At 37.7% G+C, this 85843-nt stretch carries 77 protein-coding genes and 1 tRNA gene (1 of these 78 running past the window's edge); 34 read left to right on the top strand and 44 right to left on the bottom strand.

From position 1 onward, the window contains the following. Nucleotides 1-206: 206 nt before the first annotated feature. Nucleotides 207-554, bottom strand: coding sequence for a hypothetical protein (locus DKM50_04160; GenBank protein PZM82330.1), 348 nt, complete (start codon nt 552-554; stop codon nt 207-209). Between the two features lie 306 nt (nt 555-860). On the opposite strand from DKM50_04160, the gene miaB reads away from it, so the two are divergent. Continuing rightward, nucleotides 861-1991 (top strand): tRNA (N6-isopentenyl adenosine(37)-C2)-methylthiotransferase MiaB, encoded by a 1131-nt coding sequence (gene miaB / locus DKM50_04155; protein PZM82329.1) that lies wholly within the window; start codon nt 861-863, stop codon nt 1989-1991. Nucleotides 1992-2047: 56 nt separating this feature from the next. Beyond that, complete coding sequence (locus DKM50_04150; protein PZM82328.1) at nt 2048-3004, top strand: ribose-phosphate pyrophosphokinase; 957 nt, start codon at nt 2048-2050, stop codon at nt 3002-3004. A gap of 80 nt (nt 3005-3084) precedes the next feature. On the opposite strand, the gene DKM50_04145 is transcribed toward DKM50_04150, so the two are convergent. After that, a complete protein-coding gene (locus DKM50_04145) occupies nt 3085-5268 on the bottom strand; it encodes a penicillin-binding protein (protein ID PZM82327.1) in 2184 nt (727 codons plus the stop codon). A gap of 91 nt (nt 5269-5359) precedes the next feature. Between DKM50_04145 and DKM50_04140 the strand changes: the two genes are divergently transcribed. The 6 genes from DKM50_04140 (at nt 5360) to DKM50_04115 (ending at nt 11306) form a co-directional block, all read left to right on the top strand. Continuing rightward, entirely contained in the window at nt 5360-6541 is a 1182-nt protein-coding gene (locus DKM50_04140) for a tyrosine--tRNA ligase (protein PZM82326.1), read from the top strand. Nucleotides 6542-6622: 81 nt separating this feature from the next. Beyond that, the gene (gene trpE / locus DKM50_04135) at nt 6623-8074 is read left to right on the top strand and encodes an anthranilate synthase component I (GenBank protein PZM82325.1); all 1452 of its coding nucleotides are present in this window, start codon (nt 6623-6625) and stop codon (nt 8072-8074) included. A gap of 76 nt (nt 8075-8150) precedes the next feature. Further along, nucleotides 8151-8726 carry an anthranilate/aminodeoxychorismate synthase component II gene (locus DKM50_04130; GenBank protein ID PZM82324.1) on the top strand — a complete coding sequence of 192 codons (576 nt, stop codon included), beginning with the start codon at nt 8151-8153 and terminating at the stop codon, nt 8724-8726. Next, a complete protein-coding gene (gene trpD / locus DKM50_04125; protein PZM82323.1) occupies nt 8723-9742 on the top strand; it encodes an anthranilate phosphoribosyltransferase in 1020 nt (339 codons plus the stop codon). Before DKM50_04130 ends, trpD begins: the two co-directional genes overlap by 4 nt. A 1-nt stretch (nt 9743) precedes the next feature. Next, nucleotides 9744-10523 carry an indole-3-glycerol phosphate synthase TrpC gene (locus DKM50_04120; protein ID PZM82332.1) on the top strand — a complete coding sequence of 260 codons (780 nt, stop codon included), beginning with the start codon at nt 9744-9746 and terminating at the stop codon, nt 10521-10523. A 165-nt stretch (nt 10524-10688) separates the two neighbouring features. Continuing rightward, nucleotides 10689-11306, top strand: a complete 618-nt coding sequence (locus tag DKM50_04115; protein PZM82322.1) for a phosphoribosylanthranilate isomerase — start codon at nt 10689-10691, stop codon at nt 11304-11306. 144 nt (nt 11307-11450) lie between these two features. On the opposite strand, the gene DKM50_04110 is transcribed toward DKM50_04115, so the two are convergent. The 21 genes from DKM50_04110 to DKM50_04010 all read right to left on the bottom strand — a co-directional run bounded on the left by DKM50_04110 (nt 11451) and on the right by DKM50_04010 (nt 28840). Beyond that, on the bottom strand, nt 11451-11975 hold the full coding sequence (locus tag DKM50_04110; GenBank protein ID PZM82321.1) for a bifunctional nuclease family protein: 525 nt from the start codon (nt 11973-11975) through the stop codon (nt 11451-11453). Between the two features lie 206 nt (nt 11976-12181). Further along, complete coding sequence (locus DKM50_04105) at nt 12182-12529, bottom strand: 50S ribosomal protein L20 (protein PZM82320.1); 348 nt, start codon at nt 12527-12529, stop codon at nt 12182-12184. Between the two features lie 78 nt (nt 12530-12607). After that, nucleotides 12608-12805: a 50S ribosomal protein L35 gene (locus DKM50_04100; protein PZM82319.1), complete on the bottom strand. Its 198-nt coding sequence runs from the start codon at nt 12803-12805 to the stop codon at nt 12608-12610. Between the two features lie 20 nt (nt 12806-12825). Next, complete coding sequence (locus tag DKM50_04095) at nt 12826-13335, bottom strand: translation initiation factor IF-3 (GenBank protein ID PZM82318.1); 510 nt, start codon at nt 13333-13335, stop codon at nt 12826-12828. Between the two features lie 70 nt (nt 13336-13405). Beyond that, nucleotides 13406-15145, bottom strand: a complete 1740-nt coding sequence (locus tag DKM50_04090; GenBank protein ID PZM82317.1) for a threonine--tRNA ligase — start codon at nt 15143-15145, stop codon at nt 13406-13408. 6 nt (nt 15146-15151) lie between these two features. Further along, nucleotides 15152-15625, bottom strand: coding sequence for a hypothetical protein (locus DKM50_04085; protein PZM82316.1), 474 nt, complete (start codon nt 15623-15625; stop codon nt 15152-15154). A gap of 242 nt (nt 15626-15867) precedes the next feature. Then, nucleotides 15868-16248 carry a hypothetical protein gene (locus tag DKM50_04080; GenBank protein ID PZM82315.1) on the bottom strand — a complete coding sequence of 127 codons (381 nt, stop codon included), beginning with the start codon at nt 16246-16248 and terminating at the stop codon, nt 15868-15870. Further along, complete coding sequence (locus DKM50_04075; protein ID PZM82314.1) at nt 16249-16728, bottom strand: hypothetical protein; 480 nt, start codon at nt 16726-16728, stop codon at nt 16249-16251. Nucleotides 16729-16829: 101 nt separating this feature from the next. Beyond that, on the bottom strand, nt 16830-17303 hold the full coding sequence (locus tag DKM50_04070; GenBank protein ID PZM82313.1) for a chemotaxis protein CheX: 474 nt from the start codon (nt 17301-17303) through the stop codon (nt 16830-16832). Nucleotides 17304-17332: 29 nt separating this feature from the next. Continuing rightward, entirely contained in the window at nt 17333-17689 is a 357-nt protein-coding gene (locus DKM50_04065) for a two-component system response regulator (GenBank protein PZM82312.1), read from the bottom strand. Between the two features lie 18 nt (nt 17690-17707). Beyond that, entirely contained in the window at nt 17708-19780 is a 2073-nt protein-coding gene (locus DKM50_04060) for a chemotaxis protein CheA (GenBank protein PZM82311.1), read from the bottom strand. Nucleotide 19781: 1 nt separating this feature from the next. Further along, complete coding sequence (locus DKM50_04055) at nt 19782-20966, bottom strand: hypothetical protein (protein PZM82310.1); 1185 nt, start codon at nt 20964-20966, stop codon at nt 19782-19784. Between the two features lie 5 nt (nt 20967-20971). Continuing rightward, on the bottom strand, nt 20972-21466 hold the full coding sequence (locus DKM50_04050; GenBank protein PZM82309.1) for a chemotaxis protein CheW: 495 nt from the start codon (nt 21464-21466) through the stop codon (nt 20972-20974). Nucleotides 21467-21664: 198 nt separating this feature from the next. Then, the gene (locus DKM50_04045) at nt 21665-22834 is read right to left on the bottom strand and encodes a hypothetical protein (GenBank protein PZM82308.1); all 1170 of its coding nucleotides are present in this window, start codon (nt 22832-22834) and stop codon (nt 21665-21667) included. A 30-nt stretch (nt 22835-22864) separates the two neighbouring features. Further along, nucleotides 22865-24019, bottom strand: coding sequence for a hypothetical protein (locus DKM50_04040; GenBank protein ID PZM82307.1), 1155 nt, complete (start codon nt 24017-24019; stop codon nt 22865-22867). Between the two features lie 12 nt (nt 24020-24031). After that, nucleotides 24032-24799, bottom strand: a complete 768-nt coding sequence (locus DKM50_04035) for a 23S rRNA (guanosine(2251)-2'-O)-methyltransferase RlmB (GenBank protein PZM82306.1) — start codon at nt 24797-24799, stop codon at nt 24032-24034. Continuing rightward, on the bottom strand, nt 24784-26019 hold the full coding sequence (locus DKM50_04030) for an aspartate aminotransferase family protein (GenBank protein PZM82305.1): 1236 nt from the start codon (nt 26017-26019) through the stop codon (nt 24784-24786). Before DKM50_04030 ends, DKM50_04035 begins: the two co-directional genes overlap by 16 nt. Before the next feature lie 175 nt (nt 26020-26194). Further along, complete coding sequence (locus DKM50_04025; protein ID PZM82304.1) at nt 26195-27097, bottom strand: tyrosine recombinase XerC; 903 nt, start codon at nt 27095-27097, stop codon at nt 26195-26197. A gap of 2 nt (nt 27098-27099) precedes the next feature. Further along, a complete protein-coding gene (locus DKM50_04020; protein PZM82303.1) occupies nt 27100-27522 on the bottom strand; it encodes a hypothetical protein in 423 nt (140 codons plus the stop codon). Nucleotides 27523-27641: 119 nt separating this feature from the next. Continuing rightward, nucleotides 27642-28298, bottom strand: coding sequence for a hypothetical protein (locus tag DKM50_04015; protein ID PZM82302.1), 657 nt, complete (start codon nt 28296-28298; stop codon nt 27642-27644). Between the two features lie 113 nt (nt 28299-28411). After that, nucleotides 28412-28840 (bottom strand): hypothetical protein, encoded by a 429-nt coding sequence (locus tag DKM50_04010; GenBank protein ID PZM82301.1) that lies wholly within the window; start codon nt 28838-28840, stop codon nt 28412-28414. A 335-nt stretch (nt 28841-29175) separates the two neighbouring features. Here DKM50_04010 and DKM50_04005 point away from each other — a divergent pair, with 335 nt between their 5' ends. From DKM50_04005 to DKM50_03920, 18 genes are all read left to right on the top strand, one after another. After that, complete coding sequence (locus DKM50_04005; protein ID PZM82300.1) at nt 29176-30243, top strand: tRNA guanosine(34) transglycosylase Tgt; 1068 nt, start codon at nt 29176-29178, stop codon at nt 30241-30243. 14 nt (nt 30244-30257) lie between these two features. Beyond that, nucleotides 30258-31586 (top strand): protein translocase subunit SecD, encoded by a 1329-nt coding sequence (gene secD, locus DKM50_04000; protein PZM82299.1) that lies wholly within the window; start codon nt 30258-30260, stop codon nt 31584-31586. Between the two features lie 14 nt (nt 31587-31600). Further along, entirely contained in the window at nt 31601-32554 is a 954-nt protein-coding gene (gene secF, locus DKM50_03995; protein ID PZM82298.1) for a protein translocase subunit SecF, read from the top strand. A gap of 65 nt (nt 32555-32619) precedes the next feature. After that, nucleotides 32620-34956: a cell division protein FtsK gene (locus tag DKM50_03990; protein ID PZM82297.1), complete on the top strand. Its 2337-nt coding sequence runs from the start codon at nt 32620-32622 to the stop codon at nt 34954-34956. A 29-nt stretch (nt 34957-34985) separates the two neighbouring features. Beyond that, entirely contained in the window at nt 34986-36272 is a 1287-nt protein-coding gene (locus tag DKM50_03985) for a homoserine dehydrogenase (GenBank protein PZM82296.1), read from the top strand. Then, nucleotides 36269-37030: a prepilin peptidase gene (locus DKM50_03980; protein ID PZM82295.1), complete on the top strand. Its 762-nt coding sequence runs from the start codon at nt 36269-36271 to the stop codon at nt 37028-37030. The genes DKM50_03985 and DKM50_03980 overlap by 4 nt, the downstream gene beginning before the upstream one ends. After that, the gene (locus DKM50_03975; GenBank protein PZM82294.1) at nt 37014-37433 is read left to right on the top strand and encodes a hypothetical protein; all 420 of its coding nucleotides are present in this window, start codon (nt 37014-37016) and stop codon (nt 37431-37433) included. Before DKM50_03980 ends, DKM50_03975 begins: the two co-directional genes overlap by 17 nt. After that, nucleotides 37426-37704, top strand: coding sequence for a hypothetical protein (locus DKM50_03970; GenBank protein ID PZM82293.1), 279 nt, complete (start codon nt 37426-37428; stop codon nt 37702-37704). Before DKM50_03975 ends, DKM50_03970 begins: the two co-directional genes overlap by 8 nt. Further along, a complete protein-coding gene (locus tag DKM50_03965) occupies nt 37694-38131 on the top strand; it encodes a hypothetical protein (protein ID PZM82292.1) in 438 nt (145 codons plus the stop codon). The genes DKM50_03970 and DKM50_03965 overlap by 11 nt, the downstream gene beginning before the upstream one ends. Then, the gene (locus DKM50_03960; protein ID PZM82291.1) at nt 38112-38564 is read left to right on the top strand and encodes a hypothetical protein; all 453 of its coding nucleotides are present in this window, start codon (nt 38112-38114) and stop codon (nt 38562-38564) included. The genes DKM50_03965 and DKM50_03960 overlap by 20 nt, the downstream gene beginning before the upstream one ends. 110 nt (nt 38565-38674) lie before the next feature. Beyond that, complete coding sequence (locus DKM50_03955; GenBank protein PZM82290.1) at nt 38675-39517, top strand: hypothetical protein; 843 nt, start codon at nt 38675-38677, stop codon at nt 39515-39517. Beyond that, a complete protein-coding gene (locus DKM50_03950) occupies nt 39504-39929 on the top strand; it encodes a hypothetical protein (protein ID PZM82289.1) in 426 nt (141 codons plus the stop codon). Before DKM50_03955 ends, DKM50_03950 begins: the two co-directional genes overlap by 14 nt. Before the next feature lies 1 nt (nt 39930). Continuing rightward, entirely contained in the window at nt 39931-40890 is a 960-nt protein-coding gene (locus tag DKM50_03945; GenBank protein PZM82288.1) for a hypothetical protein, read from the top strand. Nucleotides 40891-41121: 231 nt separating this feature from the next. Then, on the top strand, nt 41122-42618 hold the full coding sequence (locus DKM50_03940) for a 30S ribosomal protein S1 (GenBank protein ID PZM82287.1): 1497 nt from the start codon (nt 41122-41124) through the stop codon (nt 42616-42618). Nucleotides 42619-42751: 133 nt separating this feature from the next. After that, nucleotides 42752-44077, top strand: a complete 1326-nt coding sequence (der, locus tag DKM50_03935) for a ribosome biogenesis GTPase Der (protein PZM82286.1) — start codon at nt 42752-42754, stop codon at nt 44075-44077. Nucleotides 44078-44408: 331 nt separating this feature from the next. Further along, on the top strand, nt 44409-45560 hold the full coding sequence (locus DKM50_03930) for a hypothetical protein (protein ID PZM82285.1): 1152 nt from the start codon (nt 44409-44411) through the stop codon (nt 45558-45560). A 12-nt stretch (nt 45561-45572) separates the two neighbouring features. Then, complete coding sequence (locus DKM50_03925) at nt 45573-46700, top strand: hypothetical protein (protein PZM82284.1); 1128 nt, start codon at nt 45573-45575, stop codon at nt 46698-46700. A 17-nt stretch (nt 46701-46717) separates the two neighbouring features. Beyond that, nucleotides 46718-47857, top strand: a complete 1140-nt coding sequence (locus DKM50_03920; protein PZM82283.1) for a hypothetical protein — start codon at nt 46718-46720, stop codon at nt 47855-47857. Here the strand turns inward: DKM50_03920 and DKM50_03915 are convergent. The 5 genes from DKM50_03915 to DKM50_03895 all read right to left on the bottom strand — a co-directional run bounded on the left by DKM50_03915 (nt 47840) and on the right by DKM50_03895 (nt 56280). Continuing rightward, nucleotides 47840-49732, bottom strand: coding sequence for a hypothetical protein (locus DKM50_03915; GenBank protein ID PZM82282.1), 1893 nt, complete (start codon nt 49730-49732; stop codon nt 47840-47842). The two genes, DKM50_03920 and DKM50_03915, sit on opposite strands and share 18 nt — an antisense overlap. 11 nt (nt 49733-49743) lie before the next feature. After that, entirely contained in the window at nt 49744-50244 is a 501-nt protein-coding gene (fliS, locus tag DKM50_03910) for a flagellar export chaperone FliS (protein PZM82281.1), read from the bottom strand. 36 nt (nt 50245-50280) lie between these two features. Continuing rightward, a complete protein-coding gene (locus DKM50_03905) occupies nt 50281-53823 on the bottom strand; it encodes a hypothetical protein (protein ID PZM82280.1) in 3543 nt (1180 codons plus the stop codon). Between the two features lie 349 nt (nt 53824-54172). Next, nucleotides 54173-54553, bottom strand: coding sequence for a hypothetical protein (locus tag DKM50_03900; protein ID PZM82279.1), 381 nt, complete (start codon nt 54551-54553; stop codon nt 54173-54175). 125 nt (nt 54554-54678) lie between these two features. After that, nucleotides 54679-56280, bottom strand: coding sequence for a hypothetical protein (locus tag DKM50_03895; GenBank protein ID PZM82278.1), 1602 nt, complete (start codon nt 56278-56280; stop codon nt 54679-54681). 401 nt (nt 56281-56681) lie between these two features. On the opposite strand from DKM50_03895, the gene DKM50_03890 reads away from it, so the two are divergent. Continuing rightward, complete coding sequence (locus DKM50_03890) at nt 56682-57725, top strand: hypothetical protein (GenBank protein ID PZM82277.1); 1044 nt, start codon at nt 56682-56684, stop codon at nt 57723-57725. 112 nt (nt 57726-57837) lie between these two features. Then, nucleotides 57838-58701 carry a hypothetical protein gene (locus tag DKM50_03885; protein PZM82276.1) on the top strand — a complete coding sequence of 288 codons (864 nt, stop codon included), beginning with the start codon at nt 57838-57840 and terminating at the stop codon, nt 58699-58701. Nucleotides 58702-58730: 29 nt separating this feature from the next. Here the strand turns inward: DKM50_03885 and DKM50_03880 are convergent, their stop codons facing one another. Then, nucleotides 58731-59216 (bottom strand): tRNA adenosine(34) deaminase TadA, encoded by a 486-nt coding sequence (locus tag DKM50_03880; protein PZM82275.1) that lies wholly within the window; start codon nt 59214-59216, stop codon nt 58731-58733. Nucleotides 59217-59508: 292 nt separating this feature from the next. Further along, a tRNA-Arg gene (locus tag DKM50_03875) sits at nt 59509-59584 on the bottom strand. Nucleotides 59585-59791: 207 nt separating this feature from the next. Between DKM50_03875 and DKM50_03870 the strand changes: the two genes are divergently transcribed. After that, nucleotides 59792-60730: a hypothetical protein gene (locus tag DKM50_03870; protein PZM82274.1), complete on the top strand. Its 939-nt coding sequence runs from the start codon at nt 59792-59794 to the stop codon at nt 60728-60730. A gap of 137 nt (nt 60731-60867) precedes the next feature. Here DKM50_03870 and DKM50_03865 read toward each other — a convergent pair whose 3' ends face one another. The 7 genes from DKM50_03865 to DKM50_03835 all read right to left on the bottom strand — a co-directional run bounded on the left by DKM50_03865 (nt 60868) and on the right by DKM50_03835 (nt 72179). Further along, nucleotides 60868-65412: a hypothetical protein gene (locus DKM50_03865; protein ID PZM82273.1), complete on the bottom strand. Its 4545-nt coding sequence runs from the start codon at nt 65410-65412 to the stop codon at nt 60868-60870. A 325-nt stretch (nt 65413-65737) separates the two neighbouring features. Next, complete coding sequence (locus DKM50_03860) at nt 65738-66859, bottom strand: riboflavin biosynthesis protein RibD (protein ID PZM82272.1); 1122 nt, start codon at nt 66857-66859, stop codon at nt 65738-65740. Between the two features lie 4 nt (nt 66860-66863). Beyond that, nucleotides 66864-67511, bottom strand: coding sequence for a ribulose-phosphate 3-epimerase (gene rpe / locus DKM50_03855; GenBank protein PZM82271.1), 648 nt, complete (start codon nt 67509-67511; stop codon nt 66864-66866). Then, on the bottom strand, nt 67508-68401 hold the full coding sequence (gene rsgA, locus DKM50_03850; GenBank protein ID PZM82270.1) for a ribosome small subunit-dependent GTPase A: 894 nt from the start codon (nt 68399-68401) through the stop codon (nt 67508-67510). Before rsgA ends, rpe begins: the two co-directional genes overlap by 4 nt. A gap of 2 nt (nt 68402-68403) precedes the next feature. Then, entirely contained in the window at nt 68404-70158 is a 1755-nt protein-coding gene (locus DKM50_03845; GenBank protein ID PZM82269.1) for a hypothetical protein, read from the bottom strand. Between the two features lie 104 nt (nt 70159-70262). After that, on the bottom strand, nt 70263-71693 hold the full coding sequence (locus tag DKM50_03840) for a hypothetical protein (GenBank protein ID PZM82268.1): 1431 nt from the start codon (nt 71691-71693) through the stop codon (nt 70263-70265). 213 nt (nt 71694-71906) lie between these two features. Further along, nucleotides 71907-72179, bottom strand: coding sequence for a DNA-binding protein HU (locus DKM50_03835; GenBank protein PZM82267.1), 273 nt, complete (start codon nt 72177-72179; stop codon nt 71907-71909). A gap of 365 nt (nt 72180-72544) precedes the next feature. On the opposite strand from DKM50_03835, the gene DKM50_03830 reads away from it, so the two are divergent. Continuing rightward, nucleotides 72545-73909: a hypothetical protein gene (locus tag DKM50_03830; GenBank protein PZM82266.1), complete on the top strand. Its 1365-nt coding sequence runs from the start codon at nt 72545-72547 to the stop codon at nt 73907-73909. Between the two features lie 14 nt (nt 73910-73923). Here DKM50_03830 and DKM50_03825 read toward each other — a convergent pair whose 3' ends face one another. Beyond that, nucleotides 73924-74232, bottom strand: coding sequence for a hypothetical protein (locus DKM50_03825; protein ID PZM82265.1), 309 nt, complete (start codon nt 74230-74232; stop codon nt 73924-73926). 172 nt (nt 74233-74404) lie between these two features. Next, entirely contained in the window at nt 74405-75217 is an 813-nt protein-coding gene (locus DKM50_03820; GenBank protein PZM82264.1) for a M48 family peptidase, read from the bottom strand. A gap of 690 nt (nt 75218-75907) precedes the next feature. On the opposite strand from DKM50_03820, the gene DKM50_03815 reads away from it, so the two are divergent. Then, the gene (locus DKM50_03815; protein ID PZM82263.1) at nt 75908-77251 is read left to right on the top strand and encodes a hypothetical protein; all 1344 of its coding nucleotides are present in this window, start codon (nt 75908-75910) and stop codon (nt 77249-77251) included. Here DKM50_03815 and DKM50_03810 read toward each other — a convergent pair. Further along, nucleotides 77240-77449, bottom strand: a complete 210-nt coding sequence (locus DKM50_03810) for a hypothetical protein (protein PZM82262.1) — start codon at nt 77447-77449, stop codon at nt 77240-77242. The two genes, DKM50_03815 and DKM50_03810, sit on opposite strands and share 12 nt — an antisense overlap. 246 nt (nt 77450-77695) lie before the next feature. On the opposite strand from DKM50_03810, the gene DKM50_03805 reads away from it, so the two are divergent. Further along, nucleotides 77696-79126, top strand: coding sequence for a hypothetical protein (locus DKM50_03805; GenBank protein PZM82261.1), 1431 nt, complete (start codon nt 77696-77698; stop codon nt 79124-79126). Here DKM50_03805 and DKM50_03800 read toward each other — a convergent pair. After that, a complete protein-coding gene (locus DKM50_03800; GenBank protein ID PZM82260.1) occupies nt 79104-80477 on the bottom strand; it encodes a hypothetical protein in 1374 nt (457 codons plus the stop codon). The genes DKM50_03805 and DKM50_03800 overlap by 23 nt on opposite strands. A 250-nt stretch (nt 80478-80727) precedes the next feature. Between DKM50_03800 and DKM50_03795 the strand changes: the two genes are divergently transcribed. Continuing rightward, on the top strand, nt 80728-81297 hold the full coding sequence (locus DKM50_03795) for a flavin reductase family protein (protein ID PZM82259.1): 570 nt from the start codon (nt 80728-80730) through the stop codon (nt 81295-81297). A 1-nt stretch (nt 81298) separates the two neighbouring features. Here the strand turns inward: DKM50_03795 and DKM50_03790 are convergent, their stop codons facing one another. The 3 genes from DKM50_03790 to DKM50_03780 are packed head-to-tail and all read right to left on the bottom strand — an operon-like array spanning nt 81299 to nt 85017. Further along, nucleotides 81299-82834, bottom strand: coding sequence for a hypothetical protein (locus DKM50_03790; GenBank protein ID PZM82258.1), 1536 nt, complete (start codon nt 82832-82834; stop codon nt 81299-81301). After that, a complete protein-coding gene (locus DKM50_03785) occupies nt 82831-84255 on the bottom strand; it encodes a hypothetical protein (protein PZM82257.1) in 1425 nt (474 codons plus the stop codon). Before DKM50_03785 ends, DKM50_03790 begins: the two co-directional genes overlap by 4 nt. 57 nt (nt 84256-84312) lie before the next feature. Then, on the bottom strand, nt 84313-85017 hold the full coding sequence (locus DKM50_03780; GenBank protein ID PZM82256.1) for a hypothetical protein: 705 nt from the start codon (nt 85015-85017) through the stop codon (nt 84313-84315). 359 nt (nt 85018-85376) lie between these two features. Here DKM50_03780 and DKM50_03775 point away from each other — a divergent pair, with 359 nt between their 5' ends. Further along, on the top strand, nt 85377-85843 hold the beginning of the coding sequence (locus tag DKM50_03775; protein PZM82255.1) for a penicillin-binding protein. The gene runs 1768 nt beyond the window's last position; only the first 467 of its 2235 coding nucleotides appear in the window; it begins with the start codon at nt 85377-85379; the stop codon falls past the right edge of the window.

Here is an 85843-nt window from a genome sequence, read left to right as displayed (position 1 = left end):
TGGAGATGTTTTTTTATGATTACTTGATGCTAGCCTGTTTATTTTTTTAACTCACTAACTATTTCTGTTAACCTTTGCTCTTTATAATTAGAACTACTGTCATTTTGCAAAACAAGGTTGCAGCCTGGGAAAAATCTCAATCCAAACCGCCAACCAACTTCAAACTGCCAAAAGGTTATTTACCCACCGAAAGTATCTGCACCCTTTTATTGAACTGCCGAAACACTGATTTCTCCTCGATAAATAGCCCCTTCATCAATAATAAGCTCATGGCAGTGGATGTTCCCGAATACACGGCCTGTAGATGCAACATCAATGCTTTTCTCGATTTGCATATTGCCGGTTATTTCGCCACTAACCACAAGGTCTTTACAAAAGATATCACCGTTTATAATGCTATCTGTATCGATATATATAGCACCTTGTCCATTAATGGCGCCATCCATAATTCCATCAATGAAAATATCTCCATCACTTTTTACCGAACCGTTTACGATAGTCCCTTTGGTCACAAATAGCGAGCATTCATTAATATTTATCTTTTTCTTTTTCATTCTAAACCTCCACAATTATCTATAAAACATTATAGCAAATATTTTTCTCAAACTTGCCTCAGGGCTTAGGTCCCCGTATTCTCTCGCACCTTAAAGCTATACACGGAGAGGAGTCTGTCGAACTTGAACCTAAATCTTTAGAATAGTTTGTGACCCAGTTTGTTCACAGGAATGAAATATAGGCTCTCTACATAGTATTCATTATTTCAACATAAGAACTACTGATACTTTTCTGCGGCATGTTTACTAACATATATATCTATGATATAAATAAATTCAGCTTCTATTTATAAGAGATTTATCGGCATGGCTAACAACTTAAATACCTTTCATATAATTACTTATGGCTGTCAAATGAACAAAAACGATTCTGAAAAAATCGCGGCGCTATTGGAGCATTGCGGTCTTTCAGAAGTAGTATCCGAAAAAGACGCAGACCTTATAATCCTCAATACCTGTAGTATACGAGCCAAATCAGAGCTAAGGGTCTTCGGTAAATTAGGCCAGTTAAAGCATCAAAAAAAAACTAAACCCAACCTTAAAATTGGAATATGCGGATGCATGCCGCAATACAAGGAAAAAGAACTCCTTTCTAAAGCACCAATTATTAATCTGATCTTTGGCACTAACACGATTCACCGTCTGCCGGAATTACTCTCGACGATTACCTCACGGAACGTAATTAAGGATATCGCTAAAAATATTGAACAGACAGAGATTCCAATTCCTCCAAAAAGAGGATCTCTTCACCAAGCATGGATCCCGATAAGCTTCGGGTGTAACAATTACTGTACCTACTGCATTGTCCCCCATACTCGCGGCAAAGAAAAAAGCAGAAAAAAAGAAGATATTATCAAAGAAATAATCGCCATCGACAAAAATAAATATAGCAAAATAGTTTTACTCGGACAAAACGTTAATTCTTATGGTCAGGACATGTACGAAAACTATGATTTCGCAGACCTGCTCCAGGATGTCAGCGAGGTCCCGGGAATCAAACTTATTGATTTTATGACTAATCACCCTAAAGATATCTCCGAAAAGCTAATTGAGGTAGTCAAACACACACCTAATATTAATAAATCATTCCATCTTCCTCTTCAATCCGGCGACAATGAGATTTTACGCAAAATGAATCGTCATTATACTGTTGAATCTTATATGGCCCTTATTAATAAAATAAAAAAAGAGATTCCTAATGTTGAGATATCAAGTGATATAATAGTTGGATTTCCAGGAGAAACTGAAGAACAGTTTCAAAATTCACTTATAGCTGTGCGGGAAATACGAGGTTTCAGGGTAAATACCTCAGCTTATTCTCCCAGAGAGTTAACTCCGGCAGCAACGATGCCGGATCAAATATCAACAAAAGAAAAAGCCAGGAGATTACAATTACTTATGCGGATTGTTGACGAAAGCTCAAAGAGTACTATATAATTTGTATCCTTAATCTCATTTTAAGATCTAACGTTTCAGGCCAAAGGAGTCAAATAATGACTGATTCAAATTTATCGGGAATGAAGCTTTTTTGCGGCAGCTCCCACCCCAAGCTCGGAGAAGAAATTGCAGGGTATCTCAATATAGAATGTGCAAAAATAAAAATATCAAGGTTTAGTTGCGGTGAAATATATGCAAGAGTCCTTGAAACTACCAGAGGAATTGATACGTTTGTTCTTCAAACCGGGAGTAGTAATGTCAATGAAGACATCATGGAATTGTTTATTATCATCGATGCCCTTAAGAGAGCCTCCGCAAAATCAATTAATGTCATTATTCCACATTATGCATATGCACGACAGGATAAAAAATCAGCACCGAGAGAGCCAATATCCGCACGTCTGATAGCCGATCTGCTAACTACCGCAGGGATAAATAGAATAATTACGATGGATTTACATGCAGACCAAATCCAGGGATACTTCAATGTACCAGTAGATCACTTAACTGCACTTCCCCTTTTTGCAAGATATTTCGCAAATAAAGGGATAAAAGATGCCGTTGTGGTTGCACCAGACACCGGCCGGGCAAAAATGGCAAAAAAGTTTTCGGACAAAATAGGAGCACAGCTAGCCATACTTCACAAAAGCCGACCTGAACACAATGTTGCCGACATCATGCATGTCGTCGGCGATGTTAAAGATAAAACAGTTATCCTGTTTGACGATATGGTTGATACCGGCGGCAGCGTAACGCAAGGACTCAAGGTTTTACGCGAACACGGGGCGAATCCGGAAATCTACTTGGCAACAACACATCCTGTCTTCAGTGGTCCGGCAATTGAACGGCTTACAAATGCAAACTTCAAAGAAGTAGTCACCACAAACACAATTCCAATTCCAAAGGAAAAACAATTTCCCGGTCTCAAGATAATTTCGGCAGCACCGCTTCTTGCTGAAGCAATATCAAGAAACTTTTCGAACAAAAGTATTTCAGAACTGTTTGAAGCATAACCAACAACTAATTTATTACAACAATACCCAGCCTGACAGCTGGGTATTTTATTTTGTAGTTAGCAGATAATTTTTTTCTATTACTCAGGCTGATCCATATCTTCTCGATTTGTCGTAGGTTCTTGCGGTTCAGGTTCACTCATCTCATTGTTATTATTTTCTCCAAAGAATTCATCCAGCCAGTTAACGCCTGGCTTTGCATTTCCATTTTTCTTCGCAAAATGAACATTGCAATAGTCGTCGGGAACTTTATCTTTCCAAAATTTTTCCACTGACACTCTATCTGTCCGACAATATTCAGTTGCTTTCAAACCAGAATCCCAACATATTTTCACAGGGATCAAATCTTTTGGCTTAGGAAAATCCATAACTGGGATGTTCTGAAGAGCATTTTTCATATAATCACGCCATATTTTCGCTGGCACACCGCCACCTGTCACATTATTCATCGGGGTATTATTATCATTTCCTACCCATGTAGACGTAACCATTTGAGGAACAAAACCAATAAACCAGGCATCTTTATAATCACTAGTAGTCCCGGTTTTCCCAGCCATTGGACGAGGAAGTGCCGCCCCTCTGCCAGTTCCATTCAGGATTACGCCTTTCATCATATCGACAAGTACATTGACCATATTTTCATTAAAAACATGCGAAGTTTCAACACGATTTCTGTATATTTCAATACCATTCCTGTCTTCAATTCGAAATATCGATATCGGCTTTGTCTTAATACCTCTATTTGCTAATACCCCATAAGCATAAGCCATTTCCATCATCGACACTTCACAAGCACCTAAAGGCAATGAAAGAATATTCTGGAGCTTGCTGTTAATACCAAGGTTTTTTGCAGTATCAATAATACTGTTCGCACCGATTAAATCGCTAATTTTAACGGCAACAACATTCTTAGATAATTCCAGAGCCCGTCTCAGCGGCATAGAACCGCTATATTGCTTGTCGTAGTTTTGAGGAACATATGCCCCGTCATAAGTATTATAGGTAACTGCCGAGTCATCCATAACCGTTCCAGGAGATAACCCTCGATCCAATGCACTTAAATAAGCAAATGGCTTAAATGCAGAACCTGGCTGCCGATAAGACTGAGTCGCCCTATTGAATTCACTATTCAAATAATCTTTCCCGCCAACCATACCCAGAATATAGCCGGTTCTCGGATTAATACTAAGCAAAGCTGCTTCAGAAAAATTAGCAGATGAAGTTCGTCCCACTCGATCTATAGCCCTTTGTACTGCATTTTCTGCATATTGCTGAAGTTGATAATCAAGTGTCGTATAAACTTTCATACCGCTGCTGTAAACTTCATTTTCTCCAAGCATCCTGATTAACTGGTCAATGACATAACTTGTAAAATAAGGAGCTCTGTACTGGACTTTCTTTAACCCTGCTAAGACTATCGGCTGATTAAGGCCTTCAGCACCCTGAGCTTCGGTAATGTATCCTAAAGTTATCAATCTTCCCAATACTGATTCCTGGCGCTCCTTAGCAGCGTTCATATCTTTATAGGGAGAATAAATCTCCGGACCTTTTAATAAACCAACCAGCATAGCGCTTTCCGCTAATGAAAGATTGCTGGCATGTTTACCGAAATACAATTGTGAAGCAGACTCTATTCCGTAAGCATTATGTCCCCAGTATACCTGGTTAAGGTACATCTCCATTATTTCTTCTTTTGTGTATTTTCTTTCAATCTGAAAGGCCAGGACAATTTCGCCTAGTTTACGAGACAAGGTCTTTTCTTTGGTCAAAAAAACATTTCTGGCAAGCTGCTGAGTTAAGGTACTAGCGCCTTCAACAGCTTTTCTTTTTATGATATCTTTTGATAACGCACGAAAAATGGCACGAATATCAATACCGTGATGCCTATAAAACCGGCTATCTTCCATGGCAACAAGAGCCGTTTTAAGATTTTGTGAAATATCGGACAAATGAACAACAACCCTGTTCTCTTCTTTATGCAGATCGGCAAGCAGGACGTTATCGGCAGAATATATTTTAGTAGTCTCATTCGGTATATTGACAGCTATCTTGTCTACTTCGGGAAGTCCTTTGATCATATTGAAGCCATAGATTCCCGCGCCTAACAAAATAAAAAGGCCAATTGCCAATGCAATTAAAAGGCTTTTAAAAAAAGTTCCGGGAAAACTATTTCTTCGAGCAGCGTTTCCTCGATAGGAAGTACCCTTCGATTTTCGAGGAGACTTTGACACTTTTCCAATTCCTCGTCTAGACTCAAAAACCAACTTGATTACTCCTTTTATATTTGATATGATTTAGCGGTGCATTCATCAAAATAATTATCTAAATATTTGAATAGCGTGAAAGTGATTAAACATGGACATATCTCTGATTCAATACAATACTGAAGAAATAATACCACGAGAAAGTTTAATTGAAAAGTTACAATTAAACCGCCCTTTGAGGATAAAGTTTGGAGCAGACCCATCTGCGCCTGATCTTCACCTCGGTCACACCGTTATTCTTAGAAAGCTAAAAGAGCTCCAAAAGCTGGGTCATGAGGTGATATTTCTCATCGGAGATTTCACAGCAATGATCGGCGACCCGACAGGGAAATCAGAGACTAGAAAGCCTTTATCCAAAGAGCAAGTGCTGGAAAATGCGAAATCCTATCAAGATCAGATATTCCGTATCCTCGACCGGGAAAAGACACAAGTAGTTTATAATAGTACCTGGTTGAGAACTCTATCTGCAATCGATATGGTTAAGCTTACCAGCAAGTATACAGTTGCACGAATGCTAGAACGGGATGACTTCGAAAAAAGATTTAAGAATGAGCAGTCTATATGTGTCCACGAATTTCTCTACCCATTGTTTCAAGGCTACGATTCAGTAGAGTTAAATGCAGACATTGAGATTGGTGGTACCGATCAGAAATTCAATTTATTGATGGGGAGACATCTCCAAAAAGAATACGGGCAAAATCCGCAAGTCATTATTACCATGCCGATCCTGGAAGGGACCGACGGCGTTCAAAAAATGAGCAAAAGCCTAGGCAATCATATCGGAATTACTGAAAGCCCGTCGAATATATTCGGCAAAATCATGTCAATACCAGATTCGTTGATTATTCGTTACTATAAATTGTTGACACCTTTATCTCCTGAAAAGATAACAGAACTTGAAGCTGGGCTTGCCAACGGCACTCAACATCCGCGAGAAGTCAAAGATAATCTAGCCTATATGATTACGCAAGAGTTTTGTGGTGACGAGAATGCAGCAAAAGCACGTGACGAATTCAAGCGTGTTTTTTCTAATTCAGGAATTCCGGATAATATTCCAACAATTACGCTTCCGGCAGAGGAAATAAAACTGGTTGCCTTTTTACAAGAACACGGCCTCGTTACTGGCAATAGAGAGTATTGCAGACTTATAGAACAAGGAGCTATTTCAATCAACGGGGAGAAGATAACCAGAGATACTTCCAGCATAATTCCTGAAAAAGATCTAATTATTAAGGTAGGAAAAAGGAAGTTCATAAAAATTATCCCCAAATAACCACGGGGGTCAGACATATATGCTATGATAACTACTAATTGCTTACATGAATTACAATGTTATCCGTGAAAGAGGCACCAAATGATCTATCCACCATTTGAACAATTCAAAGAAATGTCACTACAGGGGAATTTAATCCCCGTTTTTATGGAAATACCGGCCGACCTGGAAACCCCGGTTAGCGCGTATCTGAAAACAGAATCCCCGTTTTCCTTTTTACTTGAAAGTGTTGAAGGAGGCGAGACATTAGCTCGATATTCATTTATCGGAAGTGACCCTATGATAGTTTTCCAAGCAAAAGGGAATTCAATTAAAATCACTCAAAATGGCTCTACAGAACATCTTGAGGGCGATCCTATCCATAAATTGAAGGAACTCATGCACCAGTTTAATCCGGTAAAAATACCACTGCTTCCACGTTTCCATGGCGGTGCTGTAGGCTACTTCGGCTATGACGCAATAAGATATATTGAAAAAATTCCCAACAAAAATCCTGACGATCTTCAAATCCCTGATGTTCACTTTATGCTCGCCACAACAATAATGGCTTTTGACCATATCAAACATAAAATAATAATCATCGCTAACGCACTTGTAAAAGATGATCTCAAGGAGGCTTATGACACTGCGATTAACAATATCCATAGTATTCTCCATAAAATCAGTAAGCCGCTCGACCCGCAAAAACATAAGCTTACAAGCATTCTTCCTGAAAATGAAACCAAGTATACCTCCAACCTTACCCTCGATCAATTCAAAGAAAATGTCGAAAAAGCAAAACAATACATTTATCAAGGAGATATTTTTCAAGTTGTTCTCTCTCAGCGATTTTCAAAAAAAACTACATCGGACCCTTTCACAACCTATCGCAGACTCCGTATGGTCAATCCTTCTCCCTATATGTTCTACCTTAAATTCGATGATGCGATACTCATCGGCTCATCACCAGAAATTCTCGTACGTCTCGAGAACAACAAAGCGACACTGCGCCCAATCGCGGGAACAAGGCCCAGAGGGGCTACTCCAGCAGTTGATATCGAACTGGAAAAAGAGCTGTTAGCCGACATCAAAGAAAACGCTGAGCATATCATGCTCGTTGATCTGGGAAGGAATGACCTAGGACGGGTATGCAGCTATAATTCCATACAAACAACCTCGCTTATGCACATTGAACGATACTCACATGTCATGCATATTGCTTCAAATATAGAAGGGCAGCTCAATCCTCAATTCGATGGATTTGACTTACTCAGGGCATGTTTTCCAGCCGGAACAGTATCGGGGGCTCCCAAAATAAGAGCAATGGAAATCATCGACGAACTTGAAAACACTCAAAGAGGTCATTACGCGGGGGCGGTTGGTTATTTTGACTTTGCAGGAAACATGGATACAGGTATAATTATAAGAACTATTTTAATACATAAGGACACTGCCTATATGCAAGCGGGCGCAGGAATTGTGGCTGATTCCGATCCGGAAAAGGAATATATTGAAACAATTAACAAAGCAAAGCCACTTCTTTCTGTCTGCTAAAACAACCTGGAAATGGCAGTCTTATATAGTAAGCGGAAATATTCTTTGAATTTATACAAGGAGTTTTATTAATTCAATGATCCTATTCATAGATAATTATGATTCATTTACCTATAATCTTGTTCAGTATTTCGGCAAATTTGTTTCCGACATTCAAGTCTACCGGAATGATCAGATAACTATTGAACAAATTGAAGAACTTAACCCACAACTTATTGTTATCTCACCGGGCCCTTGTACTCCTAAAGAAGCGGGAATAAGCATTGAGGTTATAAAAAATTTCCATTCAAAAAAACCCATTCTTGGGGTCTGCCTTGGACATCAATCAATAGGATATGTTTTTGGCGGTAATATTATCAATGCAAAAACGCTTATGCACGGAAAAACATCGCAAATTTCTCATATTGGGAACGAGTTATTCGAAAACATCTCCTCTCCATTTACAGCAATACGATATCATTCACTCGTTATTGAAGAACAATCGATGCCTCAGTGCCTTGAGATTATTGCAAGATCCGAAGATAACGAAATTATGGCAGTTAAGCATCGAGAATTTCCAGTTTACGGAGTACAATTTCATCCCGAATCGATACTGACAAAAGCAGGAGAAACAATCGTCATGAACTTCCTTAAAATCGGAGGTTTACTGTGATGCAGACTATTTTCAATAAACTTCTTAACTTCGAAAACCTATCCTTTGAAGAAGCCTGCAGCCTTATGGACACAATAATGGAAGGAAGAGCTACACCGATCCAGGTAGGCGGGCTACTCACAGCACTACGCATGAAAAAAGAAACAATTGATGAAATATCCGGCATGGCCTACTCCATGAGAAACCATGCAGAAAACATCACTCCGGAAGGGGACGTAGTCGACACCTGCGGAACTGGCGGCGATCTATCTCATTCTTTCAATATCTCGACTACGGCAGCAATTGTTGCATCTGCCTGTGGTATAAAAATCGCAAAACATGGAAACAGAAGTGTTTCCAGTCTATGTGGTTGTGCCGACCTTCTCGAGGAACTGGGAGTAAATATCAACTTATCTCCATTACAAGTTGAAAAAACAATTAATACTGTCGGAATCGGATTTATGTTTGCACCCAGATTCCATAGTGCAATGAAATATGCAGTAATGCCAAGAAAAGAACTGGGAATCAGGACGATATTCAATATACTCGGCCCACTCACCAATCCGGCCAAAGCACAATATCAGGTTCTCGGAGTTTACAATGCGAATCTTACAGAAACGATGGCAAGCGTACTGAAAAAGCTTGGTTCAAAGCGTGCACTAGTTGTCCACGGCTATGATGGTCTAGACGAAATATCTATATCAGGACCTACGTTGATTACAGAGCTCTCCTTAAATGGCAAGATAACTACATATGATCTTGACCCACAAAAATACGGGTTACAGCTTGCTGAACGCGCTGCAATTACTGGTGGCGACCGCAAGCAAAATGCTGAAATAACGCGGTCAGTACTGACGGGAGAAAATAAAGGACCTCAACGTGACATCACGCTTCTTAATGCATCTGCCGCAATACTAGCTGCAAATAAAGCCGAAGATTTTCAGGAAGCTATCAATATAACCCAAAAAGCCATCACTAGCGGAAATGCAAAAGATAAATTATTTGAATTTATCAATTATACTCAAAAATTTAATTAACATGTTTTTAGATACTATAACTAATTATAAAAAAACCGTAATTGAGAATTTAAAAAAAGCTTATTCCTACCAGGAATTAGAACGATTAGCGTTGCAAAGAGAAGAAGTGTCTCTCACTAAATCTTTTGCTGAAGCATTAAGTACCCCCTCTCTTTCCCTGATTGCCGAAGTAAAAAAAGGTTCCCCGTCAAAGGGAATTATCCGGCATGAATTCAATCATCAACAAATTGCTCAGGATTTTGAACAACACGGGGCATCGGCGCTCTCAATTCTGACTGAAGAGAAATTTTTTTTTGGAAATAATCAGTACCTGACAGAAATACAAAAGATTGTAACTATTCCGCTCCTCCGCAAGGATTTTATTCTCGATGAAATCCAAATATTAGAATCGAAGGTAATCGGGGCAGATGCAATATTACTTATTGCCGCGATTTTAAACAAAAAACAAATATCAGATTATTATTCTCTCGCCAAAAGCCTAAAAATGGACGTACTCTGCGAAGTACACAACCAAGAGGAGCTGGAGATGGTCCTCGATACCCCTTGTGAGATAATTGGAATCAACAATCGCGATTTAAAAAGTTTTCAGGTCGACATTAACACCACGATTACTCTTCAGAGATTAATTCCTAAAGAAAAAACAATCGTCTGCGAAAGCGGTATAACCACAACAGAGCAGCTATCTAAAATTAACCAGCATAATATTCATGCAGTCTTGATTGGTGAAGGATTAGCAACGAACCCTGATTTACTACATTTCTGGACTTCTTATCCTATTTAGTTTATTTTACAGCCACGTAAAATAAATCACGCGGTTGCTCTCCGAAACTTTTCTATATCGTCATTCTTTGATGGCGTTAAAGTGCCAATCTTGCCCCGTAGCGCTATAGATTCTTTCCCCGTAATATGGTAACATAGTTTAGAATTTATTTGAGAATAAGGACACATATTGAAAATCAAAATTTGTGGAATAACAAACTTGCCGGACGCGCTTGATGCAGCAGCGTTAGGCGCTTCATCACTAGGCTTTATTTTCTCAAAAAGCCCTCGACAAATCAGCCAGCATGAAGCTAAAGCAATAATTAAAGAACTTCCTCCGTTCATAAGTACTGTCGGTGTTTTTGTTAATGAAAGCTTAGAATACATAAACGAAGTTACTCACGATTGCAAGCTAGACATTATTCAACTCCATGGAAATGAATCTCCCGACTTTTGTGCAAAAATAAATCGCAGAACCATAAAAGCAATAAGGATTTTCGGCATTGAAGACCTGAAAATCATCGATAAATACAAAAATGTCGTATCAGGGATCCTTCTTGATACTTATGTAGTAAATACCGCTGGTGGCACAGGACAGGCCTTTGATTGGGGTCTAGCTCATGAAGCCAAAAAGTATGGGATACCAATTATCGTTGCCGGGGGTATTAATCCTGACAACCTCGTTAAAGCCGTAAAAACAGCTAGTCCTTATGCGATAGATCTAAGTAGCGGCGTCGAAAAATTCCATGGCAAAAAAGATTATGAAAAATTGTCAAAACTCTTTCAAATAGCACATACTCTATAATTCTTTTTCTCTTATAAAATATTAAGATTGCTTACAATTCTTAGCAAATCAAACATTAGCATAAATGATATGATATATCGAAAAAAAAAGCCCAGGTACTAGTTAACAATCCTGGGCATTACATTTTTATGAAAAAAAAGCAATTTATTGTCTACTTTCAAAATAATTAGTAAAATCTCCTGGCTTTATATTATCAATAAAATCTTTAAATTTTTTCGTTTCTTCTTCATCTTTTTCTGTATTTACCATTTTGGCTTTAATCATTACCTGTTCCGCAACGAAGATAGGCGCATCAGTCCGCACAGCTAGCGCTATAGCATCAGAAGGCCGAGCATCTATTTTAATAATGTCTTTATCAGTGATATCTTCTTCGTCTTCCCCCTCTTCCACAATATGCATTTCGATTATTGCATAGAAGGTATCATCTTTTATCTCATTAATAATAACCTTATCAATATGTCCTCCCAAATTTGCAATAATATTGCTTAATAGATCATGTGTCATAGGCCGTGGTGGCTGAAAATTCTGAAGTTCCATAGCTATTGCAGCAGCCTCAAACATACCTATCCATATCGGGAGGAAATTGCGTTCTTCGATATCTCTGAGAAGAACTATTGGCGACATATTCCTAGGATCAAATCCTAATCCTCCCAGCTCCATTTCAATCATTATAATCCTCCTAAAAATAGCTTAATTAATTTAAAATATTAAATCTTTCTTATTATCTTCTACGAATTATACCAAAGATGGTTTTCAAAAACAATAAACAATAATCATAAGCAGCAATACCGCCAATTTAGCATATTCTCATAAAATAAAAAAAAGGCGTTTTAGAAACGCCTCTTTCATTAAATATAATAAAATATAATTTAGCTTTATGACTTAACAGTTTCAACGATCTTAGAAAAGGTATCTTTATCAAAAATAGCAATATCAGACATTATTTTTCTATCAATTTTAATATTTTTATTTTTAAGTTCATAAATGAATTTGCTGTATGACATGCCATTATTTTTAACAGCTGCACTAATTCTTGCAATCCATAGTTGCCTAAATTGTCTTTTTTTATTTCGTCTATCTCTATACGCATAAACAAGAGCATGAGTTACTGCTTGATGAGCTATTCGATATAATCTGCTCATAGAACCTCTAAAGCCCTTAGCCAAGTTCAATATCTTTTTTCTTCTTCTTCTCGCTACAAAACCTCTTTTTACTCTAACCACTATTTATCCCTCCTAATATTTATGCCTAGAACCGATTAATTTCTTCTTCAAACAAATTCATAGGCGCCTAATTACCGCTTATAGATAAGGCAACATATTCTTAACTTTTTTCTCATCAGCCCCGCTTATAACAACATCGCCATGCCTAGATCGTTTTAGCTTTGAACTTTCATGAGACAATAAGTGCTTAGAACCTTGCTTTCTTCTCATAAATTTTCCTGATCCAGTTACTTTGAATCTTTTAGCTGCTGCTTTTCTAGTCTTCAGTTTTGGCATTAGCCCTATCCTCCATTAAATTATTTATGCGTTAAAATTAAATTTATGCTTCTACCAGCATAACTGGCATCGCCTTCGGCTACAGCATGCTCTTTCAAGTCATTCAAGAACCGGTCCAGCAATATTTTACCAAGATCCATATGGGCCATTTCTCTCCCACGGAAATTTATTGTAATTTTAACTTTATTACCTTTTTCTAAAAATTTAATTGCCGCCCTATGCCGGACCTGATAATCGTGCTCCGATATTTTAGGAGACATTTTCAGTTCCTTTATAACAGTCGCCTTAGATCCTTTTTTAGCTTGCTTTAATTGTTTTTCTTTTTCGTACTTATAATGTCCATAGTCCATTATCTTACATACAGGCGGATCAGCATTTTCGGCGACAACTATTAAATCGAGGCCATCTTCTTCTGCTTTCGCTAGTGCTTCTTTTATTGACAAAACCCCTGCTGGCTTACCTTCACTGGTAATAACTCTTACCTCAGGAAATCTAATCTCTTCATTTATTAACGCTCGTTTGCTATTTATAGATACCCACCTCCATAGTTTCTAACAAGGATGCGATTATAACATTTAATAATTCATCCTGTCAAATTCCTTATTCATCAAGTTTATTGTTAATTGCCAATGAAAACTTATTTAACATTTCATTAATATTCATTATCTCGATATTACCTTTTTTCTTAGATCGTATAGAAACGCTTCTTGTTTCCATTTCTTTATCACCGACTACAAGCATATAAGGGATTTTCTTAACCTCAGCTTCTCTTATTTTATATCCCATTTTTTCATTTCTACTATCTAATTTAACGGCAACATTATTCTCTTTCAATAAAGCAACCAGTTCAGCTGCATATTCATTATGTCTTTCTCCAATGGGGATAATCAATACCTGAACAGGAGCTAACCATAATGGGAAGGCCCCAGCATAATGTTCAATTAGAATCCCTATGAACCGCTCAATTGAACCCAGAATAGCACGATGGATCATAACAGGCCTATGTTTATTCCCGTCTTGCCCAACAAAAGTAAGATCAAATCTTTCTGGCATAGAAAAATCCAGCTGGATTGTTCCACATTGCCATGATCTGCCAAGGCAATCTTTAACATGAAAATCAATTTTTGGCCCATAAAAAGCGCCATCACCTGCATTTATTTTGAACTTTATATTCTTTCTGCTTAAAGCATTCTGTAAAGCCACTTCAGCCTTACTCCACACTTCATCAGAACCAATTGACTTAGCTGGTCTGGTAGACAATTCAACATCATAATTTTTAAAATCAAATGTCGTATATATCTCTTCAACTAAGCTAATAATGTTAATTATCTCATCTTCAATCTGCGAGGGCTCACAATATATATGAGCATCATCCTGAGTGAACTGGCGAACACGAAATAATCCATGCAACACACCGGAACGCTCATGTCGGTGAACAAGCCCCAATTCAGCAAGTTTTATTGGCAATTCTTTATATGAATGATTAGCATTCTTATAAACCAATATTCCTCCCGGACAATTCATCGGTTTTATTGCATATGATTGATCATCTATTGTTACAAAATACATATTTTCACGATAATTATCCCAATGTCCGCTTTGATGCCAGAGATTCTCATGAAGGATAATCGGAGTCCTTATTTCTTCGTAATCATATTTTTTATGAACTTGTTTCCAATAATCTAAAATTTTATTATAGAGGCTCATCCCTTTAGGATGCCAAAAAACAAATCCCGGCCCCTCTTCCTGAAAACTAAAAAGGTCTAATTCTTTTCCTAGCTTTCGATGATCCCGCTTTTTAGCTTCTTCTAGCATATAGAGGTAATCATCAAGCTCCTTTTTTGTAAAAAAAGCCGTACCATAAATTCGTTGCAACATCTTATTACTTTCATTACCACGCCAATAAGCACCTGCAACTTTAATAATTTTAAATGCTACAATATCGCCAGTACTTTCGATATGAGGCCCACGACACAAATCAAAAAATTCGGCATTTCTATAAATTGTTACTTCATTTTCCGAAATATCATTCAATAACTCGAGTTTATAATCCTGTTTTGCTTTTTCTAGCAACGCCCTTGCTACCTCTTTGCTAACATTCTCATGTTGAAAAGGGACTTTACGTTTAATAATTTTCAGCATTTCTGCTTCAATTAATTGCAAATCTTCCGGGCTTAACGGATGCTGGATATCAAAATCATAATAGAACCCATCTTCAGTTGCAGGGCCGATTCCCAATTTAACATCAGGGAAAAGGTTAAGCACTGCAGCTGCCATTATATGGGCTGTACTATGTCGATAAACTTGCAAATCTATTTTGAGTTGGTTATTTTGGCTCATGAGTTGCTAATTAAGATTTATTGGCATGCTTATAATAAAACCATCAGAATCTTCCGGTATACTCTCAATATCATACGGATACTGTGCTAAATCACTCAACAGGAGAGGCTCTTTTCGTACCTGTTTAACCTCCAAAGGAGCTAAAATATTTTTATCAAGCTTAAAATCAACATTAACAAACATTTTTAGAATATCTTTTCTAGCCTTCCTGGATATTCCTAAAGAATGGAATATTTTATCAAGAAATTTAAGCTTTTCAGATACTAGGTTCTTCGGCTTAACTCTTACAATTCTAGGATTTTCAATCAACTTTATTACATTTTTTAAATTATTTTCCATGTTCGACATAACAGATTTTCCTAGCTCTTTCAATGCTTCCTTCTCATTCTTACCAATTCCAACACATCCAGGAAATTGTAATGTCGTTGCGATATATCGTTCATTGTCAATTTCAATTCTTATATCTAGTTGCTCTTCCAAAACTTTCCCTCCATTTATAGACCTAGGATAACATACCGTACATACCTTGTCCACTGCATTTTATATAAGATTAAGGCGAAATTATTGATGCCTAGCTGTCTTGTCATTTGATCTACAAAGACATCACAAAGAATTAGGTAATTATAATCTTTCACAGTAAAAGCATCTCTAAGTTAATTAAGTTCAGCATTTACCACAGAACCGTAACTCACTACACTTATTACTGATTTATTTTAAGGAAATTATGCTTTTAGGTGTTTACTAATTTTTGACAAACTGATATCGGTGTTTACGCACCCATCTTTATCAAGGACAACAGCAATCTTATTCTTAGGATTAAACTTATTACTGATAAAATTCTTGCGCAGGTCTTTTAACTCTGCCTCACAAGCAACTCCAATTATGAGATCTTCATCTGTCACGCTCAGGGTAGAAAATATTTTTTTAACCATGCTAGCGCCTGGCACGATATATACAATAAAACCTTGAGTCAATGCATCTTCTGTTATTTCTGTAATTTTGCACTGCCCGCATCGGACACATTTATAGCCTTCTTCATCTAATAATGCTTTACACACACCAACATTTCTAAGACAATGGGGAAGAAATAAAAACTTTCTCAACTATCTGTGGCTCCTATTTTTAAGACCTACCCTTAATGTAAACTGGCCAATCTCCGAACTTAAGACAATTTTATATCTGTTAATATCGAGAGTTGAAACAACCACGCTCTTTTTGTATATTATAGTTGGTGGCGATAGGGTGCTTTTCTTTCCCACTGCTTCTAATAAAATCGTTGCCCTTCCGGCAATAATATTGCCTAGTTCTGCAATTCCACTAAGGATAATTCGCTCAAGCTCTTTTCCATTAAGCAATGCCACTTCATTCATAATTCTTTGGACGACTCGATTTGCGGTATCAAAGGAAAGCTCAAGAAATACCTGCCCCTCTAATTCACCTTGCATTCCAATAATAACTGATATTTCCTCCGTTTGAAAATTCCCTGTTTCTTTTTCTACCTTGTGTTTAAACAAGCTCATTTTCAGTTCTTCCTTAAGAACTGTAGACGCGGCTAAAACAAACGGATCAATATAATCTTCCATAATTATCTATTTCCTAATTCGTTGATTTATAAGAATGAACAATCACTAGCCTTTTAAGGTATATAACATTTATTACATCAGGCATTCACTAATCAACAAAACTACTCATCCTCATCCGCTTCACGCAACCCTACATGGACTATTATCTCACCATACTGGGTTAATAATGGCACAAGTATCCTGCTAATATTTAATGTCGATATATTCGTACCTTCCCGCAAAATCAATGTTGGAGGAGAGAGGTTACAAGGGAAACCCGCGGCTTCCAACCCAATACCAGCTTTACCGGTTATTACGTTACCAAGTTCAGAAATACCGCTTTGAGCAAATTCATCAAAAACAAGCAATTCTTCACCCATCATAGCTGAAACTATCTTTTTCGCCGTTTTTTCTTTCATTCCATAAAAAACGTGACCTTCAACTTTACCGGTAACCCCAATAAGAACAGTAACCTCTTGTGATAAGAAATCGCCAGTCTCCAGTGTTAACCGCCCCTTTTTTATAGTAGCGCTAACTTCGGACTCTAATACACTTATAGCAGAAGAGATAAAGGGATTCATAAATTCAACTTTCACTATAATTACCTCCTTTATATTCTATATTCTTAGCCGATTAGTTTCTTAATTGTTGAAAGAACCTTTTCAGGTTGAAAGGGTTTAACAACAAAGTCTCTAGCTCCTGCTTTAATAGCATCCATAACCATAGATTGCTGTCCCATTGCCGAAAGCATCGCAATCTTAGCATTACTATCAAGCTTTCTAATTTCACTTACAGCAGTAATTCCATCCATTTCCGGCATTGTTACATCCATAAAAACCATATCAGGTTTTTCAGCTTTATACTTCTCTATAGCCATTAGGCCATTTTCCGCCTCTATTACATCATGACCATTTTCTTTGAGTAATTTAGAACACCTCATCCGCATAAAAGCTGCATCATCAACTATTAGAATTTTGGCCATACAAAATTCCTCCGTTCTTTAATATTCTTCAGCCATTTGGTCTGCAATAATTTTGTTTATTAGACTGGTAACATCAATAATAAGAGCAACTTTGCCATCACCTAAAATCGTTGCACCTGAAATGCCTCTGACATCTCCGATGTATTTATTCAAGTTTTTGATAACTATCTCTTGCTCTCCTACTAATGAATCTACCACAAAACCCACCTGTTTGTCACCTGTACTTACGACTACTATATAAATTTTTTCGGATCCATACCCTTTACCCAAATCAGGATAAAATATATTTTTAAGGCTCAATAACGGGAGCACATTCCCTCTGAGAATAATCGCTTCATGGCTCTTTATTGTTTTAATGTCTACCTTACGAATCTGAATCGTTTCCTGAACAGAAATTAGAGGAATAGCAAAAACTCTTTTATCAACATTAATAAGCAAAGCCTGAATAATAGCAAGGGTTAAAGGCAATTTGATATTAAAAATACTGCCCTTACCTTTTTGACTCTCAATTGCAATTTGTCCATTGATTTTCTCAATATTATTACGAACTATGTCCATCCCTACACCACGACCTGAAACATCACTGAGCTTCTCGGCAGTAGTTAATCCAGGGGCAAAAATAAGATTAATTGCTTCTTTTTCACTCATTTTTTCTGCTTTTTCTTTAGTGATTATCTCTTTTTCTATTGCTTTCTTCTTCAACGCTTCAGTATCAATTCCTCGACCATCATCTTCAACTCGAATAACAATATAGTTATCTTCATGAAAGGCAGATAACCTTACAAAGCCATCTTCAGCTTTCCCAAGATTGGTTCTAGTCTGAGGATCTTCTATTCCATGATCAATTGCGTTTCTCAAAATATGAATTAACGGATCGCTAATTTCCTCGATTACCGACCTATCAAGTTCGGTCGCCTGTCCTTCGATAACAAAATGAATTTTCTTTCCACATTTGTTCGCAGTATCTCGTACCATCCTTGGAAATTTCGAAAACACATTCCCAATAGGAAGCATTCGAGCCTTCATAATCTCTTCTTGAAGCTCACCGGTAACTCTTCCAATACGAAGTGAAGATTCCAACATATCAGCAATTAAGCTATCATCTTCATATTTTTTCGTTAGTTTAGAACCTAATTGGTAGATACGGGTTCTATCGATAACTAGCTCTCCAACCAGGTTCATAAGCGAATCAAACTTTTCTACGCTAACACGGACTGTTCTACCCAGTTTAGAAGACGTATTAGTCTCGTTATTTCGTGCGTTTTTCTCCTTGCTCGTTTCCAAGGATCTTTCTTCAAGATCAACATCGTGCACCATTAAATTTGCTAACTCGTCAACAGTTTTAATAGTCTGCTCAATTGTTTGTTTATCATTATCTGAAGCAACAAGAAGAGCAACAAAATCTTCAACTTTTTCAGAATAAATATCCTCAATCGGCGGATTAGCAAGCAGCACCTCGCCTACACCCAGAATTTCATTAATTAGCTGAAATGCCCTTACTGCTTTCATTTGACACTCTGAAACAAAATTTGAATAAATAAAATAAGTTTCCTTATTATTCTGCTTAGCCTCATCAATGGTTTTTTTAACGGCCTCATCAATCAGAAAACACTCCGAAATATCTTTTCTATATTTTTGCCCTGAATGAACAGATAGCCCTTGCTGGGTTTTGTCTCTCGTTACGATCTGGCCCTTACTTCGAGAATAAAAATCATTCAGTTTTATCACCAACTCAGCAATATTAACATCAGAATCAGTATTATTTGAAACATCCTCTTTTAACGCTCGCAAGCTATCAAGACACTCAAACACTACATCAACAATATCGGAGGTAACAGCAAGCTGCCCTTTTCTTATAACATCGAATATATTTTCCATAAGATGAGTAAGCTCGGTCATCTTAGTTAGACCAAGCGTTGCTGCTCCACCTTTCAAGGTATGCGCAGCTCTAAAGATTATCTGCAAGATGCTTTCATTCTCTGGATCTTTTTCTAGTTTTATTAAGTTTTCATCGAGCATCTGCAATTGTTCTTCAGCATCGTCAAGAAAAACTTTTAATTCCTCTTCAGTTATTCCAAGATCAATCCCCATATCAAACCTCTCTCTTTAATACTGTTATTGATCGCAAATCGGATACTTCATCTATTAGCATTTTTATATCACTCTCGTTAAGATTATCACTATGATATAAGAATCGGACTCCGTCATCCACTTTACTCAAATTCATGATATCATCCTCAGATGGGCTTGTTTCTATAATAGCCCCTTTTTCCCGTAATATACAAATAAATTGAAAACAGCGAACTGACTTCATCTCAGTTTGCTCATCAAAAATAATAGATATATCATAGAGATTGCCCCCGTTTTTCAATAAATCATGGACCTTTTCCCGTAATTTCTCCGTAAGCTCAATCGGACCTTCAGCCAAGCTCTTCGCTGGCTGAACAATGATAGAATCATCATCACTATCAACACTATCGGATATATATGCCTGCCGTATTTTTTTTAATATCCCCTCTAACATATATTCTCCGTTTCGTCTTTCTAAAACATCATCCAACATCGAAGACAGCAGGTCTCGAGATTCGGACATGATGTCAAGCATATCAGATGACCAGGAAATCTTTTTTTCTTTTAAAGTCAGGAACATTTTTTCCAATTCTTCGGAGAGGTTTTTAAGGGACCGAAACTCTATAAGAGCTGCGAACCCTTTCAATGTATGCGCTGATTTAAAACAATTAAAAATTATTTCTTTGTCTTCTTTTCCCTCGATCAATTTATCATAAGAATTAGAAAATATTTCGATATAATCCGTTAATTCTTGAAGAAATATTTCTTTTTCCTCCGGGTCCATGTCATCAGTTTTACTTGAGGAAACCTCATCTACTCGCAAAACGTTTCTGATTTCCTTGATAACATAAGACTCATTGATTGATGCCACCTCAGACTTGTCAAATTTATCATAAATCCTGAATAGCGCATTCTTACAATCAATAAATACGGGAATATACTGTTCATTCCAGACAAGGAGCCCTGAACAGAGCTGAGAACTGAATTGCAAAAGACAAGCTGAAAGTTCTATAAAATCTTTACAATAAGTATAATCTGACATTCCTACTAAGTTATTGATGCACATATATATATCATCAAACTCTACATCAGCACGAATCGCCTCACCCGAAGCCAAAAAAGCAACTAAGCCATCAAATTTACAAATAATTTCTTTATATTCAGGAAGAAAAACTTCTAGCTCTTCTTTAGATATTCCTGTATCCATTATTCTTAGCCCTCAATTAATTCGATGAGATTTGTCTCAAATCCCTGCATTTTTTTTTTGATGGATAATATCTTCTCTATATCAAGTAGTATTATCATTCTATCACCTTGCTTACCAATACCTTTTAAATAATCAGAATCAACACTAGAAATAAGCGGAGAAGGCGGATCAATTGAACTAGCATCTATCCTGATTACTTCCGAAACCGAATCAACAACCATCCCAACAACAATATGCGCGACACTAACAACAACAATTCTGGATGTCGATGTATGCTCTTTCTTTTCCAGTCCAAACTTAACTTTTAAATCGATAACCGGAATTATCTGACCACGAAGATTTATAACTCCGAGAATATGTTCTCCGGCATGAGGAACATCTGTAATTGCAGGCAAACGAATAATCTCTTGGACACAACTGACATTAATTGCAAATGATTCTTCTAATAGCTCAAATGCCACCAATTGGAGCAAGGTATCTTCAACATTTGTTACTTCCATATATTCATCCTTCCGAGCTTTCAAACAGTCCCCGAAAGCCCTCACTATGTAGTAAAAGTAATTATAAAATAATTCGCCCGGAAACAAATTTATATTACTATCTAGCAACTTTTTATTACCAATATTATAGCGCTTCTTTATAGTATATAAAATTTATTGTTTTTATGTCAAATTTGTATTATCCAGCAAATTCAAAGATTACTTCTCCATTTGCCTCAAAATATCAAGAACATGCTGAACTCTATGCTCCCAGGTATGCTTAGCAATAACCTTTTCATGGAGCTTCTTAGCAAATACGGAACGAAGTCCATCGTTATTTAAAAAATGGGTAACCTTTTCAAGTAGATCATTACGATCCTTATAGCAAACAATCTCGTCTTCATCAAAAAGCTCCACCACGCTATCCCGATAATCGGATAATACAAACCCTTTCGAGGCCCCGACATCAAAAATACGTTGGTTAATTGCCATTAATAAATGCGGAGAGGTTATATTTAAATTTATTTTGCTCTGATTATAAAGATGATTAAGGACAATATTATAGGAAATTGCCGGATTAACCAAAATATTTTTATTAGCCAGCTTCGTCCAACTGCTAGTACCAAAAACATGCGTTAGATATTTTGAAGCTACCCCATATATGACCTGCTTCCTTATCATAGTGTTCAATTTGGCATCGAGCAAATAAAACAATTTAAGAAACGATTCATCATGAATATCCATTGAATTTACATGCCGCTGATGGATATATTCATTTTCAAGAAGCTCATAAATATTAGCCCCTCCCTGACGCATATAGGATATGATAAGCTTGTCATAAAGATCCCGGTCTTGAATAATCAGCTTATCGATTTGCGTGTTCAGCGTGTCCTCCTCGGCGATTGATCCTACAAAACTTATTTTAAATAGATTTTCCACCTTATCAAAAGGGAAAAAACGGTGAGGATTGGTAGCCAGAGGCAAATAATAAACGTTGCGATATCCTTGCTCTTCTAATTTTTGTTTTAATATTTTATCCCATATGAAAACTGCCTTTAAGCTATTAAAAGAATATTTACTTTTATCTAATAGTGCGATCGGAAAATCAAAAAAGAACATTATATATGGAATTTTTTGCTCATCAAGAAAATGAAGAGGCTTTCCTTTTTGATATATCAGCCCGCTTATTCCGAGCATAAAAACATAATCAGGCATAAAGTCTTTAATAAATTTCATTGCAATGTCGTTATCAAATGTATGATTAGGCTCAATTAAGGGAAAATAAACAGCAATATGTCCCAGCCTCTCGAGTGATATCTTGATATCGTCAATAATATAAGGAAGTACGATTCCACTTGTCGGACAGATAATAATTTTTAATTGTCTCATAATAGTATTTTATCACCGAACGTTTATGACTTATAATTTACTTATAATTTTCTCGATTTCCACTACCCGGTGGGCCCATGTATGACATGAGAGAACTTTTTGGTATAATTTTTCTGCAATTATATCCCGCGACATATCATGTTTCAGATAATAAGTTGCTTTATCAAACAAATCTTTCTTATCATGATAAACTACAAATTCTCCTTCATCGAAATATTCGAATAGTCCTTCTCTATAGTCACTCAAGACAAAGTTCCTGGTTGCCCCGATATCAAACATACGTTGATTTATAGTTGTTACCAGTTGAGGTGCTGTAATATTTAGATTTATTTTGCTCTGACTATAAACAATAGGCAGGGTATCATAGGTTACACTGGGTTTTAATTTCAGCTTATCATTATTAATATTTTCCCAAATCTTATTGCCAAAAACTGTTACATGAAAATGAGAAGACATGCGGTGTATGATCTGCTTTCGGAGCAAGGTGTTTAACTTTGACTCGGCAATATAATAAATATCTCTATAATTCGGATAATCCGATATTTTCGATATATGAAATTCCTCACAAAGGTACCCGGCGACAATCTCGTAAAGATTAGGATATTGTTCCTTGAGGTACGTTTTGATCGCCCAGTCACAACAGGCTTGATCCTGAAAAGATAACTCGCGCAGTCGCGAGTTCAAGACTTTTTCATTTTCAACAAATCCAACGAAGCTTAGATCCATCATTTTATTAAGCTGACGAGGTATGAATCGTTCGGGATTGGTGGCAAGAGGCATATAGTAAACATTTTCGAATCCAGCTTTTTTAAAGAGGCTGACATAATACTTATCCCAGATAATAATAGCCTTCAAATACTGGTACGAGTGTGAGTTATCGCAAAGAAAAATATACGGAAAATCAAAGTTAAGAGAAATATAAGGAATCTGCTGCTCTTCAAAAAAATAAGTTCCTGTCTCCGGAAAAGAAATGAACCCATTTGTTCCAATCATGAATACATAATCCGGTTTGAAGCTTTCGCAAAAGTCTATAGCAATTTGATAATCAAAACAATGACCAGGCATTAAAAGAGGGAAATAAGCAGTAATGTGCCCAGATTTCTCCAGTGCATTTTTTATATCGTCCAGTATGCTGGGGAGTACACCGCCAAGTGTTGGGAAGAAAACTAATTTTAATGGCCTCATAGTATTATGATATCATAACTCTTTTTTAGTGAGCTTTTGTTTGACGGCCTCGAACATGGTAACAGCACCTGCCGCAGAAACATTTAACGAGGTTATTTTGCCCAGCATTGGTATCTTCACCAAAAAATCACAATTTTTCTTTATATTATGAGATACACCTTTCCCTTCACTACCTAGAATAAGAGCAATAGGTCCGGTTAAATCTGCTTCAAAATATATCTTATCGGAATCACCCTCTACACCAACAATCCATAAACCGGATTGCTTTAGTTTTTCGATTATCTGGCTCAGACTGTTTGAACGATGAATCTTCATATGTTCCGCAGCTCCAGCACTGGTTTTGGCAACCACCGCAGTCACCGTAGTGGCACGATGCTTCGGGATAACAATCCCATGGATTCCGGCAGCTTCTGCAGTTCGAATAAGCGCTCCGAAATTATGAGGGTCCTCAATTCCATCCAGTATAAGGATAAATGCTGGCTGTGTTCTTTTTTTTGCTTCCTTCAAAATATCTTCAAGTTCATAATAATTATAGGGACTTCTATAAGCAACAATACCTTGATGAACTTGATCTCCGGCAAGCAGATTAAGTGATCTGGACGGGACCCAGGTATAAGGAATTTTTTTTTCCTTTAGCAAATCGAGAATTTTATCTATGCGTGCATCTCGATGAAGCGTATTGGATAATTCAACTTTATTGATAGTAACTCCACTCTCAAGGGCTTCAACAAGAGGATTCTTGCCAAATATTATGTCATCCCGAATTATGTTTTCATGCATAAAAGATCGCTTTCTTTTCCGTTATTGAGAGTTATAAATATTTGTTCTAATACTGAAAAACCGTCCAAAAGCTCTTGTTCTCCAATTATCAACGGAGGAGCAATTCGGATGATATTACCGCCGATACAGTTAATCAAAAGTCCTTTCGATAAAGCGTTTATAACAATCCCAGCACAATCAATTGATGAATCGAGTTCAATTCCCCACATCAAGCCAATGCCTCGAATATCCTTAATGAAAGGAAATTTTTGTTTATATTCCCGGGTAGCGGCACAAATAACAGACTCCATTTTGATTACGTTCCCAACGATATCCTCTTCTTCGATGATTGAAATGACTGCTGATGCAGAGCCACAAGCAAGCGGATTCCCGCCAAAGGTCGAAGCATGATCCCCCGGTTGAAAACAATTGGCAACCGGATCTTTTGCAATGATTGCACCAATAGGATAGCCGCCACCAAGTCCTTTTGCCAAGCATATGACATCGGGTTTAATCCCATAATGCTCATGAGCAAAAAAGGTACCGGTTCTTCCAATTCCTGTCTGAATTTCGTCTAAAATTAAAAGTATTTGTTTCTCTTCACAGAGCTGAGCCAAAGACAGCCAAAACTCTTTAGTCGCCACATTGATCCCGCCCTCACCTTGGACAGGCTCGATCAGAATCGCACACGTTTTCTCAGATACTAAGTCTCTGATAGAAGCTATATTACCAAATTCCGCGTAAAAGAATCCTGCAGGTAACGGCTCCAAATCTTTCTGATACTTTTCCTGCCCGGTCGCAGTAATAGCAGCCAGAGTTCTTCCATGAAAAGATTTTTTCATAGTAATAATCTCGTAGCTATTTTGGCCTAGGGTTTTCTTCCCGTATTTTCTTGCCAGCTTTATTGCGCCTTCAATCGCCTCAGCGCCGCTGTTACAGAAGAAAGCTTTGCCTCGGCCAAACTTATCACACAATGTTTTAGCAAGGATACCTTGCTCTTTTATTATAAAAAGGTTTGAAACATGTATAAGTTTATGAATCTGGGCTTCTATTTGAGAGACAAGCTTCGGATGCCCATATCCAAGACTATTTACAGCCACCCCAGCAATAAAATCCAAGTACTTGTTTCCATCGTAGTCATAAAGAAAGCACCCATGTCCTCTCTCAAAAACTATTTTCTGAGGATTATAAGTAGGCATAATATATTCTTTATATTGGCTAACATAATCTTGCTGAGACATAATAACTCCTTTTTAGAATAGCTGATTGTCTTTCATAAATCATCAAGATAATTTCAGTTAAAAATCGTTAATAATTAACGCCAATTATATCACTTCTACTTCTGATGAAATAGCGCCATTTTATAATTTTTTAAATATAAGGATATACGACAAGGCTGCTCTGATCACGGAGCAATTAAGCTCGAGGATGAGCTTGCAGATAAACTTTTCTTAATTTATCTTTCGTCACATGGGTGTATATCTGGGTAGTGGAAAGGCTGCTGTGCCCCAGCAGTTCCTGTACCGCACGAAGATCGGCACCGCCATCGAGCAACTCCGTAGCAAAAGTATGTCTGAGTGTATGGGGAGTGATAAGTTTGGATATTCCGCATTTTAAAGCGATATCTTTAATAATTCGCTGAACACTTCGTTGAGTAAGGTTAGTCCCTTTATAGCTCAAAAAAAGTGTGGCATTTCTATGATTTAATTTGGGAACTAGTTCTGGCCTAACGTGGTTAATATAGTCCATGACAATCTTTTTGGCTTTTTTGCCAATGATAACAATCCGCTCTTTGCTTCCCTTGCCTGTAACCAACACTTCATTTTTATGAAAATCTATATCTCCGATTTTAAGAGTAAAAAGTTCAGAAACCCTTATTCCCGTGGCAAAAAGCAGCTCAACGATTGCCTGATCACGCAGTCCAAGCTTATAAGTAGAAAAATCATAGGACAGCATTTTCTCTAGCTCTTCCGGAAGCAAATGAGACGGCAGCTTGTGGAGAAACTTCGCTAAAGAAATTTTTTTCCATGGATTGCTTTTCTGATGGCCGGAATACTGAAGGAACTTCCAGAAAGACCGAAGTGTGGATATCTTTCGATTAATTGAGCGGTGATTATTTCCGTATTTTTGTTCTAAAAATATAATGAATTTCCTACCGGTAATATTATCCATGTCAGAAACCCAGGAAATATCGTTAATCGATAAAAATTCTTTAAACTGTGCCAAGTCTCGTCTATACGCCTCAGCTGTATGCGGAGAGAAATTTTTTTGAAAAGTTAAATGAACAATAAAATTATTGATCAAAAACTCAATATCCATTGTTATGCCAAATTATATTGCGCTCTTTTTTCATCAGTAAGTGTTACATATTTATTATTTTCAAAAACCCATTCATCTTTTTCTTTTTCACGGATATCTATATGTACAAACTGCTCTTTAGGATAAAATCCTACTCCAGTTAGCTCAGGAAGAGTTCTCACGAATTTAAACACCGTATCCAATTGCACACCTTCAACTCGAAAATCTGCGGCCTTCCCAAGGGCGTGATAACTTTTATTAACATTCAGCGGGTCAAGGGCTTCAGGACATTTAAAACCGTAAATGACAAAAACCCTCTTTCTAAAATGTGCGGATACAAGCTCTAATGCACCAACAATCCCAAGGCTTATCTTAAACTTACCATTACAATGCCCGCATTTGCACGCAAAGTCTTTTTTATTAAAATGATCACTCAAATTGCCCATAGCTTCTCCTTATTCAATCTTCATCACTAAGGCGCCTTACGTTTTACCAAAGGCTTAGTTGCCATAGTTGCTATATTGTACCTTAAATAAACCGGTTGGTACAATGTCTGTTTTAGTTATTACGTATCAATATTGAAATTTGATGAAGAAAGACGAAAAGAATCTTCCTTCTCGTAATCGACTCTACCTGTTTGGATCATCTGCGAGATTCTTTCTTCAAGCTTAAAATAATCTTGGATAACAGTATTGGAAGCCAAGTCAGAGCTGTTATTTCCGTTAATATAATGATGTACGGCAGAATCTTCAACAATTTTAAGCTCAATCGGGATCTTTTGCTTATGACTTGGACAATAGTATAGCCCCACCCGTATTTGATAAGCCGGTTCATTCTTCGATACATTAAATTTTTGTTTTAGCAAATTATGAGGTTTAATTGAGACAATGAGATGATGCCGCCCGAACTTATCTCCCACCAGATGTGTCATATCTTGATCGGATGGAGCTGGAGCACCATTCGGATGGGAATGATACATCCCCATAATTTGCAATTTCGCATCCTTAAAGAATTTTTGAGCGAAATAGATATCATCCTCCGTGATAGAGAAAGTATCTTTTGCCTTCAGCCCGGTATATTTGTTCGCCAGGGGGAAAATGCCAAGAATAACATTATCTAATCCACCGAAAAAACCACCGGTTTCGCTTGGATAATTTTCTACAACCTGCTGATTCATTAATTTAAACTGTCGCTTGATTAAAATAAGTTGTTGTGTTTCCATCTGCGTACTTACATTATACCGTAGATTGCGATGTTTTAGAAATATTTTTAATATACCAAGAAAATATTAAAGCCTCCGGTTGGAGGCTTTAATATAGTAATGCCACTCAGCTATTAAGCTTCAATATATCGTTTAAACGTTACTGCGATGATAATTCCTACAAGTGGATAAGCAACAAATCCGGTAGTTAGCTCAAGCTTAATAAAGTCGACAACTTGCGGGTTGTGCAAAAAAGAGCTAATCACATTAGGCAATGTCTGTATCATCCAGATAATAATACCAAAAAACAATCCCTTGGTTACCGGATTGTTTCCCTCCAACCCTTTATGGATAGCATTATAAATGAGCACAAGAATTAACCCTACCATAAAATTGTAAAACAAAACGCTAACCATCCAATCCTTCGCATTTAAAGCAATATTACTCATGAATACGGCAAGGCTGGAACTCTCAGTTATCGCGCCTATCAAAGCAAGAAAAAACCCAGCCGGAATACCCGCTATTATAATTCTTTTTAACATTTGCATTCTGCCCTTTACCATCAAATCTTACCTCCTATTATAATATTTTGTTACCATAATAGCATAATTAAAAAATCAAAAGCAAGAAACCCACATAAAATATATATTTTATAATATAAACCTATTTAAATTAATGTGCCCCAAAAAAAATCACCTCTGCCCAGTTACTTTTTAAATTTGTATTATAAATCAAAAAAAGCATTAAACTCCAATTTATAGTGCAAATTTACATATCCGTGATTCGACCATTAACTAGAAAAAGGAATTTAAGAAAACTAGAACAAAAAAAACAGACTTACATAAGCAAAAAAGATATTCTTGTCCAACAAAGAAAAAAACTATATTATGATAGACCTATGAAGTTTGAGATAATCAAAAAGTCAAAACATTCAAATGCACGCATCGGAAAACTGGAAACAGCGCACGGGATTATCAACACGCCGGTGTTCATGCCTGTGGGCACTCAGGCAACCGTCAAAACTCTGACACCTGAAATGCTGCATAATACACAGGCTCAAATTATTCTTTCAAACACATATCATCTTTATTTAAGACCAGGCGTGGACATTATCAAAGCTGCCGGAGGTCTTCACCGGTTTATGAATTGGAAAAAGCCCATACTGACCGATAGCGGCGGCTTTCAAATATTCAGTCTTGAGGGACTGCGCAATATTAATGACAATGGAGTTATTTTTTCATCTCACCATGATGGTTCAAAGCATCTACTGACTCCAGAAAGTGTTCTGCAATTGCAATTAGATTTCGGATCAGATATCATCATGCAGCTTGACGAATGTGTCCCAGCAAATGCTGAATATGACAAAACACTTGAAGCCTTAAAACGAACAACAAATTGGGCTAGACGTACGAAAAAATATTTTTTAGAGTCCGGTCGACAGAATCAAGAGGTCTTTGCTATAATACAGGGGGGAATGTTCTCGGATTTACGCAAAAAATCTGCCGAGGAACTTGGCGAATTAGATTTTTTTGGTTATGCTATTGGCGGATTGAGCGTTGGAGAAGAAAAACCATTAATGTATGATTTAATGGCGAGTACTTCATTAATACTCCCGGAGCAAAAACCGAAGTACCTCATGGGCGTAGGTGGGCCGGAAGATATTGCATGGGGTATCCAATGCGGGATTGATATGTTCGACTGCGTTCTGCCAACAAGGCTTGCGAGACACGGAACGTTACTGACAAATAATGGGAAAATAAATATAAAAAAACAGCTTTATGCGAAAGATTTCACACCAATAGACGAATGTTGTGATTGTTATACTTGCCAGAACTATACAAAGGGATATTTAAGACATTTGTTCAGAGCAAAAGAAATACTTGGGTTAACATTAATGACGATTCATAACATAAGATTTTTGGTTAAATTAACGGAAGAAATTAAAAGAAACATAGAACTGGAATAAAGGAGTTTAGATAAATGAAAAATATAATAAAATGGAAGATGCTCATTATATTACTTCTTGCAGCAGCTTCAATCTTTATTTTATACACTAAACCCCTAAATTTAGGGTTAGATCTGCAAGGCGGAATGTACCTGGTCCTTGAGGCCCAAGAAACTCCAGAGGTTAAAGTAGACGCTGACTCGGTAAAAGGAATAGAAGGCGTTATTAGGAATCGAATTGATTCACTGGGCGTCGCCGAACCGATTATCCAAATGAAAGGCAAAAAACAAGTAATAGTTGAATTGCCAGGAATAAAAGATCCAGCAAGAGCAATTAAGCTTATTGGAGACACTGCATTATTAGAATTCGTAGAAGCGGAATACGCACCAGGGGACACCAGTATACTGACCCCTGAAAAAATCAAAAAATTAGCTGGCGAAGATGCACGGTTAGCAACCTTTTCTGTGTATGACAATAAAGGGAATATAGTTGATGAAAAGCCGATAATTTTAAAAAACACAGTATTGACTGGCGCAGACCTTAAGACATCCCGACCGGAAACTGACAGCTATGGACGTCCGGTTGTCGGCATAGAATTTACACAAAAAGGCGCAAAAAAATTCAGAGACGTTACTGCAAAAAACATTGGGAAACCGATAGCTATTGTGCTAGATAATAGAATTATTTCGGCTCCTGTCGTTAACGAAGCGATCCCCGCAGGTAAAGCTGTCATAACCGGAAGTTTTACTCCACAAGAAGTTGGAGATCTCGTTATCAAACTTAAAGCCGGAGCTCTTCCGATTCCGGTTGAAATTGTTGAAAACAAGATTATTGGTCCGACACTAGGAAAAGATTCCATAAATAAAAGCTGGACAGCAGGTATTTATGGTTTTATCGCAGTAGCAATTTTCATGATACTCTATTATAGACTTCCAGGACTTATGGCAGTCATTGCACTCTCCTTGTATGTAATTTTCAATTTGGCAGCACTTTCTATTTTTAATGCGACCTTAACCCTGACGGGTCTTGCAGGTATTATTTTATCGATGGGGATGGCAGTTGACGCGAACGTGTTAATATTTGAGCGGCTCAAAGAAGAACTTCGCTCAGGAAAAACTGCACGAGCGGCCCTGGATGCCGGATTTAAGAGGGCATTTACTGCAATATTTGACACGAATACGACAACGGTAATTTCAGGATGCGTCCTGTTTTTTCTTGGGACTGGAACAATACGAGGGTTTGCGGTAACCTTAACTCTCGGTGTCATCGTCAGTTTCTTTACTGCCATATTTGTTACTCGAACATTTATGGAAGCTATCGTCAAGATCAGACCTATCAAAAGTGATATTTTAGTAAAAAGTTAAGGGGGGAACCTACCTTGGAAAAAAAAGCATTTGATTTTATAGGAAAAAAGAATTTATGGTTTATACTATCAATATCAATCATAGTAATAGCCTTTTCGGTTATTGGATTTAGATATATCGCCTACAAACAATTCTTTACCCTAGGGATTGACTTCACGGGCGGGTCATCGATTGTGCTACGCTTCGATGCCCTGGACAAAATAAGTCAAATAACAAATCCCGACAAAAAAAACCAGGAAAAAGATAAATTCTTAAATAATGTACGAAGTATTTTAGGCGAATTCCAGTTAGAACAAAGCAGTGTTCAATATTCAGAAGGCAAAGACATGCGATCTGAAGATTTGATGATAAAGACCAAACCATTGGATAACGAAGTCCGGCAAGGCCTGTTGAATACCTTAGAAACAAAACTCGGACGAATGGAACTATTAGAATCAGATATCATTGGCCCGTCAATCGGGGCAGAACTAGCGTCCACTTCAGTTAAGATCATATTTATCGCAGTTGTCCTCTTATTAATTTATATTACATTCCGATTCGATTTCCCCTATGCTATCGCAGCAATCGTTGCGCTATTACACGATACCCTGTTAACAATAGGTCTCGCAGGAATGTTTAAATTCGAAATTGATACAGCATTTGTCGCGGCGATACTTACTATCTTAGGTTATTCGATTCACGATACTATCGTTATATTTGATAGGATCAGGGAAAATGTACCTCTACTAAAAAGCAAAGAAACGTTTTTTAATATAGTTAATATCAGCATCAGCCAAACATTAGCAAGATCAATTAACACAGTATTAACTGTCGAGTTAACATTGCTATCATTGCTGGTATTTGGTGGAGAGACTATTAAGACTTTTTCCTTAGTACTTTTGCTCGGAGTCTTTTTTGGGGCGTATTCATCAATTTTCATTGCAGGACCGATACTGGTTATGATCAAAAAATGGCAAGAAGTTGAGTAGCGGACATCTTTTTTTTTATTGCTTATCTATAAATTTTAAACTAATAGTTTCATACTTTTTATAATATGACAGAAGAAATTAAAAAAAAACATAAATTTAAAAAGATTTCTCCTTCAATAATTGATAATGTTCCCCGTCAAAAGATTTCAGATGTACGTTACGATATCATAGGAATCGTTTTTCTATGTCTAGGAATATTCTTATTCATCAGCAATATTTATCCTGATGCTACTGGAATTATCGGTGGCACTATTGTCTCGGCACTATTGCATTCCATTATAGGAAAAGGAGTGTTTATTCTTCCGATATATATATCCCTGGTTGGCATCTTTATGCTTTTCGGATATGTTTATATTCATTTCGGGTTACGTCTCATAGGTGTTATTGTTGGTTTTTTTTCAATTATATCTTTATTAGAATTATTCAAAAGCGGCATAATATCAAGGTTCACATGGCCACCTTCATTTAATGGTGGGGGCATAATCGGATATCTCATAAGCTATTTACTCCAGTTAATAGTAGGGATTAAGGGCGCATATATTGTTATCATTGCCTCAGTGCTATGCTCTCTTCTATTAATTTTTAACATTAAAGTTAAAGATATCCTCATTGTCTCATTAATCCTTTCAAAAAAAATACTTTTAATAATCAAAAAGATAATTATTATTCTTTTTAAAAAACAGGCACCGGTAATTGCAAAAGAAAAGCCACAGAAGAAATTTGAGAAACACTTTGCTGTCGAGGCTTTTGTTAAAGGGGAACCGTCTATCGAAGAAACAGAAAAAATAATCGATAAAGAAAAACAGAAAGAGGATATCAGGAAAAAATTATTCCCTGAAGTTAATCCGGTCGAAAAAGATAAAAAAGAAAGCCTAAAAAAGGAAGAAAAAAAACAGGAAAGCCCTCCACCGATTTTATCTAAAAGCCTTGATACAATTGATGACAGCATTAGCTATCAGATCCCGTCAATCAACCTCTTAAACGATTACAAAACTGCTTCGTTTAAAAAGCAAAACATCCAAGAAGAAATAATTAAAACAACGCAAAAACTGGAGGATACCCTAGCCAGCTTTAAAATCGAAGCGAAGGTTGTGTCCATCAGCCAGGGACCGGCAGTCACCCGCTATGAAGTACAACCCGGCGCTGGAATTAAAGTTAGCAAAATAGTTAATCTCTCGGATGATTTGGCGCTCAGTCTAGCGGCCACGGGAATAAGGATAGAAGCGCCGATTCCAGGGAAATCAGTAGTCGGAATTGAAGTGCCGAATAAAACTGTAGAAATGGTAAACATGCTATCTCTTGCAAAAACAGATAAGTTTGCTGACCTGTCAGACAAGCTACTCGTTGCAGTTGGTCTCGATATCGAAGGTGCCCCACTCTTCATGAACCTGGCAGAAATGCCTCACCTCCTTGTTGCGGGAGCAACAGGTTCTGGTAAAAGTGTTTGTGTAAACTCTTTAATTATTAGTATTTTACTTAGAGCTGCACCTACTGAGGTTAGATTCTTAATGATCGATCCAAAGCAAGTTGAGTTGAGCAATTACAATGGCATACCCCATCTATTAGCGCCTGTCGTTACCGATCCATCTAAAGCAGCGGCTACTTTAAAATGGGCTGTGCTTGAAATGAACAAAAGATATGAAGAATTTGCTAAAATCGGAGCACGAAATCTGGAAGCTTTCAATATAAAAGTAGAGGAGATGGGAAAAGAATACACTGAAGAAGTCGATAAAATATTTATTCCTCAAAAAAAACCATATATTGTTGTAATAATCGATGAACTAGCTGATCTCATGATGGTAGCCTCATCAGATGTTGAAACAATGATAGCCAGATTAGCACAGATGGCCAGAGCAACAGGGATACATCTGGTGGTCGCTACGCAACGACCATCAGTTGACGTTATTACTGGCCTTATCAAAGCGAATATTCCTTCTCGGATATCATTTGCCGTCTCATCCCAGATTGATTCAAGAACTATTCTTGACGTAATGGGTGCAGAAAAATTGTTAGGCAAGGGAGACATGCTCTATAAACCTGTCGGCGCAATGAAACCCAAAAGGGTACAAGGAGTATATATTTCGGATAAAGAAATCAATAAAATAGTGAGTCATGCCAAATTAAATGGAGTTCCTCAATATGTTGACGAAGTTGTTAACATTAAAGCAGACGATTTTGAGATGGATACTTCCAGCAAGGAAGAAGACGGCCAGGATGAACTTTTCAATGAAGCAAAACAGCTAATACAATCTACTGGTGTAGCCTCGACATCTTTTCTCCAGAGAAAAATGAAAATAGGTTATAATAGAGCCGCCAGAATTATTGATGAATTAGAGAAAAGAGGTATAATTTCTACTTACGAAGGTGACGCGAAATCGAGACAAGTACTAAAATTTGACTAGAGGCATACAAATAAAAGGAGAATTATCGGATGAAAGACAAGATAAATATCGGCATATTAGGCTACGGAAATATCGGAATGGGCGCAGCAAAAATACTCATTGAGAATAAAGAGATTATTACCAATCGCACGGGCAAACAACTTATTTTAAAGAAAATAGCGGACCTTGATATTGACCGTAAAAGAGCCTATCAGGTTGATCGATCATTATTGACCAGTAATATCAAAGATATTATTAATGACAAGGACATCGATATTGTTGTCGAAGTAATCGGCGGTTCAGAACCAGCCAGAACGTTTATTTTGGAATGCATTAGAAATAAAAAACATATTGTCACATCGAACAAAGAAGTTATTGCCAAACATGGAAGAGAGCTTTTTCAGGAAGCGGCAAAATACGGGGTTGATGTATTTTGCGAAGGTGCCGTGGGGGGAGGTATCCCAATTATCCGCTCGCTTAAGATGGGTTTAGCTGCAAATAATATTCAGGAAATCTATGGCATAGTTAATGGGACAACCAATTATATCCTCACTAAAATGGCAGATGAAGGCAGTGATTTTCAAGAAACCCTGAAGGAAGCCCAATCACTAGGCTATGCCGAGGCAGATCCAACCTCTGATATCGAGGGCTATGACAGTTCTTACAAGCTGGTCATCCTCTCTTCTTTTGCCTTCGATGCGATCGTTGACTTTGAAGACCTCTATTTCGAAGGAATCAGCAACATTTCCAGTAAGGACAACCTCTACGCAAAAGAATTCGGTTACGAAATCAAACTTCTTGCAATAGGAAAAAAAGTAGCCAATGGGATAGAAGTTCGCGTACATCCCACAATGATACCTAATTCACATCCCCTGTCACAAATAAAGGGAGTGAACAACGCTATTTACATTAAAGGCGACTTCGTTGGAGAAACAATGTTCTTTGGTCCAGGAGCAGGAGCTGAGGCTACCGGATCAGCAGTTGTCAGCGACATTATTGATATTGCATACGCCATCGACCAACCTCTCAACAAAAGAAATTTACGACCTGATTTTAAAAAAACACATATATGCAAAATTGGAGAAATATCATCCGAATATTATATCCGGATAGAAGTCGAAGATACTCCTGGAGTATTGGCAACAATTGCCGGCATCTTCGGGAATAACCAAGTAAGTATTAAATCAGCGCTGCAAAAAGATATTACGGAAAAAGGCTCTGAATTAGTAATTATCACTCATACGGTAAAAGAACAATCGATACTTAATGCGGTAGCTGCAATAAAGAGTTTAACAAGTGTATACAAATTCAATAGCCTTATCCGAGTTGGAATATGATAACAAACCTGGCAATTGCGTTTCTCTTTGGCTCTGTAATAGGTAGTTTTTTGAATGTACTTATCTTCCGTATTCCTTTGCGGCAATCAATAATATTCCCGCCTTCCCACTGTACTACATGTAACCATAAGTTATCTGTCTTGGATTTATTCCCGTTGTTAAGCTACCTCTTTTTAAAAGGAAAATGTAGATATTGCAAAGAAAAAATCAAATGGCACTATCCTCTCGTAGAACTATTAAGTGGCTTTTCATTTGTATGGGCATTCTACTCACTAGGTCCAAGCTTTTTATTTTTAAAAGTAGTCTTTCTAACGAGTATCTTAATTGTAATAACCTTCATTGACCTTGAATTCATGATTATCCCCGATGAGCTAACCTTAGGGGGATCAGGAATAGGTCTCTTATTCAGTTTATTCGACAAATCTTTATTGCCAAGTGTCCTTGGCGGTCTTGCAGGCGCAGGAATTATATATGCGATTTATCTGCTGGGACAACTTATTTACCAACAGGAAACAATTGGCGGTGGAGATATTAAAATGATGCTCCTGATTGGAATATTTATAGGAATAAAGTCAACACTCTTGGCAATATTTGTAGCTATGATGCTCGGTAGCATTATTGGTGTTGCCTTAATCGCCTTACGCATAAAATCAAGAAAAGATTACATACCTTTTGGGCCATTCCTCGGTGCAGGTTGTCTTATTGTGATCTATTTTTCTAAAGAATTGGTAGCCTTATACCGTGCCCTGGTTATATAAGGCAACAAAGGGATTCTCTACCATAGAATTATTGGTAGTTTTCAGTATCTTGCTATTAATCAGCATTGTTAGCACAAGCTCAATTAGGCTCATTCTCAATTCCACAAAAAAAAATGTGTGTTTCCAAAATATTCTATTTGATCTACAAAACGCTCGTCAGCACGCAAGATTAGCAGGCTTGCCGGTAGAAATCATATTTGGAGGCAGCGAATACTCAGTACAATTTAATAATCATTCTCTACTGCTAAATAAAAAAATCCCCTTCAATGCAATACAAGACAGCATCATAAAATTTGATCCTCATGGAAATATCTATATGCCTGGCACGATCACATTTACGGATAAAGGAAAAAGCATAAAAAAACTAATTATTTCAAAACAAGGAAGAATCAGATATGAATAGAAAAGGTGTCATTCTACTTGAAATTATCATTGCACTAACGTTTTTGCTCTTCTTCACGCAGGAACTTTCCTTTCTCTATAACACTTTTGTTAAAACCGAACGAAACATTGAAAATAAGTACATCGCGCTATACGCTTCTCGAAGAAATCTTTTAGCTGCCTTTGATGGACAATTAATGAATAAAGACCTCGACACTATAGTCATTGCTCCCAACCTCTATAAGATAATAAACAAAAAAACTGGATTATGGATATACCGATATGAAGAATAAAGGTTATACGATTGTCGAGCTTCTTGTTGGATTTTCAGTATTAATTATGATCCTGACTGCCATTAATCAATTTGCAAGTCCATTATTCCGTACCTTTTCAAGAAATATTGCTTTCTACCAAAAAATAGTTCAAATTAATAACATTCAAAGTAATATCGCAAGAGACCTTGAAGATGCAGTAATAGCGTCCAGTAACGGCACAACCTTATCGCTCGGGGAAGGAGAAAATAAAATCGATTATTTTACAGAGGATGGCTTTCTTATAAGAAAAAAGAAAACAAAAACAAAATTGAACTCGCAAGATATGAACATCAAATTCAATGCAAAAATCAACGGAAAGGTTGTTATTCTGAATTATTCATTTACAATAAACCAAAACAAAATTATAGAAATCGAGGATGCCGTTTATGCAGGCAATAAGCAATAAAGGAAGTATCCTATTAGGTATCGTAATTTTTCTATTAATCATCACGACCAGTATTTATATGCTCGCCAAAACGGTTCTTGGTGCAACCTCGCTAGTCCAGATGGAAAAACAAGACATCAAGCTGGAGTTGGGAGGATTATCAGGTATCGCACGCGCAGCCTGGCTGATAAACAATAACAAGGAAGCTCAATATAAAATAAATATCCATAAAAGTTTTCCACTTAATGAAAAAATATCCTTAATAAAAGCTAGCAATTCTTATCAGGAGAATATTGAGAATACGACATTAACTATATGTTTTTCATCTGAAAACCAATGTTTATATGTCTTAGTTTCTTTAGGGAAAGCTAATTCAGGATACGAGATGAAAAGATTATATACCTGCGAGTACGAAAAAAATCCATTTAAGCCAATAAAACTGAGTTACAATTAACCAAAGAATTATAATCTTTAGTTTTTTCCTGGTTACCGCATCTCATACTCATTATATTACCAACAATTTGTTGACGTCAATATAATGGGCATGATAATATATATTACGTCATGAATGTTTCCGAAATACAAATTACAAAAAAACATAAAATCTTATTTGATGCCCAGGGTATTGAGATAGCCCGGCATAAATCTTTAAAAGCCCTTCTGCCAAAAATAACAGATAAAAATACCACCATAAAAATAAAATCTTATTATAAGACAAAAGAAATTATAATTCCTGAAATAAATAATGATGATTTAGCTAACATAATAAGTTGGAAAATAAAAAGCCATTATCCACAATTATCGAAGGATTATTACTATACCTTTCAAACCCAGAAAGGCCAGCACTCTAACCATTTACTTATATTTTTCATAAAAAAGCGTTATCTTGAAAAAGTACAAAAGACCGTACATAACGCGGGAATATTAGCAGGAAACATCTTCATAGACGAAATTCCACTGAAAACCAAGGCCCAGAAAAAAAGCAAAGATTATCTAATCCTTCCTTTCTTTATTTGTATCCTTTTATTTATGACTTACAATAATATCTTAGAAATCAACACCTCAAACGAACAAGTAAAACAATTAGAAAAGAGCAAAAGCCTAAGAATGCAAGAAAACAAAGTCGAACAAGCGAATGAGATAGAATCCGTTGAAACAACTCCAGTTCAAACATTCCAGAGAGAAAGCATTTTGAAAGGCATGCAATCAATCGATGATTTTATTGCAAAAAGAATACCGGAAGGAATGAAACTAGAATCGATAAATTTTGATTGCCTCAAGAATAAAATTACCTTTAGTGCCTGTGCTGAGTCTTATAGCTCTTTAGAAAAAGATATAATCCTAAAGCAAGTTGTACTTCATGGGAATACTTACTTAATCTCAGGAGAATATAATGTCCAGCCGTAAAATCTTATTAATAATGATCTTCATGCTGATATGCGCAAACCTCTATCTTATATTTTGTAATACGAATCTTAACGAAACTATTAATTCGGTTAAACTTGAACAAAAAAAGCTCATACAAAAAAAAGAAAAAAAGCATCAGAAAGTTCACATACCCCTCAAAACAGAAAATTTATTCCCACATGCCGAAGTAAAAGAACTGATAGCCGTATATCCGGTCAAAAAATTTATAGTAACCAGCGAACCAGACCATAATTATAAATTTTCTATAGTTATCCCATTCTCCAACATTTCTCAATTCCTCCGGCAATTTGACAAAGTATTTCAACAGATGACTGCAAAAGGCATTACCATAAAAAAGATTCCGGAATCCGAAGACCTGGCAGAATTAATTTTGATTACAAGGAGTATATGAAATGCAAACCAAAAGAAGAAGCCTGAATAAACTCTGGGGTATATTATTAATAATGTTAATTATAGCTACCGAGGCAAATTGTGAACTCGTATTCAGCTATAGCAACACTACCGCAGAGAAATTCTCTGAAATTGAAGAAAACAGATTATTTATTTACCAGCTGAAGCATCAAGATGCAATTATATTCTCAGAACAGCTAAAAAAAATATTTCCAGAAGAAAAAATTATACAATATACAAGCAACTCCAGTATCGGGATTTACACAACAACTAAAAAATACAAAATGATACAGGCTTTCATAGAAAAACTCGATTGCCCGATAGATCAAATAAAGATTGAAGTAGAAATCATTGAATTAACTAACAATGACATAAATGAGCTTGGGATAAAGTGGAATACAGAAAAAGATGTAGAAATGACCAATAAGAACCTGATCATTGCAGACGAGAGCCAATTCTTAGCAAAAATTAAAATGGCAACCCAATACGGAAAAGCAAGAATCAAAGCGAATCCCACATTAGTTGTTAAAGATAACTGCACAGCCCTGGTTAAAATAGGAGACAAAGTTCCGGTTGCAGTTCCTGACAAAGATAAGGGAAATTACACGATTTCGTATATGGATGCTGGGATTAAACTAAAAATCAACCCTAAAATAGTCTCAGAAAACTATATTGTAACAAGCATTCAGCCAGAGGTCTCATCTATTAAAGGGTGGAAAACCACAGCTGCTGGAGAATATCCGGTTATATCGACCAAAGAAGCCCAAACAGAAGTCAAAGTGAAAAGCGGGCAGATATTTATGATTGCAGGACTTAAAAGCAATGATGAGAAAAAATACAATTTTGAAGTACCCTTTTTAAGTTCTCTTCCAGTAATCGGTAATCTTTTTAAATTTTCTTTAAAAGAAACTGAAGATACCGAAATTATCTTTTGTATTAAGCCTACGATAATTAAGTCATAAATAACATGCAATAATTTATTAATTATAAAATAAGGATATATACTTTCACCTTATACCTTCAAATATTTTATATATTATCATTTTTTTCAGTACTGGTCTTACTTTTATATTCAGTGTATTAAACTTGTCAAAAATAAATTTATATAGTAGTATCAGCTAAACAGTTACTAAAGTATACCGGGATTGAGTAAGAGTATGTGAATAAAAATTTATTGGAATTGAGGGGGAGTTATGATGGAAAAAGAGCAAGAAAAGTCACAGAAATTCAAAGAGAAAGAGTCGAAAACAGAATCCGGCGCAGAATATCTTTCTGCATATACAAAAGAAAAAGTTACTTTTGTTGATGAAGAAGAACCGATAGTTAGTGTTGAACGATTTTCTGCAACCAAAATTGGTTCTGCAGATGATTTTGAAAAATCGCTCGCCGATGATAATTTTATGACTGACAAGATGGACAGGAACGGCACAATTTCCTTGCAAGAAAGCTTAATGCAGGAAAACAATCTACAGGATTATAAAGAAGGAGATCTTATAACCGGAGATATTATAAGCCTTGAAAAAGATGGAGTGCTTGTCGATGTAAGCTATAAATCTGAAGGCCTTATACCATTAAGCGAAACTGGAATTACGAATAACAAAGAAATGGAAGAATTCTTTGTTCCAGGAAAAAAACTAACCTTAAAAATTATTAAGCTTGAATCTAAAGAAGGCTTTATAATGCTATCAAAAAAAATGGCAGACTTCGAAAAAGGGCTCGATGAAATAGCCAAAGCATACGAAAACACTTCCCCACTAGAAGCAAAAATAGAAAATGCAGTAAGAGGAGGACTTATCGTAACAATATTTGGACATAAAGGATTTCTCCCTGCATCTCATATAATAAAAGAAAAAAATGAAAACATGGAAGCTCTTGTAGGAAAAAAGCTGGAAGTTGTTGTCATAGATTTCGACAAAACCAGAAAAAAAATCATTGTTTCAAATAAAAATGCACTAAAACAATCAGCAAAAAAAGAATCAAAAGATAATATTCTTGTCACACTCGAAGCTGGTATGGTCGTTAACGGGAAAGTGAGCAGCATTAAAAATTTCGGTGTTTTTGTTGACATAGGTGGGGTTGAAGGCCTTATTCATATTTCCGAATTATCCTGGTGCAGAGTAAACAATCCTGAAGAAATCTTAAAAGTCGGGCAGGATATCGACGTATTTGTATTAGGCGTTGATAAAGAAGGAAAAAAAGTTTCATTAGGCTACAAACAGCTCTTCCCAGACCCGTGGGTATCAGTTGAAGAAACCTACCAAATTGGTGATATAGTATCAGGAAAGGTCAGCAAAATTGTAAGTTTTGGAGCTTTTATCGAGCTAGAAAAAGGGCTAGAAGGATTAATACATCTCTCAGAAATATCTGAAAAAAATATAACCAAAGTTGAAGATGAACTTCAGCTCGGAGATCTTGTTAAAATAAAAATTCTAAGAATAATACCTGAAGAAAAGAAAATCGGGTTAAGTATGAAATCAGCAAAAAATGAAGAGATTCAGGAAGATTTCAAAAATTTCGAACAAAAAGTTATACCAAAACATATTACCATCGGCGACATAGTAAAGGTAGAAGAAGTGAAAAGCGTTGACATCTCTGATGAAGACGATAAATTATTAGAACAGGTAATGGAAGAAGCTGCATTAAAAAAATCAGATCTTGCAATAAATATGGACGAAGTTCTAAACCTGTAACTTTTTAATCGCTACACATCGATTATCTAAATAAGGGCTTCAAGCGATGGTCAATCAGCATAAATATGCCGATTGACCATCGAGTATCTTTAAATAAATAAAATAATCATAAGAAAGCTAAAGAGTTAATACCATGCATTACCCACTAGTTTCAATTATCGGCAGACCAAATGTCGGAAAATCCTCCTTGGTCAATAGAATTTCAGGCAAATTCCGAGTAATCGTAGATGACCAGCCTGGAATTACAAGAGATAGATTATATGTTGAAGCAGAATGGCTCGGCCATTATTTCACGTTAATCGATACTGGCGGAATATTTTTTGACCCTAAATTTTCTAAATCGGACAATATTTTTCAAAAAGAAATAGAAATGCAGGTACAAATTGCGCTACAACAATCCGACCTGGTTTTGTTTATTGTCAATGTCGAAGAAGGTATCACTCCCTTTGATCTATATATAGCAAAAAAAATTCAAGCACAAAACAAACCTGCAATTCTCGTAATAAACAAGGTTGATAACCAAAAACGAGAGATCGAAGCCACCGAATTTTATGAATTGGGATTTGATGTAATAGAAACCATTTCTGCTCTTCATGGAAGAGGAGTGGGCAATCTACTCGACAAAGTAATCGAAATGATCCCGAACGTATCTGAGACGAAAAAAGACGAGAATCTAATTTCAATTACTATAGCGGGAAAACCAAATGTAGGAAAATCATCGCTGTTAAATGTCATCGCAGGTGAAGAAAGAGCAATAGTGAGTGAGGTCTCCGGCACTACCAGAGATAATATTGACGTCAAACTAACAAAGAATGGAATAGAATTTCTCTTCGTTGATACTGCCGGAATAAGAAAAAAATCAAAGATTACAGACAATATAGAAAACTACAGTGTCCACCGGTCTATGAATGCCATCAGCAGATCAGACATCGTGTTATTCATGATTGACGCTACACAACCGATAGCTGAACAGGACAAAAAAATTGCCGGCATGATCGAAGAAGAAGGAAAAGGCTGCATCCTTATAGTAAACAAATGGGATCTTGTGGACAAAGAACTCTATAACGTAGCCCAATACGAAGCTGTACTAAGAAAAGAGTTTTTTTTCCTATTCAATGCTCCGATACTATTCGTTTCCGCAAAAACTGGCCAGCGTGTTCACAAAATATTTGATACAGTCATAAGCATTTATCAAGAATACACGAAAAGGATACCGACAGCACAACTCAACGCGTTTGTTGAAAAAGCGGTCGCGAGCAAAGCACCTCCATCATATAAAGGCCACCGGCTTAAGATTTATTATGCTACCCAAGCAAATAATGCACCTCCTTTGTTCTTATTCTTCGTCAATAATCCTGACCTTATCCACTTTTCTTATCGCCGATACCTTGAAAACCAACTTCGTGAAGCATTTGGGTTTAATGGGGTCCCGATAAGATTAAGCTTTCGTCAACATTGATTTTATTTCCGGATATCGATAATTTTGTAAACTATTCATTATTGATATCCGGCGAATTGTCGAGGGCTTAGAAAATCTTGTATCTGGAACTTGGCACAAGCAGTCTAGCGGCTATGTGCATGCCCATTTCCACTCATTATAATTTTTGCTGTTAAAAAAAATGTTAAATAACAAAACTTAAGATATAATTTAATGAGAAACCAGCTAAACATTAAAAGAATATAAATGAATATGATAAAAGTGTTCGCAGGTATTCATAATGAAACCAATATGTTCTTTATGATATAAGTTAAACGGCATGTGGACCAATTAAAGTCTGATTAATAAAAACATGAATGCTAACCAAAAAAAACTGAAAATAGCAATTTTTCCTTCATATGGGCATGTTTTACCCTTTATTGTCGATTGTATAGGAAAAGCTTTAGAAGAAATAAGTATAACTGTCCATTATGTTAATTATTCCATTATTAACGGAGAGTATATATTTACAACCGAAACGCTTCAAGACCTGATAGATTTCGCGCCAGATTTTGCATTTTTTTTAGGACAAAATGGCTATCTGGACATAGAAGAGGGTGGACACTTTCTCCATATACACAAAATCCCCTATGCGGCGTTCCTCTTTGATTTCCCCTTAAGGCCACTTGTCCTGGCAAATCACAGGAATGAATACCTTAAAGCTTTATTTGTTTGGGACCGGGAATACATTTCTTTATTCCAAAGCTTAGGAATAAAACAAACGCATTACCTCCCCTTAGCCACGTTACCCAGCTATTTTGACCAACCCAGATCTGAAGAACAAATCTATCAGGTAAGTTTTATTGGAGCAATAATCGATGACAATTCCCTCAAGGCCCACCAGAACAAATTACCACCAGGATTAAGGGAACAAGCAGACATCCTCATTAAATCAAAAACAAAAAATAACAATTTCAATATTTGCATTCCGGAAATTATTACAAACAAAAATAATGAGAATTATTTGCGTGATTTTTTTGGTTATATAAATGCCAGACATTCATCCTATTATAGAAAAAACCTGATTTATCATATATCAAGAAACCATATTGTTGACGTTTTCGGTAATAAGGAATGGCTTGCAACAGACAATAGGTCTATTCGAGTCCACCCAACCATAAACTACAAAAAAGATATTTTTTCCATTTATCACCAGTCAAAAATAAATCTCAATTTTTCCGCTTCACAACTTGCTTCTTCAATTAACCAACGAGTATTCGATTGCTTTGCCAGCAACAGTTTCTTGCTCACAGATGACAAATCCGACCTCGATTATTTATTTGCGCAGGACGACATAAGAATTCCCTCCTTTTCCTCAAGGTCAGATCTCCTTGATAAAATCAACTATTTCCTAACGCATGAAAACGAGCGAAATGAAATTTCTCAAACCATAAAAAATGTTATTATAAAAAAACATACCTGGCTACATCGGATGGAACAGGTACTCGATATAATTATGAAATAGTAAAGAATAAATATGATCCCAACAAAAATAGCAATTCTTCCCTCAGATAGTCCTACCTATTTCCACATGCTTAACTGTATGGAGAAAGCACTGCAAGCATTAGGAATAACGACTTTTAGGCTTAGTTTATCGAATACAGCAACCCATAAAGCACTATTATTCGAAGACTTTGAAAAACTTCTACACTTTGCGCCTGATCTTGTTTTCTTTATTGGCATTTCCGGTTTAATCAGTGTGTCCGATGACCATTTACTTAATAAGTATAAGATTCCTTATGTCCAGTTTTTCTTTGACTATCCCTTTAAGCTGCCATACTCCTCATCCTTAAACCATAACTATCTTAAAAAGATATTCACCTGGGACAGATTGCATATCCCGATATTTAATCATTTCGGCTTCAATGATATTACCTACTTACCACTCGCTACCGACCCAGACTACTTTGAATATGACCACAAAACCGAACAAACCTATAATGTCAGCTTTGTTGGCACATTAAGTGATGAAAATCTTCTGAAAAACTATTACAACCAGTTAGGCATCAGGCTTCAAGAACTGGCTAACACCGAACTTAAAAAAAAGGCAGCTGATGCTTCATATAAATTATTTACCTGCGAAACTGTCTTACCCCGTGAACAAGATTGTTTTTTCACCGACTATTCCTGTTATATCAATGATCGGGCAAATAACTATAAGCGCAAAACCTATTTAGCCCAGCTAAGCCAATCCCACACTCTTGATATTTTTGGAAATAGTTCATGGAGTAGCCTTAAATCTATTCGGCTCCATTCACCGGTTGATTACCAAAGCCGCCTCGCAAAAATATTTGCTCAAAGCAAGATTAATCTCAACCTTACAACAGCCCAATTAACCACAGCGTTGAATCAGCGCGTTTTTGATTGTTTCGGTTCCGGGAACTTTATGCTTACAGATTACCAGGAGGACCTGGATTATTTATTCCCTAAGGATTCTGTCCCTCACTTTACCTCAAAAACTGAACTCATAGAAAAAGTTGACTATTACCTTAATTTTCCAGAGGACCGCATTGAGATAACAAAAATAATACAAGCAGAAATACTACAAAAGCACACGTGGAAGCATCGTATGCAAGAAGTATTAGAAATATTAAGAAAGAGCTAAAGGAACCGGATATAATCATGAACTCCATAAAAATAATGTTATGCCCGTCAGACAACCGCCTATTTTCCCATATGCTTAATTGTATTGAGAAAGCTTTAATAAAAATAGGTGCAACAGTTATTCGCCTCTCCATATCAAAAAACAATACCAATACCTTCCACATTTCAACTGAAGATCTGAATGCAATACATTTTTTTGCTCCTGATTATATTTTTTTTATTGGATTGAATGGCATAATAAAAACCTCTGCCTCCGATAATAATGATCATTTATTCGAAAAACTTAAAATTCCCTATGTGCAATTTTTTTTCGATTTCCCGATGAACTTCCCCTTTTTCGCAAGTCTTTCGCACAACTATCTCGCCCATATTTTCACCTTCGACAGAGAGCATATTCCCATATTTAACCATTTCGGATTTCACAATGTATCCTACCTGCCACTTGCGACCTCTCCAGAATACTTCGACCAAAAATCCACTCAAAATAAAAGGTTCGAAATATCATTTGTTGGCAGCTTGGTCGATGACGCAAAAATATTTGAATGCTATAAGAACCTAGATACCCCATTAAAATTATCAGCCGATGAACTTGTTAATAATAAAATAAAAGATCCGGGATTCAACATTTTTACATTAGAAAACATGCTAAAAGCTAATCCTGGAAATTATTTTTATGATTATTTCTGGTATATGGACAGTCGATATGGCAATTACTTAAGAAAAACCTGCATATCATATTTAAACAAACATTTTCCTATAAAAATATTTGGCAATAACCAATGGACGAATATCAAAAAAACAAATATATCTCCACCGGTCGATTATCGACAAGTGATGAACATATACAATGACTCTAATATTAATCTTAATTTTTCTGTTGGTCAGCTTACAACTGCAATTAACCAGAGAATATTCGACTGTTTCGGTAACGGGAATTTTGTTCTCTCTGACTACCGAGCTGATCTGGAATACCTTTTTTCGGATACCCGGGTTGCTATCCCGACATTCAGGACAAAAGAAGAACTTCGCGAAAAATGTAGCTACTTTTTGTATCATCCGAAAGAACGTGAAAAGATTACCAAAACACTTCAGGAAATTATTTTACAAGAACATACCTGGGAACATAGAATGAAAACTTTGCTAGGTATTCTTAATTAAGCCAAACTCTTTGAATCGGGTCACCACTAACTGAAAATTAGCCCGCATCTTCCTGATACCGGTTTCCAGGCTTAATAGATATTCCCAACTATTTGAATAAAGATAGTCCGTTGATTCCTGCGCTGAAAGTTCCATAATATTTTTATACATATTTCTTTTATATTTATAAACCAGTTCAGGAATCTGGACCAAAATCAGTTCATACAAAAAAGAACTTCGTTTATAGATCCAAAGGAACTGCTCTTCTAAAAACAGATATTTATCAAAACAATTGCCAATAGTTTCCAATTTTCCTTTACATAAAGCGATCCATTTTTCCAATTCGTAACTACTTTCAATCACGTCATTAATGTGGGCGAGTGCTTTCTTAATCCCCGCTGTCTTTTCTATTATGTCAACAGCGGTTATATTCAACTGAATTGCACTCTGAAAATAACAAGCAATATCTGAAACCGCCACTCTAGGAATTCCACGGATACAGGCACCTTTTTCAGTCAAGTTGTAAACCTGGCATGGCTGCTCTGCATTATATTTTTCAAAAATCGAAATAAAAAAAGCAAATACCATATTACTAGGGATATCATTACCATCATAATCTTTCACAGTCACTATATCTATATCTACCTCCTGCCCAGCAACCTTAACAAGAGCGTGGTTTTTTTCATCAGGCTTGTAATCGATTGAAACAGCATTCGTTGCTCCAGGAGCGTGAGTAGTCCCAGAGATCCCATAAGACAGGTCTTGTCCAACTAAAACAATAGGACTGCCCCCGATTTCTTTTGCAACCGCAAAACACAATAAAGCCACAGTATAGGCTGGGGGCAGTTTATCTTCATTCGGGAAAAAAGTGTCTCGAAATAAAGCTACATCAGCAAAATTTTTTCTCCCTGACAATGCCAAAAGCTTTGAACCTTGCCATACATCCAGCAATTTATAATAAGTATCATATCCACAGATCAAATTAATCCCGGAAGTATTATCTGCATGTTCGAGGAACCAATTAAACTTCCGGGGCGTAGGCTCCATTGCGGCAACGAAATGCGGCTTAATACCATTCTTCACAAGAACCGGCAACGCAGCATCGACACAAATCAGCAACGCTTTATTCTGGATTTCTTTCAAAAAATCAAGATAATTCATTAAGGAAGGACCAGGAGAAACACAAACTACAGGAGTTCCCTGGTACTTACCAAATAATTCATTCACTAAGGGTAAACAGGCCATATAAACAACGTTATTATAAAAATTATCCGAAATATAGTCCTTCTTTTCCAGCATAGTCCGTTGAGAAATATCTAATGACCTCAAAGTATCATCAAAAAGAGAGAGGCTTTTCCTCACTCTATCAGGATAGAGTGTAATCATTTCAGGTGGCAGGATTGTTAGCCAATTTCCAAAGGCAAAAAAACGATGAACTCTATGAGGCATTCCAAAGTCTGCAAAAAACTTGTCGCCTACAAAAAAGCAAATATTATCCGGCTCAAGGAACTGAGTTATATCGATTTTTTCGATAACAAGCTTGAATACCTCAATATCAGGTTCATAAACAATTATTTCCTTCAACCAGGACATATTCTGTAATAATGCCTCCAGATAATATCCGCACCCGAACCCGACAAGAAAACAAAACGTTGTATCTTTAATATATAAGTTATTTTCGTCAATTACTTTCTGAACATACCGGCTTGCGTGGTTCTTGGGATTGTCATTTTCGTGATAATAAATAGAGGCGCTTCCATTCAACAGAATATTGGAATAGCCACAAGAACTAGATACAATACGTTTATAGTGATCGGCGTTAAGATTCGTTAATTCCTCTGCGATATCCGGATACTTTCGCCGGAGTATAGCAAGGTTTTTTTGGTAAGTATCCATCGAAGAGAGCCTTACCCGCTAAAGTCAATCTTCTTCATACCTGCGGATTGTTGTGCGTATGCATTTGCCGGTCGTGCTGAGATATTAATCCTATTTTCAACATTATCGTCTTCAATAGCCTGCGCAAAGTCCTCTGATTTGGCTTTACCATTGATTATGATCTCCCAAGACTCTTTCAGTCCTGATAAAAGGTATCTTACCCCATTGATATTCTCTATATTTTTATCCCGATAAGCCTCAATTAGTTGGCGTAGCATAAATTCGTACAGGGAAAACAAATTTCTTGCGATTTCGCCACCGGCATCCATATTAAGTGTGGCCATCAGTTCAGTGATGATAGCCTGTGCTCGTCCTAGGTAATGCTTATAATTAGCATCATCATTTTCCCTTAAATACTCTTTTGCCAGATCGAGGAATTCCAATGCTCCTTCGAATAAACGTAATAGAAGTTTACCCTGGCTAGCTGATTCAATTTCCACCTTTTTATAGTTTTTTACATTTAACGAGTACATACGCAATCCTCCTTAAAAAAATCTTTAATTAATTTCTTAGTTACCGGTACTAAGGTTTGCAAACTGGGTTCCTAACCAGTTGCTCGTACTTTTAAATTGTTGCATTACAGATTCCATTTTAGAAAACTGGTCCCTGTATTGTTGTTCTTTAACTGCGAGTCTATCACCCCATACGCTAATTTGCTTATCAAGAACATCCAGTTCCTCATGAATAGAATCTGTTTCAAGTACTATGTTTCCGTTTGTAACATCTGTAAGTGTAGAAATAAGATCATCTATCCTTTTCCCGATGCCTCTTGATTCTGACACTTCCAGTTCAGTAATATTAGCTGTCCCATCCCCATTTCCTAGTGCGTTATTAATTCTTATCTTATTTGTTATAATCGGTGAAGAAAAATAATAAACTAGATTACCGGAAGCATTACCGGAATAACTTTTCTCAGTTTTCCAGGCGTTGGAAGTAAAATCCCAGTAATCAAAGTCAAAGCTTTTTATGGAATTACTGGCTGCTGGCATATCGCTTGTATCAAGCGAGTATAATTGAAATTTCTGTAATTTATATTTGCTGGCTAGATTAATCTGAAGATAAGTCCCAGTCCCTCCGGGAGCTTTCCAGCCCGTAGACCCGTCAACAAAATCTTCAAAGCTGGTATTGCCATCGATTGCCCCTGCTGTAGTATAAGGCGCAGTTGGCGTTGCCGGATTAGATATGGAAGTTGCACCATTAGACGCCGATGCCACATTAACAGAATAAGTAAATAATTTTTTTACACCTTCAAGATTAGTATTCAAGGCATTACTTAGCAGATCATTATCAAGGTTCAATGTACCATCAAGTCCAAACGACAACCCAACTTCTCCAATATTATTCATCGTAGACGGCAAACCGCTCACAGTATTCGTAAGCATATTAAAAACATCGTTTTTAATCTGATTAATCGTATAATCTCCCTGTAATTCTCCGGCAACTTTCGTCTCAGGATCATAAGCGGTCTTCTCATTGACCATATTTATAAAGGAATTATATGAATCAACAAAACTCTGCACTGCTGTCGATATCGCAGCATTATTATTGCTTAATGACAGGGTAACAGGAGTCGAACTAACACTTTTCAAATTAATTGTTACCCCAGCTAAAACATCATTAATTGTATTGGACGATTTCTCAATAAGCTTCGGAGTAGAACCAATTCCCTGAGTACCCAAACTGAATACAGCATTCTGAGCATTAGCGATAGTACCCATCGATAGACCAGCTCCGCCGGAAACATTGGCATCAAAAACAATTTGCCCTGCTTCTCCGGAATTCTTACTGGTAATCATTAACTTAAATGCTCCGGAAACTGAACCATCATTAATAATTGAAGCTTTTACATTAATATTGGCATTATTAATCTTGTCTCGAATATCTTTCAATTTATCAGTGGCTGCAACATTTATAGTGTATTCGTATGCGCCGTTTATAGTTATTCCAGTAGCATTCCCAGCAATATTTAAATCATTAGCCATTGATCCACCGTAGTTGTCGATAACAAGATTATTAGAGCCGCCAGACTTATCTGTAATGATAATCCCATCACCGGTACTATTAACAGCAGCAGATAGCAAAAAAGCCGAGCCTTCGGTATTGATCTTTGTGATAACATCTCCTATGGTTTTGATATAATCAGCAGAAAGATCAATAATCACGCTATTACCATTTTTATTAGTCATTTTTATCTGCCCTTTATGCACTCCGGCACCGGAGTTAAGTCCGGTTAAAAGTGTATTTTCAGATATGTAGCGTGTATCAAGGTCTGCCCCTTTGATTGTATAATTGCTTGTTCCTGCATTTGCGATTGACAGCCCGGTAGCTGCATTGGTTGTTGCATTGGATGCGATTGAAAAAGAACTACTTCCGGATGTCAAATCAACGATTTGGATTCCATTCCCAGCGTCATTAAGTTCAGCTCTAATCTTCCCCGTTGAATTATCATTAATATTTGTGATAAGTTCCTGTAAAGTCTCTGAAGCGTTAAACTTGTCTGAAGTAATAGTTAAGCTACCGGAATGAAGAGTAAAAGACAAATCCTTAGAGAGGTCTATCCCGGTCTTTTTCGGCAATTCCCGACCATCGATCGACAGGTCTGTAGTCCCCGCAACCGATATACCCAATCCCGTAATAGAATCTGTTGTGGCATTTTCCTCTATACTAAGAGTCCCTCCGCCAACTGTTAAATCGTTTATTTTAATCCCGATTTTCACACCATTTTCATCAGTGACGGCCTCAGCGCTGAACTTTCCAAGAAGTGCATTAGGATCGCTGTTAATAGCCGTAAGTAACTCATCTATTGTTGATGATGAACCAAATCCGCCTATCCCGGCTGAACTAATTGTAACAAGGTCATTATTATGTAAAGTCAAAACCATATCATTCGACAGATCTACCCCGCTAAGAAGATCATTCGCACTGCCGCCATGTAGATTTTTAAGCATTACAGTGTCCATCCCGGAAATGAGGCGCTTTCCGTTCATCGTATTCCCACCGGAATAAACTCCGTCCAATCCGAGATCATATAAAGCCTTGCTCCCGTTAAGTGCTGTTATAGAAAACTTGCCATCGGCAACAGGGACCGAAGAATCAATCACTTTCAAAACATTATTTCCATTACCATCATCCACTAATGATGCAGACAGATTACCGTTTGCACTATTTATAGCCGTTATAACTCCTTCCAATGAGGTAACGCCGGTTAAGTCGATATCTACACTGGTATTATCTATCATACTTATCTTAATATCATTCCCGGCAACGGTTCTCACACCGGTTCCATCATTGAGAAGACTCAGTCTGGAAGCGGCATTAACATAATTAACAACATCGCCGGTTATAGATCCAACTCCTGTTTTTTTAATGCCCAGGTCATTAGCCATAGATCCGCCGTTTACTTCCTCAATTTTAATAGCACCGGCGCCGGTATCAACAATATTAATACCATTGCCATAAGCATTTAAGGATGCGGTAACTGCGATAGCGCTATTAGTATTAATGGCGTTGATAACTTCTTGTACTTCAGTTGCATTTGATAAATCAACAACAGAAGAAGAGCCGGCGCTATCAGTGATCTTTATAGAACCACGATGGACTCCATTCTGACCGTTAAGAAAATCTAATTTAGTTTTTGGATTGAGATTACCTTTACCAAATTCGAAGGTAACGCTCCCCGATCCGACAGCCGTACTATCCTGATCATCGTACCCGCGGCTAAGCATCTGATGGGCTTGTGCAAGTTTATTAACAACAATTGAATAACTGCCGTCTATTGGGGTTCCAGATACTGATGCGTCTAAAACATCCTTATCACTTGAGCTAATTGTCTTCCCGGAAAACAATGCTTCTCTTGATAAAGAATAGGCATCTAACTTAAAACTAAGCAGGTTGGCCGTTACTTGCTTCCACACATTTATTTTGTTTGATTTTTTAGTTTTTTTCGTTTGCAAGTCAACCATGGGCTTGCTGTCTATCTCAAGCATTTGTGTTATGAGATCACTTGATTTCATCCCGGTAACTACACCATCGATACTTGAGGTACCTGCCATGTTTTTCCCCTTGAGTTGATTTTTTATACTATAATTATCGGTATTTTTTTTGAATTTTTTAGCAAATTTTAACCCGAGATAATTGTTTTGAACGATTAGTACAAACTTTTTCGAGCAAAAACTATGCCCTCTTTATCAAAAAGAGCAGCAAAATATTCCCAGGGGAATTTGGAAAGAATTATCTGGATTTAAGTCAAAGGAACAGAGAAATATCACAGCGACCGCTGAAGGAATAATTAGGATGCAATGTTTTTAGCTATTTTCCCAAGAAACCACAAAAAAACTTACTCTATTCGTAAGTTTACAAATGAAATTTACATATCTATATTCTTGGCTTATTTAATAGAAGTTATGCTTTATCATCTACCAAGGCCCCTAAAATACTTTCTTCTATTCTTGCCATTACTTTTATCATTTCTTCCGCAGGATATTGCCTGATAACTTTGCCGGAATCCTTATCCACGACCTTAACAACCATCTGATTTTTTAGCCTGTCATCGACAACGAATTCCAGTTTTCGATTCATAGCTTCCATAATTACATTAAGTTTATCGACCTCCTTTTGGATTTCTGAAGGTTCTTCATCTTTAGTGGCTTTCCCGTTATCTTTACTAATGTTTTTTTCTTTAGTTATCGGCTCACTACCCTCTTTCTTTGATACGTAGTCGTTCTCTTTGGTTAATGATACAGGAACCTCAATAGCTACTGATTTAAGGCTATCAATATTCATTACTCTCACCTCCTTGTGCAGAACAGATTAAACATTATTTCTTGTAGTTGGGCGAGAATAACCTCGCCCAACCATTAAACCAAAAACATGAAAACAAAATACTATATATATATCAGCGGCTATCTTTATCTTCCCAATAATTGTAAAACTGATTGAGGAAGCTGATTTGCTTGCGCTAACATCGCCGTACCTGCTTGTGTTAATATCTGATTCTTTGTGAAATCCATCATTTCCTGTGCCATATCAACGTCTCGAATACGTGAATTAGATGATTCGAGATTTTCTTTGTTAATTGACAATGTAGTAATGGTTGTCTCAAGAGCATTCTGTTGGAACGCACCGAGATTCGCTCTGGTTATTGAAACATCATCAATCGCCTTATCAATAATCTTAACCGCATTAGCTGCATCCTTAGATAACTCATAGCCACTGCCGGTTCTGATAGAGTTAAGACTGTATGTTCCTGAGAGCCCGGTAACACCACTACCTAATTGAGCTACCTGCATATTAGAGATTGCCAGGCTTCTTATTTCTGTGGAATTAGCATCCTGTCCAAGAGAGAACTTCAAAGAACCCTCGGTTACGCTGAACAAGTCTGCTACTGCAGATGTACTAGATACGACACCGCCGTAGTTACCCACTCCGGCTCGCTCAGTTGTAACCCCGGCATTAGCGCCGACAAGCGTGAGTTTCGTTCCTGTGAGGCCAGTAGTATTCGAGTCAACAGTAAGTGATAGTCCAGTTCCTGTCATTTGAAGGGTGGTATTTGTACTGGCAAAATTACCGACCATATACCCATCAGCATCTTGCCCAGCTGCATATTCGGAATTCCCAGCTCCACCAATTAAGCCTGCGGCACTTGATTTGACAGTAAGGCTATGATCAGAACCATATGAACTGAACGTAAAAGAAAGTGATGAGGTGCTACCACCAGTAACACTAGCCCATACGCCTGTCTGAGAATAGAAGTTATTAACCTGTGCTGCAGTAGCTGTTGCAGTTGCATTTGCAGCAATAGCAATTGTTTGAGCTGCAAAATCTGACGACTCGATAGTAAGTGTAGTAGCCGCATGACCAGATGAAAATCCACTGGCTACAATATTAGCTCTCTCAGCTCTTGCCGTAAGTGTAAAGGTTACGCTGCCGCTTTGTGTATCTGCAGAGCCTTGGATATCAATTGCAGAAATACTATTTGAATAGGTTGATGTGCTAAAAGTAGCGGCATTACTTGATGATCCATCAAGCAATATCTTTGACTGATATTTCGTATTCTGAGCAATTTTTTGCAGAGAATCAAGAGCTGAATCAACCTGTCTCTGGTCAGCAGCAATTGTATCTGTATCATTAACACCGGAGTTTGCTGAGTGAACTGCCAAACCGCGCATCTTATTCAACATATTATTCATTTCCGTTAAAGCACCTTCAGCAGTTTGCACAAGTGAAGTTGCCTCTTGAGCATTTTTAATTGCCTGCCCAAGACCCGTAATTTGTGATTTTAATCGTTCTGAAATGATCAAACCTGCCGGATCGTCCGCACCTTTGTTAATACGGAGACCAGAGGATAACTTCTCAACTGATCCGGTTAATTTGTCTTGTGAAACTCCTAGATTTCGCCATGCATTATTCGCGGCGCCGTTGTAATTAATTCTCATACCCATGATAAATTCCTCCTTGATTGTAATATTCACTATCCTGAAACCGGATAGGAATATAAGTCCAGCATCCATGCAGGACTTGGCTATTTTAAGGTCTAGCCGGGACCAGTTACAAACCCACTCACCCCCTTGAATAAGAGTTTAAAAAGGGAATTGGAGAATAAAAACCTCTCACTTAAAAAAACCCTTCTTATATAGTGTATCTAATTTATCGATACGTTTAAAAAATACTTTAGGTTTTTATTGATAGTTTAAATAAAATTTTTGCATTACACTGGGATTGTCTTTCCGATATTTCCCAGCTTCTTTTATTATTCCAAAAAAACCTGAATTATATGCCTAATATTTTCTAAATATTTTTTTTTAATATACCAAAACATTCGGAACCACATCAATTTAGCGGGTGCTTAAATTACAGATTAACTCAACAATTACTCACCTTTTAAACAAAAATTTTATATATTAATCTATTTATGTTAAAATTAATTATGACAACAAAACCGATAATTTCTTATTTAACCTGGGCAATTGGCGGAAAACAGGTAATGGGTGGAATCAGGGTTATTCTGGAGCAAACACACCATCTGCTTGAACGAGGTTATCACGTCAATATTCTTACACACCAGTCCAAAGAAATACCCTGGTTTGACTCAAAAATAAAACCAATTGTTATTCCTGAATTTTCAACCGATATTCCGAAAACCGATATCCTAGTTGCCTCATACTGGCCAACAGCTTACGAGGTTAACAATTTTACTGATGTCAGAAAATATTATCTTGTACAACATTATGAACCTTTGTTCGAAAATAATTCAGTCGCTTTCGAACTAGCAAAAAACACCTATCGTCTGCCGCTCAAGAAGCTTACAGTCTCTCATTGGATATCAGATAAACTCGAAAAAGAAACACAGCAGAAATCGTCTTGCATTTCGAACGCAATTCAACCTCAAAAGTTCCAACTCCCTGAGGGATTTGCTGTAAATAAGCCTGAAAAAACCCAGATACTTGCAGTTGCCTCAGATATGGCCAGATGGAAAGGAATTGAAGAGCTTTTTCTTGTATTCAAAAAATTAAAAGAAACTCGTACCGACATTGAGATTACCTTCATAACTTCTGACAAACGAATAAATTCTCACCACAAACAATGTATTGATAATTTCATTGTATCTCCTATTCAGGAAGCTCTTATTGCCTATTATCAAAGAGCTGATCTTTTTATTCATACCTCATATTATGAAGGTTTCGGGTTACCACCCCTCGAAGCCATGGCAGCCAATACATGCATCGTAGCAGTGGACTCTGGGGGAATTAATGATTACGCGAAACATAATGAAAATGCAATCATTGTGCCGGCAAGGGACTATGATGCACTTTTTCTGTCCATTTACTTTCTGCTTGATCGTCCTGCAATACGAGAAAAGCTAGCGTTTAACGCACAAAAAACTGCCCAACAATTCACCTGGAATAAGGTTATTGATAAATTAGAAAATATATTCTTAGAGGATTCCTCTAATTAATAGAGTAAAAAGGTCACACACTCCTATTATAATCAGATATCACTTATGCTATAATTACCCTTCTATATTATTTAATATTCACTTAAAGCACACGCGTTGAAAGGCTGCATATATGAAATCATTTATTGAGTGTAGTGCCTGTATGATTCGGCAATCGCTTGAGATCCTGAATAAACATAGTACTTCTAACGAACAGAAAAGCGATATTCTCAAATTAGTTTTAAAAGCTTTGAGCGAGACTACGATTACAAGCATTAATCCACCGCAGCTTACCAACAAAGTACATTCTATATTAAAGCAAGAACTGCACATCCAGGATTTTTATTCGGAAGAAAAAAAGGAAAGCAATAAAGAAGCACTTCGATTAGAATCATTCCTGAATCAACTAATAGCCAGCGCAGACAACCCACTCCTTACTGCTGCGAAACTAGCTATCGCCGGCAATGTAATTGATCATGGTGCCTTAGCAAGCTTTGACTTAAATGAAACAATTTCTACTGTTCTCGAAGACCATTTTGCAATAGATCATTTTGACCGTTTCGAAGAACTCGTATCAAAACCCAATCGTATTCTCTATCTGGGAGATAACGCGGGCGAGATAGTCTTCGACAAAACCTTTATTTCTCTGTTGCTCAAGCAACACCAGACAGTTATCTATGCCGTTAAAAGTGCACCCGTCCTTAACGATGTACTCCTGGAAGATGCGAAAGAAACCGGATTAGCGGCAATGATTCCGGTTATTGAAAGTGGGTCCACAACTGCCGGGACAGAACCTTCGGAAATGAATGCCGAGTTCAGAAACTACTATACAAACTCAGATCTCATTATTGCCAAAGGATTAGGCAACTTTGAAACTCTCTATGGCTTAAATGACCGGAAAAACAAATTTTTCCTTTTCAAAGTAAAGTGCCCGCATTTAGGAAAATATCTCAATCTTTCAATGAAAGATATTGTTTTTTTGGAAGAAACCTTTTAATCATTCTGATTTTCAAGTTAATGATTACTTCAAGGAGAACCTTTTAGGCTCTTTCGCTTTGCACGGAAGAAATCCGAAAGAATTGTACCGCATTCCTCAGCCATAACACCACCCACAACCTCAATCGAATGATTAAGTCCAGGATGTGCATAAAAATTGAGCACCGAGCCGCAAGCTCCGGCTTTGGGATCACTTGCCCCGTAGATTATTTTCTTAATCCGGGAATTAATTGCAGCTCCAAGGCACATCGGGCACGGCTCAAGAGTCACATAGAGATCACACTGGTCAAGTCTCCAACTATTGAGAACTGAAGCCGCCGCTTGCAAAGAAAGTACCTCTGCATGTGCAATGGGATTCTGAGAGAGTTCTCTTGTGTTATAACTACGGGCTATTATTCTATTCTCATGAACAATGACTGCACCGACAGGAACTTCGTCACATAGCGCTGCTTGCTCTGCCAGTTTCAATGCTTCCGCCATAAAATATTCATTAGAGAACACGTCTTCTGCTATCAACTTATTATCATTCCAGAAAAACCTTAATTATTGAACATCTGGTGTTACCAGAAGAAACCAATCGGACTTGATTCCATCTAAAAAGATTGTACTTCATTATAATTTATTTGACTATATTTGACACTTTTTTGATTATCTGGCTTTAGCGAAAAGATATCTTTATATTTTTTCTGATAAAGGCCATCTCTTTTTCACCTTCAATTACTAGCAGCATATTAGCAGCAAAGCAACCAAAACGATGCCAATATGAACTAAAAAACGTGAAAAAGAAAAAGGAAATTCAATCTGAGTTTGGCGCGCTCGAGAGGAGTCGAACCTCCAACCGCTTGATCCGTAGTCAAGTGCTCTATCCATTAAGCTACGAGCGCACAATTCTTATCAACGCTTACATCTAATGAGTTTCTAATAATTAACAGCTTTATATTATCAAATAACTCTGTGTTTTGTACATATTGTGTATATCAAGCGTACCTCACACCTTTTAAGTTAGGTGTCTCTATATTAACACAAATAAATTCATTAAAAAAGCACCACTTATTTGCGTATTAGCAATGCCTCCCTTATAATGAGCATAAATGGACTACTCAATTGTATTTGTTCATAGCGGGCTAACATTACCTGAATACCTCAGAGATTCTATCAATCAGGCACGATACTTCAATAACAACTGCAAAATATTCTTAATCACAAATCAAGCTTTAATAAAAGAAATAGATTACGCTAATCTGCTTGCTGTAGAAATAGTAAGCTGTGAATCGCTCAAAGAAAGTAGCCGGCATAATAATTTCAAAAATAATTCCACCTTAGACCCAACGTTTAGAAATGGTTTCTGGCAGCATACAACAGAACGCTTCTTTTATATCGACGAGCTTATAGACCAGCTTAACCTGACAAATGTATTCCATCTCGAAAATGATGTCTTAATCTATGTTAACCTAGCCCGGCTGTTATCGATTTTCATACAATGTTATCCGGGGATCGGTGCGACCTTCGATAACGATTTAAGGTGCGTACCGGGATTTATGTATTTTAGTAATAAAACCGCGAGTTACAACTTAACGGAATTCATAAGCTATTCGTTCTTAAACAAACTTCCGAATTCTATAAACGACATGGAATTGCTGGGAAGTTACAGACAATTAGGCAGCCACCTTATCGATCATCTCCCGATTATCATGGATGTCTACGCTCATCCGCTCATAACTCGAACCAGGATGGTCCCCCAAAACCCACACAATTACTCAAAAAACTTCCACCTCTTCCAATCATTATTCGACGCGGCATCAATCGGGCAATATATAGGCGGGATCGACCAGAGAAATGCCGGAGGTAAGAATACGAAGGGCTTTATTAATGAAAGCTGCGTGTTCAATCCGGCGTTGCTAGAATACTATTGGGGAGAGGAAGATGGCAAACAAGTCCCCTTCGCCAAGCATAGCGATCGATATTATCGACTCAACAACCTTCATGTTCACAGTAAAGAGTTACAGAAATATATTTCTTTTCAAAAATAATCTCGAGAACTTTAAGACATGATACGATCGCTTTTCATTTCCTGCCAATCCTTCGAAAACAATTCAACCACCAAAAGGAGAAGCCGTGCAAATTAGCACGGCTTCAATTAAAATATTTACTGCATTAAATACTATTATCAGTTATATTTTGCCATAAAAATAGGATCAACAACGGCAATGTCCCCGTCCGGAATTCCAAGGAAAAAATATTTTCCCGGGGTATTAATATCATCCGGCATACCCGTTCCCATAAATTGAACCAATCCTGTCATATCCACAGGGAAAGGGACGTTAGGCACTATTTGATTCGGTTGTATGGTATAGTTCCACATTCCAACTATATCAGCGAAATCAAAATGACCATCATCGAGCACCACAGCTATTCTTGTTACATTTTGTGTTATTCCGAAAGGAACCGTTGTGGTTATTATATTGCCATTTTTGTTAAACTGGCCCACAGCTTGTTCCTCCTGGTTCTGCTGCTGTGCTCTGGCAGCCTCAATCAGCACCGTCCCATTATTCGAGTACAATCGGACTTTATAATTTCCCGTAGCGATGTTTCCCGGTTTTGATCCGATAGTTGGTTGGGTTGCTGTCGTATTAAAAGCAATAGGGCTTGGATATGATGGCATATTATCCGGAGTATTCCATTCGCATATCAGATTATTTGGGTTGCTGGCATCAACCAGTGCCAGCTTCCTGATCTGGTATGCTACGGAATTAGAAGACACATAGATCATATCGCCATTGTACGTCCATGTCCCCTGTACCGCCATGAACCCTAGAGGCGGATCTGTTTGTTGCTCTTGTTGCTGATCGCCATCCTGCTGTTGTTGTCCTTCATATGGATTATCGCCAATCCACCCATCCCGGCGCACAGCGAACACAATTCCACCATCTTCATCGTAACCTACCATGAAATACGCACCTGTAGCAAAATCGGCAGGAACATTACCGCTCACAAGGGTTTCGGTAACACTTTGTGGTAGCGGGTCTCCCATACCCTCCCCAAAATAGAAAGGATAGGCTGTAAGGTCCCAGGCACATTGTTCAACTTTACTAGTATTCGTAATAGCTATTCTGGTAACATCCTTGTTTAACCCCTGGAACAAGTTAATATTCGCATATCTACCGCTCATCTTCCAGGTACCCATGATGACCTGCTGTCCACCTCCGCCACCGGGAGTATAGCCCGTACCACCGATTCTCTCTCCGCCCATAAACCAGGAATCCACATAGGGAGAACTCGTCCTGATAATCGGCTGCATTCCAGGGGTCGGATTAGCAGAATCATAGATCCAGATACTATAGCTGTCATATGGTAAAGCATTACCTGTGACGACTATCGAAAACGCGTTCATACTGACTTCCAGTCGATTAGAAACATTCATAGGGCTGAACACAGCGGCGGCGTCAGCTGTCGCCACAACCTTTTTATCCCATTCCCGGATCAGCTTAACATAATGCATATTCTCTAAAACCAAAGGTTTAAACGCATTAGTCATTGGATCCCAGAAACTCTCGATAAAAACTTGGTTCATTTCGCCGTCTTTCATGAAATTCGCATTAATTAACATCTCTTGAATTCCAGTATCCGTTCTCGGCGGGAATATATAATCAGGTAGTTGGCCAATCTGCGCTGATAATCCTATCTTGCTTGCCAGGTCCAAATCAATATACTGGAACTCCGGATTAGTCAGGTCTTTATTGCCATTCATGTTCATGGCACCATCAACCCAGTATTCCAGACGACCATCACGATATTCGATATGAGCCCCGAACCTGAACTGAGGCTCCCTGTACTTGATCATATAATTATTAAAACTATCAGTATTCCTGGTTACGTCCAATTCATCATTACGTCGATTTGTGGTAGAGATATCATACCAGAGCACCAGATCATATTCCGAGTTATTAAGGAACATATTCTGACTTTTCTTGATAGCAGGAAGCACGTAGTCGACAAAATTGACTGCATCATTCGCTACAGCATCCATGTTACCAAGTTCTACTATCTGTGATACAGGTGCGCGATTTGCCCATGGGGAATCGTTAGCGCCGTAATAATCCTTACGCATCCATGAACCGGCTTCATTACCGGACATCTTGAACAAAGCTACCTTCCAGATTCCGCTAAGAGCTTGCAATCCTGCGGGAAGCTTGGATAACAACTGGATTTTTGACGGAAAGGCAATTTTTCCTTTAAGTGCAATTGTCCACTGTCTGCTACCTACGTAGAACTGTGTATTTGATTGAGCCCCTTGCCACATAGTCCTATCCGTACCATCTTTCACTAGCACAGGTGTAACTACAAACTCGTACAAGGTCTGATAGTTCGGAATGCCCATATTCCTGGTTGTAGGTTCAAGTTCCTGCGGTGCGGTGAACTCTGTCGAATAGATCAATCGATCACCATCATTCCACGACGACCATATTGGAACTGTACCCCAGTTATCCTGTGAGAGGTTCAAGCTGACCTGGCGATCTCCTTCCCATTTACCGAACATTGCAGGTGGCGTCCAGCTTCTGCTGGGGTCGTACTTTCGAACTGATTTTCTTAAATCAACAGCATAAGCCAGAGAATAACCTGCCGGAACTGTGCCTTCCGGGGCTTCCCACTGAAACCTCGGACTAGCTTTACCCTCGGCATTAACATCAAGTTCCGATGGCGCAAAACTACTATCCCAGCCGTACATAGCTACCAGCGCCATGTCAGGACCTTTAGGATAAACAAAGTTAACAGCTGTCAAATCCGGCTTAACTATAGTCACTTTTTCGGTAGCTAATACAACGCCGGACGGATTCTTGATTCTAATTGTCCCTTCACCAGCCTTAAAACTTCTTATAATCCTGTTATTATATGTTTTCTGGCCTGTCCTCTGGAAATACTCTTTTATTTCCCAGGCATTGTTACTAAACTCCAACATGCCTCCTTTACTGCCCCCCTGGCTTAGGGCGCTTCTCGGGACCAGGATAACAGTCTGGAGAACATTGGCTGAATCAGTATATTCAAATTCGACACGATTAACTGAAACAGTAGGGTTAGGAGGTAACATTAACCCCACCCTGACGTTCAAAAACTCTCCGGGTACCCAGTTGCCATTATTCATATTACTAGAAGATGCACCCGGATCAAAAAAGTTAGCAGGGAACATTTCTTTGTTGATATTTGCCTCAATGTCGGAGATATAGACCTTGCCCGCATCAACTGTCATCCACCCGATGTTTGAACAGAATAGCAACGGATCAAAATTGTCGCCATCCACTTGTAAGTCTTGCAAGTTTGGTACCCAATCAGCAAACTCTGAATATGAGTATAAATTCTGCAATATTCCCATATCATCTTTACCCGTAGGCATTATCATACTAAAAATCAATAATCCTTGAGGAACATTAAATTCAGTTGTAGCTGTTATAGTGTTGACATTAGCCATCAGCACATTACCTGGAGGGAAAATAGCTGAGATATAAGGAACAACATCTCGAAGCTTCTCAACTCCATAAACCGCAATATTTGTTGTAGCCAGCTCATTATACGTATTTAACGCATTTAGCACTGTTTTTACATTAGTAAGAGCAATTCCCTTCAAATAAGTTTTAGCTGCATCATCATGACCGGCTGACAGCTTAAATATCGGCGTCAGCGAATCATAATAACTATCGATCATCTTAGAAATACTAACAGTCCTGCCCGCCCTATAGGACTTGGCAAATTCACTCAGGAACACATCAGGAGCTCCGTCAACCAGCTTACTGAAAAAAGACTTAATCTCATCATCAGTCATATCAGACACGTTCTTAGATAACGTTGCCGTAGCTGAGGCCTGCTGTTCGACATTTTGCACATCGGCATCACTAGCAATAGTTTCCATTACAGCTTTATCTGCAGCAGAGGATTCTCCAAGTGCAACCGTAGCATTTTCTGAAGCCACATAAGGTTCTGTACTGGGAGGGAGATTAAGCTTCCCTTCACTTAGCAGATCTGTAATCGTCTCAGACACAATCTGAACAATCAGGTCAATAGTTGCCTGGTCAATATTCTTGCTTTGTGCTTTTTTCACAACCCTGTCCATAATCATATCTACTGCATATTTCGTCTTTGGTGAAACCTCAGCATTAGCAGAAACATGATCACCAGCAGGGACATAAGCAGGCGCTTTTAGTTTCAATATATTCTGCTGATTATTTTGATCATAGCCAATTCTTACAATCTCAACTATATATTGTACTCCATCTTTAATCCCCGGAAATGTATACCTGCTATCAACAAGATTAGCAGTTATCCCGGTAAAGGAGGTTGTTCCATCGCTATTAAGGATATATAGCCGAGCTTCACCGCTAAGCAGGATCTCCGGACTATCTAACCCATTGTACAAAAAAGGCTTCATTGTAGAAAGCACGCTGGTCTTAGCAGATTTATACGCCATAGTTTGAACCGCGTTCTTATAACTCATAACACTGAGAGAATTTGCTTGTTGTTGATCCTGTACCTTCGTGGCATCTTCTGCAGTAACCACAACACTACCGGAAAGCGTAGCCGTTCCCAAATACTGGGAGGGATTGCCCCCACCTCCGGCTGCTGGCGTATCAGACTGCTTTGCGGTAGTTCCGCAGCCGATTAGAGTACCCGCCATTAAAAACAAAAATAAATACCGAAATATCCTCTGCATCACAACATTCATATACTGTCCCCTTTCTTTATTAAACATATTCTACATACAATTATTATCATGCAAAAAATTATAAAAAATTTCGGCATAATAATAACGTTTGGCTGTAGGTATAATAATTATTCTGGCATAATAAATTTGAAATTTCAAATATTTTATTTTATAGCGACTTTTATGCTTATCTACGTATATTATTTTAGATTAGGGAATGATCTTGAGGCCTTTTTTACTGCCAGAAATATATATACCCACATTTAAATATTTTTAAACATTGATTTTTATTGTTTCAAGAAAAATAGCAGATTGATTTTAAGAAAAAAAGGTAAGTATCAAAAAATTACTTAATAAGGGATGAAATATACCCTTCTACAAGGATATCATCACCGATTTGCGTAAAAGAAACGTTGTTAAGGTTTGAGACGTCTGCCATAGAGAGGATACCAGCGCCATCAATAGGAGTTGGAGAATCCTTACCTCCGATTATTTTGGGAGCAATAAAAAAAAGCACTTTATCGATGATTCCGGCATTAAAAAAGCTGGAATTAATTGTACCGCCGCCCTCAACCATGAGAGAAGTAAGCTTTCTCTCACCTAAAAGCGTAATTAATTCCGAGAGGTTCACCTTACCGTCAAGCGCCTTGGTTTTTATTACAATTGCGCCTTTTTCTTCAAGCAAAGTTATTTTTTCTTTTGCAGCAAGTTCGGTCACAACCACAATTGTTGCTGCTTTCGATGATAGATTAAGAACTCTCGCGTTAAGCGGTATACGTGCAGAGCTATCAATGATAACCCGTACAGGGTCTTTAATCTGGGAAGAATTGACATCTCGTACAGTAAGTTCCGGGTCATCTTGAATAACAGTACCAATACCCACAAGTATAGCATCAACCATACTACGAAGCTTATGGACCATCAACCGCGAAGCCTGCGAGGTAATCCATTTGCTCGCTCCGGCTGCTGTAGCAATCTTTCCGTCAAGGCTCATACCAGTTTTAAGAATAACAAAAGGCAGCCCCGTCGTGATATATTTTACAAATATTTCGTTAAGCTTCCGAGATTCATTTTCTAAACAGCCATAGTCCACTTGAATTCCCGCATCCCTAAGGACTTTGGCACTATCACACTTCTTCACCAGAGGATTAGGATCTTTCATCCCAACCACAACTCTTTTTATCCCATTACTGATAACTGGCAAGGTACAAGGCGGATTATTACCCCAATGGCAACAAGGTTCAAGGTTAACATATAATGTAGCACCTTCGGCCTTCCTACCTATTTTATTGATAGCAACGACTTCAGCATGTGGGGTGCCGCACTCTTTATGATAGCCGGAAGCGATGATTCTTCCTTCTTTCACAAGTATAGCGCCCACCAACGGATCAGGACTTGTGATCCCGATTCCTTTAGCAGCCAGTTTTAATACTTTTCTCATGTAGTAATAATCATCTTTAGAAAACATATCGTTATATAATTTTCAGTTGTTTAATGACTTCGGCCGGATTGCTGCTTCCGTAGACAGCAGCACCTGCTACAAGAATATCCGCTCCGGCATTTATTACATCCACTGCTGTCGTCAGGTTAATGCCGCCATCGACTTGAATAAGGCAGCTAGGATTTGAGCGGTTAATAATCGTTTTAAGGGCTTTGATCTTATCAACTACGGCAGGAATAAATTTCTGCCCACCAAACCCGGGATTAACTGACATTAATAAGATCATATCCAGATCGCCGACAATATGATCAAGGACACTTAAAGACGTGGCAGGATTAAGCGCAACCCCGGCTTTAACGCCATACCCTTTAATTTTGTGGATAGTTCGATGAAGATGATCCACGGCCTCAGCGTGGACAGTAATACAATATGCTCCACAATTAACGAACTCTTCTATGAAATAATCAGGATTTTCGATCATTAAGTGAACATCCAGCTTAAGTGTTGTCTGTTTAGCAATATTTTTGATTACCACCGGGCCAACCGTTAGATTCGGCACGAAGTGGCCATCCATAACATCAATATGTAACCAATCAGCGCCTGCATCTTCAACCAGCTTAATGTCCTGCCCTAATTTAGTAAAATCTGCTGATAAAATTGAGGGGGCAATTAATGTCATCGATATTTGTTCCTTTCCAATTCAACAAGACTTTGTAATATTTTACAATAATTAGCATATCGAAACTGAGCGATTTCGCCTTCTGCAACCGCAGCTTTTATACCACACCGAGGTTCTTGCACATGAAAACAATCAGCAAACTTGCAGTTTTCCAGGTATTCTTGAAAATCAGGATAAAACAACGCCAATTGAGCTGGATCCAGCTTATGTGAATAAAAGGAAAACCCCGGACTATCGACAACCCACGTATCAGGAGCTATCATAATCAGCTCAACAAATCTCGTTGTATGCTTGCCTCTTTTAATTTTTTCAGAAACTTTCGATACCTTTAAACAAAGGTCATTTTTAATAATATTCAGTAAAGAGGTTTTCCCGACACCACTTGGTCCCATAAAAATTGAGATATGGCCAGCTAACTTACTCGACAACTCTTCAATCCCTTTTTTTTCTGCAGTACTGGCATATAATACAGGAATTCCCATTTTGTCGTAGAAATTAAGATTGCCCTTTATTGCCTCGAATTGAGGACTCGCAAGATCGATCTTGTTAATACATATGACAATCGGCACCTGTTCTTGCTGGATGATTAGCAGGAACTTATCGATTTCAGCAAGATCAAGCAACGGCTCATCAGCAGAAAAAACAAGAATTACTTGATTAATATTGGCAACAGGAGGTTTTTTGAGAGAACTTACTCGTGAAACTATACCTTTGATAATACCTTCGTCGTTTTCTGTCATCGAAAACTTAACATAATCGCCAACAAGAACTTCTTTGGTGTCTATCGTACCACGGACTCTGCAACGATATATAACTTCATTACAATGAACCAAAAAGTATCCGCAATACGATTTAATTACCAGCCCTTGATATTCTTCTTTATCTTTCATATTTATTGGAAATAATCTTTAACATACCCTTCAAAAGCTACATTACCATCATAATAAATAGTAATTTTAGAATCTCTGTTTTCTTCAAACTCCAGCAACATAACGTCACCCGGAGCATGAGTTTCATCATAAACCGACTCCGTATTTCCTGCTGAAGTAATTTCAACTTTTACTTTTGTATTTGTCCAACCTTTTAATATCGAAAATTTAATCTGGGCAAAAAGCTTATCACCCGAACTATCTTCCTTACTATCCATTGCCTTAACTTCAACTGGATAGCCGTCACTCAATACCAACCCGACCTCACTCTTAGTTTCTAAGGAAGCATCGGCTGATGGCTCCTGAGAAATTATCGTACCCTTTGGATAAGAATTTGAAAAAATTCTCTCCGTGATTTTTGGGGCAAAGCCTTGTTCCTTGAGCATGAGAAAAGCTTCATCTTCCTTCATGCCAATAAGATTGGGAACAGACACCTTAGAGGCTCCTCTAGAAACAAACAATTTAACTATCCGGCCTTCTTTTACAATCCGTCCAATCTCAGGAACAGTAGAAACAATATGATTGGCAGCAATGGCTTCATCATCAATCTGCCCGGCTATCTCCGGTTTTAATCCGAGCGATTTTAAAACAACAACGGCTTCTTCCTTATATACATTTCGAAGATCAGGAATCCTTACCTCTCGAATTGAACTGAAATAACTAAGGTATAAGCCATACACCCCTGCAAATCCAATGAGCACTCCGGCAGCAATAACAGCGATAATAATCTTTTGGCGAGACAATCTCTTTTTTCTGCCCTTTTGCTCACTCATATATTCTCCTTTAAGCTGCTTAAGCATCTCATCCCCATTAAGCATATCCTCTTTTATAATACTATTATCTTTTACGCTGGCAATAACTTCTCCGATATTTTTGAATCTATCTTTTCTATCACGTTCAAGCATAGCCATAATGACATTACTTATATGAGCAGGAATAGCTCCTGCCATCGACTCAGGAGGCACAGCACCTCGAGAAATCTCTTTATTCAGCTTCTTCACATCACTATTATTTTTAAAGGGCAAATTTCCGCTATATAACCAATACAGAATAATGCCAAGAGAATAAATATCTGATGACTTTGTGGTAATTCCTCGAGTTAGTTGTTCAGGAGAATAAAAGGCTGCTTGGTCAATAATATGCTGAGACTGAAGATTAAACAAATTAATTTCATTACTAACAACGTAATCGGTTATCTTAATAGCCCCGTTCTGAAGCAAGAAAATAGTATCAGGGTTAATAGCACCATGGCAATAATTATTGCCATACAGGAACGCCAGTCCTTCATTTATTTTCTCAAGCAGGGAAACAATCTTGTCCTGATCAATCACTTTGCTATTGTCTTCTCCAATTGTCACGGCTGGAGCTTCATTTAAGAAAAATTCTCCTTTTTCAAAAGCTTCCGGCAATGTCATGCCAAGACTATGTTCATAGATAACAAAAAGATTATTATTAATACATTCATAGTCAACGATTTTAATTAGATACGGATGCACTATTTTTTTTAGCGAATCCAATTTATCGACGAGTGCATCTAGATACTCAGATGGTATATGTGCAGTTTTGTACTGTTTAATTATTATATCGATATTTGTTGAAATAATTGTACCTGAAAAGGTATAACTTATGAGGTCTTCTCTAATGAGGCTATTAATCTGGAATTGATTTTTTATTATTTTTTTCATAATATGACAGGCCAGTATTTTGAAGCTGTTCACAGCTTCTTCCCTCTGCTCAAAACCGATTACTCAACAGGAACATCTGACAGCACGAAATGCAAGAGTATTATATCATAACTAAAAACTGGTGAAAACAACAAGATTTATTCAATTCCAGCTGCCACGAATTTTGACATTTTAATTTGTCCGCCCTTTTCATAGAAAGTAACGTACGATAAGGTTTTTTCCATATGGCACTTACAACCGTTCATAGTTATATCGACACCAGGATAGACTTTTCCTGAGACCGCGAGCATCGGCGTCCGTTTTTGTTCGATTTGTTCAGAGACTTGCGTTTGCTCCTCTTTCAGCTTTTTTAACTGCTCAAGAAGCCCCCTTTGAGCATCGTTAATTTTTGCATGAAATGCCTTCAACTGATCAATTTTTGCCTGATCTACCGGACTCGCTGCCTTGCCGGCTGAAATTGATTCTTCAAGTTTCTCGCGATTAAGCTTGAGTTTGGTAAAATTTTCCATTACTCTCTCAATCTCACTCGAAACTAACTGCATACGTTCTTTTAATTCAATAAGATTACCAACGGTGATTTTTGTTTTCGTTGAGTATTCGGATCCGACATCTTTAGCCTGGATCACGTTATCTGCTATAAGCTCTCCACCAACGACCAAGCCTTTCCCTTCGGCGCAGACAATTGAGTTGCCAGCCTTAATTTTACTATGCATAATAGCTCGTTTAACATTTACTTTATTCACTGCTTCAACATTGCCACTCTCAATAAAAATTGCATTCACATCAACGCCAGCCTTAACATAGCCTTTATCTTTTGCGATAATCCCGCCTAAAGCATTGACAGTTCCTCCGGCTTCGATAATAGCATTTTTAATATTGCCATGAACATCGATATTACCGGAAGCAATGACCTTGAAGCCATCAAGCACATCGCCTTTTATAACAATATCTCCGTTAAACTCTACATTCCCGACAGAAAAATCTATATCAGTTTCAATTATATATTGGCTGGAAACATGAACCGTGTTCCCTATAAGCTTCGGACAGCCGGTTATTTTTGCATGAAACTCCATCCCATCTTCAACAACAGTAGCGACAACATTATTGCCTGCCTTAAGCGGTAACTCTCGTCCGTTACTTGTCTTTAATTCTTTACCAGTGACAGTCATTCCAGGAATCCCTTTGGTCGAGGATATTATTTTTGACAATAACTCGCCCTCTTCGACCTGGAGAACAGTATCAAGATTATAATGATCAACGCTCCCATCTTCGCGTATAATTGGTTTGGGTTCTTTATTTTTTATCTCGAAGAAGAACTCTTTTTTAGTATCTTCCCCGGGGATTGGAGTAACACCGACAGCAACAATATGATCCTCTTCAAACAGCTTAGCTGTAACAATTTTGTCAATCAACTCATTGTCTATGCCGAAAATTACGAAGTTTTTCTTGAGTTCTTTAATAATATCTTCAGAGCAAAAATCATCCTTTGCAGAAGAGATCCTCACAACTGCTTGCATTTCATTCTGCGATACTTTGATATTAATAACGTTTATTGAATTATTAGCCATATTATTTCATTAAAGCCCGGAGACGAAACATTTAATATTAACCTATTTCAATACGTCAATCAAATCTACACATCAAATTAAACTTGATTCCGAGAAAAAGCTACTAATTAGTTTAACAAATATTTCATTTTTTGTCCATAAATCGGCTGGGAGTTAAAAAAAGAAATCCCTGTTTATTAGGGATTTCTTATTAGATACACTATAACCAATAAATTAGTTTACTTGATCTTTTAGACCTTTACCAGCACTAAAAGTTACAGTATTTTTTGCAGCGATACTAATTGTTTGTCCTGTCTGTGGGTTTCTTCCTTTTCTAGCTGCTCTTGTTTTCTTTTTCCATGTACCAAAACCAACAATAGCGACATCATCGCCTTTGTTAAGCGCTTTGCCAATAGATTCGATTACTGCATCTATTACTTGCGCTACAGATGATTTTGACATGCTTGTAGCATCAGCGACACTTGCAACCAATTCACCTTTATTCAAGTTTTTCACCCCCTCCATAACAAAAAATAATTAGTTTATTACTTACAATTTAGCATAGCATATTTTTAGAAGTCAAGCATTTCCTTGCAAATATCTGCTTTTATGAACAATTATTTAATGATCGAACGAAAAAAGCATACGCAGACCAAACATATTTTATTGCAACCACAACAAATTATCGACACAAACAACAAATATATCGATTTATTGACACAACAACGCATAAAATAACAGCCGATATCTCAAAAAGCCCAAAGGACAAGCACACCGGCGGCCAGCCTTGTTTGCTATATTTCCAATTCGCATGATATCATATAATTACTGTTAACTTAAAAACCCTTGATAATTATCCACAGGACGTTATTATGGAAAAAATATTTATTGTTGATGATGAATTAAATATTCGAAAAGCTATTTCCGAGCATATTCTTGGCCCTCTTTATGACTGTTTTACGGCTCAAGATGGAGCAGAAGCGCTCAACGTATTCGAAAAAAAACTACCTGACCTGGTCATGCTTGATATAAAGATACCCAAAATAAATGGACTCACTGTCCTAAAAAAGATGAAAGAAATAAGTCCGGAAACCCCGGTAATTATCATGACAGGAAATGCATCGATTGAAACTGCAATCGAAGCTATGAAAAACGGGGCATATGATTTTCTCCTCAAACCTTTTAACATCGACAAATTAAAAATAACGGTAAAAAATGCACTGGAAACCTGTAAAATTACCAGAACGAATAGAGTTATTCAATCCGAAATCGGCTCAGTATATACCTTTGACTCCATTATTGGGATCTCACTCCCCATGAAAAAGGTATTTAATTTAATCTCTAAGGCGACAGAAAATAACGTTACGGTTTTAATCCAAGGAGAAAGCGGGACAGGAAAAGAACTCGTTGCCAAAGAAATACATTATAATTCCGACAGAAAAAACAAACCGTTTATTGCGGTTAACAGTACGGCTATTCCGGAATCGTTACTTGAACATGAGTTGTTTGGCGCCGAAAAAGGATCATTTACCGGAGCTTATCAACAAACAAAAGGCAAATTCGAGTTGGCTGATGGCGGGACTATTTTTCTTGATGAAATCGGCGATATCGATATCCAGATGCAATCAAAACTGTTACGGGTGATACAGGAAAAAGAATTTTACCGAATTGGCGGAAACGAACCGGTAAGAGTCGACGTGAGGATTATTTCGGCAACGAACAAAGACCTCAAGGTTGCCACAGACCAAGGAAAGTTCAGGAATGATCTCTATTATCGGCTCACCGTATTTCCTATAATGTTGCCATCTCTGAAAGAACGGAAAGAAGATATCGAGCCATTAACCAATCATTTTCTCAAAATCTATTCTCAAAAAATAAAAAAAAAAGTCACCGGGATCGATAGTCAAGCACTCCATGCGATCCTCAATCATGACTGGCCTGGAAACATAAGAGAGCTGGAAAACATCATCGAACGTGGAATAATCCTCACAAAAAACGAACTCTTAACCCTAGAGGATGTTCCTTCAGAAATCTATAAAAACATGGCGGAAGAGGTTCCGGCACCAGTACCTACGTCAAATACTCTTATTATCCCTCTCGTTGAAAGTGAAAGAATAATAATTCTGAATGCTTTAAAATGTACTCAGGGAAATATACGGCAGGCTGCAAAAGCTCTGGGCATTGATCGGTCAACACTTTATAGAAAGCTTCGGGAAACACCTGACTTCAGGGAATAACAATGTGAAAATCTTTAGATAGCAGCCTTAACATGAGGAATTTTACCTATTTCTTCATAGAGCCGGTCAAAAATCTCTTTTGAGACTATAGTAACTTTCACGGAAAAACTAACATATTTGCCTGTTTTACTGGCATTCGTCGACACCTTCGAATAACTGACACGTAAACCATCAAAAATTTCTACCAATAACCCAAGGTTCTCTTGCTCAGGTTTAATTGCTTCGATGATAACTTTTAACTCGAAAGTTACCGGGTACTGAACCTTGGAATCAATAAAGATATCCATGTTGTTCGGCTTCAAATTAATCCATTCATTGTTCATAGCATTACCCCATAGAATTGAAAAATACGGATTCCGGTATATTTTTTATATAAACACCAGAAACCAGGCAGCAAACTATTGCTGAATCACATCTCCCATAATACCATAAAGCAAAAGAGATACAAGAAACCCGCACAAAAATCTCTATCCAGACAAGAACAGGTGCTCACATTTATTTTTGTTGAGACTGGTAATAGGTTTTTGCTTCAGGGATATCCTTCTTAATATCCTTAATTCGAGTATCCGGCGCCGGATGGGTAGAAAGAAACTCAGGTGGAGTAGTTCCGCCTTTTTCCTTCATACGCTGCCAGAAAGGTATTGCGGCCTCGACATCATACCCTGCCCGGGACATAAGAATGAGACCGATACGGTCCGCCTCGGATTCTTGCGTCCTACTGTAAGGCAGCACAACGCCTAGCTCGGCTCCCACACCATAAGCAGCCATAAATATCTGTTTTGTCTGCTGTGGATTGTTTTTAATTACCTCAGACAGGACTACGCTACCGAGCTGCAAAAGTAGTTGCTGGCTCATTCTCTCATTCCCGTGTTGAGCAATCGCATGGGCAATTTCATGCCCGACAACAACTGCGAGTCCGGTTTCATCCTCGGTAATTGGAAGAATGCCTGTGTATACCGCTACTTTTCCACCAGGCAAACAAAAGGCATTTATAACCTTATCATTTTGAAGCAGATTAAACTCCCATTTGTATAATTTTAGTTCATCCTTCAAATTATGTTCACTGGCAAAAGATTCAACTGCCATTGATAATCGGGCACCAACACATCGTACCATCGCGTTTTTCTCTGGATCATTAGAAGTTTTCGATTCTTGAAGAACTTCTCGATAACTCTGATCGCCAAGCTGGATAAGCTGGCTTTCAGGAATCAAGGCCGCTCGATTTCTTCCGGTAAACGGCACTCGCTCACATCCGGATAAACACAACAAAAGTACTAAACATAACAAACCTGAGATTATTTTTTGCATGAACATCCCCTCCCATAACTTAGAGGGTACCTTATCATAAAATACTTTTTTATTAAACTCTAATATAATGGAAATTATTGGCTGCAAATATAATAAAAAAATCTAGATTCGAGAATAATAAAAATTATTTTTTAACCCAGCTAATTTCTTTGAGTTTTCAATAAATGCAAATTATGGCAATCAGTAAAATTTCTAAAGATTTGTCCGGATTTAATGATACAATTAATTAGTACAATTTTCAAAAAACTACAGTATTTATTATCAAAATATTATCAGTAGAAATTTGAAAATAATTATCTGGGATAATGCCGGAAAGCAGGAAAACCTATAACAGGCGAAATACCACTTACTGTCAAACCTGATGCTGAAAAAAGTCTAATTAACCTGGGAAACCATTTCCTGGCGGAAGGGCTCATTGATAAGGCTGTCGACACTTATAAAGCAGCAATAGCAAAAAACCCTGATATCCCCGAAGCCTACTTCAACCTGGGAATAGGCTTAGGTCTCAAAGGAAATCATTACGAAGCTATCGAATGTTATCAGAAAGCCATACGCCTCAAACCGGATTTTGCTGAAGCGTATACAAATTTAGGGAATGAATATCGAGACAAAGGAAAATTCGAAAAAGCTATAGAGCATTATCAAAAAGCGCTAGAAATAAGTCCTGCATTCATAATAGCGCTAAACAATATGGCTAATCTGTTTAAAAGTATTGGAAAAACAGAAAATGCCCTGCGCTACTATCGCAAAATAGTAGCCGTAAAACCTGATTCTCCGAAAGAGCACTCCAACCTATTATTAACCATGCATTATCGAACTTTCGATCCAAACGCTATCTTTATTGAACATCAAAAATGGGAAAGCCTTCATACAGCAAAGGTCACAAAACCATTATTCTCGATATCAGGTACTCCACCAAAAAATCGTCGCTTGCGGATCGGGTACGTATCACCTGATTTTCGTAAGCATTCTGTCAGTTATTTCATAGAGCCCATACTGGCTGGCCATAATCGAAGCTCTTTCGAAGTCATTTGTTATTCTGATGTCGTGCACTATGATTCGGTAACGGAACACTTACGGTGCCTGTCAGACAGCTGGAATGATACCAGCAGTCTGACAGATCAACAATTAGCAGAAAAAATTAAAAATGACCGCATTGATATCCTGGTCGATCTGGCTGGACATACTGCAAATAACAGATTGCTGGTGTTTGCGAGAAAACCTGCCCCAATCCAGGTGACCTATTTAGGATATCCGAATACTACCGGGTTAAAAACCATTGATTATCGCATCACAGATACATATGCAGACCCTGTCGGAGCCACAGATCAATATCATAGTGAGCAACTACTGCGCCTGCCACAAAGCTTCTTATGCTACAGTCCGGCTTCAGACAGCCCTGAGCCCAGTCAACTCCCGGCCCTGGAAAAAGGGAACATTACCTTCGGTTCTTTCAATGACAGGGCAAAAATCTCCTCTGAGATGCTGGAATTATGGTCGGCAATTCTACAGGCTCAGCCCAAATCAGAGCTTATCCTCAAATCAACATACTTTACTGACACTAAAAGCAAGCAGGATGTTGTTGCGATGTTTAGAAATAAGGGAATTTTACCTGAAAGAATACGATTGCTGAGTGCAGTAGCCTCTCATCAAAAACATTTAGGATTATACAATAATATCGACATTTGCTTAGACACATTTCCCTATAACGGCACAACAACAACCTGTGAAGCACTCTGGATGGGCATTCCGGTAATTACCTTGACAGGGAAAACCCATGTCTCAAGAGTCGGGTATTCTCTATTAAATAATCTAGGGCTTACCGATCTGTGCACGTTTACACCTGAGGAGTATAGGGCAAAGGCGCAAGCACTCGCAAGTGATCTGGTAAAGCTTAGCCAAATACGAAGTAATCTCCGATCCAGGATGGAAGGCTCGATAGTAACTGATCGGATAAAATTCGTTCAATCACTGGAAACCGCTTATCAAAATATTTGGGAATTCGGTAATCAGACAAAAGAATCAAATTCCTAGCATTTTCCTGAGAATATTATCATTACCAGAACTGCCCGGGCTCTTTTTCAGAGAACCAGAAGCTGGTTCCTGTTTTTTGGGACCACCGAAGGATAGGGAAACATAGCGTTTGAGTTCAACTCGTCCAGCTTTTTTTTTATCGCTGAGCATCTGTTCCTTCTCTTGTTTCCAAAGTTTTTTCTGATCTTCTGAAGTCATACTCTTATTGTAGAAGTTAGGAATTCAATAATCAAGATTTACAATCTCTTTAACAAATATAAAATACCTGTAAAATAAAAGTAGGTATGTTAGGTTATTGAAAAGCGCCAATGTTCACTATGAAAGCTTCTTATGAAATCTGAATGGAACTATGTCAAATCAATCATTATTGTGGTCCTCTTAATTACCACGCTCCCCTATTTCATCAACTACTTACAGACACCCAAGGGAGCTGCATATACAGGCATGCCGGCAATACACTCATCTGACATGTATATTTATATCAGTTGGATACAACAGATCAAAGAAGGTGCGATATTTCTGCACAATACCTTCACACAGGAACATGGCTACCCCTTTCTTAACCCGTTTTTTCTTCTTGGCGGTATACTTATAAAGTTCTTAAATTTACCGAACATCATTGGGTACCACTTTCTTCGCATCAGTGCAATAACCGCCTCCTTAATGATATTCTTTCTTTTCATAAAAACCTACCTTACAACAACCCGCGAACGGATCATAGCGCTTTGCCTTATTGGCTTTTCCGGTGGTCTTTGGGCCCCTGGAGAATGGCTTACAGAACATTCGATATTCCTGGAATTCTATGAAAATGCGCTCCATACATTTGCGCTGGGTGTGATTACCTTGTTTTCCTATATTTATGTAAAAAAACCTAAATATTACCTTTATTACCTCACCATTCTCGCAAACATCTTAATTCTCTCTCACAGCTATGATGTTGTCATCATTTTTGGAATAGTGTTGACACATTTACTCGCCGATACAATCGTTCACCGGAAACTCAACCTGGGACTGGTGAGAGACAATATGTTCCTCCTGTTATTCAGCCTTCCGAGCGTGCTGTATATGGGCTATTTAGTAACTCATGACCTGATCCTAAAACAGGGCGTCACATTGAGTTCCAAAGCCTATATATTCCCGGTCTACTTTGCAGTGTACGGAGTCCTCGCTATCCTTGCCGCAATAGGCGTCTACATTGCACGATCTCAATTGAAAAATCGATATTTATTTGTGGCGAGCTGGCTCCTCACCTACCCATTGATCATCTATATCCCTATACCTTTCGCTCTTTCGTTTGCCTTCCGCCTCGTCCTCGGCTGGCAAATCCCAATGGCAATCTTCGCAGCGCTTGCGGTAGAAACCATATATCAAAAGGCAACAACTACCAAGAGCAGTAAAAAAGGTGTCCTGGTAATTGCCACTATCCTTATCCTTAGTTCCGGAAACAACCTGGCTTTCTTATTCCAGGATATATGGGATGCTAACAGAAACCGTACCACGCCTTATTATATACCGGCAGATTATATGAGAGCGTTTCAGTGGATCGATAAAAACACAAAAAACAAAGAAATATTTTTTGGGGATTTTTATACCTGCTATTTTCTTACAGCCCTCGCCGGAAATCGGGTATATTGGGGAAATATCTATCAAACATACAAATTAAAAGAAAAAGAAAAAGCCGCACAGCCTTTCTTCTCTACCACACCGAACGCCGGGAAAAGTTTTTTGCACAGCAATAATCTGTCATATGTGATTATTGGTCCTTGGGAGAATACCCATTTTAAAGGGTCTATTAACGAACTGGGGAAAATTGTAAAAAAATCCGGAGATGTCACTATTATAAAAGTACCTGTTATGCGAAGTTTTGAGGATTAACCGACTGTCCACTACTATCGCGAAGTTCAAAGTGCAAATGCGTGCCCGTTGATCTCCCGGTACTCCCCATAACGCCAAGGCTCTCATTCGTTGTAACCGTATCCCCAACTCTTACCTGTATCGAGCTCAAGTGTCCGTATAAGGTTGTCGTGCCGTTCGCGTGTTGTATAACAACGGCATTCCCGTAAGCCCCCTTCCAACCAGCTTCAATAACCTTACCACCGCCAAAAGCGCCAACCGTCGGATTACCCCCCGGAGGCGCAATATCAATACCCGTATGAAGCTTGTACTCGCCAGTGGTCGGATGGACCCTCATACCATAACCGGAAGTAACCGTTGCGCCAGCCCCGTGAACCATAGCCATTAGGCTCGGAACATGTTCCATTCCTGCAAATGCAGCAGGATCAAAATAACCGTTACTTCCCTGCACCTCGAATTGCACAAGGATCTCTTGAGGAAGTAATTCCAGTTTATCACCTTTATTCAGGGTTGATTTCCCGTTAAGCTCCTGATGATACCATTGTAACGCCTGAGCTATAAGTTTTTCTTTGTCTTGTCCTGATACTGGGATAAAATCTTTATAAAACTCCGATATCTGCTTTGCCAACTGCTCAAAAGTGACACCCTCAGCCGTAATTTCAAACGAACTACTATTATCAAGTCCTGCAAAAAGAGCACAGGAAAAACCTCCGGCTGCAAATAATGGAGCGTTAACACCAGCAACTTTTGGAAGAAGCTGATCTTTGGTTCTTCCGGTTAAATTGAAGATTGCATCACAATAACCCTGAGCATCCTCAAATCCGGCTCCGGTAAAAGTAGCTGTAAAGGTTTTGATCCCCATAATGCCATCCACAATGCTGCGGATCCCAACCCCTTCGCCAAGAAGGCTATGGTACTGTTTATAATAGTTCCATTGAAGTTCACTGACTTTTTTAGAAAAGGTAGATTCGTTCATAGAGTCCAAAGCCTGGGTAAGCATTACTTCATCAGTAATTCCAAATAATCTGGAAATAAATTGTTTCTGAGCTGATTGGGACATCTCCATAACATCTTGATAGCTAATTCCTTTGCTGTTCCGATTTATCAAAATACATCGCTGGAATAAGGTCATTATTTCCTTATTTGCCTGTTTACTCACTTCCTTCGGATCTACCTTCACTATATTGATATTACTTTGCATGGCATTGATTACATTAGCGCTTTCGGGTGAAGATTGCGGATTCAGATATGGCCCAGTATTAATTTTCACAGCTTTCGTTGCTTCAGGCCCTTCAACGACGGCTGTTTTAAGTTTAAGAAGAGAATTGAGTATACCCTTTGGTTGAATTGATTCTGTTGACGAAAAAATCATTTTCTACCTTCCTGTTTCTTTCGAGCACGTATTATCTTTATCTATATAGATCTTGATTTTTCTTCTTTTTCTTGCATGGATAGTTTATGTTTTGAAATTATTGCACCATCCAAAACAACATATTATGTTATAGTACATAATTCATCAAGACATAATTTCGCGGAAAGCAGCAGGTTGCATCGACGAAGGGACTATATTGCTTTTCTGCTGCAATATTGCCATAATATGGAAAAAATAAAGGATCACTATAATGACTAAAAAACTCTGGAAAGCAGGGACAATGCTGTATCCTCTACCGGTAGTAATGGTATCATGCGGCACCAGCAATGAAGAGCATAATATTATAACGATAGCCTGGGCAGGAACCGTCTGTACGGACCCGCCAATGCTTTCAATTTCTCTTCGCCCGTCCCGCTATTCTTACGATATTATCAAAAAAAATGGAGAGTTCGTCGTCAATCTGACAAATCAAAAACTGGCTTTTGCTACTGATTTTTGTGGTGTTAAGTCCGGCAGGGATATCAATAAGTTTACTCATCTCAAGCTGACGCCGGCAAAAGCTGCCTATGTTGCGGCTCCACTCATCCTGGAAAGCCCGCTTAATATTGAATGCAGAGTGAAAACCATTATCTCTTTAGGCTCTCACGATATGTTCCTCGCAGAAGTCCTCGGAGTACACGTCGATAAAATATTAATCAACACAAACGAGGCGCTCAATCTTCGGGCAATGGATCCGATTTGCTATTCTCACGGAAAATATTATGTTTTAGGTAACCAGGTTGGCTCATTCGGCTATTCAGTCAAAAAAAAGAAAAAGTAGCCTACATACCTTTTAAAAACAGCCATAAATATAAGCTTGAGACAGTCCCGAAACGAAGCCTGTTTGATAACAAAGAAAAACAAACCTTTCCCCGATCAATAGGTGATTCAATATTGTTTTTATCGAAATAAACCATAAATTCCTGTTTTAGAGGTTGAACATAATCCCACGTTATTCGCAAAGAATTATACCATGAAGCCGATTTCCGAAAACTCAGGTCATAACTGAAAATATCATAATAGATCCCATAAAACTTCGGATATATCATTTTATCCTGAGAGATCCGCCATTCGGACAACACCCGCTTGTCTGCACTCGAAAACGCATAGGTCATTTTGTATTTTGTAGCGCGAGTGACCCTCTGCGATAAATAATAATAATCAGGAACATACAGTTTTTCTTCTGCACTCAGCGAAAGATTATTCGCTAACTTAAAAAAAGCCGTCGATTTATTGTCGGCAAACGAAGAATTCTGGGGATTTTGAATGAAATCGTTAATATATCTCATTTCAATAAGCGGTTGATGAGACTCAACAAATTCATCCCAGGTTTTTTCTTTATCCGAAATAATCATATCAGTGATGTAATAAAGCATCTCTTGTTCTTCCAGCAAAAGCTGCCCATTAGTGTGTATCAGAATAGAAGTAATGACATTTTTATCATCCATGAGCATCAAGGCATGTTTGCCAAAAGGATGTCCACCCCACCTGGCGGAGATAATATTATTGTCTTTATCCCTTTTGATTTCATAAAAAAGCATAGTAAAGCTATCGTCTTTTCTTGCCAGGTCCTCGGCAATATTAACCGGAACACTCGCCCAGAGTTGCTTATCTTCATCCCAGTACTTCCATTTGTTATCCTTATATACCATCAGGCAGTCTTGTTTAAGCAGTGACGTATCAGGATAAAGCGAGGCATAGAAATAGTCAGTCTTCTTAAAGATCCTAAACATTCCTTCCGGTGTCGGCTCTGCATAGTTCTTGTCGAACACCAGACCTTTTTCATCTTTACCTTGTAGAGGATAATTTGAAAACTCAGGGCCGGACATCACATTAAATTTAGCAAAAGCTTTGTTATTCAGAAACAAGATACCCGCCTTCTGCGGATAGAGTACCAGCTTTAACCCTGTCGGATCACTACATTTATATTTCAAGTTCTGAATATCTTCGTTAGAATTAACAAGGTCCGTCAATTCCGCAATCTCGGCGAGATTATCAGGCGGATTAAGGTTATATCCTTTTATGTACACAGTAGCGTTTAAAGGTAAAATCGAATACAATATGAAGCTCGTAGCCGGCGAGATATGCACACATCCATGGCTTATATAAAGATTCCCAATACCATTATTGATATACGAAGCTACCTTGAAATCGTTAATTTCTCTGATAAGTTGGTACTGAAGCGGCGGATAAGTATCGTTTAGTTTTGAGTACCTATACAACTCTTCTTTTCCCACATAATTAAAATTCGCGGCAAAAGATATCGTCGCTAATACAAGCAAAATTATGAATACTAAAAATATTACATTTCTTTTCATGGTTTCAGATCATTTATAGATATTTGCTCAAATTGATTCCTTTTGAGCAGAATTTTATAAAAAACATCTTCTTTTGTCTTCAATGAATCGATATGAGCCTTTGCAAATTCCGTTTGTCCTAGCGAATATATCTGCTTAAAGTAATCCCAGTTTTTTGTTAAATAGGCAAATTTTAATATTAATTTGTCAGCAGCTATCTTGTACAAATACAATTCTCGCTCAATACCATAGATTTTACGATAATCCTTTGAATTGATACCGATTTTATTTAAAGAATAAATCTCTTCTGAATCTAACGTATAATCTTTCGGAAAATAGTACAATTTGTAGGCTGCTCTAATATACGGCGGTAATCCCTGCCATTCTTTGTACGTCACATTCTGATTATACATTAATCTAAGATATGTTGTAACTACAGGATTGTTCAAATAAAAGCTGTCATTGCCTTTCAGAAAATAGAGCAAATTAATATACTCATGATATCCTGAAAAATTATTAAGAAAACTTTCTAATTTATTACTGCTGGGAACACTAAGAGCCGTGGCCAAATCCATGATAAACTGTTTCTGCTCAAATGATACTTCTCCGGTAGCATATCCCATCTCATTAGAGACATTTCTTTTGTCTCTGCTCCAGAATATAGTATACTTTCCAAAATCATGACTCCCCCACATTGCTTCTACTATTTTTCCGGAAGCATCCCTTTTGATATCGAAATAATTATAGATTAACCGACCGGCATAATTTTTTTCGAGATCAATTCTAATGATTTCCGGAACGGGATAAGCCTTGTTTTTGCGATAATAGACATAACCTCCACTTGTTTTCTGAATTTTTGCCCACATGGGGACAATAGTCGTATATCTATAGCTCGTCGTAAAGAAGTCATCACTTCTGCCAAAAATATAGTATTTACCTGGGGTAGTTGCTTCTGAGAGGGAAGGATCAAAGGTATACTCGGATGATGTAGGATTTGTATATGAAAGATAATACGCTTTTGATGGACCAGGGAGTGCCTTCATTCTAAATAAAGGAACTTTTTTATTATAGATAATCCATACTTCGCTCCCCGGATAAGCAACAACAGAAGCGTTCGACGGATTATTCAGAAGTTCTTTGTAATATTTAATATCCGCAGTCTTTTTTATTACCTCGATCGCCCAGGGAAGCTCAGAAACAGCAACGTCAGGAGTTGAAGTATAGTCCTTGACTTGAAGTTCCGCAAGATCAGGAACAATGCTGTAAAGAATATAGATATCCGCAGGGTAAAAGTGAAAACACCCATGACTATCATACGGATGCCCTAGTATTTCCTGAGAAATATTAGGAAAGTTCATTTCATTAATAAGAGTTAGAAAGTCTGAAGAAAAACAGGTAGTTGTAAAAAAAAATGATAAGATCAAATATTTGATTGTTTTCATAGGTAATATGCAAGAGGGGTTGTAACGGATACTTCCCCCCTTGATCGGCACCAAAACTTAAAATGTGAATTTATATCCAAGCAGGATATTAAAAACATTTTTATTATTATCTCCAACAGCAAAATTATTGATCCCGGTCTCAAGAAAAAGTGCTTCATTCCGGAAGCCCTCAGAAAGCTTCGTTGGGTATTCTGCACCTAATACTAAATTATACCCTAATTTGCTATCAGATTTAAGCGGAGAATTAATTCCTGCTCCCGTATAAAATGTGAAAGGCGAATTTTCCATTTTAAAATTAAGAAGTTCATTCACATAGAGAACCAGAGCGCTGTCATCGTTATCTAACGCAAAGCCTAGTCCGGCCCGCGTTGTCAGGTAGGCTGTGTTTGAAATAGCAATTGGGAGAAAGGAGGCGTCGCTAATAACCCCGAATCCAGGAGCAATAGATCCTAATCGAACATCAACCTGAAACACAGGCACCTTCGTCGACAGGGCCGTAGCAGCCGGCTGTTGTTGCCCAATTTGCTCTTCGGTTGTAGGCGATGCCGGTTTTGCAGCTTCCTGAACCGGCGGCTTCGCTGGAGCTGCTTCCGTATCCAAATCCTTTATCTCTGGTGCCGGACGAATGGCTGTTCCTTGTTTTGGAACGACTTCAACAGCTTTTCTTGTTACTTTTTGATACGTACGGGTTTCACTATACCCTAAACTCGCCATTACCAGCATCAATACAAATGCAATAATAAAAAATGTTTTTCTATCCATATAATTCCCTCCTATTTTTTTAATGCATTTACAACAATCAATTGCTTAGTGGTTATTGTATTACAAAAACCTTCTATGTAAAATACACGTTTTTCCTAAACAGTAACAATAAAATCAACGAAGATGGGTTAATTTCATCGTAGTCATGGTTAATCATAAAACCAGGACATTACTTTTCCCCCCATAATCATTAATTCTTCACTCAAAAGAAATTATTGCGCACCTACAACAAATTACTGTTGCCAAAATAAAAAATTAAAATTTACCGAAGACTATACAATGTAATATAATGTATTTAAATCTTGAAGTAATTTCCATGGATTATTTTGCATAAACTTTCTCAGTAAAGGTGTAAAACATTGGTTTTTGAAAAAATGCGGGGCATTAAGGGTTTAAAGAAAAAAAAGAAATCGTATGGTGCAATCCATCAGGAAAAGCGGCAGTTTTACGAAAAAATCCAAAAAATACTTCAAAAGATTGTTCTGGCATTATTCGTTTTGGTTTTTTTGGTAGCAGTGGCAATCAGCGTTTATGCCTACAAAATATACCAGGACTTACCTGATATCGACAGCAAAATGAATGTTTATATCCCAAACGAAGCCACCCAGATCATTTCAAAAGACGGTGTTGTCCTGGCAAAACTTCACCGTGAAGAAAACAGAACACTTGTTCCGCTCTCAAAAATTTCCGATAATATCAAAAAAGCTATAGTGGCAGTAGAAGATAAAAGGTTTTATAAACATCATGGCGTAGATTGGATAGGGATATTCCGTGCCATTGCTATCGACATAAAAGATAGGAGTCCGTCACAGGGAGCAAGCACCTT

The sequence above is a fragment of the Candidatus Margulisiibacteriota bacterium genome (assembly GCA_003242895.1).
GTDB lineage: Bacteria > Margulisbacteria > Riflemargulisbacteria > GWF2-39-127 > GWF2-39-127 > GWF2-39-127.
The sequence above is the reverse complement of the archived record's forward strand: the minus strand, read 5'-3'. Positions and strand labels throughout refer to the sequence as shown.

What these genes read in the sequence shown, in the direction of transcription:
- DKM50_04160 (PZM82330.1), bottom strand. Translation starts at nt 554, where the DNA reads ATGAAAAAGAAAAAGATAAATATTAATGAATGCTCGCTATTTGTGACC.
- miaB (PZM82329.1), top strand. Translation starts at nt 861, where the DNA reads ATGGCTAACAACTTAAATACCTTTCATATAATTACTTATGGCTGTCAA.
- DKM50_04150 (PZM82328.1), top strand. Translation starts at nt 2,048, where the DNA reads ATGACTGATTCAAATTTATCGGGAATGAAGCTTTTTTGCGGCAGCTCC.
- DKM50_04140 (PZM82326.1), top strand. Translation starts at nt 5,360, where the DNA reads ATGGACATATCTCTGATTCAATACAATACTGAAGAAATAATACCACGA.
- trpE (PZM82325.1), top strand. Translation starts at nt 6,623, where the DNA reads ATGATCTATCCACCATTTGAACAATTCAAAGAAATGTCACTACAGGGG.
- DKM50_04130 (PZM82324.1), top strand. Translation starts at nt 8,151, where the DNA reads ATGATCCTATTCATAGATAATTATGATTCATTTACCTATAATCTTGTT.
- DKM50_04120 (PZM82332.1), top strand. Translation starts at nt 9,744, where the DNA reads ATGTTTTTAGATACTATAACTAATTATAAAAAAACCGTAATTGAGAAT.
- DKM50_04110 (PZM82321.1), bottom strand. Translation starts at nt 11,975, where the DNA reads ATGATTGAAATGGAGCTGGGAGGATTAGGATTTGATCCTAGGAATATG.
- DKM50_04100 (PZM82319.1), bottom strand. Translation starts at nt 12,805, where the DNA reads ATGCCAAAACTGAAGACTAGAAAAGCAGCAGCTAAAAGATTCAAAGTA.
- DKM50_04090 (PZM82317.1), bottom strand. Translation starts at nt 15,145, where the DNA reads ATGAGCCAAAATAACCAACTCAAAATAGATTTGCAAGTTTATCGACAT.
- DKM50_04075 (PZM82314.1), bottom strand. Translation starts at nt 16,728, where the DNA reads ATGGAAGATTATATTGATCCGTTTGTTTTAGCCGCGTCTACAGTTCTT.
- DKM50_04065 (PZM82312.1), bottom strand. Translation starts at nt 17,689, where the DNA reads ATGGCCAAAATTCTAATAGTTGATGATGCAGCTTTTATGCGGATGAGG.
- DKM50_04060 (PZM82311.1), bottom strand. Translation starts at nt 19,780, where the DNA reads ATGGGGATTGATCTTGGAATAACTGAAGAGGAATTAAAAGTTTTTCTT.
- DKM50_04055 (PZM82310.1), bottom strand. Translation starts at nt 20,966, where the DNA reads ATGGATACAGGAATATCTAAAGAAGAGCTAGAAGTTTTTCTTCCTGAA.
- DKM50_04050 (PZM82309.1), bottom strand. Translation starts at nt 21,466, where the DNA reads ATGGAAGTAACAAATGTTGAAGATACCTTGCTCCAATTGGTGGCATTT.
- DKM50_04045 (PZM82308.1), bottom strand. Translation starts at nt 22,834, where the DNA reads ATGAGACAATTAAAAATTATTATCTGTCCGACAAGTGGAATCGTACTT.
- DKM50_04040 (PZM82307.1), bottom strand. Translation starts at nt 24,019, where the DNA reads ATGAGGCCATTAAAATTAGTTTTCTTCCCAACACTTGGCGGTGTACTC.
- DKM50_04035 (PZM82306.1), bottom strand. Translation starts at nt 24,799, where the DNA reads ATGCATGAAAACATAATTCGGGATGACATAATATTTGGCAAGAATCCT.
- DKM50_04030 (PZM82305.1), bottom strand. Translation starts at nt 26,019, where the DNA reads ATGTCTCAGCAAGATTATGTTAGCCAATATAAAGAATATATTATGCCT.
- DKM50_04025 (PZM82304.1), bottom strand. Translation starts at nt 27,097, where the DNA reads ATGGATATTGAGTTTTTGATCAATAATTTTATTGTTCATTTAACTTTT.
- DKM50_04020 (PZM82303.1), bottom strand. Translation starts at nt 27,522, where the DNA reads ATGGGCAATTTGAGTGATCATTTTAATAAAAAAGACTTTGCGTGCAAA.
- DKM50_04015 (PZM82302.1), bottom strand. Translation starts at nt 28,298, where the DNA reads ATGGAAACACAACAACTTATTTTAATCAAGCGACAGTTTAAATTAATG.
- DKM50_04010 (PZM82301.1), bottom strand. Translation starts at nt 28,840, where the DNA reads ATGGTAAAGGGCAGAATGCAAATGTTAAAAAGAATTATAATAGCGGGT.
- DKM50_04005 (PZM82300.1), top strand. Translation starts at nt 29,176, where the DNA reads ATGAAGTTTGAGATAATCAAAAAGTCAAAACATTCAAATGCACGCATC.
- secD (PZM82299.1), top strand. Translation starts at nt 30,258, where the DNA reads ATGAAAAATATAATAAAATGGAAGATGCTCATTATATTACTTCTTGCA.
- DKM50_03990 (PZM82297.1), top strand. Translation starts at nt 32,620, where the DNA reads ATGACAGAAGAAATTAAAAAAAAACATAAATTTAAAAAGATTTCTCCT.
- DKM50_03985 (PZM82296.1), top strand. Translation starts at nt 34,986, where the DNA reads ATGAAAGACAAGATAAATATCGGCATATTAGGCTACGGAAATATCGGA.
- DKM50_03980 (PZM82295.1), top strand. Translation starts at nt 36,269, where the DNA reads ATGATAACAAACCTGGCAATTGCGTTTCTCTTTGGCTCTGTAATAGGT.
- DKM50_03970 (PZM82293.1), top strand. Translation starts at nt 37,426, where the DNA reads ATGAATAGAAAAGGTGTCATTCTACTTGAAATTATCATTGCACTAACG.
- DKM50_03965 (PZM82292.1), top strand. Translation starts at nt 37,694, where the DNA reads ATGAAGAATAAAGGTTATACGATTGTCGAGCTTCTTGTTGGATTTTCA.
- DKM50_03960 (PZM82291.1), top strand. Translation starts at nt 38,112, where the DNA reads ATGCAGGCAATAAGCAATAAAGGAAGTATCCTATTAGGTATCGTAATT.
- DKM50_03955 (PZM82290.1), top strand. Translation starts at nt 38,675, where the DNA reads ATGAATGTTTCCGAAATACAAATTACAAAAAAACATAAAATCTTATTT.
- DKM50_03950 (PZM82289.1), top strand. Translation starts at nt 39,504, where the DNA reads ATGTCCAGCCGTAAAATCTTATTAATAATGATCTTCATGCTGATATGC.
- DKM50_03945 (PZM82288.1), top strand. Translation starts at nt 39,931, where the DNA reads ATGCAAACCAAAAGAAGAAGCCTGAATAAACTCTGGGGTATATTATTA.
- DKM50_03940 (PZM82287.1), top strand. Translation starts at nt 41,122, where the DNA reads ATGATGGAAAAAGAGCAAGAAAAGTCACAGAAATTCAAAGAGAAAGAG.
- der (PZM82286.1), top strand. Translation starts at nt 42,752, where the DNA reads ATGCATTACCCACTAGTTTCAATTATCGGCAGACCAAATGTCGGAAAA.
- DKM50_03930 (PZM82285.1), top strand. Translation starts at nt 44,409, where the DNA reads ATGAATGCTAACCAAAAAAAACTGAAAATAGCAATTTTTCCTTCATAT.
- DKM50_03925 (PZM82284.1), top strand. Translation starts at nt 45,573, where the DNA reads ATGATCCCAACAAAAATAGCAATTCTTCCCTCAGATAGTCCTACCTAT.
- DKM50_03920 (PZM82283.1), top strand. Translation starts at nt 46,718, where the DNA reads ATGAACTCCATAAAAATAATGTTATGCCCGTCAGACAACCGCCTATTT.
- DKM50_03915 (PZM82282.1), bottom strand. Translation starts at nt 49,732, where the DNA reads ATGGATACTTACCAAAAAAACCTTGCTATACTCCGGCGAAAGTATCCG.
- fliS (PZM82281.1), bottom strand. Translation starts at nt 50,244, where the DNA reads ATGTACTCGTTAAATGTAAAAAACTATAAAAAGGTGGAAATTGAATCA.
- DKM50_03905 (PZM82280.1), bottom strand. Translation starts at nt 53,823, where the DNA reads ATGGCAGGTACCTCAAGTATCGATGGTGTAGTTACCGGGATGAAATCA.
- DKM50_03900 (PZM82279.1), bottom strand. Translation starts at nt 54,553, where the DNA reads ATGAATATTGATAGCCTTAAATCAGTAGCTATTGAGGTTCCTGTATCA.
- DKM50_03895 (PZM82278.1), bottom strand. Translation starts at nt 56,280, where the DNA reads ATGGATGCTGGACTTATATTCCTATCCGGTTTCAGGATAGTGAATATT.
- DKM50_03890 (PZM82277.1), top strand. Translation starts at nt 56,682, where the DNA reads ATGTTAAAATTAATTATGACAACAAAACCGATAATTTCTTATTTAACC.
- DKM50_03885 (PZM82276.1), top strand. Translation starts at nt 57,838, where the DNA reads ATGAAATCATTTATTGAGTGTAGTGCCTGTATGATTCGGCAATCGCTT.
- DKM50_03870 (PZM82274.1), top strand. Translation starts at nt 59,792, where the DNA reads ATGGACTACTCAATTGTATTTGTTCATAGCGGGCTAACATTACCTGAA.
- DKM50_03865 (PZM82273.1), bottom strand. Translation starts at nt 65,412, where the DNA reads ATGAATGTTGTGATGCAGAGGATATTTCGGTATTTATTTTTGTTTTTA.
- DKM50_03860 (PZM82272.1), bottom strand. Translation starts at nt 66,859, where the DNA reads ATGTTTTCTAAAGATGATTATTACTACATGAGAAAAGTATTAAAACTG.
- rpe (PZM82271.1), bottom strand. Translation starts at nt 67,511, where the DNA reads ATGACATTAATTGCCCCCTCAATTTTATCAGCAGATTTTACTAAATTA.
- rsgA (PZM82270.1), bottom strand. Translation starts at nt 68,401, where the DNA reads ATGAAAGATAAAGAAGAATATCAAGGGCTGGTAATTAAATCGTATTGC.
- DKM50_03840 (PZM82268.1), bottom strand. Translation starts at nt 71,693, where the DNA reads ATGGCTAATAATTCAATAAACGTTATTAATATCAAAGTATCGCAGAAT.
- DKM50_03830 (PZM82266.1), top strand. Translation starts at nt 72,545, where the DNA reads ATGGAAAAAATATTTATTGTTGATGATGAATTAAATATTCGAAAAGCT.
- DKM50_03825 (PZM82265.1), bottom strand. Translation starts at nt 74,232, where the DNA reads ATGAACAATGAATGGATTAATTTGAAGCCGAACAACATGGATATCTTT.
- DKM50_03820 (PZM82264.1), bottom strand. Translation starts at nt 75,217, where the DNA reads ATGCAAAAAATAATCTCAGGTTTGTTATGTTTAGTACTTTTGTTGTGT.
- DKM50_03815 (PZM82263.1), top strand. Translation starts at nt 75,908, where the DNA reads ATGGCTAATCTGTTTAAAAGTATTGGAAAAACAGAAAATGCCCTGCGC.
- DKM50_03810 (PZM82262.1), bottom strand. Translation starts at nt 77,449, where the DNA reads ATGACTTCAGAAGATCAGAAAAAACTTTGGAAACAAGAGAAGGAACAG.
- DKM50_03805 (PZM82261.1), top strand. Translation starts at nt 77,696, where the DNA reads ATGCCGGCAATACACTCATCTGACATGTATATTTATATCAGTTGGATA.
- DKM50_03800 (PZM82260.1), bottom strand. Translation starts at nt 80,477, where the DNA reads ATGATTTTTTCGTCAACAGAATCAATTCAACCAAAGGGTATACTCAAT.
- DKM50_03795 (PZM82259.1), top strand. Translation starts at nt 80,728, where the DNA reads ATGACTAAAAAACTCTGGAAAGCAGGGACAATGCTGTATCCTCTACCG.
- DKM50_03790 (PZM82258.1), bottom strand. Translation starts at nt 82,834, where the DNA reads ATGAAAAGAAATGTAATATTTTTAGTATTCATAATTTTGCTTGTATTA.
- DKM50_03785 (PZM82257.1), bottom strand. Translation starts at nt 84,255, where the DNA reads ATGAAAACAATCAAATATTTGATCTTATCATTTTTTTTTACAACTACC.
- DKM50_03780 (PZM82256.1), bottom strand. Translation starts at nt 85,017, where the DNA reads ATGGATAGAAAAACATTTTTTATTATTGCATTTGTATTGATGCTGGTA.